This window comes from Paenibacillus taichungensis, assembly GCF_047302525.1.
In the GTDB taxonomy this organism is placed as follows: domain Bacteria; phylum Bacillota; class Bacilli; order Paenibacillales; family Paenibacillaceae; genus Paenibacillus; species Paenibacillus taichungensis_B.
Map to the genome: position 1 here is coordinate 2590135 of NZ_CP168020.1, position 115343 is coordinate 2705477.

Here is a 115343-nt window from a genome sequence, read left to right on the forward strand (position 1 = left end):
GGACTATGATTCGCACATAACGTACTCCAGATGGCATTTGCAGGATCTGATGTGAAGGCGAGGTTGGCGGCAATGGATGAAGCAATGATGGTGGTATCGACAGGGCACGGTGAGGCGGGAAAGAATTTTGTGGATGTATTATTGAAGAGGGGATTTGCGGTTGTTGTGCTTGCACACAGCGAAGAAGAGGGGGAACAACTTCAATCGCTTGGTGCAGTCACCGTTCGTTACATTCAGGAAATGGCAGACCGTAACCAGCTTCCGCTCGAATTTGTAGTAAAAAACGCCTTTGTATTCGAAAATAGCTTGCCGCAGTGCTGTCAGGACATTGAGCTGTGTCGCAGCTTGTGTCCGCAACAACTCTATGTCGTTTCCAGCAACAGGGCTCATGTTGGGCTTGTTTATAAAGGCTTGGGAGCAACATATGTCATTCACAGCCGGAGTGGAGATATTTCATTTTTATTGTGAAGTCACTGATAGTGGGTCCCCGTCGTCATTAGGCTTAACCAAGTATAAATGAAAAAACGTTGTGTCCAGAGCCTGTTGCCCTGGACACAACGTTTCGTGAATTGAATTCCTATGTGCTACACATTGAGCTGTGAAACTCTATTAGGAAGAGATTCCGACAACACTGGAACCATTCTTCGTAATTTTGTACGTAATGACGTCTCCGCTCCAGAAGTGGAACTTGAGAATGACTTCGCCATTATTCGTTTCGTTGAAGAAGTTTTGTTTCAGTTCAATGACGTTGCTACTATAATTTGGACTGAAAGCGTAGGAAAATTCTTTAAAAGAAGTCCAGTTTTGCGGACCTGCGTTTCCGCCACTTGTATAAGTTGCTTCCATGGTGGCCAGCTGATTGCCATTAAAGGTAGTCGGAATCGCAAACGAGCTCGTTGTGCCCGTTACATTGCTCAGTTTAGGCGTATCATATTTGATGATATTCAGGTTCCAGTTTGCGCCTTTGTTGAATTTTACGGTCAACTTGGCATTAACACCAAGATTGCCTGAAGTGGTCAGTCTGGTCAACAGACTGGATTTCAATGTCAGCACATCACCACTGATCGTATAATCTGTACCTTGAACAAGGGTAGTGCTGCCATTAGCAAGAGAGCTAAATGTATTGCCATTGAGATTCAGTTTTACTGTTTTATCCTGAATTGCAGCCCCTTTTTTCAGATAAACCAGATCCGATTCAGCTGTGGAGGAACGACCTGTCCAGCTTGCTTTCATCGTGTTATACAGATCCTGATCAGACCAGGTGAAGCTGCTACGGCCAAAATGCTGTCCATTATCCCATAACATGGTGGTCATCTGTTTCTGACGTAGGTACTGGCCAATAAATTCAAAGAATTTTAACTTCTCACCTTGCTCAATGACGCCTGTGTGCTGATCAAAGCCGAGTAAGCCATACTCACCGACGATAACCGGAATACCTTTGGCTGTGAATGCATTGTACACTCGGTCAAATGTATCCGTAATATCTTGTTGCACTTCAGCATTATATTTGGTGTACCCTGCGATATTCACGCTGAATGGCCAGAAACCATAGTAGTGAACGGTAGCGATAATGTTAGGGTCATTCAATTTCGCAATTGTCTGGGATAATGCATCCAGATCTGGTTGAGCGGAAGAGGTATGCATCGTTGGGAGGACCAATGGACGTGTTGCATTATTTCCGCCCGATGCTCTCACGATGTTATGAAAAGATACATTCAACTCATCCAGCAAAGCGTAAGCAGTAGCGGTATTCGTTGTACCACCTTCGGTGAAGCGTGGTTCATTTACACTTTCGAACATCAGCTTAGTGGATGAGTTTTTGAATTTGTTTGCAATTTGAGTCCAGGCAGAATTGTAACGAGCAAGAACATTGGCATGGTCATTCTCCATATAGCTGATCCACTGCCATGAATCGTGATGGATATTGATCATGACATACAGATTGGCATCCAGGGCCCAGTTTACAACCTGTTGTACACGATTCATGTAAGCGGTATCAATAGTGTAGTTAGGTGCTCCTCCTATATGAGCTTGCCAGGTCACTGGAATACGAATGCTCTTGTAGCCTTGATTGGCGATATTTTGAATCAGTTGCTGAGTGATCAGAGGGTTACCCCAGGCCGTTTCATCTGTACCAACAGCGTCCAGCGAGTTACCCAGATTCCAGCCCGGCTCCATCGCAGTAACATAGGACTGAATATTGGTTGGAGCAGCGGCTGCATTTGCCTGAATCGAGTCATCTGTAGCAGCAGAAGCGAAGGCTGATGAGAACAGGGATAGGATCATTGCCGTTACGATAGTGAGTGAGAGGGCCGATTTGCGGTTTTTGTTCATTAACATATTCTCCTTTGTAATTATAATCGATGAACTAAAAATAGAACGCTTACAAAAATTGGCGATTTAAGTTTAGCATAGAACAAGAACCTAGATTGATTTAAATGGAATCACCACCAAATTAAGTATTGAAAACGTTTTCTGAAATGCAAATATATCATGATTTATTCAAAGAAAATACCATGATAATTGGATGATAATTCATGTGAAAATTAGTGATTATGACAATTATGGAATATCGTAGGGGATGATACAGATTACTTTTTTACATGAAAAACTTCTGTGGATAACAGCATTAATTCTACAATTTGTGTGTTCATATATTGCGGGGGCGTTGGAAAATCTTCTTCAATCCAGCGAATCAAAAGACCTGCGACTCCATGTGCCCGATAGATATATAACCATTTGGGATCAATTACCGACCCTTCCTCAAGCTCATACTCGTATTCTGCTACAAAAAGATCCTCAATGACTCTCGCCATTTGGTAGCGGAAATCCACCTGGATATGATCACTCAATAACAATTTGTATAATGCAGCTTGTTCTTTCAAATATGTAAACAGCGTGATATCTTCGGCATGCATTTCTTTTAAATTGACTTTGGTAATGTACCTGTAGGGATTCTTGATCTGTTGAACAAATTCGACTAGAACCTCCTGAATAATCTCACGAAGCAAATCCTCTTTGGTTGCGAAATTGGCATAAAATGTGCCCCGATTATAATTGGCCTCCCGGACAATTTCAGATATGGAGATTTGTTGAAAAGGCTTTTGTGAAAGCAAGCGTAGAAAAGTTTCTTTGATATCCGACTTGGAACGCAAGATGCGTTTGTCAATTCGATCTGTCATGAATAGTTCACCTCGTTTACAGTATCGTTCATGTCACTTAATTCTGCAACTTGGTGTACAAAATACGATCAAGTGTACAGTAACGTACAATTCTAGGCATATTACGGATTGAATAAGGTCAATGATATAGATATATTGAGGATTGTTTAAAATTAATATTAATGGAGGTATTCATATGACATTTCCCGTATTGGAAGGTAAAGTGGCCATTGTAACAGGGGCAGCGATGGGCATGGGTGAAGCAACTGCTCAACTTTTTGCAGCTGCCAAAGCAAAAGTAGTCGTTGCAGATTTTAACGAAGAGAAAGGACAGGCTGTCGTTGAATCCATTCGTGCGGCTGGTGGTGAATCCGCTTTCGTGAAAGTCGATATTTCCAAATCGGAAGAAGTACAAGCAATGGTGAAATTTGCAGTTGAGACTTATGGACAACTGGACGTGGCCGTTAATAATGCCGCACTCACGCCAGATGACAAACCAGCAGCTGAATTTGACGAAGCCTACTGGCATCGCTTGATTTCGGTTGACCTGACAGGTACTGCGTTGTGTATGAAATATGAACTTCAGCAAATGCTGAAACAAGGCAAAGGCGGTTCCATTATTAACATTTCATCGGTGAGCGGATTCCGTCCTCAACCCAACAACATTGCTTATGTAGCTGCCAAGCATGGCGTGGTTGGCATGACCAAAGTAGCCGCGATGGAAAACGGACCACACAACATTCGGGTTAACTCGGTTGCTCCAGGAGCAATAGATACCCCAATGCTACGAGGTGCTTTGGATCAATTCGGTTTCACGGCAGAGGAATATGCTCCTCAGTTGAGCTTGCTTAATCGTTTTGGACAACCTAATGAAATTGCTCAAGCAAGTCTCTGGCTGGCATCTGACGCCGCCTCCTATATCACAGGCACTACGATTCACGCGGATGCAGGATACACGTCTCGTTAATAAAATTGACTGGCCCTAATTCTTGCTAAATTTTATCCTTTTATAGTGGGAATGGTCAGGAATAATAAACGATAGACAAAAGCCGTGTCCTACGTGAACAGATTGATATTCTGTTTACGTGGGTACGGCTTTGTTCGTAAATTCAGTTCAAGATTAGGTTATATAAGTAGCGATCAGGAGTCAGCCTTTACCACTGTTGAGTTCATATTGCCTGTCAGTCGTTGCGGAGGGAAGACCATGCGCACAGGTGCGATGATGATCGCAGCGAACAAGGCTTTAATCAGATCACCGATGATGTAGGGATAGAACCCTTGTATCATGGCTTCGGGTAATGACATTTTGTAGGCATAGGCCAACCAGGGCACGCCCGAAACATAGATCAACATTGAACCAAATACCTCAAATACGATAAAGGCCAGGAAATAACTAACGAATCCGTTCAGTTTGATTCTGCTGAGTAATAACCCAATGAGCAATGCGGAGAAGGGCCACATCATGACATATCCCCCGGTTGGCCCAAGGAGTACTGCCAGTCCGCCTGCGCCATGCAGAAGCGGGAAGCCAATTGCAGTCAGGACCACGACCAAAGCGACACTTAGAAAACCATATAATGGGCCAAGCAGTCCGCCTGCCAGCATAACCGCAAGTGTTTGCAATGTAATCGGCACAGGAGAGAAACCAATGGGGATACTTATGTAACCAAAAAGAACAAGTATGGCTGCCATGAGTGCGCTGAAAACAATACCTCGCAAAGATAATTTCATGTTTGAACATTCCTTTCAATTTTGGTAATCTTATTGTTAACCGATTAAACGGATGTGGTTAACGATTTGGATCGTACCACAAAAGATTCAAAAGGGAAAGGACCAATTTGCGATGCAAGACGTTACACCTTTGATAAAACTAGAGAATGTCCGTGTTCATTATGCGTCGGAGTCAGGACGTGTTCGTAAGGCAGTGGATGGAGTTTCGCTGGAATTAGCTCCCGGTGAATGGATAAGTATTGTGGGAGCCAATGGTAGCGGCAAAAGTACGCTGGCAGGGCTGCTAATCGGATTCACTCCGCTATCCGGCGGAGAAAGGAAGGCTTCTTCGGAACTGGTTGTTCGTGGTGTCCTTCAGCAGCCTGATGCGCAGGTACTTGGAGATACCATTGAGGAGGAATTTCATTTTGCCTTATCCTCGCTGCTGGAATCTCCTGATGAACAATTACGTCGGAGAGAGCACGCATTACATACGGTAGGACTTGAACACCCGCCAGAGGCGGCAATATCTATGCTGTCTGGAGGACAGAAGCAGTTGCTTAATATCGCGGTAGCGCTGGCGGTCAAGCCGGATGTACTCATTCTGGACGAACCTACGGCCATGCTTGATCCGGGAGCAAGAGATCGAATGGAAGCTGTAGTTCAAACCATTGTCCAGCAAGGGACGGCGGTAATCTGGATTACGCATCATTTGGAGGAAGCTACCCTGTGCGATCGAATTATTGCCATGGAACAGGGACGCTGTGTTTACGATGGAGCGCCTGCGGCTTTCTTCTATGGAAGGGAGAAGGAAGAGACGACGGATGATGCTGGAAAAGAATCACAACAACCATCACTCTGCAAAAAGCTTGGGCTTGCTCCACCTTTTACAGTGCAGACGGCTCTACTCCTGAAACGGAAAGGTCTGCTCCATCATGCAACACCTCTTCGACCAGAGCAGTTGGTTAAGGAGGTAGCCCTTTGGCAATCGAATTAGAACATGTAGGTATAGCTTCGTCACAGGCTGACAAAAGAGCGCTGCTTCAAGATATCACTGTCCAACTGAACCGTGGAGAAATCACTTTATTGCTAGGCTGCACAGGATCAGGTAAAACCACACTGCTGCAAACGATTGCTGGCCTAAAACCTCCAGAAACGGGTAGCCTCAAGCTGGACGGAGAGCCTCTCTGGCAGAACGGGAAAGTGCCACAGTCCATTCTGTTGCAAATGGGGTTGGTCTTTCAATTCGCAGAGCAACAGCTGTTCGCCCGAAGCATTGGGCGTGAATTTGCTTATTCTCTGCGTCCATATCGTCTACCGGATGAACAAAAGAAAAAGCAGATTTCCGAAGCACTGGAGCGCTGGGACTCCCCAGCGGGTCAGGGAGGGGAAGAACGATTCCATTCGGACAGATCACCCTTTGCACTAAGTGGGGGAGAACGAAGAAGACTGGGGCTTGCCCTGGGAACTGCTACGCAGCCTTCATGGATATTGCTCGATGAACCCAGCGCCGGATTGGAAGCACAAAGTGTGATCATGCTGCTGGATGCATTGAATCAGCATCGAAATGCAGGTGAGGGAGCCATTGTGGCTACACACGATCTGGACACGTTTTTACCGCATGCAGATCGGGTTCTTTTGTTGCAGGAGGGGCGTCTTGTTGCTGATCTCACGCCTCGGGAACTTCATACAAGACCAGATCTGCTGGAGCTTGCCGGAATTGGTCTGCCACCTTCTATGCAACTGGCACAACAATTTGCGGCGGCGGGCATTCATTTTCCGTGTACTGCGTTGACCCCGGAGGAAATGGCTGAAGGTATTGTTCAGTCCGTCAATGAGCCTTTAGAGCAGAAGGTTGATGTTATTGGCAATAAGGATCAACTCAAAATGGATGAAGCAAAGCTTGCCTTTTCAAGCCCCGACACTTCGGGAGGAGAAGGCACACAGGAAGCCATATACACCCACGCAGAATCAGGATCAAGCAGAGGATTGTATGGTGCCATGGACCCGCGTCTGAAATGGATTTTATACATCCTGCTCGTGACCGCTACGATGCTTCAACACCACTGGTTAGGTCTCTCTCTTACGTTGGTGCCAGTCATCTTGGCGCTCGTTGTGCTGCCACGGCAGGCTCTGATGGGATGCTTGAAATTAATGAAACCGCTCGTACTGTTCTTTCTCGTATCAACCGCGTTGTCGGGGACAACTCTTTCTACAGAAGGCGGCGGCCTACAGTTCGGATTTTCCCTGATGCAGGCGGAGGGGACGTTACTGAATGTATACCGTTTGTTTATCGTCACGTTGGCAAGTCTTTGGTTTTCACTGACTACGCCTTATGGGCGTATGGTCGAGGGACTGAATTGGGTACTTGGTATCGGCAAAAAAATCAAGCTGCCCGTGTCGTCGTTTGCACTCGCCGTGTCTTTAATCTTTCGTTTTATCCCGATGATCTGGAGTGAATGGCAGCGATTCTCGCTGATCGTCCGGGCACGTGGCAAAGCTGCATTACGACCGAATACGGTACGGCTACGTGATCTTGGTCCAATGGTCATTCCCTTGCTCATGGCGCTGTTTCAGCGTGCAGAAGATATGACGATTGCGATGGAAATGCGGAAAGTTAGAGAGAATTCACTGCTTGGAGCACGTTCCTCCTTATTGGTATGGTCCAAACGAGATACATGGATTTGCATAATCGGACTTATTGTTTTTGTATTTTATATCTGGATCAGAGATTGAAACGCAGTGTTTGCCATGGATCATGCATAAATCCTTTCATTTCCGTTCAAAATAAACATGCTTTGATCACCACGAAGCAGATATGGAGGGACGAACGATGAAGGATAAATTTTTGCAAGAAGAAAGGCAAGAATATACCGATGTGTCCACGGTGGAGTCGCAGCGAAATGATATCACACTCGAAGAGTTCCCTGAAGGTCCTTACGGCTCATCTCTAATGTCTGAATCTCTTGGCAAAAGCTCGCCGTGGCGAGTGGATCAAAGGACCGCGCATCGTTTCGATTATGAAAATCATGAGCTGCACGAAGGGGAGGTTCGGGATTATCCCGGTCAGGACGTCTACGATGAAACGGTCCCCGATAATGTAACCAAGCCTCAATATCCGGAAGAATAAGAATCATAATGAAGTATTATATAAAATAGATGATAGCCTTCGGCAGGATCTTCCTGTCCGGGGGCTATTTTTAGTTGTATCGCTATGAAAACAAATCTCCTCAAATTCCACAATATGGGTTATCATAGGCGTAGCTCATATTAAGAAAGTTTGTGAATATCAATTATAACAATATAAGGAGATAACCATGGATCAGGACTATATTCAGTATATGCGGTCATTTGTGGGGAACGCCAAAGTTATCATGGTGGTTTCAGGGGCTATCGTACTCGATGAGACTGGCAGAGTTCTATTACAAAAACGATCGGATAATGGATTTTGGGGGTTTCTAGGTGGATTTATGGAGATAGGAGAAACCGTTCAGGAGACAGCACAAAGAGAAGTATATGAAGAAACAGGTTTAACACTGAATTCAATAGAATTATTCTCGATATACTCAGGTCCTGAATACGAGGTGGTTTATAGTAATGGAGATGAAGTTGCGTTGGTGCAAGTAATGTTCAAAAGCAACGACTTTTGTGGAACGATAAAAGAGAGTGAAGAGTCCATAGAAACACGATTTTTTGATATACATTCCATACCAGAACATTTCTTACCTACACACAAGCAAATTATTGAAGATCTGAGGAACAAAGAAGATGTATTTGTAAAGCTAGAAAACTAAATAATGGGGGGTTATCAGAATGAGAGAGATTAACTTTAGCGCGTATTTTTGGCAGGATAATAAGGTCAGATTACGTGCTTTGCGTGAGGAAGATTGGGAGGATCATTATTATAACCGGTTTGATTCACCCGCTCGTCGTTTACTGGAATGTACAGTAGAGCTGCCACCTACGAATGCTGAGGCGAAGAAATTTACTGACGCCTTTTCCGATTTTTCTCTAGACAGAGGACGGATCATGTTCACGATTGAAAATATGGATGGTGAGAATGTTGGGGGCGTGAATCTGAACAGCATCGATGAGCGGAATGGTACCTTTAGTATTGGGATTCAAATTGACAGGGACCATCGCGGAAAAGGATACGGGACGAGAGCCATTCGAATTTTGCTGAAATATGCCTTTTTTGAGCGCAGACTTAATAAATTCAATGATTCTGTTCTCGAAGGCAATGAACCATCTGCAGCCATGATGAGAAAGCTTGGATGTGTGCAGGAAGGCGTGCGTCGTCAGGTTATTTATACCGATGGAAAATACCAGGATATGATCCTGTTCGGATTAACCAAAGACGAGTTTATCGATAAGGAAGGACTTGCGTGAGTCCCATTTAAAATCAAAGTTTCACGGTGTTTATGATCTGCCAATGTTTGTTAGGTAACTGACAATGTGCAAGAGGTGAAATATGAGGAAGCTGTTATGGATAAGTTCGTGCTTTGTTGTATGTGTACTGGTTAGTGTTAGTGTATTCTTCTGGAATGATATTTTTGGATATAAAACGCTAGAGAGGGCTGTTCAGTCTACTTGGAAGTACCCCCTTCAAGTGGTAAATGTAGATCAGCAAAATGAACTGGTCTTGTCACTGGATCAAACACAATATGTTTTCGCTGCTTATGAACATAAGAATGGGAGATATCACTATGATACGGATAGTGAATCAGGTTGGACAGCGAGTTCAGATGTGGGGCCTGCCTTTTTGGTACAAGCGGAACCGAAGAACAAAAAAGGGAATTTTATATGGGGTGCTTTATATTCCGATATGCCTGTACACAAGTTTAAGATTGAATATACAAACGGTGAAACTCAGGAGGTTGAGTCCAGCAATAATACGTTTATCGTGAAAATGCCGGAAGCTTACCAGAGTGAAGACAAAATGATGTTAATGGCAACGTTCACGAATGTGTATGCTCTTGATGAAGAGAACAACGTAATACGAGCTTATAATTTGAATTGATTTTTTGTTATTGAGCTTTAAAGTGAAACGCAAAAGGGTAGATAAGATGTACTTCAGGAGGCATTATGAAACAAACAATACAAAGTGATGAATTAATCATTGATTGTAAAGATATTTATTTGCGCGAATATCGATCTGAGGATTTGGAGAAATTGCAGGAGATCACCTGGCAACCTGAGGTTTACGAATTTTTGCCGGGATGGAATGCTACGGTTGAAGATAGAGCACTTTGGCTCACTCAATACGAAATCCCTGAGAATCAGAATTTTAAACAAGCTGTTTTGGCGGGAGGGGACATCGGAGACCTGTATTTACGTTTGGCTATCGTGCTCAAAGAAAATGATGAGTTTATTGGATGGTGCTGCTCGGGGATCAAGGATGAACTGCCAGCGCCCAATCGGGAAATTATGTACGGCATTTCGAAACACTTCCGGAACCGTGGCTATACAACGCAGGCAGTACAAGGAATAACACAATATTTATTTGAAAATACAAACGTTGAAGTGTTGAATGCCATCGCTTTAATAACGAATCAGGCATCGAATAAGGTAATACAGAAATGCAATTTTGAATGGCTGAATATGATCGAAATCGAGAATGAACCGTACAACCATTACCAACTGTTGAAGCACCAACGATAACTCCCGGTACAGATGCACTACATACAAATCCACCAATCCGATACTAAACAAATAACCCTTTCATTTCTCCACAGAAATGAAAGGGTTATTTGTCATGCGATAAGAGCCACAAGAAAACGAAAAGCTCCGTCTTACAAGCCTCGTTCGGCTTAGGCTTCACTTTTGACCAAAGGCAGCAAAATCGTAAATTCCGTTCCTGCACCTAGTTGGCTGCGCACTGTAATTTTCCCGCCATACGACTCTACAATCGAACGGGTAATGGCAAGGCCTAGGCCCGCGCCCCCTTGTTTTCTTGAACGGGAAGAGCTTGTGCGATAGAAGCGTTCAAAGATATGGGGGAGATGTTCCGGTTCAATCCCGGAGCCGTTATCTTTTACGGTTAACTCGGCTTTATGCTGAGCGGCATATAACGAAATACTGATGATTCCCCGATCTGAATCGGTGTGCTGCACTGCATTGTGGAACAGATTGAGTACAACTTGCTTCAATTTGTGGGCATCTGCCATTACATGGACTTCAGCGGTCAGGTCGAGATGAACCTGTCTTTCCTGAGCCATCATGATCAACTGTGGCTGCATTTCGAGCAGCAGACTGTCAAGTTGGATGACTTCCTGCTCCTGCTGAGGTGCCTGATCCAGCTTGGTCAGCATCAGCAGATCCTCTACAAGTTTGTTAATCCGCACCGATTCACCATACATGCTGTTCAAAGCGCTATATAATTGCTCGCTGTTAGAAGCTGCGCCGCGCTTGAGCACCTCAATAAATCCGTGAATGGAGGTAAGAGGGGTACGCAGTTCATGGGAAGCATCAGACAGAAAACGCTGCATCTGCTCTTTTGACTCCCGCTCCGCTTCAAACGAGTCTTCAAGCCTCTCGAGCATGCCGTTAAATGAAAGCGCCAGTTGATCCACTTCCTGTTGTCCCTGGACAGAAGGAAGTCGTTCGGCCAGGCTGCCTGCATCGATTCGTTGCACAGTATCTACCATACTGGACAAGGGAATCAGTGTCCGGCGAAGTGCTTTGGCGTATAGAACAAGTCCGGCTACCATGGCCAGCAGGGATAACATCAAGAAGATTAGAAGCTGTTTCACAATCAGATCTTTTAGCGGTTTCGTAGCGGTGCCCATCTGTACCATGGGTAAGCCGCGATTACGTGGTCCAGGCGAAGAGAAGACGATTAGCTGCTCATTGCCTCGGTTATCCGTTACAATCCGGTACGGAACATGTTGTTTATCGTTGATCCGATCTGTGATGTTCTGATATTCAACTGATGTCAAGCGAGGAGCGGTCAGACCGTCTTCACCAAAAATGTCCTCGAAGCCACTTTGATTATCGAATAAGGCCAGTGAACGATCAGGAATGTATAAGAAACGATTGCCTGATCCTCTTGGATCTGATCCAGATTGCCCACCAAAAGGATTGTTCGCCGCACCACTTCGTGAAGACGATCCGAGCCACACAGGAGGCATGGACATGAGCTGCTCTTCCATGGTTTTCGCCTGGTTGCGATACAGAAAGCTTTCCATAATCCAGAATTGAAGAATGCCAATTAACAATAACAGAGCAGCCATAATAAACAGGGATCGCGCGAGTAATTGAGAGCGGAGCGAACGTGGCGATATCCATTGATGAAGCCATGTCCAAAGATGTTTATCTTTCTTTAATAAAGAGGTCATTAGAGATCCACCCTGTATCCAACACCTCGAAGTGTACGAATGAGCTTATGTTCTTTATCCCCCAGTTTGTCACGCAAGGAGCGGACGTACACCTCCACAATATTCTCTTCTCCACCAAAATCATATCCCCACACGCGGTTCAGAATGGTCGCTTTACTTAGGACAATACCATGATTGAGCACGATGAATTTTAATAGTTCATATTCGGTTGGAGATAACTCCAGAATCTGATCATGATAGGTAATCTCTTTGCGCTGATCATCAATTCGGAATGGACCATGAGTCACTGCCCCTATTAATAAAGGAAACTGATTACGCAGCCTTGCCTGAATCCGTGCAAGCAGTTCATCAAACGCAAAAGGCTTAATCATGTAATCGTCAGCACCAAGCCACAGACCTTTTACCCGATTCTCAACTTCATCTTTGGCTGTCAGCATGATCACCCCGACCTGTGCCCCGCTCTTGCGCAGACGCTCAACAACCTCAAACCCATCCATCTCAGGCATCATGACATCCAGAATTGCCATATGCGGACGAAAGTCGAGTGCCAATTCAAGCGCAGCGGCTCCATCTGGGGCCGTACGTACGTCAAAGCCTTCGTTGCTTAGTCCAAGCTCCAGAAATTGCAAAATATGTGGTTCATCATCTGCCAATAGTATTTTAATGCCAGTACTTAGCTTCATAAGCAGGCGTTCCTCCCCGTTAAATCCATCTATTACATACCCTCAATTCTAGAGGTCTATATGCTGTATTATCGCTCGCCAAACTGAAAATTAGCTGAAAAGTTTGCAAGTTATCCTCAGGCAACATTCAGCGGGCACTCATCCCAGTTTTACTTTGGCATGTCACAATAGTAGACATGAAGAACTTGAAGGAGTGATTGAGATTGAATAACACCAAACGAAGGATTGATCTTGTCCTTCTGCCGATTGTTTTACTGGCGGCATTTCTGAATGGGTATGGCATCTGGAATGATCAATATGCCAATTCCTATTATACGACCGCCGTTGGGAGCATGCTGAGGAATTTCCATAACTTTTTCTACGCATCGCTCGACTCGGCTGGTTCGGTAACCGTAGACAAACCACCGGTTGTCTTCTGGATTCAAACCGCTTTTGCTTACGTTTTTGGATTGCATGGATGGAGTGTTATTTTACCGCAAGCGTTAGCGGGGATCGGTTCGGTGCTGCTGATATATTTCATGGTCAAGCCTACATTTGGTCTTGCCGCGGCGCGAATCTCAGCACTTGCGATGGCCACTGTTCCTGTTGTGGCAGCGGTCAGCCGTACCAACAATATTGACAGCATGCTGGTGTTCACGTTGCTGCTGGGTTCATGGTTTTTGTTCAAGGGAAGCAAACAAGGCAGTGCATGGCGCATCTTGGTTGCCTTTGCACTCATTGGACTTGCTTTTAATATGAAAATGCTGCAAGCCTACATGATTCTTCCGGCTTTCTACTTGTTCTATCTGCTTGCATTCAACGCAAAGTGGAGAAGAAAAATCGTCTTGCTGATCGGAAGTACAGCGGTGCTGGCAGTTGTTTCCTTATCCTGGGCAGTCACTGTGGATTCTATACCGACAGATGAACGGCCTTATATCGGCAGCAGTGAAACCAATTCGGTGCTGGAACTGGCTTTTGGATATAACGGCTTATCCCGTCTCACAGGGCAACAGAACAGATCTTCGAATGCAGGCATGCCAAACGCCTCTGATGAAGGCAAGACGCGTGGCAACGCTGCTTCCCAGACATCAGGATCCGATCAGGGCAGCGGCTCGACTCCAACAGGCAATGCACCGGGAAATGGTGAAATGGGTGGCATGAACGGAATGACTTTCCCAGGCGGTCAGATGCCAAACGGTGGCGAGATGCCTAATGGAAGGAATTTCGGAGGCGGTAATGGCGGCGGTGGAGGCATGGGTGGCATGTTTGGTACCGGGGAGAAAGGTCCTCTGCGGTTATTCCAGACCGAACTGTCCGGTCAGGCCAGTTGGCTTTTGCCGATTGTATTACTCGGCTGCATCGCCATTTTTGCAGGGTTAAGACGGAGAAATATAACGGATAAGCACAAGGAAGCTTTGTTCTGGCTGGCCTGGCTGCTTCCGGTAGCTGCTTTCTTCAGTGTGGCTGGTTTCTTCCATCAATATTATCTGATCATGCTCGCACCTCCGGTAGCGGCATTAACCGGAGCAGGATTTGCAACCATGTGGACGGCGTATCGTGAACGAAATGACTGGCAAGCCTGGTTGCTTCCGTTATCCGTGCTGCTTACGACCATCTTCGGCTGGTACATCATGCAGGTGTATAACGAAACTATAGGGGCAGGTTGGTCCATAGGTGAATTAATTGCAGGCATTCTGATCACGGTTATTCTGATTGTGATGCTTAATCGTTCACACCCATGGAAACAGGGGTTAATTATCACAGGCTTCATGGTCATGCTGATCGGTCCGACCTATTGGGCATTCACACCTATCACGTATGGAGGTAACAGCATGATTCCGGCGGCTGGACCTACAGGTTCCAATGGGATATTCGGTGGAACGGGTATGGCAATGGGGGATAGACAAGGTGATCGCAATGGTGGCGGTATGGCTCCGTCGAACGCATCAACTGACACCGACACCGATCAGGCTTTCCCATCGTCCGATGAAGCTGACCCGAATAAGGCGGGCATGGGAACAGCTCCGAATTCAGGAGGAAACATGAATGGCGGCGGAGGCATGCCGACGACAGGTGGTCGAGGTGGAGCGGGAAACCGCAACGAAGAAGTGGACACTACAACACTGAATTACCTGAGAGAGCATAACACAGGTGAAACCTATCTCTTCGCAACGACGGACTATAACCAGGCAGCTCCATATATCATCGATGAAAATGAAGCAGTCATTACACTTGGCGGGTTCTCGGGCTCAGATCCGGTGTATACCACGGAAAAACTGGAACAACTTGTGAAGAGTGGACAAGTGAAATACTTCATGGTAGGTGGCATGGGCGGCCGAGGTGGCAGTTCTGATATCGGTGACTGGATCAAGGAGCATGGTACCGAAATTCCAACGTCAGAGTGGAAGACGGGTACGGACAGCGGTTCCGGTTTCGGCGGTCAAACTACTTTATATGAAGTGAAATTATAAGCGTGATCGAATGGTATAAGGGAGGGAACGAACATGGCTCAAAAGTGCCGTTACAGCATTATCATTCCAATGTATAACGAAGAAGCGGTGATTGAGGAGACTTATCGGCGTCTGAAAAAAGTGATGGGCAGTACGGGAGAGAGCTACGAGCTGCTGTTTGTCAATGACGGTAGCGTGGACCAAAGTGCACAGATGATCCGTGACTACGCGCGTTGGGACGAGAGTGTGAAGCTGATTGATTTTGCACGCAACTTCGGTCACCAGATCGCGATTACAGCAGGTATGGATTATGCAGCAGGCGATGCCGTCGTCATTATTGATGCGGATCTTCAGGACCCTCCCGAGCTGATCGTGGACATGATCGCCAAGTGGAAAGAGGGCTATGAGGTTGTCTATGCCCGCCGGACCAGACGAAGCGGGGAGACCCGCTTCAAGAAATGGTCAGCAAGCCTGTTCTACCGCGTACTGCGTGCGTCGACGGATACGGATATTCCGGTGGATACCGGGGATTTCCGTTTGATTGATCGCAAGGTATGTGATGAGATGAAACGTCTTCCGGAAAAAAATCGATTTGTCCGAGGTCTGGTCAGTTGGGTGGGGTTCCGTCAGACGGCCATTGAGTATGAACGTGATGAGCGCTTGGCAGGGGAGACGAAATACCCGCTGAAACGCATGTTAAAGCTGAGTCTGGACGGCATTACATCATTCTCACACAAACCGCTCAAGCTTGCAGGTTACGTTGGTGCTGTTCTATCCATCGGCGGCTTCATCTATATGCTAAGTGTCATCGCTTCAGCGATATTTACAGATTCAACGATCAAAGGATGGCCTTCAATGGTTAGCATCATGCTAATTTTTAACGGCTTCACTCTGATTATGCTAGGTATTCTAGGGGAATATGTCGGACGGATCTATGATGAAACGAAGGCGCGTCCGCTATATATCGTAAGAGATGTGTATCAGTTGGAAAGTCAGTCGAGTCAGGCACGGTTAACGGGCAGAGTTGCTCATCATGACTAATCGTTTGGTCACGATATTTAAGTTTGGAATTGTGGGTGTCCTGAATACGGTGGTGGATGCAATGGTATTTACGTTGCTCGCTGCCGCAGGCACACCTGCTCTAATTGCCCAGGTAATTTCGTATAGCTGCGGGGTCGTGAACAGTTACTGGTGGAACGGCAGGTGGACCTTCCAGGGTGCGGGAAGACAGGGCAAAAAAAACGAAATCATGCGTTTTGTTATCACCAATCTGGTGGTTCTGGCGTTATCCTCCCTGATTCTGTACATCTGCAATAGCACTTTAGGTTGGAGCGTTGTAATGAGTAAAATACTGGCGACTCTCTCCGGCATGGTTATAAACTATATCGCCAGTCGGTATTGGGTGTTCCGGTCAGATCCTTCCCAAGGATCTGACCCTTCATCTGATGCTAATGAAAGGAGTGTTTCATGATATGAGAATTAAAAAAGCAGTCATTCCGGCAGCGGGGCTTGGCACCCGATTCTTGCCGGCAACCAAGGCGCAACCCAAAGAAATGCTGCCGATAGTGGACAAACCGGCCATCCAATACATTGTGGAAGAAGCGGTACAATCGGGCATTGAAAATATCATCATCGTAACCGGACGCAATAAAAAATCGATCGAAGATCATTTTGACAAATCGGTTGAATTGGAGCATTCCCTGTACGCCAAAGGCAAGCAAGCACTACTTGAAGAGGTGCAAGCGATCAGCGAAATGGCAAGTATTCATTTTATCCGTCAAAAAGAGCCGCTTGGATTGGGCCACGCCATTGGATGTGCACGTCAGTTCGTGGGAGATGATCCGTTCGCCGTACTGCTTGGAGATGATATTATGGTGTCTGATCCACCAGCGCTCGCACAGATGATTCATTTATATGAAAAGACAGGCAGCCAGATTGTTGGCGTGCGGCAGGTGCAACCTGCTGATGTGAGTAAATACGGAATTATCGATTCACAGGGGGCAGAGGATCGAGTTCACCGAATTACCAATCTGGTAGAAAAACCTTCCATTGCAGAAGCGCCCTCCCGAACCGCCGTGATGGGACGTTACATTCTGAAACCTTCCATCTTTCCCATTCTGGATCGAATCGAGAGAGGTGCTGGAGGAGAATATCAGCTAACTGATGCGCTGAAAGAAGTAAGCCAGGTGGAAGAGCTGCTGGCCCTTGAACTGGAGGGGCGCCGGTACGATATTGGTGATCAGTTCGGATATATTCAGGCGATCCTGGAGATCGGACTGATGCGTAAGGAACTACAGCCCATGCTGACACCATATCTTCAGAAGCTTGCAACCCAGTGGGGATAGGGATTGATATGTAGCAGAGGTTGATATCTATTTAAAGACTTTGTCTCCTGTGTGCCATGGTTCTGGCATAGACTCCAGCATTGTACAATGGATCCTGTAACGCTACAATGAGCAAGAAGTTCAAGTTGCTCTTTGAGGAGTGAGGAATCATGAATGAGTCTATCATCAGGGATCTTATTAAGTATATGGACGTGGAGGATAACGCAGCCATTCAATACATTCAGACGGAGCATCGGATGAAGCTGGGACTCTTTTGGGGAATCCAGGAAGGCAGCCGCGTTCTGGAAATCGGTTGTGGTCAGGGGGATACAACGGCCGTGCTTGCACATCTGGTGGGGGAGCATGGGTACGTTCATGGTGTAGACATTGCACCTGAGGATTATGGTGCACCACTGACCGTAGGGGAAGCGGCAGCCAAGCTGCGGAAATCTCCGCTGGGTGAACGAATTCGAATGGATTATGGTTTTGATATTCTAAGTGATCAGGCCCAATTCGCCGAGAATGAGTTTGATGTGATTGTGCTTTCCCATTGTTCGTGGTACTTGAAATCATTTGACGAACTCGCCCAGATTCTTAGCAAGGTTAGGACGTGGGGACATCAGTTATGTTTTGCCGAATGGGATGCACGAGTTACAGATGTGAGACAGCTCTCGCACTGGTTATCCGTTCTGATTCAGTCCCAGGTTGAATGTTACAAGGAGAACAGCTTCTCTAATGTGCGCACGCTCTTTACACCGGAGGATATCCAAGAGCTTGTCTCTGCGGCAGGCTGGACGATTAAGGAAGAGGCTTCGATCCATTCTCCCGAGCTGCAGGACGGTCGCTGGGAAACCGAAATGACACTGGCAGAAGCGCCTGTGGAACTGAAAATGCTTCCGATCCCGGATAAGGTGAAAACACTCCTTCTTTCCGAACTGAAATTACTTAGGACACATCATGCCTCAGGGCCTGGCAGTCCATTGGGAACGTATGCGATTGTTGCCAAAAAGTAGTAAAGAAAAAGCCATTTTCAGCAATTCATAAGAAAAACGTCTATCGACGTACTTTCACAGAAGACAGACCGCGTTTAGCTGAAGTTTTTCTTGCGATAATTGAATTTTTCAGCTCCGCTGAAAACGTATAAATTCCATTATCTAAAAAAATGTGTTTACTTCACGATGGTAATTTTGATATTATAATCGCAATATCAAATGCGATGAAGAGATGAGTAAATAAAAGGTTTCTTTCACAGAGAGCTCCGGCAGCTGAAAAGGGGTAAAGAATTTTTTGTTGAATAAAGACTCAGAGCAGCACATCGGAACTTTAATGATTGAGGGATGGTGTGACAGGAGCTCCTGTTACAGAGCGAGAGTATATGCGGATGCGGCATGATTGAATGCAGTTATCCTTAACTCGAAGAGGCTGGTATGGCGACCTACTGGCGAATCTGGGTGGTACCACGAGTGTAACAATCTCGTCCCTGAGACTTTTGTCTTAGGGATGGGATTTTTTGGTTTTTCCGGGATGTTGGCTACACGCTTTGGAAATGCCTGAATAGTGTTTAATAAGGGAAAACTTACACCGAAAGGAAATGATGTTTTTATGTCAGCAAAATTGAAAGTCGGTATCGTCGGAGGAACGGGGATGGTAGGTCAGCGTTTTGTAGATCTGCTCAATGAACACCCATGGTTTGAAGTAACGGCTATTTCAGCAAGTGCTAACTCGGCAGGCAAAACATACGAAGAATCCGTACAAGGCAGATGGAAGCTCGCTGTCCCGATCCCGGAAGCAGTGAAAAACATCGTTGTGCAGGATGCTTCCCAAGTGGAAGCTTTTGCGAGCCAGGTTGATTTTATATTCTGTGCTGTGGATATGAAAAAGAATGAAATTCAGGCGCTCGAAGAGGCTTATGCCAAAACGGGAACGCCGGTTGTTTCCAACAACTCGGCTCACCGCTGGACAGCGGATGTGCCAATGGTTATTCCGGAAATTAACCCAGGACATCTGGACGTGATTGAAGCTCAACGCAAACGTCTTGGAACGAAAACCGGATTCATCGCAGTTAAACCAAACTGCTCAATTCAGAGCTATGTGCCTGCACTTCACGCGTTGCGCGAGTTCAATCCAACTCAAGTGGTGGCTTCCACATACCAAGCAATCTCTGGAGCAGGTAAAAACTTTACCGACTGGCCGGATATGCTGGATAACGTGATTCCATACATCGGTGGCGAGGAAGAGAAAAGTGAACAGGAGCCGCTGCGCATCTGGGGAAGCATTCAAAATAATGAGATTGTAAAAGCATCCTCACCATTAATTACAACACAATGTATTCGTGTTCCGGTAACAGATGGTCATCTGGCGACAGTATTTGTATCCTTTGAGAAAAAACCATCCAAAGAAGAAATTCTGGAGCGTTGGCTACAATTCAAAGGTCGCCCGCAAGAACTGGGTCTGCCAAGCGCACCGAAACAGTTCATTACGTATTTCGAAGAAGAGAACAGACCACAAACGAAGCTGGATCGTGACATCGAGCGCGGTATGGGCGTATCAACGGGCAGACTGCGCGAAGACTCCCTATATGATTACAAGTTTGTAGGACTGTCTCACAACACGCTGCGGGGAGCAGCAGGCGGTGCTGTTCTGATCGCTGAATTGCTCAAAGCTGAAGGATATATTCAGTCGAAATAAACAGGCATTGTGGAAATAGGAATAGAAGTAATAGAATATCACTGACAGGCTACCCCTTTTAGTAGACAAGAGTATGAGCATCTGGGAAGATGAATTTATTTTTGTTGAACAGAGGGGTATTTTTATATCAATACATATGAAGCAGGAACACGTGAATCCAAATTCCAGAACAGGAAGGGGATTGTGATGGACGGTCAGCTGATATTGCGTCGAGTCCGTCTTACAAGCGGTGAAGAGGTAGATGTGGTTATCAATGAGGGGCTGATTGTGAAGGTCGCTCCTGGTGGAACGGCAACCGGAGATCGATTGTGGGAATCGTCTGGAGCTTACATATCCAGCGGATGGATCGACATGCATGTGCATGCTTTTCCAGAGTTTGATCCTTATGGGGACGACATTGATGAAATCGGTGTAAAACAGGGCGTTACTACGATTGTGGACGCAGGCAGCTGCGGTGCTGATCGAATTGGCGATCTGGCGATAAGCGCTCATAATGCGGCTACCCGGCTGTTTGCCTTTTTGAACATATCTCGCCTCGGCTTACTGCGTACTGACGAATTGTCGAATCTGGACTGGATTGATCGGGACAAGTTGTTACAGGCTACCCGGGCATATTCTGAATTCATCGTGGGATTAAAAGCGAGAATCAGTGGGAGTGTGGTTGGCAAAAGCGGCCTGCGGCCGCTGTATTTGGCAAGAGAATTTTCGCAGGAAACAGGCCTGCCGCTTATGGTTCACATTGGATCAGCACCACCGGATATTCGTGAGGTGATGCCGCTCTTACAGGGTGGTGATGTAGTCACTCACTATCTAAATGGAAAAAGCAATAATCTGTTTAATGAAAGAGGCGCGCCACTGGAAGTATTGAAGGATGCCATCAAGCGTGGTGTGCATTTGGATGTAGGACATGGGACAGCGAGTTTTTCATTTCAGGTTGCAGAAGCTGCCAAAAAGCATGGCATTGACCCGGATACGATCAGTACGGATATTTACAGGGGCAATCGTCTGAACGGCCCGGTCTACAGCATGGCTAATCTGTTAAGCAAGTTTCTGGCACTAGGCTACTCGTTGAGCGAGACGATAGAACGGGTAACTGTACGGGCATCCGAGTGGCTGGGCAGACCGCAGCTGGGGAGAATTCAGGCAGGTGATGCGGCCAATTTGACTCTTTTTCAAGTAGTAGACAAGCCTGTAACACTTGTGGACTCTGAGGGCGTAAGCAAGATAGCCAGCCGTCAAATTGAAGTAAAAGGAGCGATTGTGGGTGACCAATTCATTGAATGTTAAATATGGACTGAAACGTGTTATCAACGCCAGCGGCCGGATGAGTATCCTTGGCGTATCGGCACCGACGGACAAAGTCATGGACGCCATGAAGCAAGGCGGGCAGAGTTATGTGGAGATCGCAGACCTTGTAGACAAATCAGGGGACTATGTGTCCCGTCTAATCGGTGCCGAAGCGGCCGTTGTTGTCAATTCCGCTTCAAGCGGCATCGCGCTCGCCGTAGCTGCCATGGTAACAAAGGGTAACCGCCACGCAAGTTTGAAGCTGCATCAGGAAGTCATCACGAAAAATGAAATTGTTATGCTGAAAGGCCACAATGTACAATACGGAGCTCCTGTGGAGACGATGATTTACCTTGGCGGGGGGAAGCTGATCGAAGCCGGATATGCCAATGAAGGTCGGGCGGAGCATATCGTGGATGCGGTTTCCGACAAAACGGCTGCGATCCTATACGTCAAATCCCATCATGCGGTACAGAAAAACATGATTTCCGTAGAGGAAGCCTGGCAGGTTGCCCAGAAGTGCGAGGTACCCCTCATTGTCGATGCGGCTGCGGAAGAGGACCTGCACAAATATGTGAAGTATTCGGATCTAGCCATTTACAGCGGGTCCAAGGCCATTGAAGGCCCAACTTCCGGCATTGTGGCAGGCAAACGAACCTATATCGAATGGTTGAAGGTTCAGCTTCACGGGATCGGGCGAAGCATGAAGGTAGGTAAAGAAACTACGTTTGGCCTGCTTCAGGCACTGGATGAATATGCAGTCAAAGCTGACCATAGTGAGCAGGAAAAGGATTCCTTGCAGGCGCTAATGTCACTCAATCAGATAGCCGGGATTCAGGTATCGATTGTCCAGGACGAAGCGGGCCGAGCGATTTACAGGGGGCGCATCCAGGTCAATGAAGCGAAGGCGGGGATCAGTGCCAAACAGCTCAATGAGGAGCTGAGGGGCGGTCCTATTGCCATTTATACACGTGACTATGGCGTAAGGCAGGGGTATTTCGATATTGATCCCCGTCCGTTGATGGGGGATGACATGCGGGTCATTGAAGATCGAATTCGACAATTGACAGGAGGAGAAGGAAATGTCTGAGATCGCAAAACGATTTTATAACAATCGGGTGGCTTTGAATGTGCTCGCCAAGGACATTACGAATGCAAAAGAGGTTTTTGATGCGGCTGAGGGCCATGTCCTGGTTGGCGTTCTTTCCAAGGATTATGCTACTGTGTCTGAAGCAGTCGAAGCGATGGAAGCCTATGGGCGGGAAATTGACAATGCCGTTTCAATTGGACTGGGTGCCGGTGACAATCGGCAGGCTGCTGTCGTTGCCGAAATCGTAAAGCATTTTCCGGGCAGTCATATCAATCAGGTATTTCCGGCAGTTGGCGCAACCCGGGCGAATCTCGGAGACCGGGACAGCTGGATTAACAGCCTCGTCTCCCCGACAGGTCAGCCGGGCTTTGTCAATATTTCGACGGGTCCAGTGAGCGCTGCCCAATCCGAGCTTGCCGTGGTGCCTGTACATGCAGCCATCGCATTGGTGCGGGATATGGGTGGCAATGCGCTGAAGTATTTCCCGATGCAGGGTCTGAAGCGGGAAGAGGAACTGCGAGCGGTAGCGAAAGCGTGTGCAGAAGCGGACTTTGCGTTGGAGCCTACCGGTGGCATAGATATGGATAATTTTGAAGCCATTCTCGAAATCGCACTGGAGGCGGGGGTTCCGCAGGTTATTCCACATGTGTATTCCTCCATTATTGATCAGGAGGGTCTGACCATTGTAAGTGATGTGCAGTCGTTATATGCATCGATGAAGACGCTGGCGAAGAAGTATGGTTAAACGCGTAGGGGCTTTTGGCGAAGTCATGATGCGACTCGAAGTACCGGGACACGATCTGTTGATTCAGAGTAATCGGCTGAAATACTCCTTCTCGGGGAGTGGGGTCAATGTGGTGTCGGCGATGACACGTTACGGATACACAGGCCTGCTGGTGTCGAGGCTTCCGGTCAATCCCTTGGGTGATGCCGCCGAATCCTATTTGCGCGGACTGGGCCTGAACACCGAGTATGTGCTTCGTGGAGGGCAGTATATCGGGATGTACTTTCTGGAGAATGGTTATGGGGCCAGACCTGGGCGAGTGACCTATTCCAACCGGATGGAGAGCAGCTTTAATATTGCGCCTGAAGGCACGTATCCCTTTGCGACAGTTGCATCGGGCATGGACGCTATTCATTTCTGCGGAATCACGCTGGCGATGAATGAGTCGGTGAGACTGGCGATGAAACATTTGGCACGGGCGGTCAAAGAACAAGGCGGCACGGTTGTTTTCGATTGTAATTATCGTCCTGCTCTATGGGGTGATCAGGGTTATGCCACGGCGAAGCCGCATTATGAGGAAATGTTGCATTTGTCAGATATCGTCCTGATGAATGAGCGGGATGCTCTTCATATTCTGGGGTTAAATACGGACAAAGTACAAAGGGAAGAGCAACTGGTTGAGCTCATTCCCCTGGTTGCCGAACGGTATGGCGTGCGTACCCTAGCAGGAACGCATCGTACCATATACAGCGATAACCGACACTGCTTACAGGGTTATATGTTCAAGGAAGGGGCGTTCGCTTATTCCGAGCCGCTGACCTTTTCCGTTTATGACCGGATCGGCGCGGGCGATGCGTTTGCGAGCGGCATCATGTATGGTGAACTGGAGGGGTGGATGCCAGCGGAGACAATCTCTTTTGCTGCGACAGCCGGAATGCTGGCGCATACCGTAGCAGGTGATACACCGATGGCTTCTGCTGGAGACATCGTACAGGCGAGGAACAGCACAATGCGTGATTTAACAAGGTAATATTTTATGGAGAATGCCTGGAACGTATGAGCGATAGATTCTGATCTTCTTCTCCATTAAGATTGTCTCGGTATCGTGTGGCACGAAAACTTTTGTTACAATAGTGTAGCGAACGATGAAAGGCTGGAAAGGCCGTTTTGCTTCGGTATTTGGATGACATCGTTACTATACATATCTGTTACAAGGGAAGAAGGGATTTGCTCATGTCGTTACAATCATCATCCTATGAAGGGCAAAAGGCTGTTTTTCTGGGAGACAGCATAACTTTCGGATATGGACTCCAGGAAGGGGAACATCCGTATCCCGAGCTGGTTAGCAGAGCATTGGGATTTCAATCCTATGAGAATGATGGCATTTCCGGAAGCAGTGTGGCCGACGGAGGGTTTGAACCGATGTGTAATCGCATTGGGCAGATGCACGCAGAATCGGATGTTATCTTTTTCATGGGTGGAAGAAATGACTTCTCCAGTGGTACGACCGCATTTGGCGATATCAGCACTTCGCCCAATTCGAAGGATACCTTTTATGGGGCGCTTAAACATATAGCAGAAGAGTTGATCCAGCGCTATCCAACCAAGCTGATCGTGTTTCTTACTCCGCCCCATGGATCAAGTGAAGCTGTCCCAGAAGACCTGCCCAATACGGTAACCAGACGGATATACTGCGACTATGTCGCTGCAATCAGAGAGGTCGCGTCGTTGTACTCCATCCCGGTCTGCGATCTGTGGAACATTGCTGGAATCCAGCCATTGCTGCCAGTCCACAAAGATTTATACTTTACAGGTGACAACGGTGTACCTGATGGTCTCCATCCCAACCAGGCCGGACATGAAAGACTTGCCTCCAGAATCGTGGGCTTTCTGAAATCGTTGTGATACCTTGTGAATTAGTGTGAGAAAAGGGAAATAAAGCGAATTGGGATCTGCAGAGTAGGCACTTTAATCATAAGTGTCACTTAGTGCAGGTCCTTTGTTTTATAGAGATTCAGGATATGTTATAAAAATTTAATGTTAAAACTAATATGGTAAATATTACATTGTAAATTCATGAGATTTCCGGTATTTTTATTAACGGCAAACTTTTCTTTTATAAAGTAGAGGTAGATTGTCTTAGCAGGTAGCAATTGAAATGGAAAAGAAAGGAGGAAGAAATATTATGTCAGAAGTTGCTAGTCAAAGAGTACATAAGCCAGGACCACAGCCAGTAAGTTTCGGTAGTTGGATGCTCACATTGTTCCTTATGATGATTCCGCTTGTAAACATTATTATGTTGTTTGTATGGGCATTTGGAGATTCCAACCCTTCCAAAGCCAATTATGCCAAAGCAGCGTTGCTGTGGGCAGCGATCGGAATTGTTGTGTATATTCTAGTGTTCGTGCTTATCATTGGAGCTGGAATTTCGCTCTCGGATTACTAGGTTTATGAATAAGTAGCTTGATCTAGTTTCATTTTGAACGCCGACAATAATGTCGGCGTTTTTTAATTTATTTTTTCTCATGTTCGTTGATTAGGTACACATTTCGTTAGTTGTAGTTCTATTCCATGAAGAGGATTGGGATTACGATAGAAATATCAAGCGACGAAGTGGGTGATGAGGAAAATGAAGAAAGTAAATGTGCCGGACCACCCACAATTGTTGGGAAAGGGAGTTACGCAGACCAAATCGGTTTCAGGGTGGAAGAGGTTTATGGGGCAGTGGGAGTTTCAGGTTATGATCTGGCCTGCTCTGTTATTCTTGCTGATCTTCAGCTATGGACCCATGTGGGGGATTTTCATTGCTTTCCAGGATTACAATTTGTTCGCAGGCATGAAGAATAGTCCGTGGGTAGGATTCATGCATTTTCGCATGTTCTTTGAATCTCCGGAATTCTGGAGCGTGATGCGAAATACATTTGCCATCAGTTTGCTCAAGCTGTGCATCGGTTTTCCAGCGCCGATCATCTTGGCTCTGATGTTGAATGAAGTGGCAGGCAAGTTCAAACGAGTCGTTCAGACGGTCACTTATGTTCCCCATTTTATGTCATGGATCGTAATCTCTGGTCTTGTATTCTCTATGCTTGCGGTTGATAATGGGGCGGTTAATGAGCTTCTGCTCGCACTAAATCTGATTAATGAGCCGGTTAACTGGATGTCCACACCCGAGTATTTCTGGGGAATTCTCGTATCCTTAAATGTCTGGAAAGAGATAGGCTTCGGTTCGATTGTCTACCTAGCGGCCATTATCGGCATTGATCCGGCCCAATATGAATCTGCTTCCATCGATGGGGCGAGCCGTTTCCAACAGATCTTTCGAATTACGATCCCGAATATCATGCCGATTATGATGATCTTTCTGATTTTGGGGATCGGTAACATTCTAAATGCAGGTTATGAAGATATTCTGGTACTGACGAAAAACCTGAGTAACGGCATCGTTCTTCCCGTTGCGGATGTGATTGACACCTATGTTTATCAGATGGGGATCGTTAATCAACGATTCTCCTATGCTACCGCGGCAGGATTATTCAAATCGTTATTAAGCGTAACACTGTTGGTCCTAGCGAACACATTAGCAAGAAAGTTTGGAAAAACAAGCTTGTGGTAAAACCGCGAGTGAAAGAGTGGGAGATCGTCTATGAAACTGTCTGCAGGAGATCGTATTCTCAAATTCGTGATCTATGCCCTGTTAAGCATTCTGGCATTTGTTACTTTTTATCCGTTCTGGAATTCTCTTGTCTTGTCGTTGAACGTAGGTTCCGATACCTCTTCAGGTGGGGTCACCTTTTGGCCAAGGCAATTTACGTTGGAGAATTATGCAGTTGTGTTCCAGGAAAAAAATATCTATAGCGCGTATCTGATCACGATCCTTCGGACAGTAATTGGCACTGTATGTGCACTGCTGTTTACCTCTTTATTCGCTTATGCGATGTCCAAAAAAGGGATCATGTTCAAGAAAACGTATATGATTCTTGCCGTGATTACCATGTTCTTCAGCGGGGGGATTATTCCGTACTTTATCCTTGTCTATCACCTTCAATTGTATGATACGTTCTTATTCCTCGTGCTTCATGGCATGGTTAACGTGTATAACATGATCATCTTCCGTACCTTTTTTATGGAACTTCCGGACGGGCTGGAGGAATCGGCCAAAATGGACGGATGCAGCAACTTTGGTGTCTTTTTTCGAATTGTGCTACCTGTGTCAGGCCCCGTGATGGCGACCCTTGGACTATTTACTGCTGTATTTTTGTGGAATGACTGGTTTATCCCCGCGGTGTTCATCAGCAATCAAAATTTGATTCCTCTGCAAACGTTGCTAGTCCAGATTATCAACGCAGGAACGACGGCTTCGCTGATGACCAATCTGAACAGTTATGCGCAAAGTATGGTGCAAAACACGGTTACCGTAAAATCCTTGCAGATGGCCACGATGATGGTGGCCACGCTACCTATTCTCATGATCTACCCATTTTTACAGAAGTATTTTGTGAAAGGCGTTCTGGTAGGCTCACTTAAAGAGTAGCTTGCTCACCAAAATGGTTATGAAGCCTTCTTGTCTGATGGACAGGAAGACGTGTAACATACAACTGTATAAGAGAGGGGCAAGGCAAATATGGAACGAAAACAACAAAAACGACGAAAATCACTGCACTGGCTTCACCTTTCGGCACTAAGTGCAGCATTAATGATCAGTGGATGTACCGGGGGTGGAGAGGGACAAAGTCCATCTGCAAATGAAAGCGTAAACACCAAGGAGCAGATAAAGACAGGTGAAACCGTCTCTCCAAATGCAGATCCAAAATCAAAAGTAAGACCAGTCAGCTTCACCCAATTTGTCAATTATGACTGGTACACAGCTCCGACATGGGAAGAACGCCCGCACGGTAAATGGATAACAGATGAGCTTGGAGTGGTGATGGAACCCGTACAATCCAACGGAGCGGCTGCGACCAAACTCAATTCCATGATTGTTGCCAAAAAACTTCCTGATGCAATTGTACTTGACCGAGGCAAAGACGTGGAACGACTAGTCAGTGCAGGTCAACTTGTAGCGCTTGATCCTTATCTGGAGAAGTATCCCGAGTTTGTAAAGACAATAGGGGAAGAGACGATTAATATGCTCCGCAGCGCGGACGGTAAATTATATCAAATTCCAAACTGGTTTATTAGTGGTGATAACGGAAACGGCAATGCCGCCTATCTTGTGAATCGTAAAATATACAAGGACTTGGGATCACCGAAGGTGGAAACCTGGAACGAGCTTGAGGCTTATCTGAAGCAGGTAAAGGAGAAGTATAACGGCAGTATCGTTCCGATTGATTTTGGCGAAATGCGTGACAGTGAGTCTCAGATGATCAGCATGCTTTATAGCGGAGCCGCGGAAGATCGCACAGGTGGGTTTATTTCACCGGGTTCTGGAGGTGTATTTGGAGTACCGCAGGGAGCGCAGCTAACTTCTATTTATACAGATCCTGCTTTTGAACAAACTGTCATGTATGCAAGTCGTTTATTCCGTGAGGTATTAACTTCTAAAGATGCGTTTACCCAGACACGTGATCAAATTCTGGAGAAACTGAAAAATGGTAAGGTGGCTGTATTCAGTGCCTTTGATTCGGTGGTCGAAGGGATTGGCCGTGAAGCCAACAATCATCTGCAAGCTGCCGACCCGGAAGCAGGATATGATGTCATCTGGCCGGTTCATGCTGATGGCGTGGACAAAAACAAGGTGTATCCGAGTGGATACAATACGCTCGGCTGGAACGTGAATGTCATTACGAAGAATGCCAAGGACCCGGAAGCCATTTTTGCTTATATGAACTGGGCCATCAGTGAAGAAGGCCAGCAAGTCCTCTTTTTTGGACCGAAAGGATTGTTCTATGATGAGGTTAAAGACGGCGTTCCGATCCCGAATGAAGCCTATGTCAACCGTGATCCGAAGAAATATGACGAAATGAAGATCGGAGAGTTTAACTGGTACGGTAACACAAGTTACGTCGATGTGGTCAAAGCCAAACGGGAAGAGCTTCTGCCCGAAGAAGCACAGGACTGGACAACGGTTGCCCAGTCCACCGTCTCCTTTAAAACATCCAAAAACATGACTGAATTCTCTAATCTGGATCCTCTTGCAACTTCGGAAGAAGGGATTATTCTCCAAAGGTTGAAAGATTATTATAAGCAGGTCATTCCTCGTCTTGTATTCGCCGGAAATGATGAAGAAGTGAAGAGTATTCTGGCGGAGGCTCAGGCGGAATCTGTGAAGCTTGGATATGATAAAGTGCTGAAATGGAAAACCGCCAAATGGCAGGAGAATCTTAAAATTATGGGGAAATGATAGTAGAAGCTATACGATGTCAAAACGGTGGGTGTGCTGAGGCACGCCCTTTTATTCTCTAATTACAAGGAGTCGAACGATCATGTATAAAGCAGCGTTGGTCGATGACGAAAACTACGATCTGGTCGGTATGCGTGAGCTTATTCCCTGGGACGAACTTAATATTGAGATCGCTTTCATGGGAAACAAACCACTGGCCGCATTGCATTACCTTCAGAATCATGATGTGGATATTCTCGTTACCGATATTAAAATGCCCGTAATGTCTGGCTTGGAGCTTGCCCGAATGGCACTCCAGAAACAGCCGGAGCTTAAGATCATATTTATCAGCGGTTATGAGGACTTTGATTATGCGAAACAGGCTATTCATTTGAAAGCGGATGGATATATTCTGAAACCGGTGGATGACGATGAAATTAAGACAACTCTGCAAAAAATCGTTCATGTTCTGAAAGAAGAGAATGCCAGATTGGAGACAAAAAACGGGAGCAATGCACTTGAACATTTTGATTTTGTGAAACAGGATTTTTTGAAGCATCTCATGGAAGGCAGTATTGATGCGCCGACCCTGAAGTCCTTCACCCGGCTTTATCCGCTTCCCCCACGAACGGAGACGGCCCATGCCGTTATTATAGAAATGGATCATATGCAGCACTTGTTCACAGATGAAGAATATGAACGATGGCATGAGCTGACTTTCCGCCAAATTACGTCCTGGATTGAAACCAAAAATTGGGGAGCGTGGTGCCGGTTATCTACGGACCGAATTGGACTCATGTATTCCCATGACGCTGGGGATATAGAATTGAATCTGAACGAACTTATCCATTACATACGTGATCGCTCCCGCTTTACCATTACGGCCAGCTTTGGACAAAAAACGAGTCGGGTTACCGAGCTGCCGGTATCCTTTGATGAAGCGCGAAATTTAATCGGATGCAAAATGTTTCTTGGTAAAAATCGGCTTATCTCTCCGGGGGAGATACATATTCCACTTGTAAGAGATGTACTGGACGTAAATAATCAGCTGGATCGGCTATTTACAGCGATGTCCACGTATGATCTCGTCACTATCTGTGATGCCGTCGAGGAGCTGTTTGAACATGTGCGAGCCTTTTCTGATTCGTCTAAAGTACACCATTTCTCTACTCACGTTCTGTCACGGCTCGAAGGATATTTGAATGCAGAGGCACAACATAATTTTCCTCACTTTGCGAGGTGGAAAGCGGAAGGGTTTGAGACTGTTCAGCAGTTCGATACGGTGGATGATATTAAATCTTGGCTAAGACGAACTGTGTTCGAATGGTCGGAACATATCTATTTGCGCAAGCAAACGTCCAATTGGAAGTTATTCTCCGATATTGAACATTATGTTGGGCAGCGTCTGTCACAAGACGTAACTCTAAAGGATCTGGCTGCCCATTTCTCGTATTCTCCGAATCACCTTGGATTTCTGTTCAAGGATAAGGTGGGGAAAAATTTCAGTGATTATGTTGCCGCCCGGCGGCTTGAACATGCCAGGCATCTGCTGCAGACCACCAATCTCAAAATCTATGAAATCGCCGATCAGGTTGGTTATCGAAGTCTCACCTATTTCAGCCGATTGTTCAGAGAAACTTTTGGCATGAAGCCCGGCGATTTCAGAAAGCAGAGTTGATGCATGATAAAACACAGCAATCGACGACGCTTCCTGCCCATTTTATATAAATTACTCATATCCAATCTCGCACTTGTAATTATTCCAATTATAGTAATTGGTTGCTATGCCTATATATCCTCAGCACGTTCTGTGGAGGAACATACACGAAATAACCTTGAAGTAGCAGTGAGTCAGATTCAGAGCAATGTGGAATACAGGGTAGGGGAGATTATTCGTAGTTCGGATGAAATCTATCAGGATCAGGGGTTATCTACGTTGCTTTCGGGCTATTATCTGGACTGGGAGAAGTATCAGGTGACAACGCAATATGTGATGCCAAGACTTGAATCTGCTACCAATCTGCCCAAATCCAAAATCAAGCTCTCTCTGTATTTGCATGCACCTACCATCAGCGAATTTTACTACAATGAAACGGAGCAATCGCTGATCGCTGGAGAAAGACAGTATGAGATTCTGCATACCAGCCGGATTCTGGATAAGGCATGGTATCAGAATCTGCGCATAGGTTACGACGAAATGAAGTGGCAGCAGATCGAGAACGATGCCGAGTACGGATATATCTCTTTGTTAAGACATGCCATTAATTACGAAACGTTTCAGTCCATTGGCCTTATACGGGCTTCAGTTAAGTTGAAAGATATTTTTGAAGATGTTGACTTCAATCAATTAGGGAAAGGGACGAAGTTATTTGTACTCGATCAGGATGAACAACTCCTCTATTCGAGTTCGCCTGGCGGTTCCCTGCCATATACTGCCGAGGAATTGAATGAATCCCGTGATTATCTGAAAATCTCCAAACCGATTCACAATATTCCTGTTCAGATCGTTGCGCTGGTCCCCAATGCATCCTTTAAGGACAATTCTCAGAAAGTTCGGAATGTGACCATCATCATATGTGTTATCAGCATTCTTGTCATGACCCTTGTCAGTTTCATTATGGCACGTATGTTCTCCAGCCGCCTCTCCAAACTCGTGGTATCGCTTGAAGCTTTCAAAGAAGGGGAATTGCAACGGCGAATTCAATACACGGGCAATGATGAGTTTGCCATTATTGCGGAGTCCTTTAACGAAATGGCTTCCACTACAGAGCAATTGATTGATGAAGTCTATACGAGCAAGCTGGAGAAGAAGGAAGCAGAGCTGCAAATTTTGCATTCAAAAATAAATCCTCACTTTTTATACAACACGTTTTCTTCGATTAGCCGCATGGCAAAGCTTGGGGAAATTGATAAGCTGCATGAGATGATTCGTGCACTGGCGAAGTTTTATCGTCTTACCCTAAACAAGGGAGAAATGCTGATTCAAGTCGAGAAAGAGCTTCACATTGTTAGAACGTATCTTGATATTCAAAATATTAAATATGCAGAACGAATTCATTATCATCTGGAGGCTGAGCCGGAAACACTAGGACTGGAAACAGTTAAATTCATACTGCAGCCATTTGTAGAAAACGTGCTGGAACATGCTTGGTATGACGATGAGATCGAAATTCGTATTGAAGTAAAAAAGCTGGCTGAGCATGTGCACATTGAGGTACACGATAATGGACTTGGGATGAAACAGGAGATTGTAGACGCGATTTTTACCGAAGGAGCAGGCGGTATAGGATACGGAATACGGAACGTGGACCAGAGAATCAAACTTCATTACGGCAAGGAATATGGCGTGAGTATTCGTAGTGAAGTGGGAACGGGAACGGTAGTTACGATTGTTTTTCCGGTAAAGTCTCCAACTTCCAGGCAGGAGTAGTTCGGTGCAAAGTTACATTTATCGTTGCTCGGTATAGTATTTTTTGTAAGCGTATCCAAATTAAAATGAGAAGGAGCCGATACATCTTTATATTCCACATCATGACTTCGGTACCTATCACCCAATGAAGGGGGTATTTTAAGACATGGCATCAAGAAGCAAAAGAAGAGCATTTGCTGGCAAAGGATTGGCGCTTGCATTGATCGCTGCATTATTTACCACCATGTTTCCGGGCTTTGTCCCATCCAAAGCTCAGGCTGAGCCTGCATCCTATCTATTGTCTAGCAATAGACCAGCTTATGCTTCATCAACTGAAGGGAATAATACGGCGAATCTCGCAGTTGACGGTTCCAGTGGAACGAGATGGTCAAGTGCCTGGGGCAAAGATCCGCAGTGGCTGTATGTAGATCTGGGTGACACTGCTGCGATTGACAAAGTACGCATCCAATGGGAGGGAGCATATGCCAAGGCGTACCAGATTCAGGTTTCAACCGATGAAGTGAACTGGACTGACATCTACAATACGGCAACAGGCAATGGTGGGACTGATGAGCTTACCGTTAATGGAAGCGGCCGCTACGTACGTGTATTAGGGACAGAAAGAGCTCTCGCGAATTATGGCTACTCCATCATTGAATTGGAAGTGTACGGAACGGGTGGAACCGGTGTACCACCTGTTACATATGGACCGGATGTAGCCCGGGGTAAGCAAGTTACCGTCTCTTCCTATGAACAATCCGATTATCTGCCCCCTGGGGCGACACTTCCGGAGAATGCAGTCGATGGGAATTCTTCTACCCGATGGGGTTCAAATCATACGGATGACGAATGGATCTATGTGGATTTGGGCAGCAAGCGGAACATTGGAAGAGTGGTTCTGAACTGGGAAGGGGCAGCAGGACGTGCCTTTGATCTGCAAGTCTCCGATGATGCCAATGCCTGGACCACCGTGTACCGGGAGCTGCATGGCAATGGAGGGAAGCAGGATATTTCGATGTATGCTTCAGGTCGTTATGTCAAAATGCAAGGCATCGGAAGAGCGACCAATTTTGGTTACTCCCTGTTTGATTTTGAAGTATACGACTATGTAGAAGGAACGCCGAAGCCATCCTACCCTATTCCTGAATTGCCAAGTTCCAGCACGGTTCAGGTAGGAAAGGGCAGTTATCTAACGAATGACGTCCGTATGCCACAGCCCAAATACCCGACTTATAAAACGGATAACGTTCAGGCGCCTATCGCGTCCAATGACTGGTGGCAATCCCTGCTTATTAAGCCGCTCAGCGATTCTATTATTACACTGCCACTCAAATCCAAGTTCTACCCCCAAGGGCTCGGCCTCTTGAACCCAGGGGAAGGATGGATTAATGGAGATGGAAGTGCAGTGAACGCAGACGGCAACCCGGACCTGTATTTTATGTCCACCAATATTAATGCCAAGAATATGGAAACCCGAGTAAGCGGATACAGTGACTATGCGGTAGATGCGATTCTGAGTGATGATGCTTCGGCGAAAATGAAAACGACCTTTGTAAAGGGTTCCCCTTACGTATTTATGGAATTCAACAATCCTGATACAGCCGAAATCTTTTCTTCGCTCATTACCAAAGTTGTAAATGGAAATGGAGAGACCGTATTGCAATCGGATGGTGATACGTTTACGGGGGATCACATTGGCATTCAATTGGAGAATCAAAGTGGTGATCCGGCAGGGCAAAAAGAGGAACGGTACTACGGAATTTTTGCGCCGGAAGGTACCGTATTCAAAAAAGCGGGAGCCAAGATCAAACTCCAGCTTGGAGGCGGAAAAGGTTATCTATCTGCAGCCACAATGCCGTCTTTAACAGATCTGAATCAATTCCATGAGCACGCTTATGCCTTTGTAACGAACACAGAGGTTACTTACAACTATAACGAGCAAACGTCTACCGTTACGACCAACTTCAAAGCCGAGACCGAAGTGAAGCGCCCAGGGTTCTCAGCGAACACATTGCAGGCCCTGTATCCACATCAATGGAAAATTACGAATTCTCCACTTACTTCGCTCACATATCCGTCCATACGTGGAACGTTGAAAGTGCGGGAAGGTAACCAGTTTACGGTGGAGGATCATTTCTATGGCATGGTTCCCCAGTTCACGGAACCTACCAATGCGGAATACAACCGAGAAGAGATGGTAGCCTATCTTGAAATGCTCAAAACGGAGACAGACAACAATCTGATGGCTGCTGACGCTTACTGGCAAGGCAAAAAACTTCATCCTCTTGCCATGGGTGTACTTGCAGCGAACGAAATGGGTGAGACCGTATACCGTGACCTGTTCCTTTCCCGCATGAAAGAGATTCTGGTCGATTGGTATACGTACACAGAAGGTGAACCTGATTATTTCCTCTATTACAATGATGATTGGGGAACGATGTACTACAAGACAAGTGAGTTTGGTGCAAACTATGGAATTACTGATCATCATTTCACTTATGGGTATTATGTGTTTGCATCAGCGGTGCTGGCTACCTTTGATAAGCAGTTCCGGGCAGATTATGGCGATATGGTGGATCATCTTATTCGGGATTATGGCAATCCGTCCAAGAACGATCCGTTGTATCCGTCTTTCCGCAGTTTTGATCCTTATCAGGGCCATTCCTGGGCAGGAGGCTATGCAGATAATGATAGTGGCAACAATCAGGAAGCTGCTGGGGAATCCCTCTTTGGCTGGGTAGGGCAGTATATGTGGAGCTTGTTAACCAAGGATCAGGATTTCCGGGATGCAGCGATTTACGGATTCACAACTGAACTGAAAGCAATTGAGCAATACTGGTTCAACTATGATGGAGATAACTGGCTCGATGAGTGGAAACACGCTTCTGTAGGGCAAGTCTATGGAAGTTCGTACTTCTTTGGTACCTTCTTTAGCGGTGAACCGGTTCATATTTATGGTATCCACTGGTTGCCAACCAGTGAATATCTGACCAGTTATGGTTTGGACAAAACGAAGGCTGCTGGCTTGTACAACGGATTTGTTACCGATAACGGTGGACCTGAACGAGAATGGCAGCATATTGTATGGCCTATTCAGGCACTAAGTGATCCGGCTGCAGTGCTTGCCAAGTGGAATGCTTCATCTATGCAAAAAAATGAAATTTTTAATACGTACTGGTTCGTAAACAGTATGGCAACACTTGGTGAACGTACGAAAGACATCTGGGCCACCGGATGGAGCAGTGCAACAGTCTACAAGAAAAATGGAACGTATACTGCACAAATCTGGAATCCGACAGATGAGAGTGTAACGGTCACTTTCAAAAATGCATCCGGTACCACTGGAAAAGCTGTTGTTGGGCCTAAATCTCTGGTACGTGTCGATCCAACCCAAAATACCGAAATTTCTGATTCATGGATTCCCTGGAACGGAGAAAACGGAGGAAATGAAGGTGGGGGAGATGGAGGGGATACGAATGTTAACTTTGCACTTAACAAAAATGTAACCGTTTCTTCAACGGAAGATCCTTTTGTTGGCACAAATGTGGTCGATGGCAATCCCGAGACACGTTGGAGTTCCGGATTTGGAGATACGCCGGAGTGGATTACGATTGATCTGGGAGAGGTCAAGCAAGTAAAACGCATCAAGCTGAATTGGGAAGCAGCTTATGCTACCGCCTATCGCATTGACGTATCGGAAGATGGTACCGTTTGGAAGGAAGTGTATCATACGCAAGAGGGTAAAGGTGGCCTGGAAGAACTTGCAGTGAACGGAAAAGGCAAATATGTGCGACTCACGGGTGAGAAAAGAGCCACCCCATATGGATATTCACTCTACGAAGTAGAAGTGTACGGTAGAGATTAGAGTTTCATCATGTTCTAGACATGGGAACAGCAGATCAGTATATTCTGATCTGCTGTTTGTGTTTAGAGCATATTAAGATAAAACGGTACAATTGGCGGATTCGCATTCAGGCTGCAGACGTCTTATCAGCATTGTGAAGAGTCTGCGAGCGGCGCCCAAGCAGGTATCCTGCAAGCGAGGCCAACATCTGCTGAAATACCATGCCGAGTACAACTGGGACGGCAACCGGTGGAGGGAAATACGATACAGCAAGCACCGCTCCCGCACTAATATTGCGCATGCCACCGTTGAACACCAGTGCGACCTGATCGGCTTCATTCCAACCGAGTAATCGGGCAACGAAGTAACTTAGAGCATATCCAAATGAGGCCAGGAAAATAATGATGGCTGCTAGACCAGCGAGCTGCCAGTTAAAGTCAGCCAAATAGGGGGCAACAACAGAGCCATTAATCGCGACAACCGCTGCCATGAACAGTTTGGAGAACGGATTCAGTCTGGGCCCCCAGACCGGAACAATGGCCCCTTTGGTCCATTCATTCAAAAGCATCCCGAGCAAGGAGGGAACAACGATCATCCAGAATAGGCTGCTCATCATGGCTGCTATATCCAGCGATACGCTAGTGCCAATCAACAAGGATAACACACCGGGTACCACGAAAGGAGCAAGCATGGTGTCAATCAGGATAATCGACAGCGTTAGAGCGATATTGCCCCGGTAGATGCTAACCCAGATAAAGCTGCTCACACCTGTCGGAATAACGGCAGCCAGAACAAGGCCCGTTATCGTGTAGGCATCCGTTGGGAAGACCAGGTGACCCATGCTCAGAGCAATCAGAGGCATCGCCAGATGCAAAATAAACAGACAGACAAACAGTGGAAAAGGCTTCTTCAGCACGTTCACAAAATCCCGGATCCCGAGACTGATGCTTCCGGCAAACGTCATGAACGCAAAAAGCCATGGCGACAAAAAGGTATAAGAAGAAAGAAGACTCCCGCAAAGAACGCCAATAATAATGCTGATTGGGGTAATCAGTGGCATGATGCGGTTCAAGCGTACATTTAAGGCCTGAAGCATATTCATGACATCCCTTTACCGTATGATTCCTTTATTATACATGTTAATAACGCTGAATGCAGACCCATTTGCAATGAAGCATGTTGAGCAGGTATCATAAATCTGGAAGAAACACTTCAATATGAAGAAGGGGAGATGGTCATGATTAAACGGAAAAGAAAGCACACATTGATGATGGCAGGCCTCATTGCGTCAAGTATTCTTGTGATATCCGCCTGTTCAGTTGTAGAACAAGCGAATCAAAGTTTGAATTACGTTAGTGGGGCTACTGATTATATAGAGCAAGTATCGAACGCCGGAGCCGATCTGCAAGAACTCGCATCAGGAGCGGTGAGTAACCCTGAAATAACAACTCAGGTACAGGAGAAAATAGATCAGATTCAGGCGGAAGCCAGCGAATTCTCTCAGCTGACAGCACCAGCGATAGGGGAAAGCATTCACGAAAATCTGGTCAGTTACAACAATCAATTAACCGAAGTTGTGGGTCAATTTGAGAACACCCTTGCAGAGCATGGTTTTACGGCAGAAAACTGGGAGAAGACAGGGATTCCCGAATTGATCACCAATATTAATGGTTTAAAAGATCCTTTAAGCGGGCTTGGAATCGAAGCCAATTAAGATTTAAATCAGGATAGGCCTTGAGCAAAAGCGGCTTCATGCCCAAAAAGGACGATATACCGGAGTGATTTTTGATCACTTGCGGATATCGTCCTTTTTGTTTTTCAAATATAACTCACATTTTTTACAAAATATAAACATGGATCACGATGATGATTTGCCACGAATTTTGGAGCTTAGATCTTCTATCTGTCCATCCAGAACATTTCCTGCTTTACTCAGAAACCCTGTAATAAGCTCCAGCTCTTCCTCTGTGTATGTGGAAGCCAGATTAACCATAGCTGCGTGAAGGGTGAGGTACGTGCTACTGACCTCTTCCTTGTTTTCGTACAAAGGCACAATGATGACTTTACGGCGGTCATTGGGGTCATTTTCCCGACGGACAAAGCCGTTCTTCTCAAGCCTGTCAATTAATGTCGTGACACTTCCTGTGGCCAGACCGGTAAGTTTTGACAGCTCCCCTGCAGTGATTGGACCTTTCTCGCGCAGGATATCCACGGATATGAAATCGTTATTGTACAAGCCCAAAGAGGCAGCTACATGCTGCTGATATAAAACGGTTCGGGTACCTAGGCTCCGCATTCGCAACGTAAAATTCTCCTGTAATTCGGTAGGTTGTTGTTGTTGATCTCTTGACAAAAGATAACCCTCCTCTTAAGATGACATATATCTTGATTATCGAGATATTAGATAAACGAGATAATAAATTTTGGAGATACTAGATTGACGTATGATTAATTTCAACTTATTTTAACGAACTCTGTACTTATTTGCAAAGGGGACGATCGATTTTGAGAGACACAATGATGATTAAAGGTGCACGGGAGAACAACCTGAAGAATATTTCACTTTCGATTCCGAAGTATAAGCTGGTTGTTCTAACGGGTCCGTCCGGCTCCGGCAAATCCACGCTGGCAATGGATACCCTTCAGCGAGAATGCCAGAGACAATACATGGAATCGATGGGATTAACATCGGATTCGATCAGCAAACCAAAAGTGGAGTCCATCACAGGTCTTTCTCCATCCATCAGCGTAGGACAGCACATTACCAACCGGAATCCACGCTCAACGGTAGGAACAGTGACAGACATTTACACTTACATTCGTTTCATTTTTTCCAGACTTGGAGAGCGTATATGTCCATCCTGTAACGGCGCCATTTCGCCATCGTGGGAAGCGGCTGGTCATCTAACTGAGGAAGACGAATACATGGGTCATCAGACTATACATTGTCCACATTGCAATGCCGAGCTGGAGAAGCTGGGTATGTCACACTTTTCGTTCAATAAACCGGAGGGTGCTTGTGATGTATGTAGTGGACTGGGTCATGTGGCATCAATCAACGAAGCGGCTGTATTCAATCCTGAGCTTAGTGTGCGGGATGGAGGTGTAGCTTCGTTAAATGGTGTGCATCGGGATATCCAGATCCGAATTCTGGTAGCAGCTGGAAAGCATTTTGGATTTGGATTCGATCCGGATCGTCCATTGAAGGACCTTGGTGAAATCGAGCGCGATTTGCTGTATTACGGCGTCGAGAGCGAAGCGTTTAAGCAGCATTATTCTAATATCAAACCCATCCAGGGAACCAAGTTCGAAGGCGTGATCCCCGGATTGTGGCGACGCTATAAAGAAAAGGAAGGAGAAGGTGGTGGAACGGAAAAAGACGGACGGTTTTTTCATCAACAGCAGTGTCCTGAATGTCAGGGAGCTCGTTTGAAAAAAGAAATTCTTTCGGTAAGCGTAGCTGGCGCATCCATCTCCGACGTCACCAACTGGTCATTCAGTAAAGTGCTGGAATGGACGGTAGGACTACAAGAAGTGATCTCACCCGAGGCACATCACCTGCTTGATCCAATCCTTCATGATCTGCCCACCAAGTTGAAACGCATTATGGATGTTGGACTTGGCTATCTCTCCATGGATCGTCAGACCGTAACTTTGTCTGGTGGTGAAGCCCAGCGATTACGACTTGCCTCGCTTCTAGGTTCTGGTTTAACGGGCGTATTGTATATTCTGGACGAACCGACAACGGGGCTTCATCCGAAAGATACCATTGGCCTGATTCATGTACTTCAGGAGCTTCGTGATCTGGGCAATACGATCCTCGTCATTGAACACGATATTGAGATGATGCGTGCTGCCGATCATGTGATCGACATTGGACCTGGTGCTGGAGTCAATGGAGGGATGGTTGTTGGTGAAGGGAGCCTGGAGGATTTAATGGCAAGTGAGCTTTCGGTTACGGGAGCTTATCTGAGAAATGAATCTGTGGCTAGTCCCTCTTATAACCGAAGAACAGGTACGGGGCAGCATCTTGCCATTCGGGGAGCGCATTTGCGCAACATCGATATTCCGGTTGTATCTTTTCCATTAGGCACACTGATCTCCGTAACAGGTGTTTCAGGGTCCGGCAAATCTACGCTTGTATTTGATATCCTCGCACAGGGTATGGAGTCAGGTCAGAAACCAACAGGTTGTGAAGAGATAACAGGCTTGGAGCACGTAGGTGATATCGTTATTTTTGACCAAACGCCAATGGGCAGAATGCAACGGTCGAATGTTGCCACCTACACCGATGTATTTACACACCTGCGTCAGCTGTTCGCTGGTTTGCCAGATGCCAAGGCACGAAAGCTTACTGCGAAGCATTTCTCGTTTAATACACCCGGAGGGCGCTGTGAAACCTGTCAAGGTCTTGGGGTATTGTCTGTAGACATGAACTTCCTGCCTGATTTGGAGGTAACTTGTCATGACTGCAAGGGCAGACGGTTCGTGGATGAGGTGTTACAGGTTCAATACGAAGGCTTCTCGATATCTGATGTACTGAATATGTCAGTGGCCGAAAGTCTGCCTGTCCTGAAAAGTCAGACCAAAATCGCCGATCTCGTCGAAATGTTGTGTGAAGTTGGACTTGGTTACCTCCAGTGGGGCCAATCCGTCAAAACATTGTCAGGCGGTGAGGGTCAGCGGATCAGGCTGGCAAAAGAGCTGAGTAAAAAGACCAAAAAACACACGCTCTATCTGTTGGATGAGCCAACAACCGGTCTTCATCCGTCAGACATCAAGCAACTCCATATTTTGCTGGAAAAGCTGGTTGAGTCGGGGAATACCGTTGTCGTTGTAGAGCACAGTCTGGAATTGATTCGGGAATCCGATTGGGTTATTGACATTGGCCCAGAAGGTGGTGCAGCGGGTGGCGAGCTAGTAGCCGAAGGTACGCCGGAGCAGGTGGCGGAGGTCAGAGCCTCCCATACAGGACAATTTTTGAAGCGTATATTAGCCGAGGGGCTTTAATCAGAATGGATAAGGGGAAAAATAATCATGGTAAAAAGAAATAAATTAGGCGTTATTCTTGCAGGCTTGCTGCTTGCCATTCTCATGGCTTCGATGGATAACACCATCGTTGCCACTGCGATTGGTACCATCGTGGGTGATCTTGGCGGATTTGATAAATTAATGTGGGTCACCTCTGCGTATATGGTTGCAGAGATGGCGGGTATGCCGATCTTCGGTAAACTATCGGATATGTATGGCCGCAAGCGATTTTTCATTTTTGGAATCATCGTATTTATGATTGGTTCTGCATTGTGCGGGACGGCGGATTCCATCATTCAGCTCAGTATTTATCGCGCGATTCAGGGAATCGGCGGTGGGGCGTTGATGCCGATCGCATTTACCATTATGTTTGATGTCGTTCCCGCAGACAAACGGGGTAAGGTGGGGGGACTATTCGGTGCAGTCTTTGGTTTATCCAGCATTTTCGGACCGCTTCTTGGAGCCTATCTGACCGATTACATTCATTGGTCCTGGATTTTCTATATCAACCTGCCACTTGGCCTGATCGCCTTTGTCATGATTGCTTTCTTCTATAAAGAATCCGTAGAGCATTCCAAACAGAAAATTGACTACTTTGGCGCATTCACACTGGTAGCTTCCATTGTGTGCCTCATGTTTGCACTTGAACTTGGAGGCAAGGAATACGCCTGGAATTCCAGCATGATCGTGGGTTTGTTTGCTGCGTTCGCCGTGCTGATGACTGCATTTGTGTTCATAGAGCGACGGGTGGCAGAACCGATTATTACATTCAGCATGTTCAAAAACCGACTGTACTCCACCAGCAATTTGATGGCCATATTTAGCGGTGCAGCCTTTATTACAGCTTCCATCTATATTCCCATTTATATTCAGGGCGTACTTGGTGGATCGGCTACCAATTCCGGTCTAGTTCTTCTTCCGATGATGCTTGGATCAGTTGTGACAGCTGCGGGTGGTGGAGCCATGCTTACCAAGCTCAGATACCGCTCCATCATGTTACCCACACTCGCGCTGCTGGTCATTGGTATCGCCTTGCTGACAACGTTAACGACAGATTCCTCCCGATTTATGGTGACCATCTTCATGATTTTGGTTGGTCTGGGCATTGGGTCTTCGTTCTCTGTATTGAGCAATGCAGCCATTCACGGTTTCTCAGCAAGACAGCGTGGTTCGGCCAGTTCAACACTTAACTTCAACAGGGAACTCGGCATGACGTTGGGAATCACGGTATTTGGTATCGTACAAAGTCACGTATTTGCGAGTAAATTAGTCTCCTTCTTTGGAAACGATAATGCCAGTGAGCAGGGCGGTGGCGTGGATCTGAGTGATCCCAGCTTAGTCCTAAAACCGGACACACGTGCCGATATTCCCGCGCCAATGTTGGATAAGATTACAGAAGCATTGTCCTCATCCATCGTTCATACGTTTGCCTGGGCCATCATTCCGGCCGTTATTGCTCTGTTGGCTGCGTGGTTTATGAGTAAGGAACAATTCGACCCTGCTTCCGAGTCGGATGAATATTTTGCTTCACACTAGCAAGACTATGTAATGGATTTGTGTGCTTGATATGACAATATGTTCTTATCAAAGGAGACCTACGATATGTCTGAACAAAATGGAAAAGTAATCATTATCACCGGCGGAGCGAGTGGTATTGGTAAAGAAACAGCGCTCCAGCTTTCGGATCTGGGTGCAACGATTGTCATAGCAGACTATAACGAAGAGGGTGCCAAAAAGCTTGCATCGGAGATTGAAGCAGGTGGCGGCACAGCCGGGGCATACAAAGTGGACGTGTCCAAAGGAGATGAGATCAAAGCTCTGATCGACTGGACCGTAGAGAAATACGGAACATTGAGCGGTATTTTCAACAACGCGGGCATTGGACTCGTGAAGCCATTTCTGGAGATGGACCCGGAATCCTATCACAGAGTAATCGATGTTGACCAACACAGTGTGTATTACGGCATGTATTATGGCGCCAAGAAAATGGTTGAACTGAATGTACAGGGTACCATTGTAAATACAGCTTCGATCTATGGAAGTATTGCTGCGGTGGGAAGCTTTAACTACAATGCAGCCAAAGCGGCTGTCGTGATGATGTCCAAATCCGGTGCCTTGGAACTTGCTGAACATGGCATTCGTGTGGTTGGTGTAGCGCCAGGCTTCATTGAGACACCGATTCTGGGTGATGACAAAGCGATGAAGGATGCACTTGCCACGCAACATATGCGGGGAGAGCTCATTCAACCGGAGAAAGTTGCGAGTGTTGTTACCTTCTTGTTCAGTGACGCTGCAAGTGCAGTGAATGGTACAACGGTTGCAGTAGATGATGGATTCCTCAGCTTCAAAACAAAATAAGATTTGAGCTGTAGGTAGCCCAGTCCGTCTCTGCAAAATAAAAGAAAAACGGTGCAGAACGAATAAATCGTTCTGCACCGTTTTTTTTGCAACCAATATAAGAAGAGTATTTATTATGAAAATAATTCTATATAGTCATCCCGGTAGTTCAGAGATCATGATACAATAAGCAGGCATGCGTCTTTTATCATTTTGTGGTGTCATAGACAATACACACACCGAGAGAGCCATAGCTCTCTTCTTTGTAGTGACATTGGGAGCATGTTTTTGTAGCACATAACGCATCACTGTGAACTTGTAATTTTTCGTTGCATAGAGGACATTTATTTTCAAAAAGAGTCTTCAACACGTTAAACATGCTTAATCACTCATTTCGGATTAATTTACTTGGTTTTTATTATAGCCGATTATTTTAACTGCGTATACTGTTTTTTGCTTGATTTTTTACACCGCAAGAAAGGAAGAAAAACCGATGGATACTCTGCTTTTTGTCATCATGTTTATACTGGGTCTGGTCGGTTCCTTCTTCTCCGGTTTGTTGGGTATTGGTGGAGCCATAATTAATTACCCGCTGTTGTTGTATGTGCCTTCTCTCATGGGGCTGGAACCGTTCTCGGCTCATGAGGTCTCTTCGATCAGCATGTTTCAGGTGTTTTTTGCCTCACTCGCTGGTGTGATTGCCTACATTAGAAGAACAGGGAACGGGAAAAAGAGCGAAGCTCTCATTCATAAAGGTCTGGTGGCTTACATGGGCTCCAGTATTCTGGTCGGCAGTCTGATCGGCGGATTCATATCCGGTCATCTGAATGGAGAAGTCATCAATCTGATCTATGGCATTTTGGCCATTATCGCAATTGTACTCATGCTGATCCCTGGTAAGGGAACAGAAGGCTCGGCTGGACAGCTGACATTTAACACATATGTTGCGGCAGGCTCGGCTCTTGCCGTGGGGATCGTCTCGGGAATTGTCGGTGCGGGTGGTGCTTTTATATTGATTCCGATCATGCTCACCGTGTTAAAGATCCCTACCCGGACGACCATCGCTTCTTCGCTTGCGATTGTGTTCATCTCCGCCATTGGTGGGGTGCTGGGAAAGATTCTGGGTGGAGACATTCCGCTGGAGCCCATCATTTATACGGTTATCGGGAGTCTGCTTGGAGCTTCTCTCGGTTCCAAAGTGAGTTCAATGATTAATGTGAGACTGCTTCGGTATGGGCTGATGGTGCTTATCGCCATTACAGCAGTGAAAGTATGGTCTTCCATTTTGTAAAACCACATAGGATTGAAGCGTCCATGACGATTTCGTAACCAAACGGATGGAATGCCGTATAAAGGTTATGAACATGAGCTGGCGAATTTGTTGTTGCATGAATTCACATCAGTTTCCGTCCATGGAGCACCCTCAAACTCCTTTCATGGATACATGTTTAACATTATGAGAAGTTGAGGTATCCATCCTATGAATAACGTACTCACAGATCAGGCTGATGCAGGATATCAGCTGGCTGAGCAGAAGGCAGCTCAGTATTTTACTTCTCTTCATGAACAACTTCTGAATAACACGTATACCACTGCGCTTACGCAAGATATTCACTTGTGGCAAAAAAAACATATTCAACCTTTTTCCTGGGTATCCTTTTTATCACCAAGTCAAAGAAAACCGGATTCCCGGGATGCTCATAGATATATCCATTGGCTGAATGTTACAGGCAAACTGGATGATTACCTGGATCGCAGTATTTCTTACATTTATATGCGAGATCTGGGCAAAGCACTGGATTCCTCGGACACAAAAGCACGCATTCAGCGTGTCGCTCAGGATACCAAAGCGTATTTTATGCGTTCAAATACAACCCACCGCAAGGGAAGCCCGGATTATATCAGTCTGGCAGCCTTGTATCGATGGGCTCAGAAGGAGAACGTGGAAACAGCCGTAATCTGGGTAATCAGCAAATTAAAAAATGTCGCTTCCAATATCCCCAAAGAACTGGACGCAGAACAGGCACAGCGCAAGCTGCTCAAGATTATTCTAGGCGTTGTTCTGCATGTGAATGATGATATGAATGATGAGACTCCCCAGGCAGAACGTTCCGAGAGGCTTGATGCTGCGATTCGGCTTGGTTATTCTTACGGATTGACCTATCCTTTTATTGATGACCTGCTTGATTCCCAGGCGTTGACAGCGCAAGAGAAGGAGCAGTATTCTCTCTTGATTCGGAATGCGCTTCTCACCGGGATTGTGCCGGATATCGGCGAATGGAAGGGAGCCAATCTCAAAGTCATTCAATATGTTCATGCCGAACTGCGTGATGCGTTCGAGTATATCAAGAACTACCAGCGCCCGGAGACGCAGCGCACGTTCTTCGAGCAATCCTATGTATTCTTTCAGTCTCAGGAAATAGACCGTGCTAAGAAACTGTCCAACGCGAATTACTCCAATGAAGAACTTTATATTCCGATTATTATTAAATCCTCATCCTCCAGACTCATTGTTCGTTCCGTGCTCAGTGAATCTGTGGATGAAGGTTTTGATCTGCGGACCTTCTACTATGGCATTTATAATCAGCTCGCGGACGATTTCGCTGACATGTTTGACGATATGGAGGAGAGAGCAGTGACTCCATATACTTACTATCTGAAGTATCGTGACCTGCGGCCTGATCTGATCAATCCGTATGAACTATACTGGGCGGTTATCTCTTATCTGATTCATGAGGTGTACCATTCTGATGCGAAGACCCGTGAGGTTATACTGGATCGTGCTATTAATGGTCTTAAGCGTTGTAGAGAGCGTTTGGGTCAAGAACAATACAACGAAGTAATGAACATCTTTGCCTCCGGACAACCGGAATTCAATCGCCTAATTCAGCAAATGGTGCGAAAAGCCGATGATGTGGATTTCCTGGATAAATTGCTGCGGGATCAGGTCATCCTCCAATTGCAGAATGACAAGGGTGAAAAACAGGATTTTCTGGATACGATTCGCACGGTTCGTGAACAGATTAATATTGAATTGCAGATATCCAAGCCGGGTGGACTTCCAGAGATGAAAGGCATACTTATTGATGCAGCGAATTACAGTCTGCAAGGAGATGGGAAGCGGCTAAGGCCGATCCTAACCTGGGTGATGGGTGTGCGTGAATATGGTCTGCATGAATCATCTATTATTCCTCTTCTGAGATCACTGGAATATATGCATACCGCTTCGCTGATCTTTGATGATCTGCCGACCCAGGATAATGCTTCGACCCGGCGAGGTCGTTCCACCTTGCATCAGGTGCACAACAGCGCAACAGCAGAATTGACAGGTTTATTTCTCATCCAAAAGGCCATTGGTGAGCAATCCTCACTCAAACAGTTTGATGCCACAACCGTGCTTACCCTGATTCAATATTCGGCTGAAAAAGCAGAGGATATGTGTATGGGACAGGCGATGGATCTGAATGCCAAAGGAAAAACGCTGACCCTAGAACAATTGGACATGATCTGTTTCTACAAAACAGGCATTGCTTTCGAGGCTGCACTTGTGATGCCAGCCATTCTGGCTCAGGTGAAGGACGTGGAGATTGCCTCCTTAAAGAAGTTTGCGTATCATGCGGGTATCGCTTTTCAAATTAAGGATGACCTGCTGGACCTGGAAGGGGATCATCAGGTACTCGGTAAGCCGGCAGGACAGGATGTACGGAACAACAGCTCAACCTTTGTATCCATTCTGGGTGAAGATGGCGCGAAGAAAGAGATGTGGGAGCACTACTGTCTCGCAACCGATGCGCTGAACGAAATGCCAAAGCCGATTTCTTTTCTGAGGCATCTGTTGGATTACATCATTGGACGGGAACGTTGAGATTTTTTCCTGACTAATCCCATGCTCAGCATGATTTATATGAAATAAAACAAAGTTGCCTGGATTCCATGCGAATAGAATCCAGGTCTTATTTTGCTTTAATGACACAAACTCTTAGAAAATGAGATGTTTCAACAATTGAAAATTCGGGTATTAAGCAAATATTGTGTTTATACACCAAAAGGAGAGCTTAAGATGCAGGTTCAAAAGGTCGATCATCATGGATTGTTTGAGCAGATTTATAATCAAGCACCTATTGGGATTGCACTTGTTGCTCCAACAGGACAGTGGATGAAAGTGAATCCTGCTTTTTGCAGTATGCTCGGTTATACAGCTCAAGAATTAATCCTTCTTCATTACCAGGAGATCACCCATCCCGATGATTTAGCACAGGATCTGATGTACGAGAGCGAACTGTGTGAAGGTAAATCTCAAGAGTACAGATATGAAAAGCGTTATATTCAGAAAAATGGAGATGTTTTATGGATATCACTGCATATATCCTTGGCTAGGAACGAAGTCAGCGGTGAACCTCTGTATTTTATTTGCCACGTTGTAGATATTACGGATCATAAAACAACCGAACTAAAGCTGCTTCAAACGGAAGAAATGTTCAAACTTATTTCCGATAATGCACAGGAAATCATCTATTTAGCGACCTTTGACGGTATTTGTCGTTATTGTTCTCCTTCCATTTATAATCTGCTTGGTTATTCGCCAGAAGAAGTGGTGGGGAATAACAATACCGCCGTGTTCCACCCGCAGGATCTGGAACGTGTCTCACAGATTGATTTGAGCACAGGTCATATGTTGAATATGCAGGTTCGCCATAAAGATGGACATAGTCTTTGGTTTGAAACCACCTATAAGGTTATCGGAGACCCTGGGCAGGAACAACAAATTCTTGCCATTGGTCGGGATATATCGGAGAGAAAGAAACATGAGGAAATTAGTGCAGAAGCTGAACGGATAGCCATGATCGGCAGTTGGGAGTGGAACATGCTGAGTGGCCATGTTTCCTTGTCTGATCAGATATTCGAGATTTTTGACTTAGATCAAAACAAGCTGTATAAGGCCAGCGATATCTATACATTTATGGAGCCGACAGAGGGGCAGCGATTGAAGGAATGTATTGAATGGGTGAAAACGGGTCAACCGCTTGATTTTGAATATCGACATCTGGGCTCAGATGGTAAAGAAAAGTATCTTCATCTGCGGGGATTAATTACCTTTGATGAAGATCAACAACCGATACAGTTAAACGGAACTTTGCAGGATATTACAGAGCGTAAACTCGTCGAATTCAAACTTCAGGAATCGGTGGAACGTTATACTTCACTCAAAAAATATAATCATGATGCCATCATTTCTTTTGATATGGACGGCAATATCATAAATGCCAACCCGGTAGCTATGAAAATGACTGGATGCCCGGTTGCGGAAATGATTGGAACAAGTATATGCAGGTTCATCGGACCGTATCATCTCGGACTTATTCTCAATAGCCAGTATGAGATGGCTGAAAAGGAAATCAATGCCATTCAGCACACAGATGGTTATGAGACAGAAGTGTTGGCAACCCTTGCACCTATCATTATTAATGAGAAAAACGTAGGGTTCTACCTGATTGCGAAGGATATAACGGAACAGAAAAAGCTTCTTGTAGCCAAAGAGACTGCCGAACGAATGAATAAGGCAAAAAGTGAGTTTTTGGCGATGATGAGCCATGAGATTCGTACACCCATGAACGGAGTGATTGGGATGACGGATTTGCTTCTGGATACGCCTGGACTTAGCGGAGAACAAAAGGAATACATTGAAATCATTCAAAAGAGCGGGGATTCGCTGCTTGCGATTATCAATGATATTCTGGACTTTTCCAAAATAGAGTCGGGTAAAACCGATCTGGTGGATGAACCTTTTGATCTTAAGGAAATCGTGACGGAGACGGTTAATATCGTAACGCCAATGATTCGGGAGAAGCAGTTGGATCTTCGTCTATGCCTGGATGACGCCATTCCTGTTCCCCTGTATGGGGATGCTTACCGTCTAAAACAGGTCCTAACCAACATCATTGGTAATGCAGTAAAGTTCACCCCGGAAGGCCGTGTTGAGATCGAGGTGAAGGTTACCGGACAAGAATATAATGACGTTCAATTTCAGTTCAAGGTGAAGGATACAGGGATTGGAATTCCAGTGGAGAAAAGAGAGCATTTATTCGAAGCCTTCTACCAATTGGAGAATTTCATGACACGCAAGCCTCAAGGTACTGGACTTGGATTGGCCATCAGCAAGAAGCTTGTAGAGCTCATGCAGGGTGATATCTGGATTGAAGAGTCCGACGATCCGGGGACCACATTTATTTTTACAGCGTCGTTTAAAGCCAGCAACATGGAGGAATTCAACAGATACGATCTTCAGCAGAAAAAGAATAAAGCAGATCAACTTCGAATTCTGATTGCCGAGGACAATGAAGTGAACCAGCTTGTACTGCGCCGGATGATTGAGAAGAAAGGACATCTTGTCGATTATGTAGTGAATGGTATAGAGGCAGTGGAAGCTGTCAAACGAAGTGCGTACGATATAGTGTTTATGGATGTGCACATGCCTCGACTGAACGGATTCGAAGCGACCAAAGCCATTAAGGAATCAATGCGGCCAGAGGCATGCCCTTATATTGTCGCCGTTACTGCGAACGCAGTTAGAGGGGATATGGACAAATGTCTGAAGGCTGGAATGGATGCGTATGTAAGCAAACCAATTAAAAGTGAATCCATTATGCAAGTGATGGAGGAGTTTTACAAAATAAAGAAACATCCCACTGCATACAATTGAATTTTTAATATTCCGTAGGAACGGATTCTTGATTGGCAATGGAGCCGCTAACTTTTATCGTAAGTTAACGGCTTTTTTGTTATGTCCCATTCCGGGAATGACTAAACTACTGATGATTTTTGATCCATAGTTTGGAGATATCCATGAACCCAAATTCAGCAGTATGAAGGCCAAAGAGACTTTGATTAAGCAGGGCTTTTTTATTCATGTGGCAGCCGTACAATATCCAGCAGTTATCGCGAAGCAAATCCTCGGCTTCATTGAGCATCGCAGACCTTTGCTCTTCATTCTGCTGCAGGAAATTCTCCATCTTTCGATAAAATATGGACTGTAAATCGGGTGATAAACAAATATGAAAATAGTTGCGTTTGTTTATGAAAAAATTAATCATGCCAAATTGCCAGTCATCTTCCAAAACTTCTTCTGCGATAATCAGGTCGGCTTCGCTTGTTTCCCTCACATTGGGAAATTCAACGAAGGGTTGCAACTCAATACATAAGCCGATGCTGGCTCCGCGTTGTTTAAGCCATTCTGCTTCTTTCTGATCTTTAGCCACAGTATACGCAAGTATGATCTTTTCACCCCGATATCCGCTGCTGCGCAGGAGATCACGGGCATCCTCAAGAGAAGACTCTCGCCAAGCATGCTCAGCGCTTTTCCAAGGAAGAAAGCTGTTTGCTGGTGTAATTCGATTGCTGCCCAGTTCCCTCACCAAAGCGACTGGATCGAAAACAATTCGCATGGCTTGCCGAAATTCCAGTTGATGGTGAATACCGGCTTTACGAAAATTTATCAGCATGTATCGGCATCCTGTTGCTGGATAATCAACACTGTTGCTCCCCGTATCGTCTGTAGCCAATTTTAGTCGGTCTGTTCCCGGCAACTCATAATGACGTTCATAAGGACCCAGATTCGGCACAAACCAAATATCTACTCGATCCAGATGAGGACGGATTCCATAATAGGCATCGAATGCACTTATTACCAGCAGCGTTTCATTTATTTCATTGATCCGAAAAGGTCCGGTACCGATCAATTGTTGGGTTACATCGACATCATAGGGGAGAATCGTCATGGAGACACAACTAAGCAAGTGCAGAAAGAAGCGATTAGGCCGACTTAGATAAAAACGAATGCAGTAATCCCCGACAACTTCGGCATGCTCAATATCCCGGTATAGCCATATGAACGGACTGTCTATAGTACGCAAGCGCTGGAATGTTGCTTGGACATCTCGGGATGTCATTACCCGACCATGGTGGAATCGCACACCTTTGCGCAGATAGAAAACCCATACCCTTTGATCCTCGTTGTACTCCCACATATGCGCCAGATCCGGCAGGAAGGTTCCTGTTTTGGCGTCATAGGTGATTAGCGTGCTGCAAACCTGCCCAAGCAGATAGGTTTCAAAAGCAGTATACACAAAAGCAGGGTCTAGGTCTGCTAATCTTCGTGACCTCACCATGCGAAGCACGTCCTGACCGGAAGAGCTTTCGGCATGACTGTGAAATCCCATCTGTTTATTCAACGAATTCAGCAGCCGCTCCCGGAGAGCGTCGTTCTTCTCTGTGCTGCCGATCAACTCGATCGCTTCCTTCATTTTGCCTCTGCCCATGAGCTCCAAAAAGCTCTCCTCGAGCGCCTCATTCACACTGCGCAGCAATGTCATCTCAGAATGATGTCCCCGGCCACGCCCGGGCTGCCAGTGAATAAAGCTTTGTTCCTCCAGCTTGCGCAGAATAAACTTCACATTGCGTGGGGTGCAGCATAGGGCAGCGGAAAGGCTCTCGATCGTGACCGGAACCGCTTCATGAAATTTAAGAGAAAGTTCTTTTGCTGTGGCAAGACGCAGATAATGGGTTGTTGCTGTATCCATATGAAGTGCTCCTTCTTAAAGGGTGAAATGTGCTTACGTTTTCTTACACTTTTATTTCCCCCTTTGATCCATACAATTATACATAAAGGGATAGGGCAAAGGTAGCCCATCTGAGACAAAAACATCTAGAACAGGAGAACCATACGCATGAAGCAACATTTACGTCAAATTCACCCTTTAGCATGGACAATCATTGTTGGAACGATGTTTGGACGTCTTGTTACGTCCATGAGCATCCCGTTTTTATCCATTTATCTGACTCAGGTACTGGGAGCTACACCAACACAGACTGGAGTTACCGTCGCGGTCAGTTCTCTGGCGGGGGTCATGGTCAGCTTTTATGGAGGTTATATTTCCGATCGAATCGGTCGCAAAGTAGTCATGATGGTCTCCGTATTTGGCTGGGCATGTGTTTTCTTCATCTTTTCAGCAGCTGAGCATCTGTGGGTATTTTTTGTAGCCAATACGTTAAACGGTTTATGCCGCGCCGTGTTTGAGCCCACGTCACGTGCACTTCTATCAGATATTACTCCACCGCAAAATAAACTGCTTGTCTTCAATCTCAGATATGCGGCCATTAATCTGGGTGTCGTGTTTGGACCGATTATCGGTCTTCAGCTTGGATCAGCGGAATCTACGTTTCCGTTTATGATCTCCGGGTTGGTGTATATCGTTTACGGCCTAGTTTTGTTCCTGCAATTCCGATTGCAGCGCGCAAATCTGCCGGAACATGTTCAGGTCAGTGCACCTCGTTTACGAGATGCACTCGCTACTACGGGACGCGACCGTGTATTTTTGCCAGTACTTATCGGGACTACTTTTTGCGTGCTCGGGTATGGGCATTTTAGCTCGACCCTGGCTCAGTATGTGGCCCAGAATCCTCTTTTTGAACATGGAAGTCAAGTGTTTTCCTATATGCTTTCACTCAATGCGTTGACTGTGCTTGTAATCCAATTCCCGATTGTGCGGGTGGCCAGCAAATTCCCGCCGGTTGTGCCCCTCATTCTTGGAAACTTGCTGGTCGCAGCAAGCTTGTTCCTGTTTGGTATAGCTGAAGGCGTTATGCTGCTGATGATCAGTGTCATTCTGTTCACTGTTGGGGAAGTGCTCATGTTCACCATGATGGATGTGCTGATTGACCGTATTGCCAAACCCGAATGGAAAGGGACCTACTTTGGCACGATTGGATTCAATAACTTAGGTAGCGTCATGGCACCGATTCTGGGAGGGCTGCTATTAACCCAATTTGGGACGGAGAATGGTCTGTTTGTTTTTGTACCGCTGGCACTGACCACTGCACTCGGACTTCCTTTTCTTATCGTAGCGCATAAGCGCCTTGTCATCAGGGAAAGAGAGGTTAATGTTTAATCTCAGAGAAATTCCCTATTTGGGTTATGATCGTTGAAGTAGCAGCATATGATGTTCAGTGGCATGAAGGAAATAACAATTGAGTTAATATTATCTTGACGGATTACGGTGGAGCGAATACAATAAACAACAAATATGTGTGACGGGTGGTTAGATGAACATGTTCCAGACAGGGCGCATTCTGAATCGATAACTGAATACGCATGAGCAAGTGACTTAACCAATGTTTTTTTGTGTTGGCGTTTGGACAGTCATGTTTGTGCACCCCTGTCGTGGACGCTCATCATTATTGCGTGCAGAGGAGAAATCCGGAAACGCTTTTTATTTCATATGGTTCTCTTATTGTTACAAGCTGTAGATGAACATTAGTTCATCTATGGCTTTTTTGCATGCATTCCACCCAATTTGTTGCACATGGAAGGGAGATTTTGTAGTGCTTTTTGGTATGAAACTACCCCTAGGGGAGAAAGAGAGGCAGCGATATGAAACGACCTGCTCAAAGTTATACCATTTGGTTTTCCCAACGAACCGGCAGTACCCTGCTGGGTGAAGCATTAAGTTCTACGGGTGTCGCAGGATATCCAAGCGAGTGGCTGCATTATCAGCATAAGAGCCCAGACACATTAAAGCGTGAAGATCTAGAGCAGATCTGGGATCAGGGAACAACGTCGAACGGAGTATTCGGAATCAAAATTAATTTTGAACAACGATGGATTGACGCATTCCGCAGTCTCTATTGTCTGCCAACAGCGTTATCGCGGGCTGAGGTATGGAGTACGGGCTTCCCTAATTGCACCAAACATATCTACATGACGCGTCGCAACAAAGCCAGATTGGCTGTGTCATGGTGGAGAGCCATTGTCTCGGGTGAATGGCACCGCAAGCACGGAGACAGTCCTCAGTTACAAGATATTGCAGATCAATATAACTTTGATGCGATTAAACATCTGCTTGTGGAGAGTAACATGTGCGAAGCTGCAATCGAAGATTTCCTGTCCGAGTCAGGCATTGTGCCGCTGACGATTGTTTATGAGGATTTTATACAAGATTACGAAGGGACCGTCATGAAAGTGCTAGAGTTTTTGGATGTTCCATCTGACGGTGTTGCCGTATCGCCCCCGTTCTTTGACCCGATCGCAGACGAGATTTCTGAACAATGGGTGCAAAGATTTCGAGAAGAATGCCAGAGGGATTGGGAGAATGTTAAATGGTAAACACACTTGGTAAGATTCATCCACGGGTTGGAAATGTTGCATTTATTGTTGTTATGTATGATTCATCTTAGTGAGGGACCAAAATGCTTTGAATCGCAAAAATGGAATAGAAATGTTATACGAAGGGGTGAGGGGCCATGCCCAAAACAGAGAAACGCTCCATGTCCTGGCTGCTGCAATATCTAAAACCCGTTAAAGGCCGATTGGCCTTGCTTATGGTGATGTTGCTAACGTCAACGGGACTGCAGCTCCTGAATCCACAAATTATCAAACGATTCATTGATACGGCCGCAAGTGGGGGAGTCCTTTCTAACCTGTTCCAGCTTGCCGGATTGTTTCTGGTTGTTGCCGTCGTAAATCAATTGATTACAGTAGCCGTAAGTTATCTAGGTAACGATGTGGCGTGGCGGGCAACAAACCGATTACGGGGAGATCTCCTGAAGCATTGTCTGCGTCTGGATATGCGGTTTCATAATGTGAAGACACCGGGAGAGATGATAGAACGGGTGGATGGTGATGTAACGAGTATCTCCAACTTCTTTGCCATGTTCATTGTGCAAGTGGTTGGGAGCTTTGTATTGCTTGCCGGAATCCTCGGATTTATGTTCAGCGTAAACGTACCGATTGCAATTGTCATGACGGTGTTTACATTGTTATCGATTCTGTTTATGGTGTTCATTCGGAATCTGGGAGTAAACTCTTCCAAAAATGAGCGGGAAGCGAGTGCATCCTTGTTCGGATTAATTGAAGAGCGTATTGCGGGAATTGAAGATGTTCAAGCGAACGGGCATGTCCCGTATGTTATGAATCGTTTTTATCGTACGATGCGTGTTGTATTTCAAAAGGGAAGGAAAGCCTGGCTGCTTCGGGTTATTCCATGGAATACGACAGTCATTCTGTTCGCACTTGCAGTCACGGCAGTACTTCTGCTCGGTGTTCATTACTACATGCAAGGCATTATCAGCATCGGAACACTGTTTCTGATATATCAATACACACAGATGCTTAATGATCCGATTGAGATGTTGGGCGATCAGGTTCAAGAGTTTCAGAAGGCGAAATCCGGCATGCTTCGTTCGAGAGAGCTGTTGTCTTTGCGTAGTGAGATCGAAAACGGAAGAGAGGATAAGCTGCCAGAAGGGCCGCTTGGTCTGGAATTCAAGCAGGTGAACTTCAGTTATAACGAGGATAAACCTGTATTGCAAAATATTAACTTTGCCATTAAACCTGGCGAACGGCTTGGCATCATCGGTCGTACAGGTAGCGGCAAGTCTAGTCTCAGTCGTGTGCTTCTGCGCCTGTACAATCTGGATAGCGGAACAATCCGTGTGGGTGGCAAAGATATTTCAGAGCTTACCTTGCCTGCACTTTACCGCAGGGTTGGTATGGTTACGCAGGATGTACAGCTGTTCGATGGTACGTTGCGAGACAATTTAACCCTGTTCAACCAGGATGTCTCGGATCAGATCATTAAGGAGACAACGGATCGACTTGGGTTAAGTCATTGGATTGAATCACAGCCCTCAGGGTTGGACACTCATCTGAAGGCAGGCGGTTCTTCATTGTCCGCAGGGGAAGCTCAATTGTTTGCCTTGACGCGAGTATTTCTGACTGAGCCTAGCCTGGTTATTCTCGATGAGCCTTCCTCACGGCTGGATGCCGCTACAGAGAGCATGCTTCAGTCTGCCATTGATCAGCTGATGAAGCAATGTACCGGAATTATCATTGCACATCGCCTCGCTACTTTGGAAAAGGTCGATCAGATTATGGTATTGGGTGATGGCAAGGTACTGGAATTCGGAGCCAGAGAAGAACTCGCCAGCGATCCGACGTCACATTATGCCAGATTGCTGATTACGGGGCGAGAGGAGGAATTGGCGTGACTGTAACAGGATTTATAGGCCGTTTGTTTCGATTCCGGCCTTTTCTATTTTTGATTAACGGATTGTCATGGTGTATATTTCATTCTTTGCCGTTGGCAATAGGAATAGGGATGCAGTGGTTCTTTGACCGGGCAACGGCGGGTTCCAGTGATTATATGTGGCTCGCAGCTCCGCTGATCTTCATTGCTTTGATCAGAGCGACAAGAGTAGGCACGTTTTTTGCCGCATTCTATGCATGGATCACGTATATCTACCATATTCAGGCCATTCTGCGTACCAATATGCTCGCTGGGATTATGCGCTGGCCAGGACGTAATCTGCCAGCTTCACCGGGGGAGGCGATGAGTCGCTTTCGGGATGATGTGGATGAAGTGGTTGAGTATGTGGAATCCTGGGTGGATTTTTGGGGAAGGCTCGTGTTCGCCATTGTATCCATCGTCATCATGGCGAACATTAACTGGAAAATCACTCTCGTTGCGGTATTGCCGCTGGTAGTCGTAACGTTGCTGAATAACTTGTCTGGTAATCGGGCTCGTCGATATGCTCAAGTCAATCGTGAGTCCACAGGGCGAATCACCAGTTTCATTGCCGAAACCTTTGGAGCGGTGCAGGCACTGAAACTTGGGCAGGCAGAAGAACATGTCTCTACTCGTTTTAACAAACTGAATGAAGAACGTCGTCAGGCCGCACTCCGGGATAATCTGTTCAAACAGTGGATGAGATCACTTAATCAGCATGTTATGAGTATTTGTACAGGTCTCATTCTTCTGATGTGTGCAGCCGAGATGAAATCAGGTAATTTCACCGTAGGTAATTTTGCCTTGTTCACCAGTTATCTTGCCAATATTGGCTTTAGCATTTCATTGTTTGGCTATATGGTATTCCAGCATAAACGGCTCAAAGTATCTTTTGATCGCATGCGAACCCTGTTTCGTCCTGGTGAGGAAGACCGGATCATAGATTTCAGAGAGACTTATCTGAATGAAGATCCGCCTGAGCTTCCTAATGAACAGAGAGATCCTAAAGAGAAGCTAAGAGAGCTGGAGATCAGCAATCTGGCGTACCAATATCCTCATTCTGCAAATGGAATACAGGATATCAGCTTCCGTGTGAAGCGGGGACAATTTCTGGTCATCACTGGACGGATCGGTTCTGGCAAGTCGACACTGGTCCGCACACTTCTGGGACTGCTGCCCAAACAGGAGGGCACGATTCGCTGGAATGGTAAAGATGTAGATCCCGCTACCTTCCTGATGCCGCCTAGAGCAGCATATACGCCGCAAGTACCTCGACTGTTCAGTGATACGCTGAAAGAGAATATTGTTCAGGGTAAACAGGGCCGTACGGAAGTCGCACTTGCAAAAGCCATACGCTTGGCTGTAATGGATAAGGATATTCAAAACCTGGATCAAGGACTCGAAACGTCCGTAGGTCCAAGAGGTGTCATGCTGTCTGGTGGTCAGATTCAGCGCGCAGCAACTGGGCGTATGCTGATGACGGAAGCGGACTTGTTCATCTTCGATGATCTGTCCAGTGCACTGGATGTGGAAACCGAGCAACAGGTCTGGGAAGGTTTGTTCCAGGAGCCAGATGTCACATGTATTGCGGTGTCTCACCGTAGAGCAGCACTTGCCAAGGCAGATCATATCATTGTCATGAAGGATGGACGAATTGAGGCCGAGGGCAGCTTATCAGAATTGCTTGCTACAAACGAAGAGATGCAACTACTTTGGCAAGGTGAGCAAACACCGGTTAAAGTGGGATAGGGTAAGATATATGATATATAACAAATGAAAAAAGCCGTACAGATAACTCTTTTCGAAAGAGTTAAGATCTGTACGGCTTTTATTATTGCTCATTGGGTCAATCTTTATTTGATCAGTTGTGCAATCAATGAATAAGCAATGATGACCAGGAAGATAATCGTGATGTGGTTAATGGAGAAAATAAACATTTTATGTGACCATTTCTTGGTTTCTTTCTTATCGAAAGTTGCCACACTAAGAATAAGCCAGGCCAAGCTTACCAGAAACGCAACAATGGCAATGAACGGACTCATCGGCCAGAACAAGAAGCTGGAGAATAACAACAATACCAGATAAACATTCGTCTGGATGTATGTCCGTCTGATTCCTTTTACGACAGGAAGCATGGGAACGCCAGCCGCTTTGTATTCATCGAATCTCCGGATGGCAATGCCATAGAAGTGAGGCATCTGCCATAACAGCATAGTAACAACCAAAGCCCAAATTTCATAGTGACCCAGCTCTGGTGAAATGGCTGCCCAACCAATGAGTGGAGGAACAGCGCCTGAAAGACTTCCTACTTCCGTATTGTATACCGTTGTCCGCTTGGTCCACATCGTATAAGGGAACACGTACAGCAACAGTCCCAATATGCCGAATACGGCAGCCGAAGGGGAAGCGATATACAACATGATGCCTCCGATAATCGTAATGGCAATACCGAGGATCAATCCTGTTTTGGTATCTACACGACCAGTTACCGTCGGACGTGTTTTGGTGCGTTCCATGATCGCATCGATATCCCGATCGTACAAATTGTTAAACACCCCGGCCGCTCCGATAATCAGGGAAGACCCGATGACAGAAAGGATAATGGGTACAATATTAGCTAAAATGGATGCATCAAATACATACAAAGCCAAACTTAAACCGGCAAACATGGCGATCAGATTGGATTTGATGATTCCGATCTTGATCGTATCAAAGAATACTTTCGGAATCGAGCTAGTATACTCCAGGTTGATTTCGGGCCGTGACCCTTTATTCAATGTTTTCAAGAACTCACTTCCTATATCTATACTTATATATCTCGTGGTTTTATTATAGCATCCAATACACTATGTGAATTAATTAACGATTTAGTATTTAAAATAATGTCATTTGATTGTGAACAATTTAAAAACAAGGTTTTTTTTAATTGTTAAAAATGATTTTCTGTGATACAGGTCATTGAAACCTAATAGCAGCGATAACAAGAAAAGAATATTTTTCTTGCATGTTGAGTTTTATTTGTTTATTGTAGATATAAGAGATCTTTAATAGTATTGAGTGATCTCCTCTTGTATTGTTGCTATTAGAGAACAGCTGCAAGGGCAAGATGTAATCAGGATAGACCTTTTTTTTGAAATGATAAAGGACATTGAATATCTGGAAAGGGTGTTAAATATGAATCAAAAGATGGATGTATTAATTATAGGCGGAGGACCAGCGGGTCTTAATGCTGCACTTGTACTAGGACGAGCTCGCAAACATGTTGTGGTCATAGATGATGAACGCCCGCGCAATTGGGTTACGCGTGAAACACACGGTTTTCTGACGAGAGATGGCGCAAGTCCACGTGAATTTCGGAAGGTTGCGAAAGAACAGATTAGCGCTTATCCGTCCGTTCATTTTGTAGGGGACACAGCGACCTCAGTGACAGGAACAGATGGCGACTTTCAAGTTACAACGGCCCAAGGAGAAGTCCATCGTACGAAGAAAGTGTTGTTCACAGTAGGAAAAAAAGACCTTCCGCTGGATATTAAAGGGTTGACAGAGGTATATGGCAAGAGTGCTTTTGTCTGTCCTTATTGCGATGGTTGGGAATTAAGAGATCAACGGCTTGTCATCATTGTTAATGGAGCGAAGGCATTTCATATGGCCAAGACAATTTCCGGCTGGACAAGCCAGTTTACCATTTGCACGAATGGACCTGATGAATTAACGGATGAGCAGCGGGAGGAATTGAAGCAGCATGGTGTTCCGGTATGGGACTCCCCGATTCGATCCATTGAATCAAGCGATGGGATGGTGCAAAAGGTTGTGTTAGAGGATGGCACCGAAATCTCGTGCACGGGAATTTTCTTTGGACCGAAACTAACGGCTGGATCAGAACTTCCGCAGACGATAGGCTGTGAGGTTACGGATGCGGGTACAGTCGTTGTAGATGATTTCGGTAAAACGACCGTAACAGGTGTGTTCAGCGCTGGAGATGCAGCATCGGAGTTGTACCAGGCCATTACTGCGGCGTCCCTTGGTGCATTAACCGCTGTAACCATCAACAGTGAGCTAAATATGGAGGCTTGGGATGAGCGCGGTAAACATTTAAACCCGTAGAATAACGATGTACAGTTTCTTCTCCAGTACTTTGCACAAACAATAAGTCAACATAATAGATCAGATCAAAAAGGGGATTGCAAACGCAATTCCTTTTTTGTGTTAGTAGATCTTCTGCGTCGCTAAGTGTACTAGTTCTGACCGTTATTGGTATAAGCCCAATATTTGATTTTCATTCGATAACGGTTTATTATTGTATCAAATGATAGATAATACTATCATTTTAGACTCTGGGAGAGGGTGTTTAAAATGAGTATTGCAACTAACGTTCCACAGCCCAAAATGTATGGACCACTCGGGAATCTGCCCTTGATTGATAAAGAGAAACCAACATTGTCCCTTGGAAAGCTAGCTGAGGAGTATGGACCGATATATCGACTGTCCGTTCCTGGTTATTCCGGATTGATCGTATCTGGCCCAGATCTGGTGGCTGAATTATGTGACGTATCTCGTTTTGATAAATTTATATACAATGAACTCGAAAATTTACGTGCCTTTGGAGGCGATGGTTTATTTACAAGCAGAACATCCGAGCCAAACTGGAAAAAGGCACATAATATTTTGCTTCCCACCTTTAGTAAACAGGCGATGAAGGGTTATCATCCGATGATGGTCGACATAGCCGAACAATTGATAAACAAATGGGCACGTTTGAATTCTAACGACACCATTGATGTAGCAGACGACATGACACGACTTACGCTGGATACCATTGGGCTGTGCGGTTTCAATTATCGATTTAACAGCTTTTACAGACAGGATCACAGTCCTTTTATCGAAAGTATGGTTCGTGCATTAAATGAAGCTATGCAGAAAAGCTCGCGCTTGAAAATCCAAAATCTGCTGATGGTGAAAACCAAACGACAGTTCGAGGAAGACATCCAAACGATGTTCTCATTGGTCGATCAGATTATTGAGGAACGCAAAGCAAGTGCTGCTCCTGAAGAGGTTGACTTGCTCGCTCGTATGCTGAATGGCAAAGATCCTGAAACCGGAGAAACGCTGGACGATGAGAACATTCGGTATCAGATTATTACGTTCCTCATTGCCGGACATGAAACGACGAGTGGTTTGTTATCTTTTGCCCTTTATTTTTTGCTGAACAATCCAGAAGCACTTCAAAAGGCCTATGATAAGGTGGACCGGGTATTGGTGAGTGACTCTCCACAGTACGAAGAAATCCTTCAGCTTCCTTATATCCGCATGATTCTTAGCGAATCGTTGCGTCTATGGCCAACCGCTCCGGGATTTGACGTTTATGCCAAAGAAGACACCGTCATAGGTGGCAAATATCCACTGAAAAAAGGGGAGAGCTGCAGTATTCTTCTGCCTCAGCTTCACCGTGACAAAGGCGCCTGGGGAGAGGATGCTGAGCTATTCCGCCCGGAACGTTTTGAAGATACGACTCAAGTGCCTCACCATGCGTATAAACCGTTTGGCAATGGGGAGAGAGCGTGTATCGGCATGCAGTTTGCTTTGTATGAAGCAACCCTTGTGCTCGGTATGGTACTTAAACATTTTGAACTGGTAGACTATAGCGACTATAGATTGGATGTGAAACAAACGTTAACGTTAAAACCAGGCGATTTTCGGATACAGGTGAGAGCACGCACAGTTTCACCCATACTGAGTACATCTGTTGCCCACTTGAATGAGAAGCCGAATCAGGTTATTCATACAAATGTAGCTGGTCACGGCGCTATGAAGGAATCGATGACCACTACAGAGGATGTTAATCCAACAATACTGGTCCTATTGGGGGACGGCAGAAGGCATTGCCAGAGCGTTTGTAGAGAAAGCCCGTTCCTATGGAATTCCAAGCAAAGCCGCAACATTGAATGAATGGGTTGGCCGCTTGCCCAAAGAGGGGATCGTTCTCATCGTGACAGCATCGTATAATGGCAAACCTCCGCAAAATGCAACGGCATTTATGGAATGGTTAAAGGAAGCGGAGTCAGAGAAGGTGCACGGTGTGACCTATGCAGTGCTGGGCTGCGGGGATCGGAGCTGGTCCGGTACATACCAGAGCATTCCTCGAATGGTCGATGAGAAGCTTGCGGGCTTGGGAGGCAACAGGCTGTTACCTCGGGGAGAAGTCGATGCAGGCGGGGATATGGAGAAACAAGTGGGAAGAGTGGCAGCGGGTGTTGTGGCCTCAGATGTTAAACACATTTGGAATCAGCGAGGAATCTATGGAATACTCCTCACGAAGTACACTTCAAATGGAATTTGTTCGCGAGAAAGCCGATCTACCACTTGCACGAACCTACAATGCCAGCTATGCCACTATAGTGGTAAATGAAGAGCTTCAGGCAATGGATAGTGGGCGGAGTACACGTCACATTGAGATGCTGCTGCCTGAAGGCATGACCTATAAAGAAGGCGATCATCTTGGCGTATTGCCACAATACAAATGAAATCCTGAATCGAATCCTTCATCGTTTCGAATTAAAAGGAGAGGTTCAGATCCAATTAACTTCGAACGAAACACAGTTGACACATCTTCCTTTGAACCGTCCTGTTCAAGTGAATGAGATGCTCCGTTCCTGTGTTGAGCTGCAAGCACCTGTTACAAGAGCGCAGTTGCAAGAGTTGGCCAACCATACGGTGTGCCCGCCTCATAAGCGTGAACTGGAGGCGATGCTGGAAGAAAACAACTACAGGGAACATATACTTGAAAACAGAACTACCATGCTGGAATTGTTGGAAAAGTATGAGGCCTGTGAACTGCCGTTCGAAAGGTTCCTTGAACTGTTGCCTCCACTCAAGCCCAGGTATTACTCCATCTCCAGCTCTCCAAACTTCAATGCCAAGCAGGCGAGCATAACAGTGTCCGTTGTGAGAGAGCCTGCTTGGAGCGGCAACGGTGAATTCCGTGGTGTAGCTTCATCCTATCTGGCCGATTGCCAGACGGGCGAGAGTATTCTGATGTTTGTACGTACGCCAGAATCCGGATTTGAGCTGTCGGAAGAGCCGGATGTTCCAATTATTATGGTAGGTCCAGGGACAGGTGTTGCACCATTCAGAGGTTTCCTCCAGGCCAGATCTGTCCTGAAAGAGAGGGGATTACCACTGAGTGAAGCACATTTGTTCTTTGGGTGCAGGAATGATTCGGATTTCATATATCGTCAACAACTTGAACAATACGAACAGGCGGGCATCGTCAAGCTGCATACGGCTTTTTCACGTGTTGAGGGTAAGCCCAAGAATTATGTGCAGCATCTGTTGATAGAGGAAGCCGAGCATTTGCTTCATTTGCTTGATGCCAAAGGGAGAATTTACGTATGCGGGGATGGGAGCCAAATGGCTCCCGCCGTGGAGGAGACTTTGCGGCAAGCATATCAGAACGCAAAAGGAGCAACCCTCCAGGAGGCAAAAGATTGGCTCAATCAGCTTCAGTCGGAAGGGCGCTACGTCCAGGATGTATGGGCAGGTAAACGAGCCGTTGGATCGGCTAAGGCTCTGTACGTTGAGACAAATTAAGATGGAGGCGGCGATAATCCGCCTTTTTCTTATATTATAGGAAGATGTGAGAAGAGAAAACATCGTATGTGTTCACATCAATTAAGTTATATACTTAAAAATCAAATAATAGTTCACATATTTTACATCAAATATTTTCACTATATGACAAATATTACATTTTAATAGAAGCCTGTCATATATGATAGAACTGTACTCCAAAACGAAAGGAAGATGAAGATGAAAAAGAAACTTATGGTCGGTCTTTTAACTGTTGTTGCATGTTTCACGCTAGGCTCTACATCTTTTGCAGCTAGTGTACCTTCAACTTCAACAAGTAGTTTACCAGAAAGTACACAAGTAGTTCCTTACGCACAAAAGTATATAACCTGGCAGACCATTCTACCCAAATCTCAATTCCCAACGCTTGCTGATATCCCTATGACAGCAAGTTATAATGTTGATCCGTACTGGGGAACACTTACATTAAAATCAGTCGATGGTCAGACTGGCTATACGTGGACTGTTACCTATGAGGGTTATGTCAACTATTAATCATTTAATCATTGAATAATGCTACCTATCCGAAAAACAGCCGCTGATCTGGAGTTTCTCATCCAGATCGGCGGCTGTTTTAATTTGGCTGATACGATCTCTTGACAAAGAAAAATTTTTGACGCAATATAATAAATAAACTTTATAAAGTATATAAATAAAGTGGTTTAACCAGCATTCTTATCTTCATTTACTTTTAATTTATATGCAGGGAAGGGATCTATTTATGGCAACTTGGTTTCTTATCATTATCTACCTTGCGTTTATCAGTCTGGGGATTCCGGACTCCTTGCTAGGTTCTGCCTGGCCCGTCATGTGGCCTGAACTTGGCGCTTCGTTTGGGTCAGCAGGAATTCTATCGATGGTCGTTGCAGGGGGAACTATCGTTTCAAGCTTGGCAAGTGGCACGGTTATTCAAAAATGGGGCACAGGCAAGGTTACATTAATTAGCTGTTGTCTAACTGCCGGAGCACTCCTTGGATTTTCCTTCGCACCTTCATTGGTATGGCTCGTCATTCTTGCCATTCCTCTGGGTCTAGGGGCTGGAGCCGTTGATGCTGCGCTGAATCATTATGTCGCAGAGCATTACAAAGCACACCATATGAACTGGCTGCACTGTTTCTGGGGTGTGGGCGCGACGACGGGGCCTATCATTATGTCGTATTACATTGCGGAACATCATTCCTGGAGAAGCGGGTACACAGCTGTAGCCGTCGTCCAGTGTTGTCTCGTTCTGATTTTGTTTGCCACGTTGCCGTTGTGGAAGCGTGTTGCTGCAAGTCGGGAGAGTGCAAGTCTGAACAACGAATCAGATCATGTGCAAGCAGACAACACGTTAGTACAGAGTGGGAACAGACCCGAACGGAATGTATTGAAGATTAAGGGAGTCAAAAACTCACTGATCGCATTTCTGTTTTATTGTGGCGTGGAGACGACGGTCGGTTTATGGGGAGCCAGCTATCTGGTAGGAGCAAGAAACATCTCGGCAGAAACGGCTGCGGGATGGATCTCCTTATACTACGGTGGTATTACGATTGGCAGGTTGATTACAGGCTTTATCACGTTAAAAATAAAAAATCGGGTGTTAATTCTGGCTGGTCAAGTGACCGCCATTGTGGGTGGAATCATTTTATTGCTTCCATTATCGATTTCGTTTGCGCTGGCTGGATTTATGCTGATTGGATTGGGGCTTGCACCCATCTATCCCGGACTTCTTCATGAAACTCCAGCTCGATTCGGCAAAGCGAATTCTGCTCGATTGATGGGATACCAAATGGCACTGGCATACACAGGAACTACATTGCTTCCTCCGCTTTTTGGAGTTCTCGCTGCGAAAACCGATATCGGCTTTTTCCCGCTGGTTGTACTTGTTTTCCTTATCTTGATGCTGGTCAGCTCAGAGCAAGTGAATCGTATTTTGAAAAAGAGGATTCTAAATGGGTAGAGCTGGTGGGGAGCAACAGGGACAGCACCTGGTCATGAAATTGTGAGATGAAGAAAAGGGAGAGCTTAACATGCTATCATTAATATTGTTATGTTTGATCGTATATGTGGGGGCATATGGATGTCTGGCTGCGTCCAAGCAGCCCATGGATGTAAAACCTGTGCGGTCGTTCGATGATTTCTTCGAGTAAGCGATACGATTTTCCATTTAAAAAATAATATACAAAAAAAGCGAGGAACAACTCTCGCTTTTTTTGTTGTGCAGAATCATTACAGTTCATAGAGCTGCTCATATTTATCCGTTAAGTAACGAATCAATGGAGCGGTATCAATACTTTTTCCGGTGATGGACTTAATTAGCTCGTCCGCCGATCTTGATTTACCAAATTGATGAATATGAGTTGTCAGCCATCCGGTAATCGTCTCGATATGATCTGATTCAATCAAATGATCAAAATCGGGAAGTTCGCGGCGGATGACTTTGTGTATCTGTGCTGCATAGACAAACCCGAGTGTATAGGAAGGGAATAATCCAAATCCGGCGCTCCAGTGTCCATCCTGTAAAATACCTTCCAGATGAGTCGGGGGACGAATACCCAGATATTCCTCATATTTATCATTCCATGCTTCAGGCAATCCTTCGTAATCCACTTCTCCAGCAATAATAGCTTGTTCCAGCTCATACCGAATAATGAGATGCAGGTTGTAGGTAAGTTCATCGGCCTCAAAACGGTTAAACGTCGGTTTTACTGCATTTAAGGCGAAATAAAAGTCATCCAAACTCACATTGCCAAACGTTTCAGTTTTGATTTTTTGCAGAATAAAATAGTTGTTTTCCCAGAAGCCCTTGTGTCTGCCAATGAATTTCTCGAAAAAGATCGATTGGGATTCATGAATGCCGTACGAAGTGAAGATGCCAAGTCCGGTATGTATCAGGTTGGGGTCAATATTCTGTGTATAGAGCGAGTGACCTCCTTCATGTAATGCACTCCACAATGAAACGCGAACATCATTTTCAACAAATTTGGCTGCGAGCCGTGCATCGTAAGGATTGATGGCAGAACTGAATGGGTGCACGGTTGCACCGAATTGCCCGGCATCAAAGTCGTAGCGAATGGCTTGTAACAGCTCGATCCCAAGCTGCCTCTGCTGTTCAAGTGGGAAGGGATGAGTGAATATGGATGTGTCCGGTTGTTTAGCGGAAGATGTGACACGACGGATTAGCGGTATTAGAGCGGATTTCAGCTCACTGAAAATGCGATCCAACGTTACCTTATCCAGGTCAGGATCAAACTGCTGCACGAGTGGATCGTATGCATGCTGATCGTATCCCCAGTATCCGGCAAACTTCAAGCTTGCATCGAAGATCTGTTTCAAATGCGGAGCGAAAATGGAAAAATCATTGGCAGCTCTGGCTTCCAGCCAAGCGGCGTTTGCAAGACCTTGCTGCTGTACAAATGCCTGATATTCCTCTATTGGAATGGCACTCCAGCGTTTATACGTTTTCCAATGCTCTGCAATAATTCGCTTGGATAGCTCATCAAGGTCCTCTTGTTGTGCTGCTTCCTCTAATCGCAAACCGAAATCAGCATCGGTCTGTAACTTGAAAAGTTCTCCAGCCAATGTAGCTTTGGCTCGTGCGGCGTAGGATGCGCCCTTTCGAGGTGCCCCTGTGCGAGCATCCCAGGCAAGCAGGGTTTGTACCTGTTTATAATGTTCGACCTTCTCGATATGTGCCTCCAGTTTAGCATCCAAGCGTTGTATCGTTGTCATGTTCGTGACTCCTTCCAGATAAAGGATGAAATTTAAGTTGTATATTACCATCGGAATAGTTGGAAGTACAGAGAATCACGCTTTTTTCGTAGATTACAAAAAATGAATTAACACATTACGATTGCTTATTTTACAAAAGACCTCTGTTCCCTTAGCCTGAAAATAACAATTTTCACTAATCCGACATGAACACTTGTATATCATTCAGGACAGTGAAATCGGATTTAACATTATGCATGAGAGCGAGAGGGGTTACATGATGAGAAAACATACCAAGCCTGCTTTAATGATGATTCTGGCATTCCTGCTTCTGGCAGGTTGCGCTTCAGGTGGAGAAGGTCAGCAGAGTACACAAGCCTCTTCAACAACCGGTGAAAGTTCGTCACAGCAGACATCGGCTGAAGGAAAGACAGGCGGGACGCTGAACATTGGCTATCCAACACAACCGGTCACACTGGATGCACATGTGTCTTCCAATACAGCGGTCAAGGATATTTCACGTGAGATCTATGAGCAACTGGTGACGTTGGATAAAGATGCACAGGTCATTCCGCTGCTGGCAGAATCCTATGAGATCAGCGACGACAAATTATCCTATACATTCCATCTGCGCCAAGGTGTGAAGTTTCATAATGGCAAGGAGCTGCAAGCGGAGGACGTAGTTGCTTCCCTGAATCGCTGGATCAAACTGTCTAGTCATGGTAAAGCAAACTTTGTGGGTGCCGAGGCCAAAGAAACGGACCCGTATACCGTCGTACTTCAATTGAAAACGCCGTTTCTGCTAACACTGCAACTGCTTGCTGATCCGATTCCCGCAGCGGCGATCTACCCGAAAGAAGTGGTTGATGAGGCAGATGATAAAGGGATCAAATCATTCATTGGTACAGGTCCGTTTCAACTGGAGGAGTGGAAGCAGGATCAGTATATTCATTTGAAAAAGTATGACGATTACTCCGCCCGTACCGAGCCGAGTGATGGAGCAGGCGGCAAAAAGGAAGCGCTGGTCGATGACCTGTACTTCCGCTTCGTAACAGACGAGTCGACCCGTCTTGCCGGGATTACTTCCGGGGAATATGACATTGCACTGAATATCTCTGTGGATAATGAACAGCAGATCGCGGACAATCTTGACTTGCAAACCTTCCTCAGTCCGGGAGGCATGATTGGATATTTCTATAACAGTAATGACGGCTTGTTCAAGAACGTCAAACTTCGTCAGGCTGTCAATGCCATTCAGAACGTCGATGACATACTGACATCGGCATTCCGTGATCCACAATTTTATGTGAAGACATCCTCTCTGGTTCTACCCGAATATCCGAACTGGTATTCGGAAGCAGGCAAAGAATCGTACAGCCAAGCTAACGCGGATAAAGCAAAGCAATTGCTTCAAGAAGCAGGCTATAACGGCGAAGAAATCAAAATTTTCACGACGAGAGATTATGTGGATCAATATAACGTAGCGGTTGTTTTGCAGCAGGAGCTGGAGTCGATTGGCGTCAAGGTTAAGCTGGATGTCTATGATTGGCCTACTTTGCAGGAAAAACTCGGTACAGGCACAGGGTGGGATATCTACCCCATGAGTTATGCGTTCCGGCCTACGTTCTACCAGTATGCGTTCTGGGGAGGCGGAGCAGGGCTGCTGAAAAGCGAGAAACTGAGCGAGCTACTTCAAGGAATCCGGACGTCAGATTCAGTAGAGGCCGCAAGGCCGCTCATTGATGAATTGCAGCAATTTGTATGGACCGAAGTTCCATTCTCTCAGATCGGGCATACCAAACAGGTTACAGCGCTATCGAAAAATATAAGTGGTTTCCAGAACATTTTGGGCCCGATCTTCTGGAATACAACCAATAACAAGTAGTTAAAAGGAAAGGCAGCGGATGAAAAGGCGTAGCATTGCTTCCACAGGAATACGCCTTTCCGTTTGCCATTGGAAAGAGGTGGCCCTCATATGGGTGGATATATTGTTCGTCGGTTATTGTCCTTGATACCTGTCCTGTTTGTAGTAGCAGTCGTGGTGTTCTCCATCATTCATGTCACACCAGGGGATCCCGCTGCGATTCTGCTGGGTGAAGAGGCGAGCAAAGCCGATATTGATGAGCTAAGAAGCAAGCTGGGGTTGGACAGACCTATCTATGAGCAATTCGGCATTTGGTTGCTGGGGCTGTTATCCGGGAATTTGGGGGAGTCCATCTTTCTGGACAAGCCTGTGACAGAGGCTTTTTTTGAACGATTGGCGCCTACATTGTCCCTTGCGATCATTGCCCAGGTGATTGGTGTGTTTCTTGCCTTGTTCCTTGGCATTACTGCGGTTAAGCGAAGAGGAACCATCGTGGACCAATCGGTGATGGGTTTCTCCATGCTGGGCATCTCCATCCCGAGTTTTCTGTTGGGATCACTGCTGGTCATGTTCTTTAGTGTGAAGCTGCGCTGGCTTCCCGTTGCAGGGTATCAACCGCTCACAGAGGGTCTGTGGCAGCATATTAAGTATCTGTTGCTCCCTGGCATCGTGCTCGGCATCATTCAGGCAGCGCTCATTACCCGAATGACAAGATCCTCCATCCTGGATGTGATGTCCGGCAATTTTATCAAAACCGCCAAAGCCAAGGGAGTCAAAGAAAAAACGATCGTGTATACACACGCGTTGCGCGTTGCATTCATCCCTATTCTCACGGTTATTGGGGAATCGTTCGGTGGGCTGGTTACTGGCGCTGCGGTTATAGAAACGCTATTCAATATTCCGGGAGTGGGGCAGCTCATCGTCAATTCGATTAGCCGAAGAGATTACTCTGTTATTCAGGGCTCGGTGCTGCTGGTTACGGTGGCTTATGTGTTCGTAAATCTAATCGTTGATTTGTTGTATGGTTTGGTCGATCCGCGAGTTCGATTAAGCAAGAAATGAAGGGGGTGGAGACAACTTGATAACCAATCCGGATACCACCATCGCTACGTCAGGACTTCACAAAAGGAAGAACAGGCGCATCGTATTCAGACGCTTTATGCATAATCAGTTGTTAACCACAGGGGCGGGAATTCTACTTGTTGTTGTGCTTCTGGTATTCATCGGGCCGATGCTTACACCATACGGGCCGTTACAGATTGATCCGGTGAATCGACTTAAAGGCCCCAACGGGCAGCACATATTTGGCACAGATAACTTTGGACGTGATGTATTCACTCGCGCCGTATATGGTTTGCGTATTTCGGTTGCGGTTGGTTTCGCTGTTACGGTTGTGTCTTCTTTGATCGGCATGATTGTGGGGCTGTTATCTGCAAGTTATTCGGTGCTGGATCATATCTTTATGCGCATCTGTGATGGATTGTTTGCATTTCCGTCCATTTTGCTTGCCATTTCCATCATGGCGGCTCTTGGCCCGAATCCGGGCAATGTCATTATCGCCCTAAGTATTATCTTCATTCCATCGATGGCCCGGATTATTCGTTCCAAGGCGCTGGTCATTCGGGAGTTAACTTATATTGAAGCATTGCATGCACAGGGAGCAAGTAGCTGGCGCATCATTTGGATTCATATGGCGCCCAATACGCTGTCTCCGCTCATTATCCAATCCAGCTTTATTTTTGCCGTATCGATCCTGACGGAAGCTTCTCTAAGTTTTCTTGGAGCGGGTATTCCTTCCCCGTCCCCAAGTCTCGGGAATATGCTTTTTGACGGAAAAACGGTGATCTACAACGCTTGGTGGATGACTGTCTTCCCGGGCATTTTCCTGGTGCTCGTTGTACTGGGTCTGAACCTGTTCGGCGATGGCCTTAGAGATCTGCTCGACCCGCATGCGAATAAGGTGAAAAGGGGGAGACGTCGTGGGAAAACAACCGCTGCTTGAGGTTAAGGACCTGAAAGTGTCCATTTCAACCGAAAAAGGAACAATTCACCCAGTGGAAGGCGTATCCTTCCACGTCCTTGCCGGGGAGACGCTGGGCATTGTAGGTGAGTCCGGCTGCGGGAAAAGCGTAACCGCCGAATCCATTCTCAGACTATTTGATGAAGATTACGTGGATTACTCGGGTGAAGTCCTCTACGAAGGAACCGATCTCTTAAGCTTGTCCAAAAGACAAATGGAACGCATTCGTGGCAATGAACTCTCCATGATCTTTCAAGACCCCATGTCCTCCCTGAATCCGGTTCAGACGATTGGCAAACAAATTGCCGAGAGCTTGAAACTGCATCAAGGCATGAATGGCAGACAGGCGCGTCTTGCTGCTATAGATCTGTTGCGTATGACAGGTATCCCCTCACCGGAAAAGAGGGTGGATGAGCATCCGCATGAAATTTCGGGAGGGATGCGACAGCGGGTCATGATTGCCATGGCACTTGCCTGTAATCCGAAACTGCTTATCGCAGATGAACCGACAACGGCACTGGATGTGACGATTCAGGCGCAAATACTGGAGCTAATCGAAAGTCTGCAAGCGAAGACCGGGCTTGGTGTCATCCTGATTACACATGACTTGGGTGTAGTCGCAGAAACGTGTACGAGAGTGGCCGTCATGTATCTTGGACAGGTCGTGGAGGAGGCGAGCGTGGACGATTTGTTTTTCAATCCCCAGCATCCATATACGTCAGGTTTAATGAAATCCATTCCCCGTATTGATGGCGAGCAGCACAGCAAACTCCATGTCATTGAGGGAACGGTACCCGCGTTGCATCAGGTTCCAACAGGTTGCCGATTCGCTCCAAGATGCGCTTATGCGAATGAACAATGCCTGCGAGCAGCGCCTTCCTTGAAACAGGTGGACGAGAACCATTCGGTACGCTGCTGGTATCCCGGAATAGCAACGATTCAGGAGGAGACACATGAACTCGAAATCATTGGTTGAGTCGAAGCCGCTGCTACAGGTTAGCAATCTGAACAAACATTTCCCTGTTCGATCTTCTTTTGGCAGAACCAGGGGGCAAGTCAAGGCAGTCAATGGGGTATCCTTTGACATCCACACAGGACAAACCTTTGGCTTGGTGGGAGAATCCGGCTGCGGTAAAAGCACACTCGGGCGGTCGATTCTCAGACTTGTTGAGCCAACATCAGGGGAAGCATTTTATGAAGGCACGGATATTCTGGGGTTAAGCAAAAAAGAATTGCGAAGCTACAGGCAGCATATGCAGATGGTATTTCAGGACCCGTACACCTCGCTGGACCCTCGTAAACGCATCGGATACTCCATTGAAGAACCGCTATTAATCCACAAGAAGGGCAACAAACGGGACAGAATGGAAACAGCCATGTCGTTGCTGCGCAAAGTTGGATTCAGTGAAGAACATTACGAGCGGTTTCCTCATGAATTTTCAGGTGGTCAGCGTCAAAGGCTGGGCATCGCCAAAGCGTTGGCCCTCGGGCCGAAGCTCATTATATGTGATGAACCGGTATCGGCGCTGGACGTATCGATTCAGTCTCAGGTCATTAATTTGCTGGAAGAGGTCCAAGAGGAGCTCGGCATCTCCTATTTATTCATTGCACATGACCTTAGCGTTGTACGCCATATTGCAGATCGCATCGGTGTGATGTATTTGGGAGAGATGGTGGAGCAGGGGCCAGCGGAAGCTTTGTTCGCCGATCCTTTGCATCCCTATACCAAATCATTATTGTCTGCGGTACCTATCCCGAATCCTCGTGCCAAAAGGGAAAGAGTTGTATTAAGCGGTGAGATTCCATCGCCACTTCATCCGCCTGCGGGCTGTGTTTTTCATACCCGATGCCCATACGTTATGGAGACATGCCGACAGGTCGTTCCGCAAAAACGGTTCGTCACTCCAGACCGTGAAGTGCAGTGTCATTTATACGATGAATAGAGGAGGAATGAAACAATGAGTTTTCATAGTTCAGCCAAAAAGTGGAAGGACGAGGCTATACGGCTTCGCCGCCATATTCACCAGAATCCTGAGCTTGGGCACCAGGAGTTTGAAACGGCCAAGCTGGTTGCTCAATTTTTGGAGGATGTTGGCCTCGAAGTACAGACGGGTGTAGGCGGAACAGGGGTTGTTGGGCTTTTGAAAGGAGGACGTGAGGGAAGAACCATTGGAATTCGCGCCGATATGGATGCACTACCTATTGAAGAGAAGACAGGATTGCCGTTTGCCAGCGTTCACGAAGGGGTGATGCATGCTTGCGGGCACGATGTGCATACCGCCATTCTTCTTGGAACAGCAGCGGCATTAAGTGAGCACAGGGATGAGCTTCAGGGAACGGTGAAGTTCATATTCCAGCCTGCTGAGGAAGTTCAGGGAGGGGCAACGGATCTGATTGATGCAGGTGTATTGCATAATCCGGAAGTGAATGCGATCATTGCGCTCCACGTGTGGCCGGATTTGCCTGCTGGCAAGATTGGTTTGAGAAAAGGGGCCATGCTGGCAGCGGCAGATGCTTTTGATATTCGAGTGACGGGGAAAGGTGGACATGCTGCCTATCCGCATCGAACCATCGATCCGGTCATCATTGCAGCCCAGATTATAACTGCGTTGCAAACGGTAGTATCCCGAAACTTGTCTCCGCTTGATTCTTCCGTCATCTCGATCACGAAACTGCAAAGCAATAGCAATGCTTATAACGTTATCGCTGGGGAGGTCCAACTCAGAGGTACCATTCGTACGCACAATCCTGAGACGCGTGAAGCTGTGCCAGTATATATGAAGCGACTCATTGAGACCATTGCGGAAGGGTTCGGTGGTAAAGCGGAATTTGATTACTACCGCGGCGGTTCTCCTGTAATAAACGATGATCATATCGTCGATGTGATTGAACAGGCAGCGGCAGATACCATTGGTCAGGAAGCTGTGGTGTATCTGAAGGAGCCATCCATGGGCGCCGAAGATTTTGGTGCGTATCTCGAATATGTGCCGGGTGCCATATTTCGGCTCGGCACGATTACAGAAGAAGATGCCCGTTCAGAGCTGCCCCTTCACAGTGATTCCATTATTTTTGATGAGCAAGCGATTGTTACAGGAATATCGGTTCTTGGAGAAGCAGCCATCCGTTACTTGAACAAGAGCAGTGAGGATGAATCAAGGATTGCGCTCGGCGTTGCAGCAGGCAATGAGGACAGGGGGGATCGACATGACTGAGTTGCAGCAACAGTCGGAGGTAGACTCGATACTGCATGAGATCGACCGTGATCTGCTGCTTGAATACAACAGACAGATTGCGAAGGAAATTCGTTTGTCGGGTTCCGAAGAGGAATTACGGGCTTTTCATTATATTAAGGAACAGCTTGAGGACTTTGGGTTGACCACAGAGCTTACGTTTAACAAAGCCTACATCAGTATTCCTGTCAGAGCAGAACTTAAGGTCGGAGGCATTTCTTTTGCAGCTATTACACATTCCATGTCAGCCCAGGCGGAACGTTTGAGCACGCTTTTGAGATTCATAGAGCTAAAGGATACAGACCAGAGCGTCTGGGCTAATCAAGTGACAGGTCATGCGGTGATCGTTCACGGACTTGCGAATGGGCCCACGATATATCGTTTGCAGCAGTTGGGTGCAGCGGCGGTCATATTTATCAATAGTGGTGCGTATACGCATGAAATGATCGTTTCCTCCGTGTGGGGAAATCCGACACCAGAGGATGATGGCTATCCGTCCATTCCGGTTCTGTCGGTCAACCATTCGGATGGAGAGCAGATTAAGTCTTTAATCGCCGCGGAAGAAAGAGAGAATGTAGAGATTACGTTGACCGCGGAAGTGCGTACAGACTGGGTGAACATTCCGACCCTGATTGCTGAGATACAGGGGACGGAAGAACCCGAATCCTTTGTGCTGTTTAGCGGGCATGTGGATTCATGGCATTATGGCGCGATGGATAACGGCTCCGCCAATGCAGTCATGGTGGAGACGGCACGGGTATTATCATTGCATCGCGACACGCTTCGGCGCTCCGTTCGGTTCGCATTTTGGTCAGGCCATTCCCACGGCAGATATGCTGGCTCTGCATTATACAGCGATCTTCATTGGGAAGATTTGCACGAAAACGGGGTGTTGCATATCAATATTGATTCCGTAGCCGCCAAGGGAGCGAGTCATCTCGGTGCAGCAAATACAATGGCAGAGACACGGACACTATGTGCAGATGCCATACGTATCGTCACGGATGAACCTTTTTGCGGTTCCCCGTTTGGGAGGTCGGGAGATCAGTCCTTCTGGGGTGCTGGACTTCCGTCAGCTTTTATGGGGCTGTCCTATCAGCCTGAGGGCTGGTTTGGCTGGTGGTGGCATACGACAGAGGATACGCTGGACAAAATTGATGGAGATTATCTGGCCCGTGATTGCAAAGTGTACGTAGCTGCCGTCTATAATACTGCTTCTGCTCCCATTATTCCAATTGATCAGAGACAGGCGATCCGAACCCTTTCCGAACGAATTGGCTATTATAGAGAGCTTATCGGAGACAAGCTTGATCTTTCGCGCTTAACAAGCAGGGTCCAGCAGCTACAGAATGCCACGGACCAATTCTATGACCGGATAGGCTCTACGTCCCTGCCGGATGCTTCTGTTAATGAAGCGAACCGAACGATATTGTCACTTAGCAGATCGCTGGTTCCCATTAATTATGTTCGAGGCAGCCGGTATGATCATGATGCCGCAGGCAGTCATACACTTGTGCCTGCGCTGTCAGACATCGAACTTCTGGCGGTAGCCGAAGTAGGCAGTGAAGCCTTTTTCAGACTCCAAACATCACTTATACGTCAGGTGAATCGAATTGGTTATGAGATAAAGCAGGCAGAGCGACTTGTCGTGGAGGCCGAAAATAATCTCGTTTGGAATTAACCCAAGGTGAAGCAGCCTGTTTACAGCAAGAACATCATGGTATAGAGGAGCGACTGTCATGCCGGAACGAACATTTGCAGGGAAAAAGGTAGTCATTACCGGAGCGGCAGGTGTCTTTGGCCAATGGATTGCGCAAGCATACGCCGCCGAAGGCGCGAGCCTTTATCTGTCCGATATCCGGGAGGATGCGCTACGAAATACAGTAGATAAGCTGAAGCAGGAGGGAGTGGATGTTCACTGGCATGTAACGAATCTTGTGGATGAACACTCCATTAATGAATTGGTTCAAGCGGTCGAACAGCAATGGAAAGCGCCGGATATCGTCATCAATAATGCGGGAATATATCCATACCGCACACTCATGAACATGACGCTTCAACATTGGAATGAGACGATGGATCTAAATCTGGCAGCACCATTCCTGCTTACTCAGCATTTTGCCAATCAGATGATTGCGAGCGAGGTAGAAGGTTCCTTCATTAATATAAGCTCTGGAGCAGCTTCCACAGCAGGTGTCGGCATGGGGAATTATTCGGTTTCGAAAGTAGGGATCGAGATGCTGACCAAAACCTTTGCCCTGGAGTTGTCGCCCTATCGCATTCGGGTGAATGCGGTTGTGCCGGGTTATGCACCCGGCAGCGAGGTTAGTGTGATGACGAAGGAGCATACGGAACATATGATCAAAATTACACCGCTAGGCCGGACATCAGGTCCGGATGATGCTCCCCAAGCGATATTGTATCTAACTTCTGACCAGGCTTCATTTATTACAGGCAGCATATTAACGGTTGATGGTGGACGCACGGCAGGCAGACTCAAGTAACAGTTTGCGTCCTAATAAAGAAAATAGAATGGCAGCTGGTGAGTCCATTTATGGCATAGCCAGCTGGGAAGGGAGTTCAAATTCGGGAACATATAAATTGCTCTGAAGCAGCGCAGCTCGAATGTCGAGCATGAGCTTTTCGCTCGCGGAACCAATCGGTATATTTCGCTTGCGCAAAATGCCTGCAATGGGCCCAACCTTGAGATCGGCAATTTTTTGGATAACAGTACCGGGAATGGCTGGGCAGATTGTTGCAATCGGAGCGATGGTTATGCCTAATTTGGCTTGTACATAATACTTGTGAGACCGGATATTACTTATTTCGATTCCCTGATAATCGCTGTCGATTTTCTCGGCCAATAGCTGCTCAATGCGGATGCGAATCGGGCAATTGGGGGGCGTGAACAGAAATTGTTGTCCTTTCAGATCTGCTAAATGGATTTCATCACCCTGAGCAAATGGATGTGAATCATACAACAGCAACGCCATCGGTTCAAAAAGCAGCGGTTGAAACTCGGTATCCATACTGGTTTCAGGAGAAGGACAGACGGCAAAGTCAAGCTGCTCATCAATTAGCAGCTCATTAAGCAGCTTGCTATCCCCGATGCGCACGCTGAGCTTAATCTTGGGATTCTGTTTTACAAAAGAAGACAGAATAGCAGGAAGCCGATGGCTGGCTGTTGGCTCGGATACTCCAATTCGTACAAACCCCGCTTGTCCCTGTTGAATGTCGGTGATTGTATTTGTTAAATACTCGTATTCCTTCAGAAGCTGATCGGCTCTGGCGTAGAATATTTTCCCCGCTTCCGTCAATTTAATCTTTTTTCCTCTATCCAGTAATTTCATACCAAGATCGGCCTCAAGTTTCTGCATATGCAGCGTAATTGCGGGTTGTGAATACTGCAAAGCTTCTGCTGCCTGTTGAAAGCTCCCGAGCTTTACAATCGTTTGAAAGGTCTTGATCATTCGCATTTCCATGGCAAACACCTTTCTATTCATTATTGTAATGATCAGTATATCATGCTTAATGCATACTATCCCAATAGGATATCATGCTTAATGCGTACTATCCCAATAGGATATTATGTTTTTAAAATGTTATCAAGGATAATTTGTTCCTGTTCTTTCTAAGCACTGAATTGATAGCGCTATCATGAAAATTGGCCTAAATATAAGGGTTGACAGTGTTTTTCGAAACGGTTTTAATTATATAGACCGATTGTTATAATTCATTTAAGGATGTGGCTTTATTGAGTGAAAAGTCTAATGCTAGAGAACTAATCGTCAGCACAGCAGCCAGACTGTTTTTTTCACAAGGATATCATGCGACCGGTCTAAATCAGATTATTAAGGAGAGCAGTACGCCAAAAGGCTCGTTATATCATTATTTCCCACATGGCAAGGAAGAGCTCGCTCATGAATGCATTCAAAAAGCCAATGAAAACATTCTGCAGAAGTTTGAAGAAATATTTGCAGCCCATGATAATACGGGGGATGCCATTCAGCAATTTATTCATGACTTAGCGATTGAAACGGAGGCGGCAGGTTTTACGGGTTTTCTTCCATTTAGTTTCTGGGCAGCCGTGGAGACCTCATGCATCAGTCAACAATTGCGAATTGCCTGTCAGGACGTGTTTGCAGGATGGCAGCAAATCATTACGAAACATCTGATTTTGGATGGCATAGGTGAAAAGAAAGCACAAGAGATGGGACTTCTCGTCATTTCCTTAATGGAGGGCGCATTGATTATCAGCCTGACCAACCAGGACAAACAGCCTTTGCTGACGGCTGCTGATTATTTGTCCGTTGTGGCGAAGAATGCAAAAGAGAAGCAATAAGCTTCGTAAAGAGAGAAATAGAAATCGTCAGATTGTTTGAGGAGGATGGGATCGTGGAGGCTTCAATGAAGGCTGGATCTGTACAGGATCAACAAGAAACAAAACAATATAAAGTATTTCCGATTTTATTCGCCATGCTACTTAGCGGCTTTATTGGTCTGTTCGGTGAAACGGCACTAAATGTGGCTTTGACACCACTTATGGGCTTGCTGGAAGTTGGACCTACAACGATTCAATGGTTAACGACAGGTTATTTGCTCGTATTAGGAATTTTGGTACCGGTATCCGGTATGCTGTTGCAGTGGTTTACTACAAGACAGCTGTTTACAACTTCCCTGATTTTTTCGATAGCAGGAACTTTTGTTGCTGCGCTTGCACCTAGCTTCGAAATTCTATTAGTGGCACGAGTACTACAGGCAGTAGGTACAGCTCTGTTGTTGCCACTGATGTTTAACACCATATTGGTTATTTTCCCGATCGAAAAACGTGGTGCTGCCATGGGACTGATTGGTTTGGTTATCATGTTTGCGCCAGCAAGTGGTCCGAGTATCTCCGGTCTGATTCTGGCTAACCTGAGCTGGCACTGGATCTTCTGGATCTCATTGCCGTTCTTCATAATCTCATTGGTATGTGGCTTGCTGTTCTTACCGAATATTTCGAAATTGACGAAGCCCAAAATTGATGTTCTTTCCATTGTACTTTCCACACTTGGCTTTGGTGGAATCGTGTACGGATTCAGTAGTGCAGGAGGACATGGGGAAAGTGGCGGTGGCTGGACCAGTCCTATCGTTGTAGCCACACTGGTTATTGGAGTATTATCTTTGCTGCTGTTCAGCATCCGTCAATTGAGAATGAAACAGCCGATGATGGATCTGCGGGCGTTCAAATATCCAATGTTTACAGTCGGCTTGATTCTGATCTTCCTTTGTATGATGATGATGTTGTCATCCATGCTGATCCTGCCGATGTACCTGCAACAAGGTATGGCAGTTACGGCACTGACTGCCGGTCTGGTTCTGCTGCCGGGCAGCTTGCTGAATGGATTCTTGTCCCCAGTTATGGGGCGTCTGTTTGACAAATTCGGTCCGAAATGGCTTGTGATTATTGGTCTTGCTATCGTGACTGTTGTACTCTTCATGTACACAGGAATCACTCCGACAACGACTTTGAGTAAGATTATTACGCTGCATGTGTTCATGATGATCGGGATTTCAATGATTATGATGCCTGCACAAACCAACGGCTTGAATCAATTGCCACCTGATTTCTATCCTCACGGAACGGCAATTATGAATACATTGCAGCAGGTATCCGGGGCTATTGGTACAGCTGTTGCGGTAAGTATACTGAGTGCAGGTCAGACCCGCTTCTTGAGCGGAGTGACGGATCCTGGGAGCCCAGAGAATCAGTTGGCAGGTTTCACATCCGGTGTACAAAATGCATTTATTTTCGCACTGGTTCTTGCTGTGATTGGACTGATCACTTCACTCTTCGTAAAACGAGTTAAGGTCGGTGCTCAGCAGGGCCAACAAGGTCCTATGCATTAATTGAAAGTCATATAAGAAATGAAACGATGCTCTCTCTTCAATAGAGGGCATCGTTTTTTTGTACCTTGACATGAAACGGGTTCCATCCATTAGAGTGAAAATAAACCTGCCAGTCGAAAAGAATAAATCTCGATGTTGGAAGCAAATAGTTCATGTTCTGATGAAATTGTATATGTTCATATGGAATTTTAAAGATAATATAGAGAGTAGATTAATGAATGATAACGGATAGAGGAAAACGTTTTAGAATGTATTTTATAATCAAGGAGACGTCTTTATGAGAATCGTTAAATCAATTCCTGCGAATATTGAACAATTGCTAGATCGATACGAGAAAAACGGTCATCTGACCATGCAAGCTTCACTAATGGGAAAGCAGTCGGTTGTTTATCGTTTACAAGAGTACTGCCTTAAGGTATATACACCTCGTGGAAAAGTGGATGGAGAATTGGAATGTGAGGCGCTCTTGTCATTGCAAAACAATCATCATGTTCCCGAATTGTATGCGTACGCTCCGGGGAATTTTCTACTGACAGAATGGATTGAAGGATTCAACCTGAGACAGTATCGGGCAGCGTACGGACACATACCGCACAATCTAATATATGATATGTTTTCAACAGAACTTCAGCAGATACAGGCGAGTTATCTCGATTGGGATGTCATACGATATGAGAATTTGTTATGGACTGCAACAGGGGAGGTCAAACGAACTGATTTTTGGCTATGTGAACCTGTCAGTTGCCTGCGGATTCGAGAGCGATTACAACAAGAGATTATTCGAAAGATTGAGCGGATATACAGCGGCGATGGAGCTGACCTGGAGGAGGTCGTGCATTATTTTGATCGACACGGTCTCACGACCGCGGAGGTCCAAGAGGCATTAGCACATTTCAGATCGCAAACACCGAGGACAGCACTAGCACAGTGAGACCTTTAATGAAATAAAAACCCAGACGATTACCAGAATCGTTAGGGTTATATTTTGAAACGAATTGTATTGCTATATAAATTGAACTAAAGAATTTTACACTTGCCACTCCGATGACAGAACAACCTTCCGATCGCTGTTATCCCCAGATTTTTTTGGATTCCCTTTTTCAAAGGGGAAAATCCGGGTATAAAGGCGAACGCTCCGCTTCTTCAGGTTATTTCTGTCCTCTACGTTCTTGTGTAAATGTTTAATTCAATTTATATAGTTTAACGTTTGTTCAGGGAATCTACTACTTTACCAGTTCCAATATTTCATCGGCTACAAGATCCGGGTGATATTGATGAATATAATGCTCGGTGTCCTTAACAGTTACATGTTTGGAATGTTCTGACCAGGACGTAAATTCAGCTTGGGTTTTATCCCATATAGGCTCACTGGCTCCGAAGTAATCTGCGGTCACTATGGTAAGCGGAAACGGGAAGGGCTTTTTGTTGTCGACGACAACCTTGGCATTGGCTGTCATTTCACGCAACTCATCCACGGTGTTGGCATTCCCATAGTTAAGTAATAGAGCCGTTGTATCTATTTTCTTCAGATCATCTGGTACAAACTTCAGGCCGTTGCGATTGGCATTGGAAGCTTCCACAACAGCGTCAGACTGTAAAGTCAACCGAAACAAACCTGTTTTGATACGGAATTGGTTCATGAAGCCACCAATCACACTTGCCATATCGTCAGTGTCATTGGCGTAATATTCCGGACTTCCCCCATCCAACATGACAATACCTTGTACTTCATCCGGATATTTTTGCGCAAACCGGAGCGTTTCCAGCGAACCGAGTGAGTGACCCACCAGAACGTATGGTGGTTTTTGCCCAGATACCTCTAATAACTCGTGCAATTCATCTGCCACGGTATCGACATCGCGTTTCTTATCGGTCATATCGCTATAACCATAGCCAAAGCGATCGTAAACTGCGAATTTCGTGTAAGGTGCAAGCTTTTCATAGAGCGGATAATAATCCACATAAGGATCAGCTGTACCCCATCCGGATGCAAGGATAACCGTTGTATCTCCTTGACCACCCGTATATAAATGCATATTGTCTCCATGTATACTGTAGAGCTTTCCAGGCGGAATAAATGTTTTCTGATCCTGACGAGTACTCACTTGTTGATAGATCAAGCCTGTAACCAGAAGGAGAAGTAAAGCCACTGCTCCAAATATAAACGTCTTAAATAATCTTCTGCGTAATTTTTTCATCAACTCTCACATACTCTCTCTGTATTTTCTCTATCATATATGCCCAATCTTATTGGAGAGAAAACAGAGTCTTAATTCCACCTTAATTATTTTTGCCCGATTTAATTGGATGAAATGTATATTTCTCAGAATTGATTGATAGCCAAAGGCGACCCTGTTGATATAATATACCGATATGAAGGATAGAAAGGGCGAGGAAGCGGATCGTGCTTATAAATGTAAGCGCTATCTTAATGAGCACCTTAGCTGTACATTGTAAAAAGGGGGGCATCGCGATGAAAGTATTGATTGCCGATGACGACGATTATACAAGAGAAGGGCTAGTGGAGGCTATCGACTGGAAGAGCTTCGGTGTACATGAGGTGCTTCAGGTCGAGGATGGAGCCAAGGCTTTACGTATTGCAACCGCTCAAAGGCCCGAAATTGTCATTACGGATATACGCATGCCGAAGCTGAATGGGATCGAATTTGCCGAGCAGTTCGTGGCAGTCTGCCCGGATAGCAAGCTGTTATTCATGAGTGGGTACATGGATGTGGCTTATCTGAAGAGCGCGATTCAGCTCTCGGCCGTCGATTATGTGGAAAAGCCGATCAAGTTACCGGAGATGGAGAACGCCATCCAGAAAACAGTACATTATATCGCCGAGCGGAGGGCGCAGCATTTGCTGTTGGATCAGAAGATGAACCTGGAGCGTGTGAAGCTGGCTAATGCGCTGAGAACGAAGTCCCACCCCGCTGATGAACTTAGACGCAAAGCCCAGGAGATCGGTTATCCGGTACATGCGAGCTATGTATGCCTGATCGTATCCCAGTTCAACAAGGAAATGCTGGTCGATGCCGTCAACATCCAGAACTACTGGGAACAACATAATCTTGCTACCATCGGCGAGCAATTGGATTATGACCGTTTGCTGCTTGTCGTGGCACTGCCCCGACCGAATGAGGAGATGGTGAGGGTACTGGCAGAAACGCTATGCAGGGAATACAGCGAGCTTCGTATTGCAGCTGGGCAGGTAGTGGCCGGACTGGAGGAAGTATCCAGAAGTTTCCGCGAAGCGGCACTGGCCATGGAACGTGTTTTTTTCAAGCCAGATCTGTGTTACCTCAAATATGATCCGGTGAATTACTCACCACAAGGGCTCAGAAGCGACATATATCCTGAATTCTACCGGTTGCTGAAGCAGGAACCGGTAGGATTGATCAACTGGATGGAGACGTTCTGTAACAGAGTGCTGGAGGAAGGGGATTTGGCAAGAGAAAGAGTGCTGTCCATGTGTATCACGTTTGCCAATGCGCTGTTCAAGGAGAGAAATGGTGTACTGATCCACATGGGGAAGATGGTTCAGATTCAAGATGTGGAGAAGCAGTTGAACGAATGCTGTACAATGCTTGAGGTGAAGGATCACATGCTTGAGCTGTCTCATGCGTATCAGGAGGAGTTCACACGGATATCGCCATATTCGGGCTTGATTCGTAGTGTGATGAACTATATATCTGACCATTGCAGTGATGTAGACCTGGATGTGCGGGAGATTGCCGACTATGTGCACTTATCCACCGCCCATCTTGGTGTTCTCTTCAAGCAAGAGACAGGAACTACGATTAAACAGTATCTGAATGACTATCGGTTGGAGCTTGCCAAGAGGCTTATTCTTGAGGAGCACTTCAAAATGATCGATATTTCGAAAATGTCCGGTTATGCCAGTGCAGGATATTTTGCCAAGGTGTTTAAGGCTGCTACGGGCGTAACACCTGTGGAATATCGAAAGAAGTTTTCCCAATGAGGGTTCTGAAGTGGCTGGGCAATCTATCTCTGCAAAAAAAACTGGTCATTCTGCTGGCACTCGCAGGCATTATTCCATTGATGATTACTTTCTCGGCGACATACGGCGAACTTCGTAATTCTGTAATCACTGGACAGAACTATGCAGCCAACCAAAGTTTTGACCAAACTTTATCACTGCTGTCCAGCAAATTCTCCCATATTGAGGAAGTGTCGTCGATGATTACGATTGACGAGCAAATCAATGCGGTTTTCTCCAAGGACCCGGAGCGTATGCAGGTGTGGGAGCAGCTGTCCGCCTTTGAACGGATTACGGATTATACACGTATTCTTCAGACAAACTCTGAGATTAACGGTATCGTATATTATATTAATGATGACTTCGTCATAACGGGTCCACATGCAACGATGTATCGTCCATATGCTCAGGTGTCGTCATTGCCCTGGGTCAGGAAGATCGTTGCAGGGGGCGGCGAAGCGGTGTGGGTAATGATGAAAGATGAGAGCAGCACATCGTCCGTGAGTTATTTAGCGCTGGGAAGAGTGCTGTGGAATATTAATGACTATTCCAAGCCGGTAGGCATCGTAACGCTGCGTGTGGAGTTGCCTCAGCTTCAGCCCTATATCATGAACTTAGCCATGGAGCAGCTGGTCTACTTGGATACGGATGAGGGAGAAGTAGTCATCAGCAATGGACATGCGGAGTTGGAACAACGAAATGGATACAGATCTCAGATGAGCCGAAACCAGTTTGAAGAGGTCAGAGTGGGTGACTCCTCTTATATCGTCCGAGATTCGAGAGTTGGATCGAGCAATCTGTTCCTGCATTCCGTTATATCTCCGGATACGGCAGCTACAGCCGTGAATCAGGTGCGAAACAAGGTGCTCTTCGTATACTTGCTTGTCTGCCTGGCTCTACTGGTATGCATCATCCCGGTGACAAAATCCATTACGAGTCGCATCTTCTTGCTTATGAACAGAATGAGTCAGGTTCGGCAAGGCAGATTAAACACGCTGGATATTCCCAATAGGGAGGACGAAGTAGGTCATCTGGTATCCAGCTACAATTATATGATTAACAGTGTCAGGGAACTGATGGACAATCAGTACAGGCTTGGGCAAGATAAGAAAGGGGCAGAACTGCGGGCATTGCAGTCCCAGATTAACCCGCATTTTCTGTACAATACGCTTGATATGATCGTCTGGATGGCTCAGAAAGAAGAGAAGCAGAACGTCCAGCAGGTCGTGTACGCTCTCTCTGATTATTACAAGTTGATTCTGAACAAAGGGGAAGACTTCGTAACTCTGAGGGATGAACTGCGCTTATCTGAGATCTATGTAAGCATTCAGCAGAAGAGATTCAAAGGCAAAATCCAATTCGATGTACACGTAGACGAAGCGGTAATGGAATGTATGTTGCCCAAAATTACGCTCCAGCCTCTAGTTGAGAACGCGATTGTACACGGTATTCTGGAAAAGCCTGAGAGCCGTGGCATCATTACAATTACGGGAGGCATAGAGGAGGGGCGAGTACGGATCGTGGTCACTGACGATGGCCCTGGCTTAGAGCAATCCCCCTCTCGGCTACACCGCCATCAAGGCAGCGGATACGGCGTACATAACATCCGCAAACGGCTGGAGTTTTATTATAATGAAACGGATGGAATACATTATGAATCAGTTCAGGGCAGAGGCACAAGTGTAATCATCAATGTTCCGATGGTTTTTCGGGATATACATGAATTGAAGCAAGCTAGTACATGATTTTGATGAAAAAAATGGCGGTAACATTGGGCGCCGTAAACGAAGCAGACAACGGCAGCCTTTTATGGAATAAGATGTGAGCATGGCGACAGGTATTTATACCTGTCGCTTTTGTTTTGCATTTTCATCGAAAAGTACCAGAAATCTTGTGAAATTCGAATAGTAGAGAGGTGTTGTGTCGGACTACAATAGGAAGCAAGGAAAGGGTGATACGATGGCAGAACCAAATATAGCAATGACAAAAGCGCTCAAACAGAAGAAAAGGCGCTTTGCAGACCTCAGGGAACACAAAACATATTATATTATGCTCATTCCCCTGGTCGTGTTTTTCACCTTATTCAACTACCTTCCCATGGCGGGTCTTTACAACGCGTTTACCGACTATGACTTTAGCAAGGGGTTGTTCAGTCCGTTTGTTGGGTTGAAAAATTTCGAGTTCCTGTTCAAAGGAGGCTGGGATTCAATTGTCTGGAAATTGACTCGCAATACGCTGCTCTATAATGTGGCCTTCATTGTACTCGGCAACATCTGTCAGATCGCCATGGCGGTTCTGCTTAGGGAACTGACATTCAAGAAATTCATGAAAACGTCGCAGACGCTGATGTTCATGCCTTACTTCGTCTCGATGGTCGTGGTTGGTTCCATTGTATACAATCTGTTCAACTACAAGTATGGTGTGTTTAACAACGTTTTTACGTCATTGGGTTTCGAGCGCTTTGACTTCTACCAGTCACCTGAGGTCTGGCCGTTCATTATCGTCATTATCGAAATCTGGAAAGGACTAGGGTACGGGACGGTTATCTATTTGGCATCTATTATGGGTATTGATGAAAGCGTATACGAAGCAGCTTATGTCGATGGCGCCAGCAAGTGGCAACGGATTCGGTACATTACACTGCCGCTTTTGAAGCCGACGGTTATCATTCTAGTTTTGTTTTCCATCGGAGGAATTATGAGGGGACAGTTCGATCTGTTCTGGAACATAATCGGCAACAACGGACTGCTGCTGAATGCAACCGACATTATTGATACGTATGTGTACCGTTCATTAACCGTGAATTTCAGTCTCGGACTGGGGACGGCGGCAGGTCTATATCAATCGATATTCGGATTGGTACTTGTTGTGACGGTAAACGCAATTGTGCGTAAAGTGGATCGTGAAAATTCTTTATTTTAATCGTCAACCGAATGGGAGGAAGCCTGATGGCACAACTTGCTGCAACATCTGACAAGAAGAAGTTAAAAGTGGATGCAAGCTCGAAAATATTCGATGTTATGGCTGTGGTCATTGTTGGCTTGGTAGCACTAATCTGCGTCGCTCCATTTATCCTGATGCTGTCAGGATCACTGAGTGATGAATCCAAAATTGTAGTTAATGGCTACTCACTACTGCCACAGGATTTCACATTGGATGCATACAAGATTGTTTTTACCACCCTGGGAGGGGAAATTGGCAGGGCGTATCTCGTGACCATCTATGTTACGTTGCTGGGTACGTTGCTCGGATTATTGACAACGTCCATGAGCGGATTCATTCTATCCCGTCCGGATTTTAAGCACCGGGACAAGGTTGCCTTCTTTATCTACTTTACCACGCTGTTTAGCGGAGGACTGATTCCCACCTACCTGGTGGTCGCCAATGTGCTGCATCTCAATCATACGTTGTGGGCGATTATCCTTCCGGGTATGATCTCTCCATTTAATGTGTTCCTGTTCCGCAACTATGTCAAAAGCATTCCCAATTCCTTAATGGAGTCGGCACGAATCGACGGGGCAGGCGATTTCAGAATCTATTGGCAGATTGTTCTTCCACTGTCGAAGCCTGTGAGCGCAACCATCGGACTGTTCCTTGGACTGGGTTACTGGAATAACTGGTTTGGTTATAGTCTGTACCTGATTTCAGATCAGGAGAAATGGGGATTGCAGTATCTGCTTTATCGTATGTTATCCCGTGTGACGGATGCCGTCAGGGATGCCCAAATTGTCGTGGATCAACTGCCGAGTGAGACGATGAAGCTGGCAACTACCATGCTAGTAACGGGCCCCATCATACTGTTGTATCCGTACATGCAGCGTCATTTTGTCAGCGGTCTGATTGTTGGAGGCGTGAAGGGATAAATGGTTATGGTTTTACACGATCAGGATAGGGTGAAAGGCTGCCCTGGTCGCTCCACATACAAAATATCATCATAATGGAGGGGATTGTTTTGAAAGCGCTACATATTAGAAAATCACTTCTGTCTTGTCTCATGGTATTCACGGTTATCCTTTCCGCATGTTCGAATGGGGGTTCGGACAAAGGTGCTACCGAAGGTTCAGGCACACCGACATCCGATGGCAAGACGATTGTGCAATTGAAGGGTATCACGATGGGAAATGCCCCCGCCAGTGGCATGGACAACTTTTACAAGCAACTGGATGAGCTAACGATTAAGGATCTGGGGGCAACTATTCGGTTTGACTTTGTGCCTTGGGGAGACGAAAAGAATCAGATCAGCAGAGCTATCGCCGCGAAGGAATACGATGTTTATGTTGGCGGCGCCTGGTCGGACTTTGCATCGTTTGCCACCAAGAATGCATTTGCGAATCTGACCCCACTGCTGGGAGAGGTGCCTGATCTGGTGGAGCATTATAAAGGCACACTGGATACCGTGAAGATTAACGGCAGTCTCTACGGCATTCCACAGTACAATAAGCCGGGAGGCGGCGGAGAAGGCCTGTTGTTCCGTGAAGATCTGCGCAAAGCGTGGGGATTACCGGAAATTACAGATCTGGATACCGTAGAACAATATCTTTACAAGACCAAAGAAGCTTATCCAGACACACCGATGATTAATGACAAGCGGTTCGCGGATAACGTCTGGACTCTGGTTGCTGGTTCCAAATATCTGGATCTGGTAAAAGGGTACGTCGTTGCCACCTTGGATGAGCCATACAAGGCGATCAGCATGTACGACACACCTGAGTATAAGCAGGTACTGGAGCGGTCCAAAAAGTGGTATGAAGATGGCATTGTGAGCCACGATATACTGGCTGCTCAGGGCAATGCGACAAGCGAGACGCTGGAATTGATGAAAGCCGACAAAAAGCCGCTTGAATTTAACAACCACTTTGGTGCTGTCAGCAGCAGTTATGTTGGTGCACTGAAAGAGCTGCATCCTGATTTTGAGTATGGCTGGTTTGATTATTATTTCAACAATATTCCGGCCTACATGCCGTTCATGGCACCGGATAATATCACCATGATCTCGATTGGTGCTCACTCCAAACACGTCGAAACGGCTCTGAAGCTTATCGAAAAAGCTCACACCGATCGAACGTACTACAATCTGCTGCAGTACGGTGTTGAAGGAGAGAATTACAAGCTGGCTGGCGAATTCGTTAGCTATGAAGGCATCAAATCGGAGAACAAAAAGCCAGGCTGGACGGGGCTATATGATGGATATATGAACCTGCAGGAGAAATATCCGGACGAATGGCAAGCCATTAACGATAAATTGCAGAATGAAGGTGCCAAGAAAGCGGAAGAGAATGGTCAAAGTCCACTGGCCGGATTCGGGCTTGCCACATCTAATGTGGCTGCAGAGCTTGCAAGCATGGAAACGGTTAAATCGCAGTATATCGTTCCGCTGTCAGTAGGCATTACCAAGGATATCGATGCCGATCTTGCCAATGTGAAGAAACAGCTGGAAGGCGCCGGATTCGACAAGTTTATGGCTGAATTACAGGTTCAACTGGATGCTTTTGCAGCAAGCAAGAAGTAATAGACTCGGATTAGTAGAATTGTGGATACATTTGAACGAATTAATTATATAAGTACCAATGTGCCTGTAGACCCCACGAAACTCCGGGGTCTACACCTATATTATAGCTGGAGGAACGCTTGTGAAGCCCATCATCTGTTATCCCCTGATTCAGGAAATTCCCCAATCTCAAGATTACATTATTCGTATTCGTGAGGCTGGCAGTGACGGACCATGGTCTGATGTAAATGTATACGGAGTAAAGGTTGATATGCACCATGTGCGGCAGGCCAGTATGGCTTATTTTGATATGGGTGTTCCAGTTGAATTGGAAATTGAATGCAAGTACACGGAGGTTCAGACCGTTGATATTCGACCCTTATCTTATAAAATCCAATCACAGATTCAGGGCAATGTAATCTCATTTGAACTGAAAGAACCTCTTAAGTTGTCTATCGAGGTGAACGGCGAACGGTTTCGCAATCTGCATCTGTTCGGGAACGTGCCGGAGACGGATGCTCCAAGTATGCAGGATCCACGTGTTCACGTCATACAGCCAGGCATCCATCGTACGGAATGGCTGGAGACAGAGGCTGAAGTACTCTATTTTGCACCAGGCATGCATTACATTGAAGAGACCATCCTACGCATTCCATCGGGCAAGACGGTCTATATTGATGGCGGTGCTGCTGTCGCCGGTTCATTCGTCTGTGATCGGGTTCAGAACGTTACAATCCGGGGGCGAGGCATGGTCTATCTGGCGGACTTTCATCGATTCTCTGCTTTCCGCGGAATTCGGTTGATCCATGCGAGCCGGATTGTCATTGAAGGCATTATGATCATCGACGTGCCGCATTACAGTGTGTACATCGGCAGCTCACAGTACGTGTCCGTCAAAAATATTAAGTCATTCAGTACACGGGGCTGGTCGGATGGTATTGATATCATGTCCAGCTCGGATATTGAGATCCAACATGTTTTCATGCGCAACTCGGATGATTGTATCGCGATCTATGGTAGCCGATGGGGTTACCGTGGTGACTCGCGTCGTATCCGAGTTAGACATGCTGTGCTGTGGGCTGATGTTGCACATCCACTTATGATTGGCACGCACGGGGACCACGAGGCAAACGGGGATGTGATTGAGGATATCCGGTACGAAGATATCGACATATTGGAACATCACGAGCCACAACCCAACTATTGGGGAGCCATGGCCATTAACGCGGGTGATCATAATACCGTGCGGAACGTTGTCTATTCTCGAATCAGAGTGGAAACCTTTGAGCAAGGTCAGCTGTTCGATCTGCGTGTGATTAGGAACAAGGATTACAATCCTGCTCCTGGTCGGCGGATTGAACACATTGTATTTGAGGATATCGAGTACGCAGGAGGGACGTTATATCCTTCCCGGATCTATGGTTATGACGAAGAGCGCAGCATCGAAGGAGTGACGTTTAATAATCTGACGATTGCAGGTCAACGTGTGCACAGCCCGGATCATCCAGCGATTGAAATGAACGAGTATGTACGTGGCATCTCATTCCACTAGGGGTGTTCAATAGGAAAATACGACGAGTAAACAGGAAAGGGGGGGATGTGTAATTTCAAGGTCTGGCACAAGCGGGCTTCAAGGGAAGAACATCGAATTCCATGAAAATGAGGAGGTTTGATATGGGAATGAATAGCGGATTTCATGAGGGAAAAAGATGGAGACGGGTGATTGCTTTACTTGCTGCAATCAGTCTGTTGGTAACACTTTTACCGGTTGGTACCCATTCCATCGCAGCTGCTGCGGATTCAAACGATGTTACTGTGTCAGGATATGAAGTTCAGATCAATGAAACGATTACAGGTGGCTTCACGCATCCCGGAGTTGGACTAACCAAGGAAGTCCTTGAGAACATGAGAGAGCAGGTGCTGTTGCAGCAGGAACCATGGTACTCCTACTATGTGGCGATGACTAGCTCGGCAGCGGCTTCCAAGACAGTGACATCCAGCAATGCGAGTCAAACGGACCCAACAAAACCGGCAAGCGATGCCTTCAACAGCCAAGGGTTCAACTCCCGTTTTATAAGCGATGGATTGAAAGCGTATACACAAGCGTTAATGTACTATATTTCAGGAGATGAGACGTATAGATCCAATGCGATGCGTATCATTCAAATATGGTCGCAGATGGACCCTAGCAAATATGTTTACTTTAATGATGCGCACATTCATACCGGGATTCCGCTGAATCGTATGGTGACGGCAGCTGAGATTCTAAGATATACAAGTTATCAGACGGAAGAACTGGGATGGACAGCGCAGGATACAACGAATTTTACAACCAACCTGATTAATCCGGTTATCGAGACCTTCCAGCATGACAACAATCGCTTCATGAATCAGCATAACTATCCTTTGCTGGGTGCGATGGCAGGGTATATTTTTACCAACAATCAGAGCAGATATGACGAAGCAGTTGAGTGGTTCACCGTCAACAGCACTGCGCAAGACCAAGGCTTTAATGGGTCGCTCAAGCAGCTGTTCCGCCTAATGGATACTGATGATCTGACTGGAGAGCCACTGGTTGAGCCGGTAATTCAGCATGTGGAGATGGGTAGGGATCAGGCGCATGGTGGTGGAGATCTCACTAACGCTGCCATCCTATCACGTATGCTGCTCGCTCAGGGAACAAAGGTCGATCCCGTGGATGGTACCGTTTCAACAGCGGCAAATGCGCTCGGACCGTATGAGTTCCTGGATGATCGCATATTGGCGGCCGCAGACTTCTTCTGGCAATTCATGCTTGGTTATGATACGCCTTGGACACCAGTGGCCTATGCCATTTCGCCAGATGGAACGATTCGGGATACGTATAATCATATATCCAATGCCTACAAAGGTAGAATGAATACGGCAAATTTCTGGGATATGTATTATTACTACACATATGTCAGAGGCATTAATATTGCTGAAAAGGCTCCTCATTATTATGAAGCATTTACGAAGCGGTTACCTTCCAACTTTTATTATGGTGGTACCTTGAACAAAAACTGGGACAACGTGGATGGAGGCGGAGACTTCTGGCTGTATATGCCAGAGGAGGCAGCGTCTGAAGGTGCAGAATATCTGCCTCGTGAACAGACAAGTGGCTCACTGATCGACATTGAAGATCGTTATACGAAGCTTGGCGGCAACACAACCACCATAAAGGAAGGAGATACATCGTTTGTGCGGTTTCAGGCGACGCAAGTGGGAAGTCGTATAGCATTTCTTAACGGTTCCAGCAGTGAGAAAATCATTGGTTTCCGCATTCGTACCACTGGGCCTGCCCGCTTGGAGCTTACTCCGGGAATCAATGATACCTTGACTTTGCCGGATACGCATGGAAAGTGGCGATATGTAACATACACGCTGGACAGCTTCCAGAGCCTGAACGATATTCTGTATATGAAGGTCACAGGCTCGGATACGACAGTAGATATGGACCACATTCATATCAAAGCAAGTGAACAGCTGACACCGCCAGTATTCAAAACAGGAAATTCTGGTCTCTCCATATTCGCCTATCCTGGCTCGCCGATTCGTGTTGATTTTGAAGCAACGGATGCTGGGGGATTGGATGTGGTGACCTATTCCAGCCCGAATCTGCCTCAAGGAGCAGCATTGAATGAAGCCACGGGTGAGATGCTCTGGCAGCCGGGAGTGTCACAGACTGGAACTCATTCCTTCCATGTAGCCGCTTCAGACGGTACAACAATCACGACAAGAGATGTAAAGATAGTAGTCTCTGCGAATCGGGCTTCCGCTGTGGAGCAGGCCATAGCTACTTATGATGAGGATCGAATCTATGTAGCAGCGACACTCAACTCATTTCATGCAGTGTATGAGGATATCCTGGACCAGCTTGACACAGCTTCAGATGAAGTATTCTATGGGCAGCTGCAGGAGCTAGCCCAAGCAGCGGAAGCGATGAAGCTGGTCACTCCGTTGCTGGAACAGGGCGGCGGCATTGATTACCACAACATCGTTGCGTCATCGACCTTTGGGACAGATATTGCCAATATGGTGGACGGGGACAATCAGACGGGGGTTTCGTATACACGTGCGCCAAACCTATACCATATGATTGATTTTGGGCCAGATTTCAAAGTATCGGCTACGTCCTTTGGATTCCAAAGTAATATTTTTGCCGATCGTCTCGCGAAGTCAGCCGTTTTTGGCTCCAATGATGGGGAGAACTGGGTACGATTGACCCCGGGGTTAACAGCATTTACCCAGAGCTTTCAGACCCTGGATGTTGCTTCCGAATACCAGGACGATTCGTTCCGGTTCATCAAGGTTCAGCTGCTTCATCCACAGCCGGATGTATTGTATGGCATCGTAAGGAATTTGTTCGAAATGACCGAGTTCCGCATCTATGGTGAACGTCATGAGACAGGCAATAAGCTGGAGTCCGTCTCCATCTTTTCGGATCAAAGTGTAAGTGGCAAGATTGCAACTGGGGACACTGTACAGTTGAAGATTCAGGCCAAGGAAGCAATCCAGAATGTAACGGCGACCATTCAGGGCATTGCAGCAACCGTTACGACTCAGGATCAGATCCTTTGGACGGCGTTGGCTACTATGGGAGATGATGTACCTACAGGTACGGTCAAGTTTACGGTGGATTACGAACAGAGTGACGGAACAACAGGGGAGCGGACAGTGCTAACCACTGACGATTCGAAGCTATTCCTTGTAGATGGCGGCAGATATATTGATGTGTCGATGATGGCGAAAGTAAAGGCTTCGGATAAACAATGGCCAGGTAACGGGTTATCCCAGGATGAGGTGGGTTATCTGCTATTCGATGGTGATACATCCACCTATGGGGATCTGAATACATCATCTGGTTCCTTCTACACGGTGGACTTCGGTGAAGGTCTGTCTGTGAGGCTGGATGAAATTGTGCTGATGCCAAGAGCTTCCAACAGCTCAAGAATGAACGGGCTTGTCATTCAGGGCTCCAACGATAATTCAAACTGGACGGATCTAACACAGCCTCTAAAAGGTTCACAAGAAGGAACGTGGTCCGATATTCGACAGGATCAGCTTCTGAATGATGGATATTATCGCTATTTGAAACTGTACAACAACTCGGCATGGAGTGGTAACGTTGCTGAAGTTGAGTTTTATGGTGATGTAGACTACGATGCGGAAGTTGTGGATTCAAAAGTGGTTGCGCCTGAAGGCTACACCCAGGGAAGCTACTACCTGTATATGCAGGAGGTTAACCGCATCAAAGCTTCATTAACCGAACCGGATGCAAACAAGATGGCATTGCTTAAAGAGTTAATTGCAGCCAAGACCATGCTAATCTCTGTCGCTGACTTATTCCCTCCTATTCATGTAGACACTGCGATGGTGCTTGCATCCTCCATTTCCTGGGATGGAAAGGTTGATGCGATGACGAACGGATATCGCGCATTTGACGGGGATCCTGCCACATCGCCAGACACCAAAACAGCAGCAGGCTGGACCCGAGTCGACCTGGGAGTAGACCACACCAAGGTAGTTGGCAGTATCAGGTTTATTCCACGCACCGGCAATGCCGCCCGTATGAATGGAGCCCTGATACAGGGCTCCAATGATGGCGTGAGCTTTGATACGCTTTATACCGTAGGTGGTGTAAGCGAGATCAAGTGGTATAAGCAGAATTTGAGCAGCAGAAATGCTTATCGTTATTTGCGCTATTATACGCCAAACGGCTTCGCCAATATCGGTGAGCTGGAGTTCTATGAGAAGAATGTGGATAGAACGCTCCTTACACTGCTGATGGAACGGGCAAATGCAGTGAATGAGGAGGATTACACCGGAGAGAGCTATGCGCAGTTACATGCTGCTGTCACGACTGCAGATGCGGTTGATACGGATCTGGAAGCAAACCAGAACGATGTTGATTCCGCTTCGAATAGTTTGAAAATGGCGTTGGGTAGTCTGGTTTCCATTTGAAGTAGTAGAATGAACAGAAGCTAGATGCAGGATGTACAGATGGAACTTTATATAAGGAAGTAGACTTTGTACTAAATAATATGAAAAAAAGAAAAAGATAGTATCCTTGAAGAGAAGGGCACTATCTTTTTCTTATTCTAAGTTTGTAGGGAGCTGTTATAACACTTTACGTCATACAGCCCTTTATAGAAAACCTCTTTTGTTTTGGGTTACTCGAATAAATTAGTGATATAGTCCTGTGAGATGTTCGTCACTAGGCTGTAAAATCTTAGACAGCAGTACGATCTGGCCTGTATGGTAGCCATAATGCGTAGCAACCTTTATCAACAGAGAACGTACGATTTTATGCTCATGCGCATCTTTGGCTTCATCCTCACTGCGGTTCATACGATTCCAATCTGTCAGCTCATAGGGAATGGTCACTTCCCTGAACAAATCCTCCTCTTCCAGGCTCGATAATATCGCGGTTGATTCTGTTCGCACATGGCGGAGCTTGGCTAACAATTCCTCCCGGCTCAGACCGTCATTGATGTTGAATTCAGCGGAGCGTTCCCGGATTAAAGGCTGGTTCCCTATACCTGTCACCAGGTTCTGATATTCATTGCCCGCCAAATGCAGACAATAATTCCCCACACTGTTCATGCCAGGCTGGAGTCTCTTCCAAATCTGTTCCTCGTTCAACCTGCTCAAGCTGGTTTCAATACGTTCTAGCTGCTTGTTCATGTCCTCAACAACGTCCTGAATAAGTTTTATCATGATATCAGGTCCTCCATTCATTAGGGTTGATTGAAGTTCAAATGCAGATAACCGAAGGCGAATTGATTATAAACGAACAATGATTTAATATAAAGGCTAATATTGCTCCTGTTTTACTCAAGATTGAATTATTGCTTGAATTATTGATTATAGAGAACAGAAGGTATGAATAATGACAAAATACGAAAATCAGATTCCTACATCCGCAGGTATGAGCTTTAGCTCCCTTGTGAGCATGTTAAAAGATTCCATGCGGAGAAGTATAGAGCGGAGACCTGCGGGCAACATTCCCATGGAGAAATATGAACCAGCGGAATCGTTAAATGTATCCGATAATCCGCAGGTGACATGGTTCGGTCATTCGGCCTTTTTGCTTGAGATCGAAGGACACAGATTGCTCTTTGATCCAATGTTGGGCAACCGTCCATCTCCTGTATCCTGGGCGGGTACGAAACGATACAGTACTAACCTGCCGATTCAACCCGAGGATTTTCCAGCCTTGGATGCGATCATTATATCGCATGACCATTATGATCATCTGGACTATTCCTCCATCCGCAGATTAAAGAATAAAACAAAGCGGTTTATCGTCCCACTTGGCGTGCGCAGGCGACTGATTCAACTGGGTGTGCCCTCGGAACAGATTACCGAACATAACTGGTGGGATGAGCTTTCTTTCAAAGGTTTGACATTAGCCTGCACGCCAGCGCGGCATTTCTCGGGCAGAGGGTTGTTGGACCGTAATTCTACACTATGGTGTTCGTGGGTCATTGCTGGACAAGAAACGAAGGTTTTCTTTAGTGGGGACAGCGGATACGGTCCTCATTTCAAGGAAATCGGCAGTAAGTACGGACCCTTTGACCTGACCTTGATGGAATGCGGACAATATGATGAGCGCTGGTCCAACATTCATATGATGCCAGAAGAAACGGTACAGGCACACTTGGATGTAAGGGGAGGGCTGCTCATTCCGATTCATTGGGCCGCTTTTACGTTGGCCTATCATGCCTGGAACGAGCCGGTTGAACGGATCACCAAGGCTGCACATGCCCTGAATGTCACTATTGCAACGCCCAAAATCGGTGAGAAGGTTGTGCTGCATACGGGAGCTTACCCGAGCCAACCGTGGTGGAGATCAAACTGAGGTAATTTGAAATAAACATAAAAGCGTCCAGCTCATTAGATGAGAGGACGCTTTTTCTCTTGCATTTATTTTAAAATTGATAGTGCGCTATAGATAAGCAAAACACCCATTAGAATATTAAAGGGACGTTCATATTTCAATAAAAAGCTCTGAAATAACATACCGCATAACCCCCAAGTCATATTGGCACTGATGCCAATGATAGTTAGAAGTAACGAAAATACGATCATATGAACATGAGACTCTCCAAGAGGCATAACAAATACCGAGATGGCCGTAAGACCATACAGAATGACTTTGGGGTTGATGAATTGCAGGGTGAAGCCAAAGAGAAACGTAAAACGATTGACCTTGGGATCTTTGGTATTCGCAGGTTTGCTTCGCATGATTTTGATCGCCAAATAGATCATGTATACACATCCCAATACGTTCAAGGCGGGTTTGATCCTCGGGATATATTGATGCAGAATAAGGTTGAAATAACTGGACAGAAACATAATTAGCAGGCAGCCAGCTGCTACGCCGGCAATAAACGGAAGAATTTTTTTGAATCCCTCGTTTCTTGCGTGAGTCATGGCGATGATGTTGTTGGGACCTGGTGTGAATGAAGCCACAATTGCGTAAGTCAGTAACGGAATGATATTCATAAGTCCTCCACATTTGATTCTTCATGTATGTTATATTTGATTGAAACGTGCGCCATAACGTACGTTCTTTATAATTGTACAATATGTACGCTATATAGCACAATATAATCTTTTAAACCAGAGGTGACTGAATATTGAAAAACATTAATGTTGTTCTGGCACAGAATTTGAAGCAGCTCAGGGAACAAAGAAAGCTTAGTCTGGACAAGGTTGCCGAGATGTCTGGAATCAGCAAGACGATGCTTGGTCAGATTGAACGGGGTGAATCCAACCCTACAATTGCGACAGTCTGGAAGATTGCGAACGGCCTGAAAATTTCTTTTACCGCCTTGATCCACGAGCCAAAGTCGGACACTACAGTTGTAACGGGCAGTGATATTCAAGCATTGATGGAGGATGAGGGAAAGATTCGGATTTATCCGCATTTTCCCTTCGAAGAGGGGCGCCGTTTTGAAATGTACATGATGGAGATGGATGAAGAGTCTTCTTTGAGTGCTGAACCACATATAGAAGGGGCAGAGGAATTTATTACGGTTTTTGAAGGGGAAGTTACGATTCGGGTTGGGGCGGAGGGACATACGGTAAAAAAAGGAGAATCGATCCGTTTTCGCGCGGACAAGCCCCATGGCTATAAAAATTCGGGTGCCTCTGCGAATAAATTAAGCATGGTCATCCATTATTCAAAATGAGATATTCTGTCATACGAATAGATTCTACGCTATTTATATTTTGTTTAAATTCGTGTCGTACAATCTTCCTGAATGAGAGAAAGGGGGGCCGGTAATGAATCGAATTCTGATTGTCGATGATGATGTTTATATCCGCGAACTTGTAAGTACGATCCTGAAACAAGAGGGCTTTCTTACGATTGAAGCGGTTGATGGAAATGATGCGCTGCAAAAAGTAGCAGGGCAGATGAATGTGCAGACGTCTGAGGGAGCAGGATCGATATCGATCCTGCTCCCGCTTGAACTCATGGATGTTAAGCAGTACAATGTGCTTTATAAAGTTGCAATTAAGGAGTGACATCTATGAGCACAGCCAATCGTGGTGTGAATATTGGACCACCACGTTTCAAAATAGCAGTACATTCCATTGTCTGGTTGGCAAAAAGCGGGAGTGTTCTGTCGAGCGCAATGATTGCAAGCCAGGTGAATTCACATGCTACGTTCATGCGCAGAGTGATGCAGGCGCTGTCGAATGCAGGATTTGTGGAATCCAAAGGTGGACGTGAAGGAGGGTACAGCCTGTTGAAATCCGCTGATGAGATTACACTGGGCGATATCTACTCCGCTGTTAATGCAGCTGCAGGAGAACTTGAATTCGATGTGGACTGTGGTGGTGAAACGGGGGAACAGCTTGATTTGGAATTGGAGAAGATTCTATACGAAGCTGAATTACGAACCATTGAATACTTGCGTAACTACACGATTAGAGATGTGATGGGACGGGTTGATTTTTGTTCATAAATTATTTTTTTGAGAAAGTACTAGTCAAACGAATATAAAGCATTTATAATGTGCTCATGGCAGTTGCATATAACTGCTTTTTATATCCGTTAATTGTGCCTGTAAAAAGCACATATTAGATTTTCAGATGGGTAAGGAGAGTGGGATACATCAAATAAGACTTTTCGTTTTTTAAATGTGCTTATAAAAGTTGCATAAAATTATCAGGGAGTGATGAAAGTGAATATTCTATCTATCGTTTTACAATCGCTGCTTGTGCTTATCTTTTTGATGGCAGGGTTTGGAAAAATTACAGGATCGAAAATGCATGTTGAAGGGTTTCAAAAATGGGGACTTCCCCAATGGTTCCGTGTAGTTACAGGACTCGTGGAAATTGTGGGAGCTGCAGCACTGATCGTGGGCTATTGGGAACCAAGCTGGACTGCTGCTGGTGCATTGTTGCTCGGCGTTACAGGAGTTGGGGGAACATTGACACATTTGCGAGCAAAAGATTCAATGAAAGAAACGTTCCCTATTGTTCTGATTGGTGTTTTGGCTTTCGTAGTCTTGATTATCCAACGCAGTGAGCTTATGAATTTTCCGGGTTTCAATTAACCAAATAATTTTTAAGTCGTTTAACATTATAATATCAATAACTCAATTAAAAAAATGGAGATACCAATAAAGTAGCCTATTAAAATCGGCTACTTTATTGGCGTTCCGTTAACGAATCAAATCCCAAGGCAAGGTTCTTGATTATGGCTTTTCTTTTGCCTGACGCTGTATTTCTGTGGAGGTTAACGCTTTATCATATACTTTTACGTTATCCATCGAGCCTTTATAGAAGGGATCGGCTGTATAACGGCTTTTGCCCAAATAAGCTTCCGTCACTTGCAGATCCTTCGGGTTAAACGTGATTTCGGTGCTGCTTGCTACGGCTTTTCCATTCACATACAGAGTGCCGGTATCTCCCTGAAGGGTAACAGCGACATGCACCCATTGATTGGAGGGCAGCGGTTCAGCAGCAATCAGACTCTGATCCCGTCCCTGATCATGAATGGTGAATTGCAGAGATCCAGTATGCTGGGCGGGAGTAAGGAACATATGTCTGGTCAGGCCATTTCCAAAGTCGAAAATTCGCTGCCAGGTTCCGCCGCCACTCCAGTTGACCCATGCACTAAAGGTGAAATCCGTCGTATCGGTAATGATTCCGGGTAGCTGGATGTAGCTGTCGGTTCCGTTAAAAGCAGCAGCTTGATTTTTGCTGCTAATAGCAGAAGTCGTCACATTAAAAGCTTGTCCATGATATTCATTTTTGCTGAAATCCTGTGCGATTTTTGCAAGTTTCTTTTGATCAAAAGTATATTCTCCAAGCAAAGGGCTAACCGCCTGCTGTGGAATGATAACGTTAAACGTTTTGGAGCTTACCGCACTACCTTTGCGGATCGTTGCGGTTAATGCCACCTTGGCATCTCCCTTACCAGTGCGAGGGCGATTCACTACTCCGGTAGCGGACAGCGCAGAGGCGTTGGAAGATTTCCACGTAATCTCTGCATCACGTGTTCCCTTGGTCGGGAGGGACAGGTTGAAGAATACGTTCCCTGTGTCGCCGATGCTCAGATCATTTTTTACCGCATTGACAATATCCTGATCCTTCAGTGCAGCCATCTGACTTCCCCAGATTGCCACGCCAGAGGAGGAGAGAGCGCTAAAGGTCAGAACCGTCTTTTGGGAGTCTGGCTCCCATTCATGCGTGAAGAAACCTTTATACACAACGTTATTCGATGTGATTTGCACCTGATTGTCTGAACCAAGACTCCATGTTCCCGTCACCGCACCACTAATCTGCCCATCTGCTGTAAACTGAACGGTCTGTGAAGATTTGATCTCGGCCGTGATTTCCTTCCCGTGATTCACCCATTTGTACTGACCAGCAATATCCTGGGTTGTCAATGGGGCAGTATCTTCTTCAGAGCCCCCATAGCGATAGGGAGAAACGACAGGCCATCCTTCCGAGTTCATATGCATCTCATGTACGCGGACTTCATGCTCTTCTCCGTGCCCTGGAAAGCGGGAATGGAAGATCAGAAATTGTTTTCCCGTTTCAGCATCATAATAAGCGGAGTTATGTCCTGGTGATACATAGCCGATACCTTGACCTGTGCCGGGGTCACCGATCTGTCTTTGAAACAGGAAGTTTCCTAGTAATTTGACGCCAAAAGGCTCGATCGAGAGGTCATCAAACAAGGGTTTGTCCTTGTCCGCCTTGACGTTGATCATATCGTTTCCTTCAGCATCGAGGAAAGGACCATCCGGTGTTTTGGAACGGGCTACGCGAATGTTATATCCCCCGTCAGCACCCAATCCGCCATAGGACAGATACAGATAATAATAGTCGGTTTCGGGACTATAGAGCATATAAGGTGCTTCAATTCGGCTGTGATTGCCTCCGGTCAGTTTATTGCCATAACCCTGATTAGGGAGAGGTTTTCCCGTCGTTTCGTCCATCTCCATAATGAAAATACCCCCGGAATAGGAACCGTATACCATCCAGAGCTTGCCGTTTTTATCGAAAAATACATCAGGGTCGACCACATTCGGATGTATGGTTGCATCGTATATAGTGCCATCCTCACTAATCTCATCCCACATGCCCGATTTGAGCAGAATACCCTGATCCTTATAAGGCCCCTCAATGTTGTCTGCCACAGCAACGCCTAACGCAGAGCGGGGAGAGTCCCCTTTGCATGCATTGTAGTACATATAAAATTTGCCATCCGCCAACTGGATGACGTCCGCTGCCCATAATGTATCGGTCTGCGCCCATTGCAGGGCTTCAGCGAATTCCTTGGTTACATTGGGCACAACAGGGTTGTCATCCGTAACTCCGGAGGCGACCGAATCCCAATTCATCAAATCTTTGGACTTTGCTACTTGAAGATGTGAACCAAAAATATAAAAGGTATCACCCACCTTAATAACGGAAGGGTCATGAACGGAAACATTCCTGAATGCTGGAACCGCATTCTCAATGGATGTGGAAACTTGCGGGTTGGAACTGATTGCCCCCGGGCTATCCGCGAATACGGAGACGGGAGCCAAAGCTGTTGTCGTAAGTAATGCAGAGCTCAGTAAAGAAATGTTAAGTATGCTTACCCAATAACGTTTCATACGTTTCCCCTTTCCCAATACCTGAAATGAAAATAACCCTATTCATTGCCGCAAACGTTATTTGGACGAACAGCCCTCCTTTTGGTTTCCATAAATTATCAAGCGCTTTCATTTGTTATATTATCAATCAATTTATATATTTGTAAACCATAAATATAATGGTAAGGGTGTCTTAATGATTGAAAAGGATATAAGTAAAAGATCGTTGTATTCTAAAGAATTCCTATGCTGCAACGGATTTTTTGTAATTTTGGGATTGAAATCTTTACTCGGAATAAGATACTATACGATTAGATCATGTGTTTATATATTTATCAATCAATTTATATTTATACGAATTAAAGAAAGCTCATCTATGATAATTTACGCTACATAGGAGGAATGAACATGACTACATATCATAATCAACTAATCGCACACTATAAGTTTGAAGATGCAGCCAACATTGGCAAGGATAGTTCAGGGAACGGGCACGTTGGAGCCGCTGCAGGAGAGAAAATACCCGATATTTCCGAAGTGAATGGCAGATGGGCGGTGACTTTTACTGGAGGATCGAACGGAACATCCTATTTGGAACTGCCTTCGAATTTGTTGCAAAATGTAAGCGACAACACTGGAGTGACTGTTACAGCATGGGTCCATTTGGGCAAGGGATCGAACGTGTGGGAGCGGATTTTCGACTTCGGCAAAGGAGAAAAGGGCCCCTATTTATTTCTGACTCGTCAGATGCGTGGCACGTTATTTGCAGGCGATGATCTGGTTGTAGACCCGGGACGCGGATTTGCCAGTGGGGAGTGGATGCATATTGCATTGTCGGTGGCAGGCAGTCAAGGCGGCACACGCAGCAGCGCGGGTCCCATTGTATATGTGAATGGAGAGAAAGTAGCGGATGGCTCTATCAGTCAGACGTCCAGTGGCAATTATGCCAAGCTGCGCAGATGGTTTGATTCGTTCGTGGATCCTACGAATTATAGCCGCAATTATATTGGACGCTCTCAGTACGCAGCAGATGTGGATTTTGCAGGTTCACTGTCCGATTTTCGGATTTATCAGGCCGCTCTGTCCATGGATGAAGTGATCGAAGTCATGTGCGAGTCCCTGACGGATGAAGAGATTGTGAAGCTGGCAGGAGATAAATATTTGTCTGCTCCAGCTCGGATTATTACCAAAGACGTGTCATTGCCTGTAGATTTGCTGGGGGGCAAGGTAAACGTTCAATGGAACTCAAGTCAGCCAGAAGTCCTGTCAGCGAATGGTGAGGTTCAACCCCTGAGCTCAGCACAGAAGATTCATTTGAATGCGCTTTTGTCCAAAGGTGGAAGTATGCTGAACAAAAGTTTTGATGTGTCCGTTGTGCCAGAACACCTGCCGCCTTATACCGTTACAATCCATGGGGACCAGCAGGTGACGGATATTAGTGAAGTGATGTACGGCCTGTTCTACGAGGATATCAACAATGCAGCAGATGGGGGAATCTATGCGGAGTTAGTTCAGAACCGTTCGTTCGAATCCTTTGCATTCGATACGTACTCGCATGACTCTGGCGAATGTGGTTGTTCGACAGGTCGGAACCGTGATCCTTTATTTTCCTGGTCCGGGGATATCGAGAAAATGATCGTGCAGCATACCGATGGAATCAACACTCATCTTAACGTGGGAGACCCGGAAGTGAACGCTTATTATGTAACAGTTCAGACGGGGGCGACCATTCGGAATCGCGGGTTCTCGGATTCCAATCAAAATTGTGCTATGTCCATCAAGAAAGGCGAGGCATATGATTTTACCGTCTGGGCCAAGGCAGTATCCGCAGGGACGATTACGATTCAGTTGCAGGACGGGAACGGTGATGCAATCAGTGATTCAGTTATGCTGCAAGTTGAGGGAGGTAACACATGGAAGAAGTACGGGATCGCCTATTCCGATACCCGTGTCCTTGTGGCCAATGCCGAATTCAGCAGTCATGCAAGTGGCAGTCATGTGTTGACTCACCCCGGTTCTCCCCATATCACCCATTCGAACGTGACCCTGACCGGAATGGAGACCGCGCTAGGGCAATTGGCACTTACCTTTGAAGGAGACATTTCCATCGACATGGTGTCGTTGACTCCGCAAGATGTATGGGGAGCCGATCCGAAAGAGCAGGGAGTATCCGCGTCAGCACATGCCAACTACACGGGTAATCCGAACTATCGACTCAGAAAAGATCTGGTTCAGGCCCTTGTCGATCTGCATCCGAAGTTTCTGCGTTTTCCGGGGGGATGTATTTCCGAAGGTTCGTTTATTTGGGACAATGTGTATGACTGGAAGGATTCGGTGGGAACGGTGGAGCTCCGCAAAGAGAACTATAACGTCTGGGGTTACATGATGACGATGGGTCTCGGGTATATGGAGTATTTCCAACTGGCAGAAGATTTGAATGCTGCTCCGGTTCCGGTTATGGCCTGTGGCGTTCTGTGCCAGGCTCGTTCGGATTACGCACACCCGGCGGGTGGCGCTTTGAGGGATTATTATATTCGAAACTTTACAGACCTGATCGATTTCGCGCTCAGCACGGATATTGAACATAACGAATGGGCTGCCATCCGAAGCAGCATGGGACATCCTGAACCATTCGATCTGCGTTATCTTGGCGTAGGCAATGAGAACTGGGGAACCGAATTTTTTGCCAACTTTGAAGTATTCAAGACGTCAATTGATGACTATATGAAACGTAATTATCCTGATCATGAGCTTCATATCATTTCGACAGTCGGCGCCCAGGCAGACGATGATGCGTACCAGCAGGGATGGAAATTCTTGAGCGGTAATCTGACCGGATCAGCTCAGGTGGCTTTTGCAGATGGCAAAGAGGTGATCGAAGAGACGGTCACTTGGTATGAGAACCAGGACAACTATATGGATACCATTGCGGATGAGCACTACTATCGCTCCAATGACTATTTGCTGAACAACGTGGATCGGTACAACTATTATGAGCGGGCTTATCATGAAGACGGCAGTATGGATTGGACAGAGACATCCAAGGTATTTGTGGGAGAATATGCATCCACGGACAAAAATACACTGGCAGGTGCGATCGCAGAAGCTGCGGTCATGACCGGATTTGAAAATAATGCGGATGTTGTTCGTCTGGCTGCCTATGCGCCGCTGTTCAACAAAGTACTGACGGATGGCACCTATCGCTGGACGCCGGATTGTATCTGGTTTGATGATGAAACGGTGTGGTACACACCGAATTACTATGTGCAGCAGCTTTTTGCCAAGTATGTGGGTGAGCAGGTGCTGGGCACTTCATTTTCAACATACAGCAAGGGGCAACCGATGGAACTCATTCCACATGGCGGAATTGAGATTGCGACAGGCAATGCCGACATTGTGGTGAAACGGATTACGGTTACATCGAATCAGGATGGCAGCGTGCTGTTTACAGAAGATTTCAGGGAGCAGACAGCTTTGAATGAGGCGTGGAATTGGATTCCGGGATCGTCGGGATACACGCTGGAGACGGGAAAAGGACTGATTTTGAAAGCCCAGGCAAGCGGCTTGAATGGGTTATATGTACTGAACGATGAATGGTCGAATTATAAAGTAGAAGTCGAGGCTCAGCGCATAGCGGGTGAGGATGGCTTCACCATCGGTGTTGGATTGACGGATATATCTTCTGATAACAAGGATGTCATCGAATACGCAATCGGATATGGTGGCAATGCAACAGGAGTCAAAGTATATAAACAAGGTGTAGAAGGCTATACACTGGGTGATTATTCTTCCAGTTCAGCGGCGGGAAATCTCCGGGCAGCCAACTATGAACCGCTGGAGAACGAGACGAATTATACGATTACGGTGAATTATGGTGGTGACACAGGGAAGAATCTGATCTGCTCTTATACCGATGGTTACACTACCAGCAGAATTCTGGATTACAAGCTTGATGCGTACAACCGGGACGTATTCCACTCCGTTACGAGAGATGAGCAGCATGTGTATGTGAAGCTGGTGAACGCAGATGGGGTGGACAAAGCAACCCAAATTCGCCTTCAGAATCTGAACGTTACCTCTGTTGCGAAATTGATAACACTTAGCGGAGATGAAGAATTGCTACATGTTCCTAATGTGAACCAGAAGAATGATGAGAAAATTGTTCCACAAGAACAAATGATACATCTGCAGGAGGATTCGGTTGTTTTGCAACTTCCTGCCTATTCGGTCAATGTACTGGTTATGGATGTTCAGAAATAATTATATAAGTTGAACCAATAATTTTCATACGAAGTCACTACGTGGTCAGAACCATCTTCCGATCGCTGTTATCCCCAGATTTTTTGAATTCCTTATTTAAAGGGGGAAATCCGGTGATAAAGGCGAACGCTTCGCTTCTCCAGATTCCTTCTGACCTCTCCGTTATCGTGTAAATGTCTAGTTCAAATTATATAGTTAATATCTCAATAATAACCTGCTTTAGTCTTAGAACCGCGATACTCGCGGTTTTTTGGCGTTCCACGAAGAGGGTCAACAAAAGATACCTAAAGTAAATAGCCTACACTATTGCCGAATCCTGACGGATTCTATAATGAATTTGAAGGAGGAGACAGCTCATGCGTTCCAACTACAAACAATTTATACGAAACGTTCCGCTTCATCTCATGATATTGCCTGGACTGATCATCATTATTGTATTCGGTTACATTCCGATGGCGGGACTCTCCATTGCCTTTCAGAATTTCTCTCCCATTGCCGGATTCAAAAATATGAACTGGGTTGGCCTGGACAATTTCAGGTATCTGTTCGATCTGCCTGGGTTCGGACAGGTCGTATGGAATACCGTATTTATCTCCGCAATGAAAATTGTGTCCGGTTTGGTCATTCCGGTACTTGTGGCCCTGCTGCTAAACGAGGTACGCAAAACAGGGTTTAAACGAACGATTCAGACGGTCATCTATATGCCGCATTTCTTTTCCTGGGTCATTTTGGCCGGTATCATTGTAGACGTATTGTCCCCTAGCACAGGAATTGTAAATATGCTGCTTAAGGCGATAGGCGTTGAACCTGTTCAATTTCTGGCCAGTAACGAATGGTTTCCTTACATACTCGTCATTACGGACCAATGGAAAGAATTCGGATTTGGCACGATTATATATTTGGCCGCACTGACAAACATTGATAAATCCCTATATGAAGCATCTGTTATGGATGGAGCAGGAAGATGGAAGCAGACCTGGCATATTACGTTGCCTGGCATTCGTCCAATCGTGATTCTGATGGTTACACTGAGTCTGGGTAACGTGCTTAACGGTGGTTTTGACCAAGTGTTCAACCTTTACAATCCGCTCGTCTATGAATCCGGAGACATTCTGGATACGATGATCTATCGGATCGGTCTGCAGGATGCGCAGTATTCGGTATCAACCGCATTGGGCCTCATTAAGTCAGTCGTTTCGTTTATCTTTATCGGGCTTGGTTATTTCCTCGCCTACCGATTAGCCAATTATCGGATTTTCTAGAAAGGAGGCAAGAACATGCATCACGCTTCGAGAGCCTATCGTTGGTTTCTGGGATTGAATTATGTCATCCTGACCCTTCTTGCCTTGATATGCCTGTTTCCTATTGTGAATATTCTGGCGATTTCGTTTAGTTCGAGTGATGCAGTCAAGGCGGGGAGTGTGACATTCTGGCCGGTGGACTTCACCTTTTCCTCGTATAAATACATCCTCGAAAATCAGCAGTTTCTAAATTCATTCGGTACAAGTCTTCTCCGTGTGGTACTCGGAGTTGCGACCAACCTGATTTTCACGATTCTTGTAGCCTATCCGCTCTCCAAAGAGGCAGCAAAGTTCCGTTCCAGAACGTTCTATGCTTGGATTTTTGTCTTTACCATGCTGTTCAGCGGAGGATTAATCCCGGGTTATCTGGTTGTTAAGGAAGTAGGTCTTTTGGATTCGATCTGGGCCCTGATATTACCGGGAGCGGTTCCTATCTTTAATGTATTGCTTATGCTGAATTTCTTCCGGGGTTTGCCAAAGGAGTTGGAAGAGGCGGCTTGGATGGATGGCGCAGGCCATTTCCGAACACTATGGAGCATTTATCTTCCCATTTCATTGCCCAGTATCGCAACCATTACACTGTTTGCCATGGTGGGACACTGGAACGCCTGGTTTGATGGCATGATCTATATGAAAAGTCCGGAAGGTTATCCGCTAGCCACGTATCTGCAATCGATGCTTCAGCAAGTGACAATGATACAGAGTGAAATGATGACCCTGGAAGATGCAACGCTATTAAGTCAGGTGTCGGATAGAACGACCCAGGCATCCCAAATCTTTTTGTCCGTAATACCCATTCTGCTCGTGTATCCGTTCCTGCAAAGGTATTTCGTTCATGGACTTGTTGTCGGTAGTGTAAAGGGATAAGATCGATGGAGGAAAACCAATGGGAGGAGCCGATTTCCGGCTCCTTTTTGCCGTTGAGGAGAGGAGTGAAGGGAAATGAGATTTGCGGTGGGCACCTGGAAAAATGCATCCATCGTCGTCAAACTGATGATTGCTTTTGTGCTCGTCATTCTGCCCCTATATGGAATCAGCATTATGATCACGCATACCAGCTCCAAGCAAATGCAGTCGGAAGTGGAGAAGGCGCATGAATCAAAGCTTTATTTTTACCACAATCATCTGCAATTCGAACTGGAGCGAATGAGTGGACTTGTTACTGAATTCTCATTCGATGAAACGATGTCCACCCTAAGTACACGAGCTGCGATTATGAGCAGATATGAGGTGACTTCCAGTCTCAATAATATCCACAACAAGCTGGGCCAGATCATGGTGACAAGTCCCTATATCAGCGATGTTGTATATTACGTTCCGGCTCTGCATAAACGGGTCAGCGCGGTGGACGGAATTCGCAATGTGGAGGATACAGAATGGAAGGATCTGCTGGCAACAATGGGGAACCTGAATGGTGAGTTGTCTTATTCGGATAACAATCTTTATTTTCTCAAAAGCAATCCGTATAACATGAATCATGAGGAACCGCCCAATTTTATATTAGGCATACGCTTGTCTGCGGAAGAACTGAAACACAGCTTGCAGCAGCTCGCGGAAACAGGGGGCAGTGATATTACACTGAGCTTCGGAGAGCAGCATAATGTGGCCATTTCTTCTTCTGATGAACCTGCATCGCCAGCACAATTACAACAGGTATTACCGGAATCATCGGTATCCATGCAAGTGACGAGATTTCAATCTGATCCATATCTGTATTATTCACTGTATGATCCCGATCACTCGTTCACGCTGACGGCCAGTATCCCTAATGATGTGCTCCAAGCTCCGCTTGAACAATACAACCTATGGCTGTGGACGTTGACGCTTATTTCAATTGTTATCATTATGATCTTCTCTTTTTCGATTTACAGGTCAATTCACAAGCCGTTATCTGTGCTCATTCGCGGGTTCAGAATGGCGGAGCAGGGCCAGACAAATATTCATATTCCGCAATCCAGACGCGATGAATTCGGTTATTTATACTCTCGTTTCAACCACATGATAGAGCGCTTACATATTTTGATTGATGAAAATTATGTTGCCCGGATTCGAACCAGCGAGGCAGAACTCAAACATTTGCAGTCCCAGATTCAGCCTCACTTTCTATATAACAGTCTGTTCAGCATCAAGCAAATGGCCGAGGTCGAGAATGTTGAATTGATTCAGGAATTCACCGACTATTTGGGTCAATATTTCAGGTATATGTCCAGGGATTCTCATTCCGAGGTATCGCTCGGTGAAGAGGTGGACCATGCCTTGGTCTATGCTTCCATTCAGAAAATCCGATTTGGCTCAAGAGTCCAACTGCAACTGGAGGAACTAAGTAGGGAGTATCGGGACATCGCCATTCCCAGAGTCATCATTCAGCCAATCGTCGAGAACGTCTTCGAACATGCCCTTGCCAAACGCAGTCAGGGAGGGATTCTGAAATTATCCTATCAAGTCGAACACCACAAATTGTCCATTCGGATAGAGGATGATGGCGATCAATTAACAGATGAAGTCTTGAGCAGCCTGCAAGAATCCTTTCAGGAATCTGCGAATCAGAGACATGGAAATGAAGAGATTACTGGACTGATGAATGTGAATCAACGTTTGCGGATCAAGTTCGGGACGGGCTTTGGCCTTTGTGCGCAACGAAGTGAGTTGGGCGGTTTATGCATGATTTTAAATATTCCATGGAGACGGGAGTAATCGTATGCAGCGGATGTTAATTGTAGATGATGAACCGGTTATTTTGGATGGACTGTATGCTTTCTTTCAAAAAGCGGATTTTCAGGATATGGAGATCATTAAGGCGTACTCTGCCTTTGAAGCAATGGAGTGGTTGAATTCCGTTAAAATTGATATCGTACTCAGCGACATCTGTATGCCTGGTATGGATGGCATGGAGCTGATCGAGAAAATTATGGATCGATGGCCACGGTGTAAAGTCCTTTTGCTGACAGGTCATAACGAATTTGATTATGCACATCAAGCGATACGTAACCCTTGTGTTGTGGATTACCTGTTAAAGACAGAGGGCATGAGTCATATCCGCGCTGCGGTAGAGCGAGCGTTAACACAAATCTCGGAGGAAAATGATTTCCGTTACCAGCATGCCTGGTTTCGCAGCAAGCTGCCCAGAGCGCTGCCGCAGCTACAAAGACAATTGCTGCTGGATCTCCTAAAACGAACAGAAAGACATGATATCGCCTCGCTTCAGGAAGAATTGGATGCGGTCCAGTTACCTTTCATGTCCAATGAGCCGTTAATCCCGGTCATCATACGGGTTGAGGAGTGGAACAACTATCAATCCCAGGCGGACCGGAGTTTAATTCGCTATGCTGTTGCCAACGTTGCGGAGGAGCTGCTTCAGGATAAGGCCAAGGTCAAAGCTATTGATCTGGATTATCAGGTGATCGCTTGCTTTGTTCAACCCAAGGTAGAGCTATCGAGCCTCCATACTGGACGGCAGGAGAAGTGGGAACAGACGCTGCGTTTCGTCTATGGAACGCTGGAGTCTGTGCAGCAATCCTGTGCGGATTGTCTGAATCTGTCCGTCTCCATTATGGTGAGCGAACAGGCGGTGGAGTGGATGGAGCTAAGTCAGGCCATTGCGCAGTTGCGCCTGTCGATCCATGAGGGCCCTGGACTTGGGATGGAGAAGCTTCTTCGGGTCAATGTGCAGCATGATTCGCCATACACCCCCAATATTTTGAATCAGCAGAGTGTTGCGACTCTTCATCTGGATCAGATCAGGCAGCGCGTTACAGCAGGAGACAGGGAGTGGATGGAGTCGTTTCACAAGTGGACAGAAGCTTCAAAAGAAGGTCTTCAGGACCCATTCTTTCGAATGAAGATCTATTCAGGCGCAGGTAATGGACTGATTGAGCTTCTTCATGAACTGGGCTTGTACGAATCAGCGATGGAGGAAATTGCGTTGTCTCGTATGCTTCATTTTGACATCCATACGCCTTGGTCTGATCTGGTAGTTTTCTATCAATCGGCATATGAATGGATCATCTCCAAAAGAAGTGTTACACGCATCCATGATCAGTCGCAGATTCTCATCACCATTCACCATTATATCAAGCACCATCTGGAGGATGACCTATCGCTAACTCGAATTGCACAGGAAGTTTCCCTCAATCCGTCATATCTATCCCGTTGGTACAAACGTATTACTGGCAAAGGCATATCCGACTATATTCATGACCGGCGCATCGAGCGCAGCAAGGAATTACTTCTCGGATCCACCTGCAAAATGCATGAAATATCCGCCAAGGTCGGATTTAGTGATCAGCATTATTTTTATCGTTTCTTCAAAAAGGCCACTGGCTGCACGCCGCAGGAATATCGGGATCAAAAAAGTTAGAAAGAGTCTGAAATGGTAAATCAAAGATACCAGATGTCAACGGGGTACACTCGAACTGATAGCGCTTTCTTTATACAATAAACTTATACCTCACGGGGGGAATAAAAAGGGGGATTCGCATGAACATGTCATTAAAGAAATTCTCACTGTTAACGTTAACCATGGTTCTGGCAACCACGATTGCAGCCTGTTCATCGGGTACGGGTAGTGCTGAGAATGAAGCCCAACCGAACACACAGCAGGATGCCGGAGGTCCGCTTACGAAATATGATCCACCTATTAAACTAACATCGACCATGAATGAAACAGGGAAAGAATCGCTCGCCGAAGGTGATACGCATGCCAATAACATTTGGACCAGAGGATATAAGGACGATCTGGGTATTGATGTCACCTACGACTGGATTGTCCCCGATGCCAATTATAACGACAAAATGAATGTCACCCTGGCTAGCGGCGATCTGCCAGATGTATTGAAAGTGAGTGCTGTGCAATTTGAACAGCTGCATGATGCGGGAATGCTGGAAGATCTGACTGAAGTCTATGATAAGTATGCATCTGACCTCGTTAAGGAATTTATGTCCGCTGAGGATGGGGCAGGTTTGAAGCCTGTAACCAAGGATGGCAAGATATACGCGATGGTCAGTTTCCCAGGCTCGCTGGATTCCTCGGATATGATCTGGATTCGCCAGGATTGGTTGAAAAAGGTCGGACTTGAAGCACCAAAATCAATGCAGGATGTTATCAAGATTGCGGAAGCTTTTACCTTTGAAGATCCGGACGGAAATGGCAAAGATGATACGTATGGTATTGCACTCAACAAGGATTTGCCAATTAATGCGTTCCTGCTCGGTTATCATGGTTATCTTGAAACCTGGATCAAGGATACTTCGGGCCAGGTTGTGAATGGTACCATTCAGCCTGAGGTGAAGGAAGGATTACGCGAATTGCAAAATCTGTATTCGAAGGGTGTACTCGACCCTGAGTTTGGCGTTAAGGATTTTACGAAGATGATGGAAGATGTGAATGCAGGCAAATCAGGCATGTTCTTCCTGCCACA

Annotated in this window: 84 protein-coding genes, 2 pseudogenes and 1 other annotated feature (1 of these 87 running past the window's edge); of the genes and pseudogenes, 71 read left to right on the forward strand and 15 right to left on the reverse strand. The window is 46.1% G+C overall.

The genetic code is table 11. The annotated features are described in order from the left end of the window. Positions 1-72: 72 nt before the first annotated feature. Positions 73-468, forward strand: a complete 396-nt coding sequence (locus tag ACDJ58_RS11970) for a hypothetical protein (protein WP_413378132.1) — start codon at positions 73-75, stop codon at positions 466-468. A 141-nt stretch (positions 469-609) separates the two neighbouring features. Here the strand turns inward: ACDJ58_RS11970 and ACDJ58_RS11975 are convergent, their stop codons facing one another. Next, on the reverse strand, positions 610-2334 hold the full coding sequence (locus ACDJ58_RS11975; protein WP_413378134.1) for a cellulase family glycosylhydrolase: 1725 nt from the start codon (positions 2332-2334) through the stop codon (positions 610-612). A 257-nt stretch (positions 2335-2591) separates the two neighbouring features. Continuing rightward, the gene (locus ACDJ58_RS11980) at positions 2592-3182 is read right to left on the reverse strand and encodes a TetR/AcrR family transcriptional regulator (protein WP_413378136.1); all 591 of its coding nucleotides are present in this window, start codon (positions 3180-3182) and stop codon (positions 2592-2594) included. 175 nt (positions 3183-3357) lie between these two features. Between ACDJ58_RS11980 and ACDJ58_RS11985 the strand changes: the two genes are divergently transcribed. Beyond that, positions 3358-4128 carry an SDR family NAD(P)-dependent oxidoreductase gene (locus ACDJ58_RS11985; RefSeq protein WP_413378138.1) on the forward strand — a complete coding sequence of 257 codons (771 nt, stop codon included), beginning with the start codon at positions 3358-3360 and terminating at the stop codon, positions 4126-4128. 173 nt (positions 4129-4301) lie between these two features. Here ACDJ58_RS11985 and ACDJ58_RS11990 read toward each other — a convergent pair whose 3' ends face one another. Then, entirely contained in the window at positions 4302-4892 is a 591-nt protein-coding gene (locus tag ACDJ58_RS11990; protein ID WP_413378140.1) for a biotin transporter BioY, read from the reverse strand. Positions 4893-5004: 112 nt separating this feature from the next. On the opposite strand from ACDJ58_RS11990, the gene ACDJ58_RS11995 reads away from it, so the two are divergent. The 7 genes from ACDJ58_RS11995 (at position 5005) to ACDJ58_RS12025 (ending at position 10532) form a co-directional block, all read left to right on the forward strand. After that, complete coding sequence (locus ACDJ58_RS11995) at positions 5005-5868, forward strand: ATP-binding cassette domain-containing protein (RefSeq protein ID WP_413378142.1); 864 nt, start codon at positions 5005-5007, stop codon at positions 5866-5868. Next, the gene (locus tag ACDJ58_RS12000) at positions 5853-7607 is read left to right on the forward strand and encodes an ATP-binding cassette domain-containing protein (RefSeq protein WP_413378144.1); all 1755 of its coding nucleotides are present in this window, start codon (positions 5853-5855) and stop codon (positions 7605-7607) included. The genes ACDJ58_RS11995 and ACDJ58_RS12000 overlap by 16 nt, the downstream gene beginning before the upstream one ends. Before the next feature lie 97 nt (positions 7608-7704). Further along, positions 7705-8001, forward strand: a complete 297-nt coding sequence (locus ACDJ58_RS12005) for a hypothetical protein (protein ID WP_413378146.1) — start codon at positions 7705-7707, stop codon at positions 7999-8001. A gap of 187 nt (positions 8002-8188) precedes the next feature. Beyond that, the gene (locus ACDJ58_RS12010; protein WP_413378148.1) at positions 8189-8665 is read left to right on the forward strand and encodes an NUDIX hydrolase; all 477 of its coding nucleotides are present in this window, start codon (positions 8189-8191) and stop codon (positions 8663-8665) included. 19 nt (positions 8666-8684) lie between these two features. Continuing rightward, complete coding sequence (locus ACDJ58_RS12015) at positions 8685-9260, forward strand: GNAT family N-acetyltransferase (RefSeq protein WP_413378150.1); 576 nt, start codon at positions 8685-8687, stop codon at positions 9258-9260. An 82-nt stretch (positions 9261-9342) separates the two neighbouring features. Then, on the forward strand, positions 9343-9891 hold the full coding sequence (locus ACDJ58_RS12020; RefSeq protein WP_413378152.1) for a hypothetical protein: 549 nt from the start codon (positions 9343-9345) through the stop codon (positions 9889-9891). A 65-nt stretch (positions 9892-9956) separates the two neighbouring features. Further along, entirely contained in the window at positions 9957-10532 is a 576-nt protein-coding gene (locus ACDJ58_RS12025) for a GNAT family N-acetyltransferase (protein ID WP_413378154.1), read from the forward strand. A gap of 149 nt (positions 10533-10681) precedes the next feature. On the opposite strand, the gene ACDJ58_RS12030 is transcribed toward ACDJ58_RS12025, so the two are convergent. Both ACDJ58_RS12030 and ACDJ58_RS12035 read right to left on the reverse strand, forming a co-directional pair. Next, positions 10682-12208 (reverse strand): sensor histidine kinase, encoded by a 1527-nt coding sequence (locus tag ACDJ58_RS12030; protein WP_413378156.1) that lies wholly within the window; start codon positions 12206-12208, stop codon positions 10682-10684. Next, a complete protein-coding gene (locus ACDJ58_RS12035; RefSeq protein ID WP_063563521.1) occupies positions 12208-12891 on the reverse strand; it encodes a response regulator transcription factor in 684 nt (227 codons plus the stop codon). Before ACDJ58_RS12035 ends, ACDJ58_RS12030 begins: the two co-directional genes overlap by 1 nt. A gap of 203 nt (positions 12892-13094) precedes the next feature. Between ACDJ58_RS12035 and ACDJ58_RS12040 the strand changes: the two genes are divergently transcribed. The 18 genes from ACDJ58_RS12040 to ACDJ58_RS12125 all read left to right on the forward strand — a co-directional run bounded on the left by ACDJ58_RS12040 (position 13095) and on the right by ACDJ58_RS12125 (position 37026). After that, positions 13095-15341 (forward strand): ArnT family glycosyltransferase, encoded by a 2247-nt coding sequence (locus tag ACDJ58_RS12040; protein ID WP_413378158.1) that lies wholly within the window; start codon positions 13095-13097, stop codon positions 15339-15341. Between the two features lie 33 nt (positions 15342-15374). Continuing rightward, complete coding sequence (locus ACDJ58_RS12045) at positions 15375-16361, forward strand: glycosyltransferase family 2 protein (protein WP_413378161.1); 987 nt, start codon at positions 15375-15377, stop codon at positions 16359-16361. Next, positions 16354-16791, forward strand: a complete 438-nt coding sequence (locus ACDJ58_RS12050) for a GtrA family protein (protein ID WP_413378163.1) — start codon at positions 16354-16356, stop codon at positions 16789-16791. Before ACDJ58_RS12045 ends, ACDJ58_RS12050 begins: the two co-directional genes overlap by 8 nt. Position 16792: 1 nt before the next feature. Next, positions 16793-17665, forward strand: coding sequence for a UTP--glucose-1-phosphate uridylyltransferase GalU (gene galU / locus ACDJ58_RS12055; protein ID WP_413378165.1), 873 nt, complete (start codon positions 16793-16795; stop codon positions 17663-17665). Positions 17666-17814: 149 nt separating this feature from the next. Then, complete coding sequence (locus tag ACDJ58_RS12060) at positions 17815-18657, forward strand: class I SAM-dependent methyltransferase (RefSeq protein ID WP_413378167.1); 843 nt, start codon at positions 17815-17817, stop codon at positions 18655-18657. A 194-nt stretch (positions 18658-18851) separates the two neighbouring features. Further along, positions 18852-19129 (forward strand) — a binding site (T-box leader). A gap of 117 nt (positions 19130-19246) precedes the next feature. Further along, a complete protein-coding gene (gene asd, locus ACDJ58_RS12065) occupies positions 19247-20332 on the forward strand; it encodes an aspartate-semialdehyde dehydrogenase (RefSeq protein WP_413378169.1) in 1086 nt (361 codons plus the stop codon). A gap of 186 nt (positions 20333-20518) precedes the next feature. Then, a complete protein-coding gene (locus ACDJ58_RS12070; protein WP_413378171.1) occupies positions 20519-21619 on the forward strand; it encodes an amidohydrolase/deacetylase family metallohydrolase in 1101 nt (366 codons plus the stop codon). After that, positions 21597-22709 carry a DgaE family pyridoxal phosphate-dependent ammonia lyase gene (locus ACDJ58_RS12075; protein WP_413378173.1) on the forward strand — a complete coding sequence of 371 codons (1113 nt, stop codon included), beginning with the start codon at positions 21597-21599 and terminating at the stop codon, positions 22707-22709. Before ACDJ58_RS12070 ends, ACDJ58_RS12075 begins: the two co-directional genes overlap by 23 nt. Continuing rightward, the gene (dagF, locus tag ACDJ58_RS12080; RefSeq protein WP_413378175.1) at positions 22702-23454 is read left to right on the forward strand and encodes a 2-dehydro-3-deoxy-phosphogluconate aldolase; all 753 of its coding nucleotides are present in this window, start codon (positions 22702-22704) and stop codon (positions 23452-23454) included. Before ACDJ58_RS12075 ends, dagF begins: the two co-directional genes overlap by 8 nt. Continuing rightward, positions 23447-24463, forward strand: coding sequence for a sugar kinase (locus ACDJ58_RS12085; RefSeq protein ID WP_413378177.1), 1017 nt, complete (start codon positions 23447-23449; stop codon positions 24461-24463). The genes dagF and ACDJ58_RS12085 overlap by 8 nt, the downstream gene beginning before the upstream one ends. Before the next feature lie 203 nt (positions 24464-24666). Continuing rightward, positions 24667-25338, forward strand: coding sequence for an SGNH/GDSL hydrolase family protein (locus ACDJ58_RS12090; protein WP_413378179.1), 672 nt, complete (start codon positions 24667-24669; stop codon positions 25336-25338). A gap of 280 nt (positions 25339-25618) precedes the next feature. After that, the gene (locus tag ACDJ58_RS12095) at positions 25619-25879 is read left to right on the forward strand and encodes a hypothetical protein (RefSeq protein WP_240321307.1); all 261 of its coding nucleotides are present in this window, start codon (positions 25619-25621) and stop codon (positions 25877-25879) included. A 270-nt stretch (positions 25880-26149) separates the two neighbouring features. Then, positions 26150-27046 carry an ABC transporter permease gene (locus tag ACDJ58_RS12100; protein WP_413379630.1) on the forward strand — a complete coding sequence of 299 codons (897 nt, stop codon included), beginning with the start codon at positions 26150-26152 and terminating at the stop codon, positions 27044-27046. Between the two features lie 30 nt (positions 27047-27076). Next, positions 27077-27964 carry a carbohydrate ABC transporter permease gene (locus ACDJ58_RS12105; protein ID WP_413378181.1) on the forward strand — a complete coding sequence of 296 codons (888 nt, stop codon included), beginning with the start codon at positions 27077-27079 and terminating at the stop codon, positions 27962-27964. 90 nt (positions 27965-28054) lie between these two features. Beyond that, positions 28055-29773 carry an extracellular solute-binding protein gene (locus ACDJ58_RS12110; RefSeq protein ID WP_413378183.1) on the forward strand — a complete coding sequence of 573 codons (1719 nt, stop codon included), beginning with the start codon at positions 28055-28057 and terminating at the stop codon, positions 29771-29773. Between the two features lie 82 nt (positions 29774-29855). Continuing rightward, positions 29856-31430, forward strand: a complete 1575-nt coding sequence (locus ACDJ58_RS12115) for a response regulator transcription factor (protein ID WP_413378185.1) — start codon at positions 29856-29858, stop codon at positions 31428-31430. 3 nt (positions 31431-31433) lie between these two features. Further along, positions 31434-33182 carry a sensor histidine kinase gene (locus ACDJ58_RS12120; protein ID WP_413378187.1) on the forward strand — a complete coding sequence of 583 codons (1749 nt, stop codon included), beginning with the start codon at positions 31434-31436 and terminating at the stop codon, positions 33180-33182. Positions 33183-33327: 145 nt separating this feature from the next. After that, positions 33328-37026, forward strand: coding sequence for a discoidin domain-containing protein (locus ACDJ58_RS12125; protein WP_413378189.1), 3699 nt, complete (start codon positions 33328-33330; stop codon positions 37024-37026). Between the two features lie 106 nt (positions 37027-37132). Here ACDJ58_RS12125 and ACDJ58_RS12130 read toward each other — a convergent pair whose 3' ends face one another. After that, on the reverse strand, positions 37133-38101 hold the full coding sequence (locus ACDJ58_RS12130; protein WP_413378191.1) for a bile acid:sodium symporter family protein: 969 nt from the start codon (positions 38099-38101) through the stop codon (positions 37133-37135). Positions 38102-38242: 141 nt separating this feature from the next. Here ACDJ58_RS12130 and ACDJ58_RS12135 point away from each other — a divergent pair, with 141 nt between their 5' ends. Then, positions 38243-38719 carry a DUF6376 family protein gene (locus ACDJ58_RS12135; protein WP_064638739.1) on the forward strand — a complete coding sequence of 159 codons (477 nt, stop codon included), beginning with the start codon at positions 38243-38245 and terminating at the stop codon, positions 38717-38719. Between the two features lie 144 nt (positions 38720-38863). Here the strand turns inward: ACDJ58_RS12135 and ACDJ58_RS12140 are convergent, their stop codons facing one another. Continuing rightward, on the reverse strand, positions 38864-39301 hold the full coding sequence (locus ACDJ58_RS12140; protein WP_170867822.1) for a MarR family winged helix-turn-helix transcriptional regulator: 438 nt from the start codon (positions 39299-39301) through the stop codon (positions 38864-38866). Positions 39302-39510: 209 nt separating this feature from the next. Between ACDJ58_RS12140 and uvrA the strand changes: the two genes are divergently transcribed. From uvrA to ACDJ58_RS12170, 6 genes are all read left to right on the forward strand, one after another. Next, a complete protein-coding gene (gene uvrA / locus ACDJ58_RS12145) occupies positions 39511-42015 on the forward strand; it encodes an excinuclease ABC subunit UvrA (protein WP_413378193.1) in 2505 nt (834 codons plus the stop codon). Positions 42016-42042: 27 nt separating this feature from the next. Next, complete coding sequence (locus ACDJ58_RS12150; protein WP_413378195.1) at positions 42043-43572, forward strand: MDR family MFS transporter; 1530 nt, start codon at positions 42043-42045, stop codon at positions 43570-43572. A gap of 66 nt (positions 43573-43638) precedes the next feature. After that, complete coding sequence (locus ACDJ58_RS12155) at positions 43639-44394, forward strand: SDR family NAD(P)-dependent oxidoreductase (RefSeq protein WP_413378197.1); 756 nt, start codon at positions 43639-43641, stop codon at positions 44392-44394. 472 nt (positions 44395-44866) lie between these two features. Then, complete coding sequence (locus ACDJ58_RS12160; protein ID WP_413378199.1) at positions 44867-45664, forward strand: sulfite exporter TauE/SafE family protein; 798 nt, start codon at positions 44867-44869, stop codon at positions 45662-45664. 189 nt (positions 45665-45853) lie between these two features. Further along, entirely contained in the window at positions 45854-48238 is a 2385-nt protein-coding gene (locus ACDJ58_RS12165; protein WP_413378201.1) for a polyprenyl synthetase family protein, read from the forward strand. Positions 48239-48433: 195 nt separating this feature from the next. Continuing rightward, positions 48434-51073, forward strand: a complete 2640-nt coding sequence (locus tag ACDJ58_RS12170; RefSeq protein WP_413378203.1) for a PAS domain S-box protein — start codon at positions 48434-48436, stop codon at positions 51071-51073. Positions 51074-51179: 106 nt separating this feature from the next. Here ACDJ58_RS12170 and ACDJ58_RS12175 read toward each other — a convergent pair whose 3' ends face one another. After that, positions 51180-52949 carry an ABC transporter substrate-binding protein gene (locus tag ACDJ58_RS12175; RefSeq protein WP_413378206.1) on the reverse strand — a complete coding sequence of 590 codons (1770 nt, stop codon included), beginning with the start codon at positions 52947-52949 and terminating at the stop codon, positions 51180-51182. Positions 52950-53096: 147 nt separating this feature from the next. Between ACDJ58_RS12175 and ACDJ58_RS12180 the strand changes: the two genes are divergently transcribed. The 4 genes from ACDJ58_RS12180 to ACDJ58_RS12195 all read left to right on the forward strand — a co-directional run bounded on the left by ACDJ58_RS12180 (position 53097) and on the right by ACDJ58_RS12195 (position 59180). Then, positions 53097-54317, forward strand: a complete 1221-nt coding sequence (locus tag ACDJ58_RS12180; protein WP_413378208.1) for an MDR family MFS transporter — start codon at positions 53097-53099, stop codon at positions 54315-54317. A gap of 482 nt (positions 54318-54799) precedes the next feature. After that, positions 54800-55531, forward strand: a complete 732-nt coding sequence (locus ACDJ58_RS12185; RefSeq protein ID WP_413378210.1) for a Stf0 family sulfotransferase — start codon at positions 54800-54802, stop codon at positions 55529-55531. 137 nt (positions 55532-55668) lie between these two features. After that, positions 55669-57414, forward strand: a complete 1746-nt coding sequence (locus ACDJ58_RS12190) for an ABC transporter ATP-binding protein (RefSeq protein ID WP_413378212.1) — start codon at positions 55669-55671, stop codon at positions 57412-57414. Beyond that, the gene (locus ACDJ58_RS12195) at positions 57411-59180 is read left to right on the forward strand and encodes an ABC transporter ATP-binding protein (RefSeq protein WP_413378214.1); all 1770 of its coding nucleotides are present in this window, start codon (positions 57411-57413) and stop codon (positions 59178-59180) included. The genes ACDJ58_RS12190 and ACDJ58_RS12195 overlap by 4 nt, the downstream gene beginning before the upstream one ends. Before the next feature lie 104 nt (positions 59181-59284). On the opposite strand, the gene cyoE is transcribed toward ACDJ58_RS12195, so the two are convergent. Further along, entirely contained in the window at positions 59285-60208 is a 924-nt protein-coding gene (cyoE, locus tag ACDJ58_RS12200; protein ID WP_413379633.1) for a heme o synthase, read from the reverse strand. Between the two features lie 397 nt (positions 60209-60605). Between cyoE and ACDJ58_RS12205 the strand changes: the two genes are divergently transcribed. From ACDJ58_RS12205 to ACDJ58_RS12220, 4 genes and pseudogenes are all read left to right on the forward strand, one after another. Then, positions 60606-61535, forward strand: coding sequence for an NAD(P)/FAD-dependent oxidoreductase (locus ACDJ58_RS12205; protein ID WP_413378216.1), 930 nt, complete (start codon positions 60606-60608; stop codon positions 61533-61535). A 249-nt stretch (positions 61536-61784) separates the two neighbouring features. Next, a pseudogene (locus tag ACDJ58_RS12210) lies at positions 61785-65018 on the forward strand (bifunctional cytochrome P450/NADPH--P450 reductase). Between the two features lie 219 nt (positions 65019-65237). Beyond that, positions 65238-65552 carry a hypothetical protein gene (locus tag ACDJ58_RS12215; RefSeq protein WP_413378218.1) on the forward strand — a complete coding sequence of 105 codons (315 nt, stop codon included), beginning with the start codon at positions 65238-65240 and terminating at the stop codon, positions 65550-65552. 226 nt (positions 65553-65778) lie between these two features. Beyond that, positions 65779-66996, forward strand: a complete 1218-nt coding sequence (locus tag ACDJ58_RS12220) for an MFS transporter (protein ID WP_413378220.1) — start codon at positions 65779-65781, stop codon at positions 66994-66996. A 269-nt stretch (positions 66997-67265) separates the two neighbouring features. Here ACDJ58_RS12220 and ACDJ58_RS12225 read toward each other — a convergent pair whose 3' ends face one another. Continuing rightward, the gene (locus tag ACDJ58_RS12225) at positions 67266-68768 is read right to left on the reverse strand and encodes a carboxypeptidase M32 (protein WP_413378222.1); all 1503 of its coding nucleotides are present in this window, start codon (positions 68766-68768) and stop codon (positions 67266-67268) included. 256 nt (positions 68769-69024) lie between these two features. Between ACDJ58_RS12225 and ACDJ58_RS12230 the strand changes: the two genes are divergently transcribed. The 8 genes from ACDJ58_RS12230 (at position 69025) to ACDJ58_RS12265 (ending at position 78365) form a co-directional block, all read left to right on the forward strand. After that, positions 69025-70632: an ABC transporter substrate-binding protein gene (locus ACDJ58_RS12230; protein WP_413378224.1), complete on the forward strand. Its 1608-nt coding sequence runs from the start codon at positions 69025-69027 to the stop codon at positions 70630-70632. A gap of 90 nt (positions 70633-70722) precedes the next feature. Continuing rightward, positions 70723-71673, forward strand: coding sequence for an ABC transporter permease (locus tag ACDJ58_RS12235; protein ID WP_413378226.1), 951 nt, complete (start codon positions 70723-70725; stop codon positions 71671-71673). 16 nt (positions 71674-71689) lie between these two features. Next, positions 71690-72613 carry an ABC transporter permease gene (locus ACDJ58_RS12240; protein ID WP_413378228.1) on the forward strand — a complete coding sequence of 308 codons (924 nt, stop codon included), beginning with the start codon at positions 71690-71692 and terminating at the stop codon, positions 72611-72613. Beyond that, positions 72591-73607, forward strand: a complete 1017-nt coding sequence (locus ACDJ58_RS12245) for an ABC transporter ATP-binding protein (RefSeq protein ID WP_413378230.1) — start codon at positions 72591-72593, stop codon at positions 73605-73607. The genes ACDJ58_RS12240 and ACDJ58_RS12245 overlap by 23 nt, the downstream gene beginning before the upstream one ends. Further along, on the forward strand, positions 73585-74574 hold the full coding sequence (locus tag ACDJ58_RS12250) for an ABC transporter ATP-binding protein (RefSeq protein WP_413378232.1): 990 nt from the start codon (positions 73585-73587) through the stop codon (positions 74572-74574). The genes ACDJ58_RS12245 and ACDJ58_RS12250 overlap by 23 nt, the downstream gene beginning before the upstream one ends. 15 nt (positions 74575-74589) lie before the next feature. Continuing rightward, the gene (locus ACDJ58_RS12255; RefSeq protein WP_413378234.1) at positions 74590-75843 is read left to right on the forward strand and encodes a M20 metallopeptidase family protein; all 1254 of its coding nucleotides are present in this window, start codon (positions 74590-74592) and stop codon (positions 75841-75843) included. After that, positions 75836-77542 (forward strand): M28 family peptidase, encoded by a 1707-nt coding sequence (locus tag ACDJ58_RS12260; RefSeq protein WP_413378236.1) that lies wholly within the window; start codon positions 75836-75838, stop codon positions 77540-77542. Before ACDJ58_RS12255 ends, ACDJ58_RS12260 begins: the two co-directional genes overlap by 8 nt. 58 nt (positions 77543-77600) lie before the next feature. Beyond that, positions 77601-78365: an SDR family NAD(P)-dependent oxidoreductase gene (locus ACDJ58_RS12265; RefSeq protein WP_413378238.1), complete on the forward strand. Its 765-nt coding sequence runs from the start codon at positions 77601-77603 to the stop codon at positions 78363-78365. A gap of 48 nt (positions 78366-78413) precedes the next feature. Here the strand turns inward: ACDJ58_RS12265 and ACDJ58_RS12270 are convergent, their stop codons facing one another. Next, positions 78414-79343: a LysR substrate-binding domain-containing protein gene (locus tag ACDJ58_RS12270; protein WP_413378240.1), complete on the reverse strand. Its 930-nt coding sequence runs from the start codon at positions 79341-79343 to the stop codon at positions 78414-78416. A 272-nt stretch (positions 79344-79615) separates the two neighbouring features. Between ACDJ58_RS12270 and ACDJ58_RS12275 the strand changes: the two genes are divergently transcribed. From ACDJ58_RS12275 to ACDJ58_RS12285, 3 genes are all read left to right on the forward strand, one after another. Continuing rightward, the gene (locus ACDJ58_RS12275; protein WP_413378242.1) at positions 79616-80203 is read left to right on the forward strand and encodes a TetR/AcrR family transcriptional regulator; all 588 of its coding nucleotides are present in this window, start codon (positions 79616-79618) and stop codon (positions 80201-80203) included. 65 nt (positions 80204-80268) lie between these two features. Then, positions 80269-81750: a DHA2 family efflux MFS transporter permease subunit gene (locus tag ACDJ58_RS12280; RefSeq protein WP_413379635.1), complete on the forward strand. Its 1482-nt coding sequence runs from the start codon at positions 80269-80271 to the stop codon at positions 81748-81750. Positions 81751-82027: 277 nt separating this feature from the next. Then, positions 82028-82681, forward strand: coding sequence for a hypothetical protein (locus ACDJ58_RS12285; RefSeq protein WP_413378244.1), 654 nt, complete (start codon positions 82028-82030; stop codon positions 82679-82681). A 292-nt stretch (positions 82682-82973) separates the two neighbouring features. Here the strand turns inward: ACDJ58_RS12285 and ACDJ58_RS12290 are convergent, their stop codons facing one another. Further along, complete coding sequence (locus ACDJ58_RS12290) at positions 82974-83948, reverse strand: alpha/beta fold hydrolase (protein WP_413379637.1); 975 nt, start codon at positions 83946-83948, stop codon at positions 82974-82976. 275 nt (positions 83949-84223) lie between these two features. Between ACDJ58_RS12290 and ACDJ58_RS12295 the strand changes: the two genes are divergently transcribed. From ACDJ58_RS12295 to ACDJ58_RS12325, 7 genes are all read left to right on the forward strand, one after another. Then, positions 84224-85732 carry a response regulator gene (locus tag ACDJ58_RS12295; RefSeq protein WP_413378246.1) on the forward strand — a complete coding sequence of 503 codons (1509 nt, stop codon included), beginning with the start codon at positions 84224-84226 and terminating at the stop codon, positions 85730-85732. Next, on the forward strand, positions 85729-87495 hold the full coding sequence (locus ACDJ58_RS12300; protein WP_413378248.1) for a sensor histidine kinase: 1767 nt from the start codon (positions 85729-85731) through the stop codon (positions 87493-87495). Before ACDJ58_RS12295 ends, ACDJ58_RS12300 begins: the two co-directional genes overlap by 4 nt. Before the next feature lie 214 nt (positions 87496-87709). After that, positions 87710-88672: an ABC transporter permease gene (locus ACDJ58_RS12305; protein WP_413378250.1), complete on the forward strand. Its 963-nt coding sequence runs from the start codon at positions 87710-87712 to the stop codon at positions 88670-88672. A 26-nt stretch (positions 88673-88698) separates the two neighbouring features. Then, on the forward strand, positions 88699-89613 hold the full coding sequence (locus tag ACDJ58_RS12310) for a carbohydrate ABC transporter permease (RefSeq protein WP_413378252.1): 915 nt from the start codon (positions 88699-88701) through the stop codon (positions 89611-89613). Between the two features lie 89 nt (positions 89614-89702). After that, positions 89703-91259, forward strand: coding sequence for an ABC transporter substrate-binding protein (locus ACDJ58_RS12315; protein ID WP_413378254.1), 1557 nt, complete (start codon positions 89703-89705; stop codon positions 91257-91259). 121 nt (positions 91260-91380) lie between these two features. Next, positions 91381-92790, forward strand: coding sequence for a glycosyl hydrolase family 28 protein (locus tag ACDJ58_RS12320; RefSeq protein ID WP_413378256.1), 1410 nt, complete (start codon positions 91381-91383; stop codon positions 92788-92790). A gap of 122 nt (positions 92791-92912) precedes the next feature. Further along, the gene (locus ACDJ58_RS12325) at positions 92913-97220 is read left to right on the forward strand and encodes a discoidin domain-containing protein (RefSeq protein WP_413378258.1); all 4308 of its coding nucleotides are present in this window, start codon (positions 92913-92915) and stop codon (positions 97218-97220) included. Between the two features lie 222 nt (positions 97221-97442). On the opposite strand, the gene ACDJ58_RS12330 is transcribed toward ACDJ58_RS12325, so the two are convergent. After that, positions 97443-97976 (reverse strand): DUF1572 family protein, encoded by a 534-nt coding sequence (locus ACDJ58_RS12330; protein WP_413378260.1) that lies wholly within the window; start codon positions 97974-97976, stop codon positions 97443-97445. A gap of 172 nt (positions 97977-98148) precedes the next feature. Between ACDJ58_RS12330 and ACDJ58_RS12335 the strand changes: the two genes are divergently transcribed. After that, the gene (locus ACDJ58_RS12335) at positions 98149-99120 is read left to right on the forward strand and encodes an MBL fold metallo-hydrolase (protein WP_413378262.1); all 972 of its coding nucleotides are present in this window, start codon (positions 98149-98151) and stop codon (positions 99118-99120) included. A gap of 65 nt (positions 99121-99185) precedes the next feature. Here the strand turns inward: ACDJ58_RS12335 and ACDJ58_RS12340 are convergent, their stop codons facing one another. Next, positions 99186-99767 carry a LysE family transporter gene (locus ACDJ58_RS12340; protein ID WP_413378264.1) on the reverse strand — a complete coding sequence of 194 codons (582 nt, stop codon included), beginning with the start codon at positions 99765-99767 and terminating at the stop codon, positions 99186-99188. 134 nt (positions 99768-99901) lie between these two features. Between ACDJ58_RS12340 and ACDJ58_RS12345 the strand changes: the two genes are divergently transcribed. The 4 genes and pseudogenes from ACDJ58_RS12345 to ACDJ58_RS12360 all read left to right on the forward strand — a co-directional run bounded on the left by ACDJ58_RS12345 (position 99902) and on the right by ACDJ58_RS12360 (position 101830). Beyond that, on the forward strand, positions 99902-100456 hold the full coding sequence (locus tag ACDJ58_RS12345; RefSeq protein ID WP_413378266.1) for a helix-turn-helix domain-containing protein: 555 nt from the start codon (positions 99902-99904) through the stop codon (positions 100454-100456). Between the two features lie 94 nt (positions 100457-100550). Beyond that, positions 100551-100673, forward strand: a pseudogene (locus ACDJ58_RS12350) (DNA-binding response regulator); the annotation flags it as partial. Between the two features lie 125 nt (positions 100674-100798). Continuing rightward, on the forward strand, positions 100799-101236 hold the full coding sequence (locus tag ACDJ58_RS12355; protein WP_413378268.1) for an RrF2 family transcriptional regulator: 438 nt from the start codon (positions 100799-100801) through the stop codon (positions 101234-101236). Positions 101237-101449: 213 nt separating this feature from the next. Further along, the gene (locus ACDJ58_RS12360; RefSeq protein ID WP_413378270.1) at positions 101450-101830 is read left to right on the forward strand and encodes a DoxX family protein; all 381 of its coding nucleotides are present in this window, start codon (positions 101450-101452) and stop codon (positions 101828-101830) included. A 141-nt stretch (positions 101831-101971) separates the two neighbouring features. On the opposite strand, the gene ACDJ58_RS12365 is transcribed toward ACDJ58_RS12360, so the two are convergent. After that, positions 101972-104386, reverse strand: coding sequence for a family 43 glycosylhydrolase (locus ACDJ58_RS12365; RefSeq protein WP_413378272.1), 2415 nt, complete (start codon positions 104384-104386; stop codon positions 101972-101974). A 387-nt stretch (positions 104387-104773) separates the two neighbouring features. Between ACDJ58_RS12365 and ACDJ58_RS12370 the strand changes: the two genes are divergently transcribed. The 6 genes from ACDJ58_RS12370 to ACDJ58_RS12395 all read left to right on the forward strand — a co-directional run. After that, a complete protein-coding gene (locus tag ACDJ58_RS12370) occupies positions 104774-108625 on the forward strand; it encodes an alpha-L-arabinofuranosidase C-terminal domain-containing protein (protein ID WP_413378274.1) in 3852 nt (1283 codons plus the stop codon). A 356-nt stretch (positions 108626-108981) separates the two neighbouring features. Continuing rightward, entirely contained in the window at positions 108982-109887 is a 906-nt protein-coding gene (locus ACDJ58_RS12375) for an ABC transporter permease (protein WP_110001093.1), read from the forward strand. A gap of 15 nt (positions 109888-109902) precedes the next feature. Then, complete coding sequence (locus ACDJ58_RS12380; protein WP_413378277.1) at positions 109903-110793, forward strand: carbohydrate ABC transporter permease; 891 nt, start codon at positions 109903-109905, stop codon at positions 110791-110793. Between the two features lie 75 nt (positions 110794-110868). After that, a complete protein-coding gene (locus ACDJ58_RS12385; protein ID WP_413378279.1) occupies positions 110869-112620 on the forward strand; it encodes a sensor histidine kinase in 1752 nt (583 codons plus the stop codon). Positions 112621-112624: 4 nt separating this feature from the next. Further along, positions 112625-114283: a response regulator transcription factor gene (locus ACDJ58_RS12390; RefSeq protein ID WP_413378281.1), complete on the forward strand. Its 1659-nt coding sequence runs from the start codon at positions 112625-112627 to the stop codon at positions 114281-114283. 119 nt (positions 114284-114402) lie between these two features. After that, a protein-coding gene (locus tag ACDJ58_RS12395) for an extracellular solute-binding protein (RefSeq protein WP_413378283.1) crosses the window boundary here: on the forward strand, positions 114403-115343 show its 5' portion. 703 nt of this gene lie beyond the right edge of the window; only the first 941 of its 1644 coding nucleotides appear in the window; its start codon is at positions 114403-114405; its stop codon lies off the right edge, out of view.

Bases quoted from the DNA above. Each gene is read 5' to 3' on its own strand.
- ACDJ58_RS12255 (WP_413378234.1), top strand. From the start codon at position 74,590: ATGAGTTTTCATAGTTCAGCCAAAAAGTGGAAGGACGAGGCTATACGG.
- ACDJ58_RS12025 (WP_413378154.1), top strand. From the start codon at position 9,957: ATGAAACAAACAATACAAAGTGATGAATTAATCATTGATTGTAAAGAT.
- ACDJ58_RS12100 (WP_413379630.1), top strand. From the start codon at position 26,150: ATGGGGCAGTGGGAGTTTCAGGTTATGATCTGGCCTGCTCTGTTATTC.
- ACDJ58_RS12045 (WP_413378161.1), top strand. From the start codon at position 15,375: ATGGCTCAAAAGTGCCGTTACAGCATTATCATTCCAATGTATAACGAA.
- ACDJ58_RS12035 (WP_063563521.1), bottom strand. From the start codon at position 12,891: ATGAAGCTAAGTACTGGCATTAAAATACTATTGGCAGATGATGAACCA.
- ACDJ58_RS12260 (WP_413378236.1), top strand. From the start codon at position 75,836: ATGACTGAGTTGCAGCAACAGTCGGAGGTAGACTCGATACTGCATGAG.
- ACDJ58_RS11970 (WP_413378132.1), top strand. From the start codon at position 73: ATGGATGAAGCAATGATGGTGGTATCGACAGGGCACGGTGAGGCGGGA.
- ACDJ58_RS12110 (WP_413378183.1), top strand. From the start codon at position 28,055: ATGGAACGAAAACAACAAAAACGACGAAAATCACTGCACTGGCTTCAC.
- ACDJ58_RS12325 (WP_413378258.1), top strand. From the start codon at position 92,913: ATGGGAATGAATAGCGGATTTCATGAGGGAAAAAGATGGAGACGGGTG.
- ACDJ58_RS12115 (WP_413378185.1), top strand. From the start codon at position 29,856: ATGTATAAAGCAGCGTTGGTCGATGACGAAAACTACGATCTGGTCGGT.
- ACDJ58_RS12155 (WP_413378197.1), top strand. From the start codon at position 43,639: ATGTCTGAACAAAATGGAAAAGTAATCATTATCACCGGCGGAGCGAGT.
- ACDJ58_RS11985 (WP_413378138.1), top strand. From the start codon at position 3,358: ATGACATTTCCCGTATTGGAAGGTAAAGTGGCCATTGTAACAGGGGCA.
- ACDJ58_RS12070 (WP_413378171.1), top strand. From the start codon at position 20,519: ATGGACGGTCAGCTGATATTGCGTCGAGTCCGTCTTACAAGCGGTGAA.
- ACDJ58_RS12305 (WP_413378250.1), top strand. From the start codon at position 87,710: ATGGCAGAACCAAATATAGCAATGACAAAAGCGCTCAAACAGAAGAAA.
- ACDJ58_RS12365 (WP_413378272.1), bottom strand. From the start codon at position 104,386: ATGAAACGTTATTGGGTAAGCATACTTAACATTTCTTTACTGAGCTCT.
- ACDJ58_RS12390 (WP_413378281.1), top strand. From the start codon at position 112,625: ATGCAGCGGATGTTAATTGTAGATGATGAACCGGTTATTTTGGATGGA.
- ACDJ58_RS12095 (WP_240321307.1), top strand. From the start codon at position 25,619: ATGTCAGAAGTTGCTAGTCAAAGAGTACATAAGCCAGGACCACAGCCA.
- ACDJ58_RS12290 (WP_413379637.1), bottom strand. From the start codon at position 83,948: ATGAAAAAATTACGCAGAAGATTATTTAAGACGTTTATATTTGGAGCA.
- ACDJ58_RS12205 (WP_413378216.1), top strand. From the start codon at position 60,606: ATGAATCAAAAGATGGATGTATTAATTATAGGCGGAGGACCAGCGGGT.
- ACDJ58_RS12180 (WP_413378208.1), top strand. From the start codon at position 53,097: ATGAAGCAACATTTACGTCAAATTCACCCTTTAGCATGGACAATCATT.
- ACDJ58_RS12060 (WP_413378167.1), top strand. From the start codon at position 17,815: ATGAATGAGTCTATCATCAGGGATCTTATTAAGTATATGGACGTGGAG.
- ACDJ58_RS12185 (WP_413378210.1), top strand. From the start codon at position 54,800: ATGAAACGACCTGCTCAAAGTTATACCATTTGGTTTTCCCAACGAACC.
- ACDJ58_RS12090 (WP_413378179.1), top strand. From the start codon at position 24,667: ATGTCGTTACAATCATCATCCTATGAAGGGCAAAAGGCTGTTTTTCTG.
- ACDJ58_RS12280 (WP_413379635.1), top strand. From the start codon at position 80,269: ATGAAGGCTGGATCTGTACAGGATCAACAAGAAACAAAACAATATAAA.
- ACDJ58_RS12170 (WP_413378203.1), top strand. From the start codon at position 48,434: ATGCAGGTTCAAAAGGTCGATCATCATGGATTGTTTGAGCAGATTTAT.
- ACDJ58_RS12175 (WP_413378206.1), bottom strand. From the start codon at position 52,949: ATGGATACAGCAACAACCCATTATCTGCGTCTTGCCACAGCAAAAGAA.
- ACDJ58_RS11995 (WP_413378142.1), top strand. From the start codon at position 5,005: ATGCAAGACGTTACACCTTTGATAAAACTAGAGAATGTCCGTGTTCAT.
- ACDJ58_RS12160 (WP_413378199.1), top strand. From the start codon at position 44,867: ATGGATACTCTGCTTTTTGTCATCATGTTTATACTGGGTCTGGTCGGT.
- ACDJ58_RS12125 (WP_413378189.1), top strand. From the start codon at position 33,328: ATGGCATCAAGAAGCAAAAGAAGAGCATTTGCTGGCAAAGGATTGGCG.
- ACDJ58_RS12250 (WP_413378232.1), top strand. From the start codon at position 73,585: ATGAACTCGAAATCATTGGTTGAGTCGAAGCCGCTGCTACAGGTTAGC.
- ACDJ58_RS12295 (WP_413378246.1), top strand. From the start codon at position 84,224: ATGAAAGTATTGATTGCCGATGACGACGATTATACAAGAGAAGGGCTA.
- ACDJ58_RS12300 (WP_413378248.1), top strand. From the start codon at position 85,729: ATGAGGGTTCTGAAGTGGCTGGGCAATCTATCTCTGCAAAAAAAACTG.
- ACDJ58_RS12030 (WP_413378156.1), bottom strand. From the start codon at position 12,208: ATGACCTCTTTATTAAAGAAAGATAAACATCTTTGGACATGGCTTCAT.
- ACDJ58_RS12375 (WP_110001093.1), top strand. From the start codon at position 108,982: ATGCGTTCCAACTACAAACAATTTATACGAAACGTTCCGCTTCATCTC.
- ACDJ58_RS12235 (WP_413378226.1), top strand. From the start codon at position 70,723: ATGGGTGGATATATTGTTCGTCGGTTATTGTCCTTGATACCTGTCCTG.
- ACDJ58_RS12360 (WP_413378270.1), top strand. From the start codon at position 101,450: ATGAAAGTGAATATTCTATCTATCGTTTTACAATCGCTGCTTGTGCTT.
- ACDJ58_RS12220 (WP_413378220.1), top strand. From the start codon at position 65,779: ATGGCAACTTGGTTTCTTATCATTATCTACCTTGCGTTTATCAGTCTG.
- ACDJ58_RS12085 (WP_413378177.1), top strand. From the start codon at position 23,447: ATGGTTAAACGCGTAGGGGCTTTTGGCGAAGTCATGATGCGACTCGAA.
- ACDJ58_RS12050 (WP_413378163.1), top strand. From the start codon at position 16,354: ATGACTAATCGTTTGGTCACGATATTTAAGTTTGGAATTGTGGGTGTC.
- galU (WP_413378165.1), top strand. From the start codon at position 16,793: ATGAGAATTAAAAAAGCAGTCATTCCGGCAGCGGGGCTTGGCACCCGA.
- ACDJ58_RS12380 (WP_413378277.1), top strand. From the start codon at position 109,903: ATGCATCACGCTTCGAGAGCCTATCGTTGGTTTCTGGGATTGAATTAT.
- ACDJ58_RS12020 (WP_413378152.1), top strand. From the start codon at position 9,343: ATGAGGAAGCTGTTATGGATAAGTTCGTGCTTTGTTGTATGTGTACTG.
- ACDJ58_RS11980 (WP_413378136.1), bottom strand. From the start codon at position 3,182: ATGACAGATCGAATTGACAAACGCATCTTGCGTTCCAAGTCGGATATC.
- ACDJ58_RS12150 (WP_413378195.1), top strand. From the start codon at position 42,043: ATGGTAAAAAGAAATAAATTAGGCGTTATTCTTGCAGGCTTGCTGCTT.
- ACDJ58_RS12330 (WP_413378260.1), bottom strand. From the start codon at position 97,976: ATGATAAAACTTATTCAGGACGTTGTTGAGGACATGAACAAGCAGCTA.
- ACDJ58_RS12335 (WP_413378262.1), top strand. From the start codon at position 98,149: ATGACAAAATACGAAAATCAGATTCCTACATCCGCAGGTATGAGCTTT.
- ACDJ58_RS12215 (WP_413378218.1), top strand. From the start codon at position 65,238: ATGAAAAAGAAACTTATGGTCGGTCTTTTAACTGTTGTTGCATGTTTC.
- ACDJ58_RS12230 (WP_413378224.1), top strand. From the start codon at position 69,025: ATGATGAGAAAACATACCAAGCCTGCTTTAATGATGATTCTGGCATTC.
- ACDJ58_RS12005 (WP_413378146.1), top strand. From the start codon at position 7,705: ATGAAGGATAAATTTTTGCAAGAAGAAAGGCAAGAATATACCGATGTG.
- ACDJ58_RS12370 (WP_413378274.1), top strand. From the start codon at position 104,774: ATGACTACATATCATAATCAACTAATCGCACACTATAAGTTTGAAGAT.
- ACDJ58_RS12225 (WP_413378222.1), bottom strand. From the start codon at position 68,768: ATGACAACGATACAACGCTTGGATGCTAAACTGGAGGCACATATCGAG.
- ACDJ58_RS12010 (WP_413378148.1), top strand. From the start codon at position 8,189: ATGGATCAGGACTATATTCAGTATATGCGGTCATTTGTGGGGAACGCC.
- ACDJ58_RS12340 (WP_413378264.1), bottom strand. From the start codon at position 99,767: ATGAATATCATTCCGTTACTGACTTACGCAATTGTGGCTTCATTCACA.
- ACDJ58_RS12285 (WP_413378244.1), top strand. From the start codon at position 82,028: ATGAGAATCGTTAAATCAATTCCTGCGAATATTGAACAATTGCTAGAT.
- ACDJ58_RS12270 (WP_413378240.1), bottom strand. From the start codon at position 79,343: ATGGAAATGCGAATGATCAAGACCTTTCAAACGATTGTAAAGCTCGGG.
- ACDJ58_RS12120 (WP_413378187.1), top strand. From the start codon at position 31,434: ATGATAAAACACAGCAATCGACGACGCTTCCTGCCCATTTTATATAAA.
- ACDJ58_RS12105 (WP_413378181.1), top strand. From the start codon at position 27,077: ATGAAACTGTCTGCAGGAGATCGTATTCTCAAATTCGTGATCTATGCC.
- ACDJ58_RS12190 (WP_413378212.1), top strand. From the start codon at position 55,669: ATGCCCAAAACAGAGAAACGCTCCATGTCCTGGCTGCTGCAATATCTA.
- ACDJ58_RS12135 (WP_064638739.1), top strand. From the start codon at position 38,243: ATGATTAAACGGAAAAGAAAGCACACATTGATGATGGCAGGCCTCATT.
- ACDJ58_RS12355 (WP_413378268.1), top strand. From the start codon at position 100,799: ATGAGCACAGCCAATCGTGGTGTGAATATTGGACCACCACGTTTCAAA.
- ACDJ58_RS11975 (WP_413378134.1), bottom strand. From the start codon at position 2,334: ATGAACAAAAACCGCAAATCGGCCCTCTCACTCACTATCGTAACGGCA.
- ACDJ58_RS12130 (WP_413378191.1), bottom strand. From the start codon at position 38,101: ATGCTTCAGGCCTTAAATGTACGCTTGAACCGCATCATGCCACTGATT.
- ACDJ58_RS12385 (WP_413378279.1), top strand. From the start codon at position 110,869: ATGAGATTTGCGGTGGGCACCTGGAAAAATGCATCCATCGTCGTCAAA.
- dagF (WP_413378175.1), top strand. From the start codon at position 22,702: ATGTCTGAGATCGCAAAACGATTTTATAACAATCGGGTGGCTTTGAAT.
- ACDJ58_RS12015 (WP_413378150.1), top strand. From the start codon at position 8,685: ATGAGAGAGATTAACTTTAGCGCGTATTTTTGGCAGGATAATAAGGTC.
- ACDJ58_RS12310 (WP_413378252.1), top strand. From the start codon at position 88,699: ATGGCACAACTTGCTGCAACATCTGACAAGAAGAAGTTAAAAGTGGAT.
- ACDJ58_RS12265 (WP_413378238.1), top strand. From the start codon at position 77,601: ATGCCGGAACGAACATTTGCAGGGAAAAAGGTAGTCATTACCGGAGCG.
- asd (WP_413378169.1), top strand. From the start codon at position 19,247: ATGTCAGCAAAATTGAAAGTCGGTATCGTCGGAGGAACGGGGATGGTA.
- ACDJ58_RS11990 (WP_413378140.1), bottom strand. From the start codon at position 4,892: ATGAAATTATCTTTGCGAGGTATTGTTTTCAGCGCACTCATGGCAGCC.
- ACDJ58_RS12165 (WP_413378201.1), top strand. From the start codon at position 45,854: ATGAATAACGTACTCACAGATCAGGCTGATGCAGGATATCAGCTGGCT.
- ACDJ58_RS12140 (WP_170867822.1), bottom strand. From the start codon at position 39,301: ATGCGGAGCCTAGGTACCCGAACCGTTTTATATCAGCAGCATGTAGCT.